Source organism: Bacillus cereus group sp. MYBK220-1 (assembly GCF_051916445.1).
Classification (GTDB): domain Bacteria; phylum Bacillota; class Bacilli; order Bacillales; family Bacillaceae_G; genus Bacillus_A; species Bacillus_A cereus.
In genome coordinates, this window is sequence record NZ_JBQAGQ010000004.1 from 519,041 (window position 1) to 618,964 (window position 99,924).

A 99,924-nucleotide genomic window follows, 5' to 3' on the forward strand; every position below is an offset into this window, starting at 1 on the left:
ATTCTAAGGTTTTTTAGTGCATATGATTTGAAAAGAGCGGTAGGCTTTTTCTCATTACATGATATTATTTTGCAGGTTTGAAAAATGTGTATATGGCTACGGAAAGGCAAACGAAAATAAATGCAATAGGATCTTGATATGGATTAGGCTCAGAGCCCTTCTGGATTTCTGTAAGGAAGTCATGTGTTTTCATGTTTATTGCTCCTTTAACTAATAAGTTTTATATGATGCGAGGGTTATAGTGGATAGGAAGTGTTTTTTGAAATTTCATATAATAATTATTGCATAGTAATTCTATTCCTAAAACTATAAAATATAAAGTTTTCATAATATGTAAAATTGCATATTATTCTTTTTGAAAAAATTGTTATATTATCTATATATTTGTATTAAAGGATTTTTGTTAAGGTAATGAAAACAAATGGAGGAATAGTATGAGAAAAACAGTATTAGACGCGTATAATGCAGAAAGAGAAGTAGATAACATAACATATAAAAATCTAGTTGTAACGATTGCAAGCATTCTAGGGTTCTCACTCTTAGGGGGATTATTCCTTGCTTTAGCCCTTGGAATTTTTGGAGAAGAGGTATTACGTGCTAATTTAGAGGGATATTATTTACTTCTATTTGATGCAGCTGTTGTTACTATTGTTTTATTTGCTTATAAACCAGTGCTTCATTTTATTAAGAACATATGGGATGTATCTGTTTTAAAAAATGGGAAAACCTACTTGTATTTATTAATAGGTTTTATCATCATTGCATTAACTCAGTATGTAATGTTAGAGTTGTTTAGCTTTGAAAGTGCAGGGCAGCAGCGAGATCAATTAGGGAGCTTAGGACTTCAAAATAGTCTACAAAGTATTATATATGTGTTAAGTGTTGCTATAATTACACCAATTAAAGAAGAAATTTTATATAGAGGTATTTTGTATCGATTTTTTGAAAAGAAATATAGTTTTCTAGTTGGTATCATTATTTCTTCCTTCATCTTTGGGATTCTTCATGGTGGTTTTCCGGTTACGGCAATGATTATGGGGATTGTATTTGCTATGTTATACAAAAAGACGCAATCTATTATACCTAGTATTATTTTACACATTATATGGAACTTACTTGTGAGTATAAGTATGATTGTATCTCTATAAAAATAAATACATAACCAGTATAAAAGATGAATGGCTTAGCTATTCATCTTTTATTTTTTTTATATGTGGGAAAAGTTGATGAATACAATCCAAAAAGAACCAAATACTAATGATGAATGAACAAAGAAAGGCGGGTATGTTATATGCAAAACTTAACAGAGCTTGAAGTAGAAAACTTACGTCATTTAATTGGTGGACACGCAACAATTATTAACAAGTTGGAGCAGTATGCACAGACGTGTACAGATCCACAACTGAAACAAATGCTACAAAAAGATGCGCAAGATGCACGAAATACGAAACAGCAATTAATGACTTTCCTAGGATAGGAGGAAGCGGAAAATGAATGAAAAAGATATGGTAAATGATTATTTAGCAGGATTAAATGCAAGTTTAACAAGCTATGCAAATTATATTGCTCAGTCTGATAATGAACAGTTACATCAAACGTTAATTCAAATTCGTAATCAAGACGAGGCGCGCCAACGTAATATGTATGAGTACGCAAAGCAAAAGAGTTATTACAAACCGGCAGCACCTGCTAATCCAATGATTGTACAGCAATTAAAAAGTCAATTAAGTGCGGAATAACAGGAAAAAGAAAACGAGCGAATTTATTCGCTCGTTTTCTTTTTGTATATGTCAATAAATACATAATAAATATTTTTCCAGTTGTAACAAATATGACGAAAATGGAATATGACAATTCACAAAAAGGACAAAAACTTTGTTCAACATTTCACAAAGTATCCATGGTTTCTATCGTGGGAACCTCTATAATTAAGAATGTAAAGAACAAAAGAAATAGATTATATGATCACTTAGGAGAGATTGCTATGAAAAGACATACAAGAAAAATTGCAATTATCGGTACTGGATTAGTTGGATCAAGTTGTGCGTATTCCATTGTAAATCAAGGGATTTGCGAAGAGCTATTATTAATTGATATAAATCATGAACGTGCAGTTGGGGAAGCAATGGATTTATCACATTGCATTAACTTTACAAATACAAGAACAAAAGTATATGCAGGAAGCTATGAAGACTGCAAAGATATGGACATTGTCATTATTACAGCAGGACCAGCACCAAAACCAGGGCAAAGTCGCTTAGATACTTTAGGAGCGAGTGCGAAGATTATGGAAAGTGTTGTTGGTGGCGTAATGGAAAGTGGATTTGATGGTATTTTCTTACTTGCATCGAACCCAGTTGATATTATTACATATCAAGTTTGGAAATTATCTGGATTACCTAGAAATCGCGTAATCGGTACAGGAACATCATTAGATTCTTCTCGCCTAAGAACAATTTTATCTGAAATGCTACATGTAGATCCTCGTAGTATTCATGGGTATTCATTAGGAGAACATGGTGATTCTCAAATGGTTGCTTGGTCTCATGTAACTGTTGGTGGAAAGCCAATTCTGCAAATTTTAGAAGAACAAAAAGAACGATTTGGTGAAATAGATTTAGATGAAATTGTTGAGAAAACTGCAAAAGCTGGCTGGGAAATTTATAAACGTAAAGGAACTACTTATTACGGAATCGGAAACTCTCTAGCGTATATTGCGAGTTCAATCTTTAACGATGATCACCGTGTCATTGCTGTATCAGCCATTTTAGATGGTGAGTACGGTGAATACGATATTTGTACAGGAGTACCAGCTATTATTACTAGAGACGGTATAAGAGAAGTTGTAGAACTCAATTTAACAGAGGATGAAGAATCTCGATTCGCAAAATCAAACGATATTTTACGTGATTATATGAAAACAATTGGTTACTAACTTATAGGAGAAGGTGAAACAAATGAAGGAATATATAATGTCTCGTGTATTTAAAGCATCTGCTGGAATCGCACAAGGTATTTTCGTATCCCTCGGAATTGGTTTACTGATCGAAAATATAGGAAGAATTGTTGATATACCATTACTTATTACAATCGGAGTTGTTGCAAAATCACTAATGGCACCGGCAATTGGTGCTGGAATTGCTTTTATGCTCGGTGCAAACGGTCTTGTAATCTTCTCGGCGATGGTAGCCGGAGCGATTGGTGCCGGATCCATTTCGATTACTGAAGCTGGTCTAATTATTAAAACAGGTGAGCCAATCGGTGCATTATTAACAGCAACTTTAGCTGTATATATTGGTAAACGTTTAAGTGGAAAAACTGCGTTAGATATGATGCTCGTTCCATTTGCGGCCATATTAGGTTCTGGTTTAGTAGGCATTTGGTTATCTCATAATATTACTCCTGTTTTAAATGCAGTTGGAGCGTTTATTAAAGATAGCTCAGCTGGTAGCCCATTCATCGCTTCTATCGTCATTGCAGTAGTTTGGGGACTATTACTTATCTCTCCAGCTTCATCAGCTGCGTTAGCAATTGCACTTAGCTTAGACGGTGTTGCAGGTGGTGCTGCTCTTGCTGGATGCGTTGCTCAGTTTATCGGATTCTCTGTCATCTCAGCAAAAGAAAACAATTTAGGTGGCATATTAGCTCAAGCACTTTGTACTCCGAAAGTACAGTTACCAAATATCACTAAAAATCCAATGATTCTCGTCCCAACTGTCGTCGCCAGTGCTATAGTCGGTCCAGTATCAGCATTAATTTTCCAACTGGAAGCAGGAAAGGAAATTGCAGGTCTTGGATTAAGTTCTCTTATCGCACCAATTAATTTAATTTCCAGCCAAGGATGGGAAGTTCTCCCGGCGATGGTAATTACTTATATCGTCATTCCAGTAGCTGTTTCTTATATACTTTACATTGCTCTTAAAAAAGCAGGTTGTATTCATTCTGGTGATATGACTGTACCGCAATCTTAAATTGAAAATCTTCTTAATAATAGATAAAAGCAGACTGAAGCCACAGTCTGCTTTTTTGTCATGCTACATTCTATGATTTTGTTTTACTGGAACTCTTATTGGTTCTTTGGCCAATAAGAGCTGAACGCCGAAGTAAAGTATGCTTGCAAGCGTCATTCCAGAAACGGCATCTACAAAGGCATGCTGCTTCGTAAATAGCGTTGATAAAATAATAAGTGTACCGAAGAAAGTAAGGATGTAATATTCAAAAACATGCTGTTCTCTACGCTTAAAGGCAGCTAACATAATTACAAATGTAGTAAGAACGTGAATGCTAGGGAAACAGTTTACTGGCTGGTCGATACTATAAATATAGCGAACTAGTTCAGAAAATACATCTGTTCCAACGACAGTCGGACGTGGTACAGTTGTTTGCCAAAAATAATAAATAGAAAAACAAGCAAGCTTTCCAAAAATAACACTACTTAAAGTAACATAATATTGCTTTCGGTCAGCAAAACAGTAATAAATAAGTGCGCCGTATAAGTATGGAAACCAAAGTAAATAAGGAATAATAAATGCTTTTACAAATGGAATCCAATCATCTACTACAGTTGTAACGTCTACTGCGTGAACAGTCGATTTATTTAATACGTCGTAAAGGGGACTTACGAGCACGAGTAGAAGTATATAACTTAACGGAAGAAAAGATGAAAGTTTAAATTTCTTCATGTTGATCTCCTATGTTTAGTAATGTAAGTAAATTCAATTGATTATAATATAGAAACGTGAATTGGGCTATCGATTTTACTTACATTTTCTTGAATTAACCTTACGTTTTTGTCACTTGACTAAAAAGAAGGGGAGGGTGCTAAATGAAGCGTTTATCGTATTTCTTATTTTTTATATTGATATGCCTAGTCGGTGCTGGGTGTGCAAAGGATAAAGAAGGAGAGAAATTAGAATATAACGGAAGAGCACTCGTAATTGGAGTTGTTGGAGAAAAACCGAAAGATACGTTTAGGAATATAAAGTTTGAGGAAATGAAGTTAGAGGAACTGGAAAAGAAATCTAAGGAAGTAGATGGTTTTCTAATAATGAAAGATCACTTTCAAGAAGCCTCAACAGAGCAATATAAAAATGTATTTTCATCACTAAAGAAACCAGTGTTTTTTATCGGTTTACAAGATAAATCATATTCGATTTTTATTACAAAAGGGATAGAGTATAACAGTGCCCGAAAAGATGTAAATGCTATGTATACGCAAGGGTTTGCGAATATCGGAAGTGGTGAAGGACAACAATGGGCAGTTGGTTTATCGAATGGTGGAAATACAGAAGAAAGTATTCATAATATGTATATCGTCGTATTTCAAACAATTGCAGATTATTTAAATAGATAATGAAGGAGCCTACAAAAGAGGCTTCTTATTTTTTTAATCAAACGTTTGTTTAAGCTGTATGTTCGGTAGGAAGAAACCGATGTAACTCAAGGGTTAACAAAGAAAAATAGAGAATTAATCAAACGTTTGTTTAAGCTGTATGTTCGGTAGAAAGAAACTCCTGTAGTTCAAAGGTTAAGAAAGAAAATGGAGAATTAATCAAACGCTTGTTTAAGATATATGTTTGGTGCAGAATCTCAAAAATTTATATATTTATTTTTTTCTTAACAAATGGCGGAAAAATAAGAAAAATTCGCAGGATTATTAAAAATTATCACGAAATAAGTAAAAGTTTAGCGAATAATGGTTTGAAATAATAAAACGTTTTCTATATGATAAAGGTAAAGGTTAGTAAAAAAGTAGGTGAATTTATGACAGTAACATTTTATTCATATCCAAAGTGTGGCACATGTCAAAAGGCAAAGAAATGGTTTGAGGCAAACGATGTAGCATATGAGATGATTCATATTGTTGAAAATCCACCATCAAAAGAAGATTTACGTAATTTACATGAAAAAAGTGAATTACCATTAAAAAAATTCTTTAATACAAGTGGAATGCGTTACCGTGAACTTGGTCTAAAAGATAAGTTGAAAGATGCAAGCGAAGACGAAATGTATGAGCTTTTAGCATCTGATGGCATGTTGATTAAACGTCCAATTGTAACAGATGGAACGAATGTAACACTTGGTTTTAACGAAGAGCAGTTTGAAAGTGTGTGGAAAAAGTACCAATAAGGTATTTTTACATAATTAATACATTCACTGGAGGTACAGTCATGAGCATTCCAAATAATTTACGTTACTCTGAAGAACACGAATGGGTAAAAACTGAAGGTAATGAAGTTGTTATCGGTATCACTCACTTTGCACAAGGTGAGCTAGGCGATATCGTATTCGTTGAACTTCCTGAAGTAGGTGCAACAATCGAAGCTAACGAGCCATTCGGAAGCGTAGAATCTGTTAAAACAGTTTCTGAGTTATACGCACCTGTAAGCGGTAAAGTTGTAGCAGTAAACGAAGAATTAAGTGACCAACCAGAACTTGTTAACGAATCTCCATACGAGGGTGCATGGATGGTTAAAGTTGAACTTTCTGATGCAAGCCAAGTTGAGAAGTTATTAACTGCAGAAAAATATGCAGAAATGACAAACCAAGACTAATTATAGTCGACTAAAGGACAGCCTTTGTGCTGTCCTTTTTTATTTTTTGTGAAATAATGAAATTCAAGTTATATGTAAATAAATAAGCTATTATGAGAAAAACTGTTTTGTGGTAAGGTTTCATAAGTCTTCACAATCTGAATGAGCCGCTTGCGCTTTTCATTGTCTAGCTCCAGCGGCTAGATTGTTCGGTGGCTTCGCTTCTTCCTGCAAGGCCAAAAGCGCCTTTACGTCAGAAGCTCCATCCCCCTCACAATCTGAATGAGCCGCTTGCGCTTTTCTTTTGCAAAAATAAACAGGAAACAACATGAAAATAACGAATATACTATATACTAAGTTCAAGGTTATATAGTATATGGTGATCGGGTGATGACATATGATTTATGTAGAAAAAGTCATTATTGTAGAAGGTACATCAGATAGAAGAAAGATTGAATCTATTATTCGTGAACCGGTGGAAATTGTTTGTACAAATGGTACAATTGGTTTGTCGAAAATGGATGAGCTCGTTGATCAGTTTTTTGATAAGGAAGTGTATGTGCTAGTGGATGCTGATGATGCTGGAGAAAAGTTAAGGAAACAATTTCGAAAAGAATTCCCGCAAGCCGAGCATATCTATATTGATCGCTCGTACCGAGAAGTGGCAACTGCGCCATCTACACACTTAGCAAATGTATTATGGGGAGCCGACATTGACGTTTATACAGAATATTTACGGTAAGGAATGATAGAAGTGATTGATTGGACAGGAGCCGAAGCTACAGCCCTAATAGAGAACGAAGAAAAAACAGTATTATATGTATATACTCCAATGTGTGGAACATGCCAATTAGCAAAAAAGATGTTAACAGTCGTTGAGATGACAATTGAAGGCCTCAAAATTGGGATGTTAGATTTAAATTATGCTCCGCATTTAGCGAAAGAGTATGGGATTGAAAGTGTACCTTGTTTACTTGTTTTTGAAAATGGGACACTGATGAAGAAGATATACGCATTTCATTCGGTTGAATATTTATATACGGAATTAAAGTAGGCGGCAAAATTTTTGCCGCCTCGACATATTTCTTGGGAAATATGTCGAGATGCAGGGTGGATACAGTATTTGTCGAGCGAAAATAACAGGATTGCTCTTTAGTGAGAGGGAATGGTATGTAATAGAAAGTGATATGAAGGATGTGATTTAGGGTGAGATTATATTCTTTGCTTCAATCATTTGTAAATTACGCTAATGCTCAATATCATTTAGAACCGCTTTTAAGACGAGAGGAGAAAACTGTTAATTTCCGCTTTAGAGATGAAAGTTGTTCGTTACAAATTTCAAGAGATTATATAGAGCTGCTACAAGAGGAAAGAGGAACGGAACAAATCATTTGCTTAGATGAAAAAGATATAGAGCAATTGGTGAATGGAAATGTACGATTGCAAATGTTAATGAACGATGGGCGTGTACAATATTCGGGAACGTACCAAACGATGTTATTAGTGGAATCGATGTTTCATATATGTAAACCGATGTCAGTAGGTGCTTAAAATTCTGAAGTTTCATTTTTTGCGAAAATTTCTGTTGACATGGTAAGTGTATATTGATACAATTCAAGTCATAAAATATAGACAATTTCATAAATTTCAAATCAGACGAAAATTGAATCTGATTTCTCTTATCAAGAGAGGTGGAGGGACTGTGCCCTGTGAAGCCCGGCAACCGTCAACTTATGTTGAAATGGTGCCAATTCCTGCAAAGCGAATGCTTTGAGAGATGAGAGAGAGGGATAATGTTGTTATATACGCATATAAACCTTTCTGCTTCTCTAAAGCAGAAAGGTTTTTTTATTGTTTGAATGTGGAGGACATTCAAATAATAAAAGTAATGATAACAGTGGACTACACGCATTAAAAATAAAAAATTGCGGAGTCGACCTAAACAAAAAAGGGGTGAACATCATGATTCTATTAGAGAACGTAAAGAAAATATATAAGGCGAAAAGCGGTGATGTCACTGCTGTAGATAATGCCAATTTAAAAATAGATAAAGGTGAAATATTTGGTGTTATCGGATATAGTGGCGCTGGAAAAAGTTCTTTAATTAGATTGTTCAATCAGTTGGAGAAACCAACTTCTGGCCAAATTACAATTGCAAATCGTGTTATATCAGCAATTACAGGAAGTGAACTTCGTAAGGCAAGGCAAGAAATCGGAATGATTTTTCAGCACTTCAACTTACTTTGGTCACGAACTGTACGTGAAAATATAGAGTTTCCACTTGAAATTGCAGGTGTTGATAAAGCGAAGAGAAGAAAACGTGTTGATGAATTAATTCATCTTGTTGGATTAGAAGGAAGAGGAGACGCGTACCCATCTCAGCTGAGCGGGGGACAAAAGCAACGCGTCGGGATTGCAAGAGCATTAGCTAACAATCCACAAGTGCTTTTATGTGACGAAGCAACGTCAGCTCTTGATCCGGAAACGACAGATCAAATTTTGGATTTACTATTAGACATTAATAAGCGCCTTGGTTTAACAATTGTACTCATTACACATGAGATGCACGTAATTCGAAAGATTTGTAATCGTGTTGCGGTAATGGAGAAAGGAAAGATTGTAGAAACAGGTCCAGTACTTGATGTATTCCGTAATCCGAAGCAAGATATTACGAAACGATTTGTACAGCAGTTAACAGATTCTGAAGATACAAATGAAACGATTGAAAATTTAATTGAAAAATATCCAGATGGAAAAGTAATTCGTTTGCAGTTTATCGGTGAGGCTGTAGAAAGACCAGTGCTTCAACGATTGATGCAACGCAGTGACATAGAAGTTAGCATTTTGCAAGGAAATATCGCACAAACGAATAACGGTTCTTACGGTAGTTTAGTTGTTCATTTAAATGGTGAGGAAACAGCAATCCAGCAAGCAATAGAAGGAATTCATCAAGATCAAGTAGAGCTGGAGGTGATTGCACATGGATAAGTTACTCACAAATGTTGATTGGAATCAAATGTTAGAAGCAACTGGTGAAACGTTATATATGACGGCAATCGCAGCTCTTGCGACATTTGTTTTAGGACTCATTTTAGGATTGTTACTCTTCATGACAGCAAAAGATAATTTATGGGAAAACAAATCAATTAATACGGTGATTGGAGCATTCGTAAATATATTCCGTTCTATACCATTCATCATTTTAATTATTTTATTAATCCCATTCACAAAGATTCTTCTTGGAACAATTCTTGGAGCAAGTGCAGCTTTGCCGGCTTTAATTATTGGAGCGGCACCATTCTACGCGAGAATGGTTGAAATCGCACTTCGCGAAATTGATAAAGGTGTAATTGAAGCTTCAAAAGCAATGGGAGCAAAAACAAGCACAATTATTTTGAAAGTGTTAATTCCAGAATCGTTACCAGCATTAGTATCTGGTATTACGGTTACGACAATTGCTTTAGTAGGCTATACAGCAATGGCAGGAGTTGTTGGTGCTGGTGGCCTTGGAACACTTGCTTACTTAGAAGGATTCCAAAGAGGGAATAACGATGTAACAATCGTTGCGACAATTTGTGTATTACTAGTTGTATTTTTCATTCAGTGGATTGGTGATAGTTTAACGACTCGAATAGATAAACGATAATGAAAAACGGGAGGATGTTTCAAATGAAAAAATTATTACTTACGGCACTTATTTCAACTTCAATTTTTGGATTAGCTGCTTGTGGCGGGAAAGATAAAGATGAAAAGAAACTTGTTGTTGGTGCTTCTAACGTACCGCACGCTGTTATTTTAGAAAAGGCAAAACCGTTACTTGAGAAAAAAGGAATTGAATTAGAAATTAAAAAATTCCAAGACTACGTATTACCAAATAAATCGTTAGCGGATAAGGAATTAGATGCAAACTACTTCCAGCATATTCCGTATTTAGAAAAAGAAATTAAAGATAAAAAGTATGACTTTGAAGTAGCAGGAAAGATTCATTTAGAACCAATTGGTGTGTACTCTCAAAAGTATAAGAGTTTAAAAGAGCTTCCAGATGGTGCGACAATTATTATGAGTAATTCAGTTGCTGACCACGGACGTGGTTTAGCAATTTTACAAAAAGAAGGTATTTTAAAAATTAAAGACGGAATAGATCCAGTTAAAGCAACTACAAAAGATATTGCAGATAATCCGAAAAATCTAAAATTCAAAACGGATATCGAGCCTGGTTTATTGCCACAAGTGTATAACAATAAAGAAGGCGACGCTGTTTTAATTAACTCTAACTATGCAATTGATGCAAAGTTAAATCCGGAAAAAGATGCAATTGCAATTGAAGGAAATGATTCACCATACGCAAACATAGTAGCTGTTCGTAAAGGCGATAAAGATAAGAAAGAGATTAAAGCTCTTGTAGAAGTATTGCATTCTAAAGAAATTGAAGACTTCATTAATAAAGAATATAAAGGGGCAGTTGTTCCTGTAAAAGAATAATTGCTGAAAAGGGCTGGTGTATGCCGGCTCTTTTTATAACTACATAACCATTGGGGAGAAGGGGAAATCATATGAAAAAGGTTCTACTGTCAGTTGTTACAGCGTTGTCTGTATTTACATTAGCTGCTTGCGGAGGAAAAGAGGAGAATAAGCTTGTTGTGGGAGCTTCTAACGTGCCACACGCTGTTATTTTAGAGAAGGCACAGCCGATATTAGAGAAAAAAGGCATTAAGTTAGAGATTAAAAAGTTCCAGGATTATGTACTGCCAAATAAAGCGTTAGCGGATAAAGAAATTGATGCGAACTACTTCCAGCATATTCCTTACTTAGATAAAGAAATTCAAGAAAAGGGATATAAAATTGTAAACGCAGGAAAAATCCATTTAGAGCCAATGGGTATTTATTCTAAGAAATATAAAAGCTTAAAAGACTTACCAGATGGCGGGACAGTGATTATGAGTAATAACGTAGCGGAGCGTGGCCGCATGCTAGCGCTGTTACAAAAAGGCGGCGTTATTAAATTAAAAGACGGAGTAGATGTTGTTAAAGCAACAGTAAAAGATGTTGTAGAAAACCCGAAAAACTTAAAATTTAAAACAGATGTTGAACCTGGACTTTCACCGAAATTGTATGAAAATAATGAGGGAGATGCTTTATTTATTAATTCAAACTATGCAATTGATGCAAAATTAAATCCAACAAAGGATGCAATTGCGATTGAAGGATCAGACTCTCCGTATGCAAACATCATTGCAGTTCGTAAAGGTGATGAGAATAAAAAAGAAATTAAAGAGCTAGTAAAAGTGCTACATTCAAAAGAAATTCAAGATTTTATTAATAAAGAATATAAAGGTGCTGTACTTCCGGTAAGTGAATAAATATAAGGAAAGGGCTGGAAAATTACCAGTCCTTTTTCTTTATATAAATAAGAAGAAAGGTGTATCATAGAAAGATGTGAAGGAAATACTTATATACATTTGTGAAAAAACGGTTACTTTTTTTCGTCGTTTGCGATATCATTTTATTTGATATAAAATTAGAATGAGAATAAAATGAGAATATGAACGTTTTAGGAATTTTTAAAATGTATATATAGGATTAATGGAGGTATTGAGATGGCTGGTTCTACATTAACGGTTAAAGACTTACACGTATCAATTGATGGCAAAGAAATTTTAAAGGGTGTAAACCTTGAAGTAAAAGGTGGAGAAATCCACGCAATTATGGGACCTAACGGAACAGGTAAATCAACTTTATCTTCTGCAATTATGGGTCACCCAAAGTATGAAGTAACAGAAGGTAGCATCATCATCGACGGTGAAGATGTATTAGAAATGGAAGTAGACGAGCGCGCACAAGCGGGTCTATTCCTAGCAATGCAATATCCAAGTGAAATTAGCGGAGTAACAAACGCTGACTTCTTACGTTCTGCAATTAATGCACGTCGTGAAGAAGGCGATGAAATTTCTCTTATGAAATTTATCCGTACATTAGATAAAAACATGGAATTCCTAGAAATGGATCCAGAAATGGCACAACGTTACTTAAACGAAGGTTTCTCTGGTGGAGAGAAAAAACGTAACGAAATTCTTCAATTAATGATGATTGAGCCAAAAATCGCAATCTTAGATGAAATTGACTCAGGTCTTGATATCGATGCATTAAAAGTTGTATCTAAAGGTATTAACGAAATGCGCGGCGAAGAGTTCGGTTGCCTAATGATTACGCATTACCAACGTTTATTAAACTACATCACTCCAGACTTCGTTCACGTTATGATGAACGGTCGTATCGTTAAATCTGGTGGCCCTGAGCTTGCACAACGTCTAGAAGCTGAAGGTTACGACTGGATTAAAAAAGAATTAGGTATTGAAGACGAAACAACAGAGCAAGAAGCGTAAGAGAGGAGCATAAACATGACAATCGGTACATTACCTTTCGATCAAGAAACAATCCGTCAACGCGCAAGCGAAGTAAACGAAGCAGCTTGGTTGACTGAGTTCCGCTTACAAGCTCTTGCACAAGCAACTGAACTTCCAATGCCAACGCCTGATAAAACGAAAATTGACAAATGGGACTTTATCGGAAAAGGCGACGCTGCTAAGCAAGAGCCTGTAAGTTCTTTAACTGAACTTCCAGAAGCAGTGAAAAACTTAATCGATGAAAATAACAGCGTATTAGTGCAACGTACTGGTACAACTGCGTTCGTTTCTTTAGCAGACGAAGCAAAAGAAAAAGGTGTTATTTTCACAGACATCGTAACAGCTGCAACTGAGCATGCTGAACTAGTACAAAAGTACTTAATGAAAGACGGCGTGAAAGTAGACGAGCATCGTCTAACTGCACTTCATGCTGCATTAATCAACGGCGGTGCATTCGTATATGTTCCGAAAAACGTTGTTCTTGAAACTCCACTTCAAGCTGTATTCTTAGTAGATGGCGAAGAAGCTAATGTATATAATCACGTGCTATTCGTAGCAGATGCGAACAGTACTGCAACTTATGTAGAAAACTATGTTGCAAATGAAAATGCTAAAGGTATTGCAAATATCGTGGCAGAAGTAATCGTGGAACAAGGCGCACAAGTGAAATTCGGTGCGGTTGATCTATTAGCAAAAGACGTAACAACTTACGTTAACCGCCGCGGCGTTGTAGGACGCGACGGCCGTATTGATTGGGCTCTAGGCCTTATGAATGACGGAAACACAATTTCAGAGAACGTTACGAACTTAATGGGCGACGGTTCATATGCTGATACGAAAACAGTAACAATTGGCCGTGGTAACCAAACACAAAACTTTACAACTAAAGTTGTTCACTTCGGTAAACACTCTGAAGGTTGGATTTTAAAACACGGTGTACAAAAAGATAGTGCAACATCTATCTTTAACGGAATTGGTAAGATTGAACACGGTGCATCTAAATCAAATGCACAACAATCTTCTCGCGTTCTTATGTTAGATGAAAAAGCACGCGGTGATGCAAACCCAATTCTTTTAATCGACGAAGATGATGTAATGGCAGGTCACGCAGCTTCAGTAGGTCGCGTAGATCCAGTCCAACTATACTACTTGATGAGCCGTGGTATTCCAAAACGCGAAGCAGAACGTTTAGTCATCCATGGATTCTTAGCACCTGTAGTTAATGAGCTTCCAATTGAAGGAGTAAAGGCACAGCTTGTTGAGGTAATTGAAAGGAAAGTTCGCTAATGAATATTCATGAAATACGCAAACAGTTTCCAATTCTTGATCAAAAAGTGAACGGCAAACAACTTGTTTATTTCGATAGTGCAGCAACTTCTCAAAAACCAATTCAAGTCATTGAAACGTTAGAACGTTACTATAAAGAATATAATTCTAACGTGCATCGCGGTGTTCATACGCTCGGTACGAAAGCTACCGACGCGTATGAAGGTGCACGTGAGAAAGTTCGCAAGTTTATTAACGCGAAATCAATGGAAGAGATTATTTTCACGCGCGGAACGACAACTGCATTAAATACAGTAGCAGCTAGCTATGGTCTTGAAAATGTAAAAGAGGGCGATGAAATCGTTATTTCTTACATGGAGCACCATAGTAATATCATTCCGTGGCAACAAGTTGCGAAGAAAACTGGTGCAACTTTAAAATACCTTCCGCTTCAACCAGACGGTACAATTTCTTTAGAAGATGTTCGTCAAACAGTTACACCGAATACAAAAATCGTTTCTATTATGCAAGTATCAAACGTACTTGGAACGATTAACCCTATAAAAGAAATCGGAGCAATCGCACACGAAAATGGCGCAATTATGGTCGTTGATGGTGCACAAAGTACACCTCACATGAAAGTGGATGTACAAGATTTAAACTGTGATTTCTACGCATTATCTGCTCATAAGATGTGCGGACCTACAGGTATCGGCGTATTATATGGTAAAAAAGAATTGCTGAACAATATGGAGCCAATTGAATTTGGCGGTGAAATGATTGATTTCGTAGATTTACAAGAATCTACGTGGAAAGAGCTTCCGTGGAAGTTTGAAGCAGGTACACCGATTATCGGTAATGCAATCGGACTTGGTGCGGCAATTGATTTCCTAGAAGAAATCGGTCTTGATAATATTGAAAAGCATGAGCATGAATTAGCGCAATACGCTTTAGAAAGACTATCAGAAGTAGATGGCGTTACAATTTATGGTCCAAAGCATCGCGCTGGTCTTGTTACATTTAATATTGAAGACGTACATCCTCACGATGTAGCGACTGTATTAGATGTAGAAGGCATTGCAGTTCGCGCAGGACATCACTGTGCACAACCGCTTATGAAGTGGCTAAAAGCTTCTTCAACAGCACGTGCGAGCTTCTATTTATATAATACAAAAGAAGAAATTGATACATTTGTTGAATCGCTAATCAAGACAAAGGAGTATTTCACAAATGTCATTTAATAATTTAGATACGTTATATCGTCAAGTTATTATGGATCATTACAAAAATCCTCGTAACCATGGCGTGTTAGAAGATAGTGTTACCGTTAACTTGAACAATCCAACTTGCGGCGATCGTATTCAACTTACGATGAAAGTAGAAGAAGGTATTGTGCAAGAGGCGAAGTTTGAAGGTGAAGGATGTTCAATCTCAATGTCTTCAGCTTCAATGATGACACAAGCAGTAAAAGGTAAGAAAATTGAAGAAGCACTTCAGCTTTCGAAAATTTTCTCTGACATGATGCTAGGAAAAGAGTACGATGACAGCATCGATTTAGGAGATATTGAAGCATTACAAGGCGTATGCAAGTTCCCTGCACGTATTAAATGTGCAACATTAGCGTGGAAAGCGTTAGAAAAGGGCTTAAACGAAGATAAGTAATGTTAAAGGTTCCTAAAAACGAGGTTATCTAAGGAGGGACACACCAACATGGCGAAGCAACTGCCAGATATCGGCGATTATAAATATGGTTTCAAAGACAAAGACGTTTCGATTTTCCGTGCTGGACGCGGTTTAACAAAAGAGATCGTTGAAGAAATTTCACGTATGAAAGAAGAACCACAGTGGATGTTAGACTTCCGTTTAAAATCACTGGATAAGTTCTACGAAATGCCAATGCCACAATGGGGCGGCGACTTAAACGACTTAGATTTCGATGAAATTACGTACTACGTAAAACCATCTGAGAAATCTGAGAAGTCTTGGGATGAAGTACCTGATGAAATTAAAGCAACATTTGATAAATTAGGTATTCCAGAAGCTGAGCAAAAATATTTAGCTGGTGTATCTGCACAGTACGAATCTGAAGTTGTATACCACAACATGAAAGAAGACCTAGAAGCTCTAGGAATCGTCTTCAAAGATACAGATAGCGCATTAAAAGAGAACGAAGATATTTTCCGTGAGCATTTCGGAAAAGTAATCCCACCAACAGACAACAAATTCTCTGCATTAAACTCTGCAGTTTGGTCTGGTGGATCATTCATCTACGTTCCAAAAGGTGTTAAAGTTGATACACCACTTCAAGCGTATTTCCGTATTAACTCTGAAAATATGGGACAATTCGAGCGTACGCTTATCATCGTAGACGAAGGCGCACACGTACACTACGTAGAAGGTTGTACAGCACCTGTTTACACGACTAACTCACTTCACAGTGCGGTAGTAGAAATCATCATTAAGAAAGATGCATATTGCCGTTATACAACAATCCAAAACTGGGCGAACAACGTATACAACCTAGTTACAAAACGTGCGGTTTGTGAAGAAAACGCAACGATGGAATGGATTGACGGTAACATCGGATCTAAATTAACGATGAAATACCCAGCAGTTATCTTAAAAGGCGAAGGCGCTCGTGGTTTAACATTATCTATCGCGATTGCTGGTAAAGGCCAACACCAAGATGCTGGTGCGAAAATGATTCACTTAGCACCAAACACGTCTTCAACAATCGTTTCTAAATCGATTGCGAAGCATGGTGGTAAAGTAACTTACCGTGGTATCGTACACTTCGGACCAAAAGCGAAAAACTCTCGCTCTAACATCGAGTGTGACACGTTAATCATGGATAACCAATCTACATCTGATACAATTCCTTACAACGAAATCAAAAACGATTACGTTTCACTTGAGCACGAAGCGAAAGTATCGAAAGTATCAGAAGAACAATTATTCTACCTAATGAGCCGCGGTATTTCTGAGCAAGAAGCTACAGAAATGATCGTAATGGGCTTCATCGAGCCATTCACTCGCGAACTTCCAATGGAATACGCAGTTGAAATGAACCGCCTAATCAAGTTTGAGATGGAAGGTTCTATTGGTTAAATAGAAATGCGGAGCCGATTGTTCAGACCCGTTGGCTAAGGTTCTTTCGCACAGAAGATGCTTTTTATCTTCTCGTGCGGAAGGTTCTTAGACATGAAGGTCTAGGAGGCGAAGCTGGACAATATTTAAAAGTGGCAGCGGCTTATTCTAGCCGCTGGAACTGGATAATATATGTATGAAGAAAGCGTCCTGCTGTGCAGGGCGCTTTTTTGTTTTGCGGATTTGGCTCGGGAGAGGATACCCGGGTGGGTGTTCAGCTAAATATATCAACGATTTTTCAAATATATCGATCATAAACGGGAATATATCAACGATTATTTCAATATATCAACGTTTCGACAAGGAATATCGATTTGTCGACAAGATAAGACAAAAGAAAATCCTCACATACCCCCAAATATTTTATAAGAACAGAGAACGACTAGCTTTAAGACAAAGATACTGACAAATCCACTTGAACAACCAACCACTGAATTCTCTATTAAACTTTTTGACAAATCCACCCCTCCCTCCACTATCTGGAATTATTTCCTGCATTAGCAAAAGTTTCTCATATAAAAAGGACAATCTTTTGCTTTTTCTCACAATGCGAGTACAATGTAAAATAGCAAGAAAAGACGAAAAGTATTTACAGGATTATTGTGTGCGCATAGCGTAAATGGCAGTAAGGAACTGAGAGGAGGTTTTTTCTCTGAATACAAATAAAGAAACAATCATCCACCTTTATCATACAAACGATATACATAGTCATTTTGAAAATTGGCCGCAAATTTCTCGGTTTGTTCTAGGGGAGAAAAAGCGAAGACAGGAAGCGGGAGAGACTGTTTTGACGATTGATATCGGCGATCATGTGGATCGTTTTCATAGTATTTCGGAAGCGACAAATGGGCTTGGGAATACGAAGCTTTTAAATGAGGCGTTATATGATTATGTAACGATCGGAAATAATGAAGGCATTACGTTAGCGAAAGAGCATTTAAATCGGCTCTATGATGATGCTGGATTTGAAGTACTTGTCGCAAATTTATTTGAAAAAGAAGGTGTACGTCCATCATGGGCAAAGCCCTATAAATTACATACAACGACAGATGGGATTACGATTGCTTTTATCGGGTTAACTGTTGCGTATCCAGAGTTTTATCAAATGCTCGATTGGCATATTGAAGATCCGCTTATCCATTTAGAGTCTATTTTAGAAGAAGTGAGAGATGAGGCTCATATAACAGTTGTCCTTTCTCACCTTGGAAAAAGTATGGATGAGTATATGGCAGAGCATTATGATATAGATGTTATTTTAGGGGCACATACGCATCATTTATTTGAGCGTGGTGTTCTAATGAATAATACTTTACTTTGTTGCTGTGAAAAGTGGGGACGTTACGTTGGGCACGTGCAGCTTACTGTGGATAAAGAGACGAAGAAGCTGTTGAAAAAGGACGGTAGAGCGATTAAGACGGAACGGTTAGGTGCTTATAGCGAGCCGTTATCCACAATTGAAATACTGCAGGAAGAAAGTAAGCATATAATGGCAGAGCCTGTCGTTCATTTAAAAGAGTCATTACAGGTTGATTGGTTTCATGAGACGCCGTTTTCTCATATGTTAGCAAGTGCGCTGAAAACATGGTGCGGTGCAGAAGTTGGCATGGTGAATGTTGGTGTACTTCTTGAAGGGTTAGAAGAGGGTGTCGTAACGCGCGGAGATATTCACAGAATTTGTCCACATCCAATTAATCCGTGTGCTTTGAAAGTTCCAGGAAAGATATTAAGAGAAGTTATTTTGAAAGCACGTAAGCCGAATATGGAGAATCTTGAGGTGAAAGGATTCGGATTTCGTGGGAAAGTGATGGGGAAAATGATTTACGCGGGTGTAGAAGTAATTCCAGATACGATTCCTGGGAATAAAATTTTACTCGAAGATGTATTAATTAACGGGGAATCGCTGGAATTAGATCGTATATATACAGTAGGAACAATTGATATGTTTACATTTGGCTACTTATACCCAGAGCTATCCACACTTTCTGACAAACAATATTATATGCCAGAACTACTTAGAGATGTGTTAACAGATATGTTAATAACTTATACATCTTCCGTTAAACTATAGGCTAGTTAACTTGTAACACTCATTTTTCTCTTGTCATACAGATAAGAAAGAGAGGAGTGTGAACTATGGTTAATGTGGAGCCAATTATAATTGATAATTATACGTTTATTGCGGTTAGCGTGAAACTTCCAAAGACAAATTTGCTAGCTGTAATGAGCGATAAAGGATATATTATGTGTGGTGCATTAGATGTAGGTCTTTTAAATGAGAAGTTAGGTGATCGAGGAATTATTGCTGGCCGTGCGGTTGGTGTAAGAACGATTGAACAACTTCTTGAAGCGCCGCTAGAATCGGTAACGACTGGAGCTGAAGCATTAGGCATTCCAGCAGGAACGATTGGAAAAGAAGCATTATTAAAAATGAGATAAGCATATATCGTCCCTCCTTCTTGCATAGAAATGATATAAGAAGGAGGTTTTTTTATGAGTATATTTCGCTCGAAAAACTCGCGGTTTCGAAGGGGACCTATTGCCTTTCGGTATATACTGCTTATGTCGTTTATTCTTTTTATTATATTACTTACGCAAGGGTTGTGGATTGTGAATAATAATATTCAGCCGACCTTAATTAAATATGGGGAAGTAGAGACGCATAAAATGGCGACGGCAATTATGACGAAGGCAGTAAAGGATCGAATTAATGAAGGATTCGATGTAGATTCATTAATGAAAGTACAGAATGATAAAAACGGAAAAGTATCTACAATTAATTTAAATACAAAGCAAGTAAATGAAATCGTAACGTCAACGACCACGTACATAGAAAAATATTTGCAGCAAGTAGAACAAGGGAAGTTGAAGGAGCTAGGTATTTCTGAAAAAAACGGGGCGACTATGGCAGTTCCTTTTGGGCGTGTAACTGATAATGCACTTCTTGGTAATATAGGACCGGATATTCCGATTCATTTCACGCCAATTGGGCATGTGAATACAGATATTAAACAAAAAATTGAGCCGCATGGGATTAATACTACAGCAATTCAAATTGTTATGGAAATGGAAGTAACATTGCAAGTAATTATTCCATTTCATACGAAAGAGATAACGGTGAAACAAAATGTTCCGATTGCGACGCGTATCGTTCAAGGGGAAGTGCCTACGTATTATGGAAGTGGAAGTGTTGCTGTACCTGATAAAAAGAAAACAGATAGTTAGTTGTAAATAAAGTGAAACCCGGCTCAGCCAGGCTTTTAATGGATAAAAAATAACCGTAGCAATGCAGCTACGGTTATCGTTTTGTATTTGCTCGTTCTTTGCGTTCCCAAAGGCTTAAATGCATGTATGGATCGAAGGCCCATTCTGTATAGCCATTGTCTTTATATATGCCAAAATGTAAGTGGGGCGGAAATTTTCCGGCTGTACCAGGAGGTCCATAACCAGTGCTACCAACAAATCCGATTACTTTCCCTGGCTCAACAATTTGTCCAAGCTGTATTTCTTTTGAGAACCCGCCTAAATGAGCGTAATAATGGTAATTGTTATGAAGGTCGCGAATACCAATGCGCCATCCACCAAGGCGGTTCCAACCTTTCGTTTCAATAATGCCATAGCAAGTCGATCTTACTGGCACGCCATATCCGGCGAAAATATCTGTTCCTTCATGAATCCTTCTGCCGCCAAAACTTCTTCCAGCGCCGAAAGTACTACGGTAGCTATGGTCACTACGGATCGGAAGAGGAAAAGCATTTCCCTCTAAATTAATACGTCCATAATGTTTATAAATTTGGGCATATTCGCTAATTAAATCAACTGTTTTTGCACGTCTATAATATTCCCAGAGCATAATTTTAATACGGTCTTCTGACGTTCCTTGTTTCCTTAAAATAGTCGCTGCGGTATGCAGAAGATCACGGTCGCTATTTGCATTTGCAAATCCATCTTTGTCACCATCTAAACCTATTCCGCCAAATAGAGAAATTGTATGGGGGAGAGTATCGTTACTATTAATAGGTCCAGCCCATATTTCTGGTTTGAAATAAAGGGAAATGATGGCATCTGGTTTTTTCGGAATATCTTTTCTTACGCTCCGTATATTTCTTTCATATTGATCCATTGCAGCTAAGTAATACCATGGAATGCCTGAAGACTGCTCGGTTTCTTTATATAGTGCCATGCGCTTTTCGTATATGCTTTGCTGATTATCTTCACCGTAAGCGATGTTTTGGTGAAGAAGAAAACAAATAGAAAGCAAAAGAGAAATTTTTCGAAGCATGAAATAGACTCCTTTCACAACATCACTCTTTTTAGTGTGGGATATACGGAGTATTTCATTATAGGGAACGATTGGAAAAAATCTTAGAATCTTCATTTGAGCAAATCGCTTTCATACGTTAGAATAGATATGTTACATTGAAAGAAGCGAACACGGTAAACTATTTCATATTGTGCGGAGTTGATAACCATGACAAAACAAACAGAATATAAGCGCAAGCCCGAATGGTTGAAAATTAAGTTAAACACGAATGAAAACTATACAGGCTTAAAGAAAATGATGCGTTCTAAGAATCTTCATACCGTTTGTGAAGAGGCAAAATGTCCGAATATTCATGAATGCTGGGCTGTAAGAAAAACAGCAACATTTATGATTTTAGGTGCGGTTTGTACACGTGCTTGTCGTTTTTGTGCGGTTAAAACAGGCTTACCAACTGAGCTTGATTTACAAGAACCAGAACGCGTAGCAGATTCAGTAGTACAAATGGGCTTAAAGCACGTTGTTATAACAGCGGTTGCACGTGATGATTTAAAGGACGGGGGAGCAGCTGTTTTTGCTGAAACAGTACGCGCAGTACGTCGTAAAAACCCATTCACGTCTATCGAAGTATTACCATCTGATATGGGTGGAGTAGAAGAAAACTTAAAAATGTTAATGGATGCAAAACCAGATATTTTAAACCATAACATTGAAACAGTACGTCGATTATCTGACCGAGTTCGCGCTAGAGCAAAATATGAACGTTCATTAGAGTTTTTACGTCGAGCGAAAGAAATGCAGCCTGATATTCCAACTAAATCGAGCATTATGGTGGGCTTAGGTGAAACGAGAGAAGATTTAATTGAAGCAATGGATGACTTACGTGCAAACAATGTGGATATTTTAACTCTTGGGCAATACCTACAACCATCTAAGAAGCATTTACCAGTTCTTAAATATTACCCACCAGCAGAATTTGCAGAGCTTAAAGAAATTGCACTTAGCAAAGGATTTAGCCACTGTGAAGCTGGCCCACTTGTGCGTTCTTCTTACCATGCGGACGAGCAAGTACGTTCTGCAAAAGAAAAAACAGCAGAAGCTAAATAATGAAAAAAAGAGAGCTAATGATTAGCTCTCTTTTTGTTTGTACTCTAAAACGGTATTTGGACATGTTAATAAAATCTTTTTTAATTCTTCTGTGGATAATTCAATTGTAAATTCAGGAACACCAGGTGTAATTAAAATTTTATCGTACGTATAAATAGCGTTATCCACAATAATTGTTACATCGTGTGAATATCCGAAAGGAGCCACACATCCCGGCGTACAACCAGTTTTGTCTCGCAGTTCATCAGGAGAACAGAGAGATAAGCGTTCTCCTGATAGTTCTTTCATCTCTCCCCGGTTGAGCCTTGTGCCCTCTAACGTAAAAAATACGTAATAATCTCCAGACTTTGATTTTAAAAATAAGCTTTTACTTGGGGTGCCTTGTAAGCCAAGTCTCTCGCGTACGATCCGATCGGTCTCATAATCGAGTACTGGTTCGTGTTCGAATTTTTCATAAGAAACATTTGTTTTATGTAGTAAAGCAAGTACGTCTTCGTACATATGAAATGATACCCCTTTCTATTGTTAGAACAGTCTCTTCTCGTGGCGTCAACTGAATGTTTTGGAAAGGGATATTACTTGGACGATGCTTCCCATAAGCGTTTTATGATACATTGTTCGTCGATTGTAATTTCGTAAATATCAGGATTCGTTAAAGTTCTCCATTCATTAAAGCCAATCGTATGATCAAAATGCTTTAAAATGAGTGTAAGTAAATTGCCATGTGTAACAAGTAGTGTTGTCGTATGGTTTAATTGTAAAACGTCTTGAATAAGCGATAGGGCCCGGTCTGTTGCTTGTTTTGTTGACTCTCCGCCTGAAAAGGCAATATCTATATTTGTAAAAGTAGATTCTAGTTTTTGCATCCAATCATCCATTGGAATGTTGCTCAATATGCGTTCAGTTAATCGTTCATCTTCTTGGATAGATAAGTTAGCTTGGAGCGCATAGGGCCGAATGGAATCGATAGCTCGGACAAATGGGCTTGAAATAATATGATCGATTTGTAGATGATTTTCTAAGAGGAATGTAGCAAGGGTGTTTGCTTGGTCTTTTCCATCGGTCGTTAATTCATCATCACGTTTTTGCCCAATTGCTGAACAATGTCGTATTATAATAATTTTCTTCATAATTCATCCCCATCTTTCAAGTTGACGCTATATACTTCGACAAATGTAGAAATAATTCCTTTTTATTGGAAACAGTATATTGATTTAAATATGTGGAAAAGTAATGTGGATAATGAACATTTGAGGTGCAATGATGAAAAAAATGATATGTATCGTATTCATTATTTGTTTTCTTGCGCAATTGTCCACAACATATGCAGAATCCAACCGAAAACTAAATTATCCAAGCAATCAAAATAAGTCATTTGTGAGTGAGGATGTTTTTTATAAACAGTTAGATAAGAAAATCTATAAAGAGTACAAAAATGCAGCATATAGTGTTCGTAAAAAAATTTCATTTAAAGAAGTGGCTGATGAGGAATTTTCTTTCCTGCAAAAAACAGCTGTCGGTTGTCGAAGTAGAGTGGTGCTTCAAGATTTTTTTGTTCACCCTGATCGCCAAGTTTATTTTTTCGCTTCTTTTACTCAAAATGAAGTAGAAGAGTTCCATAAGTACATCGTTATAGATGCAGAAACAAAGAGGGAGCTGCAAGAAGGAAAAAGCTATCACCATTGCGACAATCCATAAAAAATAACCCACCAATCGGTGGGTTATTTTTTACTCCGGCACACTCATTAATTTCGCTTTCATCTTGCGAATAAGAACGACAGCCCCAATTGTGAAGAGAAGGGTAATTCCTTCGGCAACAAAGATATTGATTGTTTTTGTTTGGTAAAGTGCCGCGAAAAAGTCTACAAATGCGTGGAATAGTATAGCGTATACTAGGAAGATATATTTCTTCTGTTTGACTGCGTATAAAACAAGCATTGTAAAGGCGATTTGAAGCACGAGTGCCATAATTCTTTCTAAGCTACCAAGGAAGTATAAGTAGGCAGGTTGCTGAATTAACATGTCCTGTAAAATGCTAAGCTCGGGTTTTTGTTCAATCAGTCGAGCGAAGCTACCATCGTTAATAGAATTAGCAAAGATTAATGCTTGTAATGCAGAAAAACCGCCAATTAAAATAGATTCAATTCCGCCGTGACCAATTCCATAAGCGAAGCCATCTTTATATTCTAGATATTTTTTTAGTAAGAAGAAGAAGGCAACGAAGCGTCCTAATTCTTCAAAAATACCAGCAGTCAATCCGCCATAAATTGCGAAGACAAACGGATTTTCTAAAAATGGAGCGATTGTTGGATTACCGCGCATAAATAGGTGGAATGGTGTTTCAAGAATTTGGGTGAATCCGATAAAGATAAGAACACCAACGCCGACCACTTTCCAATTCATATTATATTTTTTACGGAAATAAACGAGTACGATAATTGGGACCAGAATCGAGACAATAAGTTGAAAAATGATGCTGGCAATTACAGTATTTGAAACCATACTTTCACCGCTTTCTAATATATGTACATATCTATTATGCATGAAATAGGGGAGAGATGAAACTTTTAGAAAGAAAATGAATTTACTTATTGACTCTAACGTTGCGTCATACTTTATCGTATGTACTAAGGGGGAGATACAAATGACAATGAGAGTAAAAGAAGTAGCTGATTTAGTTGGAATTAGTGTGCGCACACTGCATCATTACGATGAAATTGGGTTGTTAACCCCAGACGAGACGACAGAGTCTGGATATCGTCTGTATTCCAATGAAAATTTAGAGACATTGCAGCAAATTTTGTTTTTTAAAGAGCTTGGCTTCCCTTTGAAGAAAATTAAAGAGATTATCATGAGTCCATCATTTGATCGCGAAGAGGCACTACAGCTTCATAAGAAGATGCTTCTTGAAAAGCGTGCCAGATTAGATAAGGTGATTGCGACGATTGATAAAACAATTCAGCATACAAAAGGAGAGATTGAAATGACGAATAAAGAGAAATTTGAAGGATTCGATTTCAGCCATAACCCATATGAAGAAGAAGCACGTGAAAAATGGGGAGACGCAGCTGTAGATAAAGCGAACGAATATGCAAAAGGTATGTCAAAAGAGAACCAAGAGGAGTTTAATGCTATTTATAGAAATTTAGCAACGCTTAGACACGATGCACCAGATTCTAAAGAGGCGCAGGCAGCTATTAAAGTATGGTACGATTACTTGCAAAACTTCGGTGAATATTCGTTAGATGCTTTTAAAGGACTCGGTCAAATGTACGTCGCTGATGAGCGTTTTACGAAAAATATTGATAAGTTTGGTGAGGGATTAGCGCAGTTTATGTGTGATGCGATGGAGGTTTATGCGGATCGTAATAAAAAATAAAAAGTAAAACAGGTGGAGATTTTCTCCACCTGTTTTACTTTTTAATCATATCATTCAAAGTCTGATCTCCCGTATTGTTCAAATGAGGATTTTTACTCATTTCTCGTTTTAACATATCGAGGCTTTGTGTATATTCTGTATCATTTAATGCGCCAGATTGAAGCCCTTGAATTTGAGAAATCAACTTTTGGTCTGTTGATACATATGCTTTATAATAGCGAGGAACGATGGACAAAGCAGCTCTATATACTTGATCCGCTACGAGTTTTGGATCCGTTGTGTTTGCACGGTATACAACGAACACTTCATCATCAGTAACGAGTGTAGCAGCGTTTGTAACGTCAGGAAGTTTGACTGTCATGCTTGTAATCATTTCAGCGACCTTCTCGCGATTAATGGCCCCTACTTGTTTGTTAGATACTTCATGCTTTTGTTTAGAAGAATAACCGACTCTTGTGAGTCTTGTATTTGTATTTTCCGTATGATACATGTCGTTTTTATTGGAAACAAGAACACGGCTTCCTTCTTCACGTTCCATTTCAGCTTTGTTCGCTGATTGGCAGCCTGCAAATAAGGAAAGAGTGAGAAGGGAAAGTAAAATTTGTTTTTTCACGATGTATCACCTCCTTCTCCATAGCATGTACTAATTTGCAATTTTTTGTATTTGAAATTGTTGGTTGTTATGCTTTGTGATACGATAAAAAGAAGAATGCTTAGAGAGGAAGTTAATGATGGAGCAAAAGCAAGAGATTCATGCTACGGTGAGCATTAATAATGTTCAGTACGAAGTAATTAAAAACTTTCGTGACGGTTTTAGTGAAGAAGCATTTAAAGAGCGCTATGCAGAAATTTTAAATAAATATGATTACATCGTTGGGGACTGGGGATATGAGCAACTTAGATTGCGAGGATTCTTTGATGATAGTAACCAACGTGCGACATATGATACGAAAATTAGTACGTTAACGGAGTATTTATACGAGTACTGTAACTTCGGTTGCGCACATTTTGTATTACGAAAAGTGAAGAAATAAAAAAATCCTCTTACAATTGTAAGAGGATTTTTTCATAGCAGTTATACCAATTGTGAGGAGGCTGTTTACTTGAAAAGTAAACAGCACCTCGGCAAATATAATGATTCTTTTCATACAAACGTAATGAGACAGGATTGCCAGTGAAAGCATCTAATCGTATGCCGGTATAGTTTTTTCGTTTCGCTTCACTTTCCCAAAAGGATAAAAGTACTTTGCTATATCCTTTTCCTTGGGCGAAAGGATGGATGACGAAAGAGTGGACGATAAGAAAACATCCATCTGTTTCTGACCAATCAATAAGCGCGTATTCGGGAGATTGCCATTCGTTCAATACAACAGCACCAACAAGCGAATCATGCTCAAATAGGCAATAGAGTTCACCTTGTTCTAAGTGATAGGAAATATGTTCTCGAGTCGGATATGAATCATCCCATTGATAAATTTTCTTTTGTAAGAGTGCTTTTTTACATTCTGTATACATTGCATCTAATTCGTCTAATAAATTCATCGTACCTTTTCTCACATTTAGCATGAAACTCCCCCTTATAAACAAATTGAAATAGAATCGCCTTCAGAAAGTATTGTATTTGGCTTCATTTGTTGTCCGTTTAATTGAATATCCCCATTTTTAATTTTATCCACAATGCGTGTACGGCTCCAGTCGGAAATATATGTGGATAAGGCTTTATCGATGCGGTGGGAACCGAAAACGATATCTAATACGATCGTGATTTCGGTTATGCCGCTTTCTTGATGTTGCGTAATGGAAATGGTAGTAGTTGTTTCCGTTTGATCTTGCTGAGTCATATCGATCGTTTCAACGTGATCAGTAAATGCTTTATAAATACGAAGTTTTTGATTCCACGTATGGTCTTTCGGACATTTATAAATGGCAAAGCGGTATATGTTTTTTCCGTTGGCGTTATGCCTACGAATATTTGTATCGGTAAATAGGGTAGTACGTCTGCAATTTTTACAATATTTTTCGATTGTGTTTTGCTCGTTTTCATATAAACTCCAAGAAAGTTGTACTTTCTGCATTTTCCTTCACCTCTTATAGTAGTGGCAAAGAAACGTAATACAGCTATTTGGATGTCTTGTAGTATGAAGACATGAGAAAAAGACAAAAATAAAAGGAGGTCCCCAAAGAGGAACCTCCGTAAACATCATACTACAGATGCAATACGTTCCTTTGTAATGGGAATGGGCAGACTACTCCCTTGAAAAAGCACGGTGCTTTTTTGAGAGTAATGCTATCCAATTGCTGGTCCATTACAAAGTAGTTGTTGGCATACGTAGATAACGTCCTTTCTATCCAAATAGATTTATTCTTCATTATAACACAAAAGATTGAAAATTCAAAACTCTATTAATGAAAAAACACCAGCTAAAATAGCTGGTGCATACGATAAATTATATAAGTTCAAATAAAAATGAGCGTAATTCTTCTGCAATTTCTTCAGTCATAGAAAATGCATGCTCTAAGTAGCCTGGTTCGTTTAAATCGTCAGCACCGATGATTGCAAATTTATTGCGTTGCATATCAAGGACAATTGTTTTACCGTAATGACGATCGGAGTATAAAAGCGCTAAATCGTGACGCTCATTTTCTCCCATAAAGCTAACGAAACGAGTTTTTGTAGCGACAGTATCGTCGTACAGAAAGAAACGTTCTTCCATACACATGGCTCCTTTATTAAATATCTAAGTTTAAGTGTGGTTTATGATCTAAATGGTGATGCGTTTTAATGAATCGTACTGTTCTTGTTTTGTAACGCATTACGATAGAGTATGTTTCAGCTAAATCTCCGCCAAGGAATTTAACACCGTCTAATAACTCACCAGCAGATACACCAGTTGCTGAGAAGATTGCATCATCCCCAGATACTAAGTCATCTAACATAAGAAGTTGACGAGGGTCTTCTAATCCCATTTCACGACAACGAGCTTCTTCTTCTTCGTTCATTGGAACTAAGCGAGCTTGCATTTCACCTTCAAGGCATTTTAATGCTGCTGCAGAAATAACACCTTCTGGAGCTCCGCCAATACCTACGAATAAGTCGATACCCGTTCCAGGTAGTGCTGTTGCGATTGACGCACCAACATCACCGTCACCAAATAATTTTACGCGTGCACCTTTTGCACGAACACGGTCAATAATATCTTGATGACGTTCACGTTCTTGAACGATAACTGTTAGATCGCGAATCTTTTTATTGTTAGCTTCTGCTACAATTTCAATTGTTTTTTCAATTGGATCATCTAAGCTAATTTTACCAGCTGCTTTTGGACCAACCGCGATTTTTTCCATGTACATATCAGGAGCATGAAGAAGGTTCCCTTTGTCTGCGATTGCAATAACTGCCATTGCATTTGCAAGACCTTTTGCAACGATGTTTGTACCTTCTAATGGATCAACGGCGATATCTACTTCTGGACCGTTACCTGTTCCTAGTTCTTCACCAATATACAACATCGGTGCTTCATCAAGTTCTCCTTCACCAATTACAACTGTACCTGCCATGTTTACTGAATCGAACATATCACGCATTGCTGTAGTTGCTGCATCATCTGCTTCATTTTTCTTTCCGCGGCCCATCCACTGTGCGGATGCTAAGGCTGCTGCTTCTGTTACACGGACAATTTCTAGTGCGAGTTCACGTTCCAAGATTCCATTCCTCCAATTTCAAAAATCATACAAATATAACTATAACAAATAACGGAGAAAAGGTGAATTCGAAAAATTGTCGATTTTTTCAGAAGAAAGCGTTACAATTAAAATGTAAATGCTTTAATTTCCAGGTAGGTGACATTCATGTATTTTGTAGACAGAAAGAAAATAGAACAAATGCTAGTATGTTTAGAACGAGCAACAAGTACATTTCAAGAGAAAAAGATATATGAAACCGAGTTTGAATTTTACGCATTAGAGCGCATAGCCCATCTTATTATTGATTGTGTATTAGATGTAGGAAATGCGATGATTGATGGATTTATTATGCGCGATCCAGGAAGCTATGAAGATATTATTGATATTTTAATGGACGAGCGAGTGATAAGTGAAGAAGATGGACAAGGGATGAAAGAAATTATCCTTCTTCGAAAAATGCTTACGCAAGATTATATTCAAATGAATCATGATGAATTATATAAGATGATTCAAAAACATATTGCAGTGGTAGAGAAATACCCAGCAAATATTCGCAGTTATTTAGAAAAGGAATTAGGACCTGTATCTGCATTTGTACCAGAATAATTATGCTTATAAGATCCCCAGAGAATGCCTTTTGGGGATCTTATATTGTATGTGAGAAAGAAAAGGGAGAAGGGTGAAGTATGGGGGAAGCACGTACTACGAAAGACGAGATTGTACAATTGTTGAAAGTAAAGGGAGAGCACACGGTAGCGGAACTAGCTGACGTTTTAGAGATTACAGAAATGGCGATTCGAAGACATTTAAGTAATCTTGAGAAAGATGGACTCATTTATTCTAAGATGGTAAGGCAACATGTCGGAAGACCAACTTATTTGTATGGATTAAGCGAAAAGGGAGAAGATACATTCCCGAAAGAGTATAAGCAATTTGCGATTGATATGCTAGAAGATTTAGCTCGAATGGGCGATGAAAAAATACTTCGTTACGTTTTAAAAGAGAGAACGAAGCGAATGGAAGAACAGTTACAAAAGAGAGTGAATAATCAAAAGAATTTAGCATATAAAGTGCAAGAGATAGCAGCTATGCAAGAGAAAAATGGTTATATGGTTCAAATAAAGAGAGATGGAGAGAAATCTTTCGTAATTGAAAAACAAAACTGTCCGTTAAAGGAAATTGCCGAGAGATTCCCGCAAGTGTGTGAAGATGAAAAAGAAATGTATAAGCGTTTATTTACGAACGCAGAAGTGAAAACGCTAGCAAATATGTGCGAGGGCGATTGTAGTTGTTCTTATCAAATAAAAGAGAAAAAATGAACGTTATGGGGCGCTTTAAGGTAAAGCGTTTTTTTCTTTTGGAAAAGCGGGTAATATAAGAGTGGTATGATAAGGTGAGAACGTTAGCATAGAAGGAGAGACATAATCGATGTATAAAGGTTACTTAATTGACTTAGACGGTACGATGTATCGTGGAGAAGAACAAATTGAAGAAGCAAGCGACTTCGTAAAAGCATTAGGAGAGCGCGACATTCCATATTTATTCGTTACGAATAACTCAACTCGCAAACCAGAACAAGTGGCAGAAAAGCTTGTTCGTTTCGATATTCCGGCGAAAGCGGAGCAAGTATTCACAACGAGTATGGCGACTGCGAACTTCATTTATGAACGTAAACAAGACGCAACTGTATATATGATTGGTGAAGAAGGCTTACACGATGCACTTGTGGAAAAAGGATTTGAACTTGTGGATGAAAATCCTGATTTCGTTGTTGTTGGTTTAGATCGTGACATCACATATGAAAAATTAGCAAAAGCGTGTCTTGCTGTGCGTAATGGCGCGACGTTTATTTCTACAAATGGGGATATTGCCATCCCAACTGAGCGAGGGTTATTACCAGGTAATGGTTCATTAACATCAGTTGTAGCAGTATCAACAGGTGTGGATCCAATCTTTATCGGAAAACCAGAATCAATCATTATGGAACAAGCTTTGAAAGTGCTTGGCATAGAAAAGAATGAAGCATTAATGGTTGGGGATAACTACGATACAGACATTTTAGCAGGAATAAATGCTGGTATGCATACCCTTCTTGTCCACACTGGAGTCACAACTGTGGAGAAGTTAACAGAATACGAAGTACAACCAACGCAAGTTGTGCATAACTTGACGGAGTGGATTGAGAAGATGTAATGAAGAAAGCTGTTCCAAACTTTGGAACAGCTTTTTTTTATTTCGTTGTGACTAGTGTCGATTTTTGTCGGTAAGTCGATATATTTGAAAAATCGCCGATATAATCTGAGTTGCGCTGATATATTTAGAAAATCGCTGATATAACTTTATTTAAAACGCACGATTCACAACGTCTTTAACCTCTTCAAGATATTGCTTACGCACACTGTCATCCACAGAAGGGACACTTGTATAGAATGTATGCTCAATTGTTTCAATACCTGTGAATTCAAAAATACCAACATCCGCTGTTTTCTTCATTGCATCAAACATGCCACCTGCTGTGTATGCCTCTTTCGTATTGCCCATTGTAGATAATAACAATCCTTTTTTACCGCTTAATAACTTTTCAATGCCGTTTTCACCGTAAGCATAAGCAAATCCATGGCTAAATACACGGTCAACGTATCCTTTTAAAATAGCAGGAAGTCCCGCCCACCACACTGGATAAATGAATGTAATGCTGTCAGCCCAAGAGATATGTTCTTGTTCTTCTTTAATATCTTCTGGTGTATTTCCTTGAGAAAATGAGATGAAATCGGAAGCGCTTAATACTGGATTAAAGTTTAATTCGTATAGATCGCGAACGCGTACTTCGTGACCTTTTCCTTCTAATTCACTTTTTACCGTTTCTAAAATCGCATGGTTGAAGCTTTCTGTATTCGGGTGTGCATAAACGATTACATGTTTCATTTTTCTTCCTCCTATTTGTGGATATGTGAATAGCTATTTGTATTTCTGTAACTATTATGGTTACTACTTTTATAGAAGTCAAGTAATACATATGTATGTATAAAAAGACGCTCGAAAATCGCCTTTTTATACCCCGCTCATACAAAGTACAAAGAAGACGAATAAAATGATAACAATACCAATGCCAAAGTTAAATACGAGAGTACTATCCATATATGTAGCCTCCTTGTTTGAAAGTAAAAAGCACTCTAGTTAAGAGTGCTTTTTTATTTTGAATCTACTTTATAACTTTTAGAAAGTGATTCATGCGTGTCATGATTTACATTATTTTATGTATTTATGCTTTGAAATGAGTAAGTCCTTGTGAGATATAGAAAAAAAGACACTCGTTGGAGTGTCTTTTAAGATGACAAAATGTGCCAATTGCTTGAGGTTGATAAGACGCTAATTTCCGTGTTAACGCCTTTTCTCTAATCAAGAAGTGTAGCAACAGCGATTCAAATAAATTGTACCATCTGTTTAACCGCGGTGCGTATGCAATTGTGCATATGATGATCATGAGGTAGGTAATGAACTGTGAATAATTTGAAGTGATTTATTTACGATTTCTTCTGCGGCATATATGCCGATTGCGTCTGTTTTTAAAATATGGGGTTGTAAGCTATCATGCATTGCCCCTAACTCACCATGAAGTGGTGCGAAGGCATGGTTCGCCTTTTCAAGCATGCATAAATCAAGTAAAGAATCCCCAGCTGTAATAATCGTATCTATTTGCAAAATTTCTTTTATATATTGCACGGCGTCCCATTTATTAATTGGTTTTGGTACAAAGTATAGCTTTCTACCTTGAAGTGAATGATTCCAGCCTTGTTTGTCTAACCAGGAAGTGAAGGATGATAATTCATCATAAGGAATGTTCTCCCGTTTAATAATGCAATAATGGAATAGATCATCAGCTGTTTTTTGCGATATAACCCAATCTTTATGAGCTATTTGTCCAAATTCCTTTAGTATGTCGTTTCTCTCTATACATTCAACCGATAGTCTTTCTTTTACTGTCCTGTTCCAAGTACCATCTTGTTTCCCATTATGAAGGATATTGCCGCCGTTACTTGTAATGGCGTATTCGGGAATGATTTCGTTTTGGAATAAAGCAATACGCTGAAACTGCTTAATAGTTCTTGTTGTAACTGGGATGAAATGTGAGTGCAGTTGTAATTTTTTTAGTAGTGAAATGGTTTTATGTGATATGAAAGAAATTTCTTTCCCATCTAAAGTTTCAATGAGTTGAATTGATTCATCTTCTATAGGGGCACGAAACGATTTCCGGGAATAAATAAGCGTCTGATCAAGATCACTGGCGAAAATCATATTGTTTCCTTCCTAAGAGGCTTAATGAGCCCGCAACATGAATAAGCCATATTCTCATAGATTTCAATTGGGACATTCTTTTCTTTAGCGAGAAGTAAAATATGCTTTAAATCGGGATTGTTTTGCTTACGTATTAAAATTTTCCACGGTATTCTCCGGAGTAATACACGAGTTGTTTCACCGACTCCTGGTTTAATTAAGTTAATATCGTCAATTTCAAAGTGATTTTGGATAGACTGTATATCTTTTAATCCTTGCCAAGAGGGATCAGTGTAAGTTGAAGTAATATAACGTAATTGATTATCTATATGAGAATGAACAGAAGGGAATAACTCTGTTACCTCATCAACGAAGAAATTTGATAAGTCTTCTTGTTCTAGCTCTTTATAATATTTAACACCATGAAAATCATTTGGACCGATATAGGTGTCATTTAGTACAGTGCGGCTAATTAGTCCAGAGACTGTTGCATTTAAGCAAGCGCTAGGAATAAGAAAATCTTCACGTGTACCGTAAATTGAAGTACAGTAACCGGGATCAGCAAGCACAGCCATACAATGAGAAATGTGTGTATTATTTCGTTCGTTAAATGTGTGTACTGCATATTCTAATTCTTTTTTTATTGCACCTTTTCCAGTCCACCCATCAATGAATTGAATTGTTTCTTTAGGGTGATGTTCCAAAATATAATGGAGTGCATTTTCATCAATACCGCGTCCGCGAACAATAGAAATACAATAGTGAGGTACATCAAGGTTGTATTGATAGCGTATGTAGCGTTTGATAAGAATGCCAATAGGTGTACCAGCACGAGCTAATGAAACGAAGACAAGGTTAGTTCCTTTAGTTTGTATAATCTGTTCGGCGACAACTCCAACAGCGATGGCTAGTTTGTGTTTATATTGTTGCAGGGAAGAAAAGAATAAATCCATATACGCTTTAGATGGTTTATATTCCATTGGTAACATTTCGGAATAATGTGTGCCAGCTTGAATTGATTGTTCTCTAGTTTCCGTGGAACTTTCTTTCATTAAATCACTAATATCTTTTAATAGAAAAATAGCATCATTTGGATTGTAACTACTAATATGAGAATTTAATTTTACCATAATTATCAACCTTCCTTTTCTATGCTATTTGAAAATGAGACGATATGAATAAAAGGAATAACTGTTTGTAACTGCTGTAGAAGAGGAGATAGGGCTTCTTCCCCTAAATCACGCTCAATGAAAACAAATACTTCATCGTAATCATGAGGTGAAATATTATAAAAGTAATTTGTAATAGTAGAATCTTCAGGACTTGGATATGAGAAATGATTATGAATGGCGTAGTTCACATCATTTGAAACAGAATGGATAGGGCTTCTTGTTGTAGATTGATATAAAATATTTTCACCCATTTCATCAGCAATTTTCATTGGGATATACATAAATTCACCCGTTCCGAGACAGAGTGTTCGTTTTCCCATTCTTTCTCTTTTTAAAGTTTTTCCTGCTTCTTGGGCGAAAGAATGAATGTGCTTTTGTTCATATGCTGAAATGCCAAATCGCCCAGTATATTTTATATAATTTGATGTATAGGGTGATTTTAGGCAGGTAAGGGTATGTTTTTTGAAATCAGGTTTTGTTTCTTCAATTTGAATCTCTTTTTTTGCAATATTTAATGGTTGGCCAGTTGTATGAATACTGCCTTCTAATAAAGAAATAACATGAACCTTAATTTGAAGTTCTTCTTCTAATTGTTTAAATTGTTTTCTATTAGTATGAGAACGCCAGTCTAATAAAGAAGCAATTATATATTCTTCTCGTGGGAATTTATTTTGAATAGATCTAATAATATTTAATGCTGTTTTTCCTGTTGTCATCTCATCATCTACGAGAACAATCGGGTTGTTGTTTTGAAAAAAGCTTTCATCTACATAACAACGGTGCGATGTTGCATGAGAATGTTCTTCCTCAAATGTAATGACAGATTCTAGGTGGGGTATCGATTCCCTAGTTGTATGCACATACTTTGCATTTTGAAAGCATTGAAACATAGAATGACCAAGTGCTGTCGCTGTTTCAGCGAATCCGATGAACAAAACTTCTTCTTGCAGAGGATATTGATAACGAAATACTTCCTCTGGGATTTCATCAATTTCTAATGAAATGAGATTTAAAATTTCTTTTCGAAATGGATGAGAAATATTATGTAGTATTTCCATATATCTTGCAGCGAGAGCAACTCCACTTGATAGAGAGACTGCAGGTTTAATAGGAAGATGCTTTCCAAGGATTGTACTCACAAATAAAAAACTACGTTTCTTATTTATTCTCGCAGCCATTTGAAAAAGATTGTCTAGCGCTAAATTATATGGATTATCACGTACTTCTACATGGACTTGTATATTATTTAAAACGTTATACGTGTTGCTTTGCGTTTGTAATAAGGAGATCGGTGAATTGTTTGTTTTCATGTAGCACCCCGTAAATATTAGATTTTAAAATGGTTTTGCGAGCCCAGCTATAATGAGGTTTTACTTCATTCATTTTGTTAGAAAAACTGCTTTTTAGCACTCCATTATACGTATCTGCATTTTGTAAAATTGATCTCGCATCTAAATAATCTTCCATTGTGACAATGTGCATTGCCTGTACAACTTTAATATGAGATGGGTGAATAACTGTCTTTCCGATTAAGCCATTTGCATGGTCAAGTGATACCTCTTGAATAAGCCCTTCTTCATGATCATTAGAAAAATATTCCCATACACATCCTGAAATAATATATTCATTTGTTGCCCTTGAGAAAACGTTAATAATGTCTGAAATACAATCACGGACAACAGTAATATGATAGATAGGTGTGTATTTATTGCGCCGAATACTAAATATACTTGAAAAATCAGTAGCACCAATACGTACATTTAAGATGTAATCGTGATAAGAATCTAGTAAATTTTTTATTTGTAATAATGATTCTGCCCGTGTTTCCTTATACATAATTTCGGGTGATTCTAAAATCGGCATGCCATATAGCGATAATGAGTATAACTCGTTTATATATGCAAGCTGATCGATATAAGTCTTTCCGTTAATCGGTGTGAATTTTGGAAAGACAAAACCACATAAACAATGAACAGCACTACCTAATTCAGTAACAATTGTCTTCATTTGACTTGGCTGTCGAACTCTAATAAAAAGAAGTGGGATGTCTGCTTGGTTTAGTATGTTGGCACTGACTAAGTTAGCGATTTGCTGTATTTGAACGACGAGGTTTTGCTCTGCAAGTTTTACTTCCTCATCGCTGATAGCGTCCTCTAGACAAAGAATAATTGAGGTAGCATCCACATGTTTCTTTCTAATTATATCTTCCGCAATCGTTTCTTTCGTGCCGGGAGTATATAGTGTGGCACCTAGTGCGTAAGCTAGTTGTTCTTTCCCTATATTTTTTGAAAAACTAAGGGGTTCTTTATAGAAAAAATTTTGCCGTTCTTCCGAGGAGAGATAAGAAAAGTAATTCAAATTGTCACCACCTTATTTGTAATGATTCTGTTTAATCGTAACATAATAAGAAAAATCTTCCATAAAAATAAAGCGAGAAATTAAAAAATATATTGAGAAAGATGAATTATAAGATGAATATCGAATATTGTTAATAGAAATATAATAGGGGGAAAGAGAAAGTGGATATACATAAGTTAACAGAGGAAGAAGCAAATGAGATAAATACTTGGACGTACGAGGAACCTTATAGTTTATATAGTTTTTCAGGCGAGAAAGAAGTAATAGAAGAGCTATTAGATGGAACGTATTATGGCTGTTGTGACGATCAAGGAGACCTCATCGGTTATTTTTGTTTTGGAGCAAATGCACAAGTGCCAGGTGGAAGAGATGCTAATTTATATGGTGGAGAAGATGTGATTGATATCGGACTTGGCATGAAGCCGGCGTTAACTGGGAAGGGAATAGGGAAAGAATTCTTCCAAGCTGGAATAGCGTTTGCCACGAAAGAGTTTAATGCAAAAATGTTTCGATTAAGCGTAGCAACATTTAATACAAGAGCGATTACGGTATATAAAAATATCGGATTTAAACAAGGGACTATTTTTTTGAGTCGCGGAAGAGAATTTATGCTTATGGAATACGAAAGGCCGTCAGCATGAAACTGACGGCCTAGAAAACATTATTATTCTGAGTGCTCAGCTCGGTGCGCTAAACGGCTTGAAGCTGCGGCAGCAATTCCGCCAACGATATCGTCAAGGAATGTGTGCACTTTTCCAGTTGATTTATCATTTAAGTATTCTAAAATACCAGGTTTTAATTTATCAATATATCCAAAGTTCGTGAAACCGATAGAGCCGTACACGTTTACGATAGAAAGTGCGATAACTTCATCAATTCCGTATAAGCCTTCATCACGTTTTACAATATCTTGTAACGGTTCACTTAGCATTCCCTTTTCAGCAAGGACATCAAGTTCGATACCAGTAATCAGTGCGTTTTGTACTTCACGTTTTGATAGTACACGTTCTACATTGTAACGGCATTCTGACATCTCTAAATTTGGATGATATTTTTTTTGAAGAAAATGAACAAGTTCAGCAATATCGTCAATTGTTACACCACGTTCTTGTAATAGTTGTAATGCTCTTTCTTGTAGTTGATTTGATTCTTTCATGTTTATCACCTTTTTTTCTTTTTAGTATTTGTATACGTTTCGTTGCTTTATCCTGTGCATAGGAATGAAAGGCGAGCACAAGCTCATATATATAAAGAAAAACCATAGGTGGCGACTGCGATGATTCAGCATATTTATGAGCATTATCACATGCATGTTAAAGAATTAATCCCCCTTGGCCCCTATAAAAGCTTTTGGATTCGCAACAAAATTTATGTACTTGTTCCAATTGGAGAAATGGAGGAAGAAGTACTTGTAGAGATGAAAAAGCTCAGTGACTATATGAACCAGCAAGGGGATATAACTGTAGCGACTTTCGTTCCAACTATACACGGCTACTATGTAAGTGAGATAGAAGAACAAAATTACTGCTTATTAAAAGGTATGCGAGCGTTAGAACGACATGCTACGTCATTAGGAAGTGAACTTTCTATATTCCATAAACGAGGTGCATTCTTTCCAGAAGAAATCGAGCAATTAAGCCGCATTGGTGAATGGAAAGCGTTATGGGAAAAGAGACTCGATCAGTTAGAAAAGTTTTGGCAATCACAAGTGATGAACCACCCTACAGACGTATTCGATCAATTGTTTATTGAATCCTTCCCGTATTACTTAGGAGTTGCAGAAAATGCCATTCAATATGTTGTTGATACAGAAATGGATGATACGCCGCAACTAACGGATGCAGCGACAATTTGCCAAGAACGATTCACACCTTTATTATGGCATCAAACGAAGCGTCTCAAACTTCCTTTTGATTGGGTGTATGATCACCCAACTCGAGATATAGCAGAATGGATTCGCTATATGATGATTGAAAAAAAGAAAGACTGGGATCAAACAATTGTTCAATTTGTTACAGATTATGAACGAAATTACTCGCTGTCCTCATTTGGTTGGCGCTTATTATTTGCAAGGCTCCTGTTCCCGCTTCACTATTTTGAAACGGTCGAACGATATTACCAAACTGGAAACGAAGAACAAAAAAGCATATATAGAGATCGCTTAGAAGCCATTTTACACGATGTGAACCGCTCAGAGCAATTTATGAAGCATTTTTATGGCTCACTTCGTTTACCGGTAGATAAGCTCGGGATTAGAAAATTAGATTGGTTATCTTAAAAATATAAAAAAGAGACCGAGTGAGGTCTCTTTTTTATATACCACAATTTTATGTAATACATTATGCCCCTACCTGTTGATCTGTACATATATTTAAAACGAATTTATGCCTTTCGAGCTTTTCATTTACTTTACCCAATAATTCTTGCTGGATTTCTTTAAATAAAAATTGATAGCTTGTATTCCATGTTGGTATAACGGATGAAAGGCCTAATAAATACTCTTTTTTCTTTTCTAGTTCTTGAATTGTTACAAAAGTGTTCCCCATTTTTGGCATCTGTCGTCCCCCTATGTTTTTTTACTGTATATGTGTGAACGATTCACTATATAGTATTAATTATCGCATTTTTTGAGAAGGATTTCCAATTTTGTTTTATGATGTTAACGGATAAATGTGATTTGAATAAAAAAAGGAGACCAAATTTGGTCTCCTTTTAGCAAGTGACTTTGAACGAGCCGCTTCCGCTTTTAGATTAAAATACTTGTTCTACTTCGATAACGCCTGGTACTTCTTCAAGTAACGCGCGCTCGATACCAGCTTTTAGTGTGATTGTAGAACTTGGGCAGCTTCCGCATGCACCCATAAGGCGTAGTTTTACGATACCTTCTTCAATGTCTACTAATTCAACGTCTCCGCCATCGCGAAGTAAGAATGGACGTAATTTATCTAATACTTCTAATACTTGTTCTTGCATATGTGGGTTTTCCATTTTTATCGACTCCTTTCATCAGTTTTATTATAATCAAGATAGAGGGGAAAATCTATTTTTTCTCTTCTTGTTTTATTGTCGAAATATTGTATCGTGTTTTTTCAGTATAGGGGTATGGAATAAGTTTGTAAAATGATGTGCTTATGTAATAAGACATCTGAATATACTGTTGGGACAAGAAGTGGGGGAGAAGAAATGGTTAATGTTCAAGTGTATGGGACGAAAGTAATTTGTGCGAGCTGCGTCGGAATGCCATCTTCAACAGAAACGTTTGAATGGTTACAAGCGGCAATTGGTCGTAAATATGAAGGACAAGAAAATAAATTTAATTTCGAGTATATTGATTTCCAAGAAGAACAAGAAGATGCAGATAAAAAAGCATTCGCTGAGCGCGTAGTGGAAGAAGATTTATTTTATCCGGTCGTTCTTGTAAATGGAGAAATTGTTGGAGAAGGAAATCCTCGTTTGAAGGATGTTTATGAAGAAATCGAGAAATATTTATAAAACAAGAAGTCTTTGCGAATTTGCAAAGGCTTTTTTATTGGAGGGATAGATATGAAAAATGGAGTGAAGCATGCGTTACCAACGGAAGTACAACAGTTAATGGAGCGGTACACAGTAGAATTAAAAGAAATTTTTTTGGATGAAAAAATAGTCGGGGTATATATTTACGGATCCATCGCACTAGGTGCATTTCATAAGGAAACGAGCGATGTTGATTTTGTTACAGTGATAAATGATTCCGTGAATGAAGCTGAAAAACAGCAGCTTGTGGAACTACATAAGAAACTTAGTGACAATACGCTAGGTAAAAGAATGGACGGTATGTATATTCCGCTTGCTGACTTAGGGAAATACAATGATGAAATGAACGAGTACGTGTATTGTGCAGATGGTAAAGCTAATGTTGGTCATTGGGACATTAATGCGGTCACATGGTGGACGTTGAAAAATCAAGGCATTACAGTTACAGGAAAAGAAGCAGAAGATCTTCCGCTGCAAATACAATGGAATGATGTAGTAAATACGATGAAATACAACGTAGAACAGTACTGGAGTGAAAAGGCGAAGAAGCCATATTTATTTTTTATAGAAGAGTGGGTAGAATCAGCTGTCGTTACGATGGGACGTATTTTATATACACTAGATCATAAAACAATCGTTTCAAAAGATAGAGGATTGCAATACTTGTCAGAACGTTCAGCGGAAGAATGGGCGCTTTTATTAAAAGAAGTAGCGAGAATACGGCACAATCCAAAAGAAAAGAGAATGCTCTCAAGGTGGAGAAGAGCAGATATGACGAAGAGGTATTTACTGCATTTAATTGAGACGTGTAGAGAGAAATGGTAGGGAAGAAAATGGACAATACAGTGGGGTGTATTGTCTTTTTTATTTTGTAGTAGATAGAAAAGTATTTACAAGTATTGTGTAGAGGAAAGATAATAGAAAAAAATATGCGCATGGGGGAAGATGATGAGTAAATATAAATTACATATAGATAGAGAACAATTATGGAAAGGATGCGTTTTAAATTCGATTGCCCATGCAATTAATGTAGCGCATTGTCCAGATTTCTCACATGAAAGTTCATGGGATGGATTTAACTATAGTATGCAAGATAGCCAAGGGGGACAAGGGACAATTACGTTTCATCCGAATTACACGATTGTATGTCTTCAAGATGTGAATAGCGAGAGAATTGATGAGTGGATTGATGCGAAAAAATTTTTTGAAGGGGCACCTTCGGAAGTAATAGATATTGCGAAAGAAGAAGCACTTCAATACGTATTAGAAGAAGTAGAAGGCGAAACAGTTCCTTTGATTACAACTGCATTTTGGATTGAGGATAGCGGTGCGTATTCAATTGATTCATTTGAAGAGATGGAAGAGCACGGCGGATTCTTATTAGAAATTCCATTACTTGATACAGAATCAGCAATGGAAAGACTAGAAGAAGAGTATGAACTGACAGAGGAACAAATAGAGCTTTTACAACTCGTGTATGAGAAAAAAATCCAAAGGCCAAATGAGGAAATTAAGTTGTCTAAAGAAGAAGTAGCAATGATTGGAACGGAAGATAGCGAAGGATTGGAAGTTAGTAAGGACTCATTTGAAGAAATGAATATTACTTGGGAGTTGTAGGGGGGATAACATGTTTCCGATTGGTGATCAGCCGAAGATTATGAAAGACTTAGCAAGTATAGCTGGTGATTTAGAAGAAGTAGCGATTGAGGGGAAAACAAAAAATATAGAACGACTAGCATCTTTGAAAGTTAAAAAATTATGGGTGTTCACAGTAAATCAAAAGCAGTTTGATCATATTCTTACGTATGTTTGTCCCGATATATTATACGTTTACAAAATGAGGGTCGAGGATTTAAGTAGCCTTCAGAAATTGTCCAATTTACAACAGTTGTATATGTGCTGGAATACAAAAGCGAAGACGTTATGGGATATTGATTATAATAAAAAACTCAAATCCTTACTAATTGATGATTTTTCTAAGTTAGAAGATTTAAGTGCTTTAAGTAAGTGCACACAACTCAATACCTTCTATATGGGTGGTGGAATAAATACAGCGATGAAAGTACAAACTTTAAAACCACTCGCTGAATTACAGCAGTTGCAAAAGCTTACTTTGATGAATTTAAAGGTTAAAGATGATTCATTAGAACCGTTAATGCAATTGAAAAATTTAAAGGAGTTAAGCTTATCTAATCAATTTAAAGTGGAAGAGTATGCAAAACTCTCTGTAGCATTGCCATATACGGTATGCGAGTCTTTTAAACCTTACGTATATATGAACGATGCAATAGATGGGAAAAATATAATGGTGACTGGGAGAAGAAGGCCAGTCCTTAATTCAAAAACGGATATTGTGAAGATGCAAAAGTATGAAGAACGATTTAAAAAGTTACAAGAGGAATATAAAGCACTAGTAGAAAGTACAATGTGAAATTACATTGTACTTTCTACTAGTTTTTTCATATACATATCAACTTCGTGAAAGAATATGGGCTCTTTTTCCTCGGTATTCAGATGCACGGTGCAATGTAAATATTGCTGTAAGTAGCGATTAGCTTGTTCGTACTGTTTTAATTTGTAGAAAGAAAAACAGGTAAGAAGTAGAAACGCTTTTTCTTCTAATATTGGAACGACAGCTAGTACCGGAGTAATGGAATGTATATTTATTTCCACTGAATTTTCATAAGATGCCCACGTTTGAAACCAGTCGAAAATAGTAGAAAGGTAATTCGGAATGTTGATAGTTTCATGTGAAACATTGTGCAATAGCTGGTTCTGTTTGATATGTATAGGCTCTATTCTTGTTTGTAGAATGCAAGCGAATATTGAAATGTTTTCTTTTATTTGTAATTGGTTCGTAATAAGCTGCGGGAGACCGATAGGGTGAACTCCTATATTTATATAAAAATCATCTCCAAACTGGCTTTTTTGTATGTTAATGAGCTTATAAAATCCGTTTTCAGCTTTGAAAAATGTATGTCTTTTTTTCTTAAAGCCGAGTGGTTTTAAAGTGGCGTGTAAATTTGTAATAAAATCTTGCTCCTTTTTAGAGCCAGGCTTATTCTTCGTCATATTCATAAGAGCGGTCAAAAGTTATATGAAGTAAATATGTCTTTTGAAATTGAATTGCCTCCATTTCTTATCGGAGAGATGATGGTATTGTCCTTAGGAGAAGGCAGAATTTGTGGTATTAATATTCAAACAGGTAAAGTGCTTTGGAACAATACTACTCTACATGATATTACAGAGGTTCTGTTATATAAAGATGGAGAAATTTACATTGCAACTTCAAATTTAGAATTGATAATACTTGATGCTGAATGTAGTGAAGTAAAAGATATAATTAAACTCCCTAAAAATGTTGTTGTAATAGATTTTATTGTATCAATTGAGGAAGGTAATAATGGACTATTCATTAGTTGTGTAAGTGGAAATATGTTTGAAATAGTAGAAGGCTAATTTGTGAGCGCTCTTAAGTCGAGATGTTTGTTTTAAAATAGTAGTATATATTCACTAAAAAGGATGTATAAAAATGATTTTGATGCATCCTTTTTAGTGAATATATAAAATAATTAACTTAGTGTATTAAAGGTATGATACACGATTATTTTAATATATTTAAAAGTAAAATGAAATAAGAAACGGATAATTGTCGGAATATATTCGATTTCCGTTCACTTTTATGAAATATGTGTACTTTTTGTTAGATTCCTTCATTTTGTCCATATACAATAAATGTATATAGAAATAAGAAAAGGATGATGTACGTGAAGGACACGGTTTTACAAGAAACGATTTCTCCACAAGAATTACATAAAGTTGTTCAAAAGAATACAGCTTATTATGACTTTAAGTGGGGTAAAGTAGAAAATCCAGCGCAAGGGAATACATGGAATTGGGTAGCCTTTTTCTTCCCAACTTTTTGGTTAGCTTATCGTAAAATGTATAAGTTATTTATTATATTTGCGTTATTGGCTATACCTAGTATAGTTATACCCCCTTTTATAGATATTCCAGATGGGATTTATGTAACATTTAGTTTAGCTCTTCAATTAGGAATGATGATATTTACTGGATGGCAAGGAAACCGTTTATATTATAAGCAGGCTGTTCGTGTTTTTCGTAAGGGAGAAGATGCGTCTGATCATGAGAAGGCGTATTTCTTACAATCAAAGGGCGGCGTGAGTATTGCTGGTATGATTGGTTTACAGATTATAGTCGGGATTGTGTATGGATTAGCTGCGTTCGGGCTGTCCTTTTTACCAACTGAGCCGAATATTAAAAACGTTGTTCGTTCAAGTGGAGAAGGGGTTACTTTAGAGATTATGACTAATAATCCAACTTGGAAGTTTGTGAAGAAAGAAAAAGATTATGACGTAGTAGAGTTTACTGGTTATGATTATACAGAGAAGAAAAACGTGAAAATTAAATTTGCTGTTTATTTCGATGAAGATGATTTCGAGTGGCAAGAGGTATATGAAAATAATAAGAAGTTAAGTGAAGAAGAAGTGGAAGAATATCAAATTTACATTGAAGAAAATAATTTGGGTTTCTAGAGGGAACTCGTTCATTTTGAAAAGAAGAATCTTGTGAAGGTTCTTCTTTTGTTTATTAGGGGGGAGAGAAATAATTTCAGCATTAATAGAAGCTCTAATAGGATCGATTAGTTTAAGTACGGGTTTACACATGAAAAAGATTGATGCTAACATACGTTACTTGCAGCAGTATGAATGGTTTCGAATGATATATGAAGACGAGAAGTATCGAAAGTTATTTATTACGAACTACAAAGTTCGCTCATATTTACAAAGTAAGCTAAGAGTTCGATTGCTCGTAAAAAATAAAAATGCACAACGAAGATTTTTAAAATTAGTAGAAGAGCAAATAGAAAAACGGCATACAAATTGAAATTTTGTAAAATACAATAAAAAATGAGAATTTGAGGTAGGGTTGTCAATAACGTGAGACTATGGCACTATAAAGAAATGCTATACAAATTTTATTTATCGAGATGTAAACATCAATTTTGATTTTTACGTATAAATAATGAACGGAGGAAATGAATTTATGGCTACTTTACCAAATTGTCCAAAATGTAATTCAGAATATACGTATGAGGATGGCGTTCTTTTCGTATGTCCAGAATGTGCTCATGAGTGGGGCCAAGAAGCAGAAGCTGAAAATAATGATGGTGCGAAAGTTGTAAAAGATGCGAACGGAAACGTTCTTCAAGACGGCGATGCAGTTACTGTTATTAAAGATTTAAAAGTAAAAGGAACTTCTTCAGTTGTGAAGATCGGTACGAAAGTAAAGAGTATCCGTCTAGTTGATGGCGATCACGATATCGATTGCAAAATCGACGGCTTCGGAGCTATGAAGTTAAAATCACAGTTCGTTAAGAAGGCGTAAGTAAATAGAAGAGGAGGCGAATAGCCTCCTCTTTTTATTATGTCACTTTTTGTCGGTAAATCGATATTTCGTACAAAATCGTTGATATATTCTGAGTTATGATAGATATATTTGAAAAATCGTTGATATATTGCAAGTTATGATAGATATATTGAAAAAATCGTTAATATAATTTCATTCATCGTGAACTACGCACGATTCACCGTGCACCATAGTCAATTTCTTTCAATTGACATCGCTTATTAAAGAACGTTTTATATCCAAGCTGTAAAAAGATAATGACAGCAAAGGCAGTACTTCCAGAAATACCGAGTATGATGGCGATTTGATATTGAATGGCTGTGAATGGTGATACACCGGATAATATTTGACCAGTCATCATGCCTGGTAAGCTTATAATCCCCATTCCGACCATAGAATTGATTGTCGGTAAAATAGCAGAGTCAAAAGCGTCTCGAATGAGCGGAGCAGCTGCTTCTTTCGGTGTTGCGCCGAGCATAAGTGCACCTTCAATTTGACCTCTTTGCGATTTCATATTGTTTAAGAACGTATTTGCGCCGAGAGAAACGCCAGTCATGGCATTCCCAACTAACATTCCTGTAATAGGGACGATATATTGCGGAGCATACCACGGATCATGTCCGATAATAACAAAGATAAATAGTAGAAGTGGCCCAATTGATCCGGCGACCATGGAAAGGGCGGCTACTCGTTTTAATTCTTTAGACATTGGGATGTTAACTCGTTTATAAATATTAAAAATTGCAAAGGTAGTAATAGAAGTAATGAGAGCAATTGTATAAAATGGATTACTGTTTTCAAATACGTATGTAAGGACATATGCAACAAGTACGAGCTGAATCGTCATACGGAATGTTGCGAGCGCGATTTGTTTTTCGCGAGGTATTCCTTTTAATTTTACAAGTCCAATTAAAATAAGAATGAAAATATAGGCAGCTGCAAGTTGCCAAATTTGGAGTTCAATAACGCCCTTCAACAGAGAGCACTTCCTTTCTAGTTGCACCGTTTGCTTTACTAATCTCAATAATGTCGTCTGCAATTTCTTCTGGAAGTTGTTGTGAGTGTGTGATGAAGATAATTGTTTTTTTCTTTTTTCGTGCTAGTTCAGTAAATTGTTTCATAACGCGGCGTTCTGTATCACTGTCTAATGCTGAAGTAGGTTCATCTAATAAATAGACAGGCGGATCCATAAGTACGATACGTGCAAAGGCAAGTCTTTGTTTTTCACCGCCAGATAGTGAGGAGGCGCTATTTTCTAATTGCTTGTCTAAGCTAACGGTTTGTAATGCACTCCGCAGGGCATCATCATTTGGAAATGGTTTTTCAGAAAGACGAAGTCCCATTAATAGGTTGTCTTTAACGGTTCCATCAAAAATAGGTGGAGTTTGCCCAAGCATAACTACGTCACGACGTAATTGAATAGGGTGATAATCAGAAATTAATTTTCCGTTATATTCAATTGTGCCGGATGTTGGAGATTGTAAATCGTTTAACATGCGAAGCAACGTGCTTTTTCCGCTTCCGCTTTCACCGATAATGCAAGTAATCTTTTCTTTTTGAATCTGTAAATAAGGAATGTATAGTATATCTTTATATATAACGTTTTTTAATATAAACATAAATCGCTCCTTTCTGATTCTAGTTATATCGTATCAAAAAAGAGAAGATAACGGTTATAAAGAGCAACGTTTTTTCTTCGTCTTGAGTTTTATTAATAAGTTAAGTAAACGATCTAATTCTTGGCTGAAAGAAATCACTTTATCATGAGTCAATCCGTATCGTTCAACGAGATAGATTAACTCTTTCTTTTTCGCTTCTATTCGATTGTTTAGTTTCGATAAGTTCATAAGTGGAATGTAATGCCTCCTACAAAAGTATTTATCACATAAAAAATAAGACCGAATGAATTCGGTCTTCAAGGAAATAATAAAACAACTTACAAATAGCATACAATGTTTATCAATATTTTTTAATATAAAAATGAAAAATAAATCATTATAAATATTGAGAAAGATGTGTCTGATAATTTTTAAAAACTGATGCAAAGAGGCTGCCTACATAGTAGACAGCTTGTAAAGTATTAACCTTTATGATATTTGTACATCCAAAGAAGACCAGATTTTAATAATCTCGGTACACGTCCCATTAATGGTTGGTTTGCGAGTAAACCGAATCCATGCTTCTTACCAAGAGATCCTAGAACACCTTTTAATTTAATAACAGGTAGTTCATCCGGGAGTGGTTCATTATTCCAACGTTTTAATAATATTTGGACAATTTGTTCTCCTTGACCTTCAGCAAGTTGGGCAGATGGTGCATGTGGAAGTGCTGCGCAATCTCCTACAACATACACGTGCTCATTGTTTGGAATATTGTGATATTTCGTTAAGACAACCCGTCCGCTACCATCTTGTTCAACTGGAAGGTTTCGAACAACTTCATTTGCTTGAATACCAGCTGTCCAGACGATTGCATCACATTCAAGTGGTTCATCGTGGTTGTACACAATATTTGGTTCTACTTTTGTAATGTTAGAGTTTCGTATAATGTTAACTTTATGCTTTACAAACCATTCTTCTACATATCTACTTAATTTCTCTGGATATGGGAATAAAATTCTATCTTTTCGATCAAATAAATAGATTTTTAAATCAGAACGGCTTTCACGAAGTTCACTTGCTACTTCAACGCCACTTAAGCCAGCACCAACAACAGCTACTGTTGCATTTGGTTCTAGACTATTTAATTGTTCATATGTTTTACGTGTTTGTTCAATTGATTGTAGACTATGTGTATATTCCCTAGCCCCAGGAACGTTATGATATTTATCTTCACAGCCAAGTCCGATAATTAAGTCATCATATTGGATTGCTTCGCCGCCATCGAGATGAACAGCTTTTTCTTCGAGGTCAATATTTGTTACTGTGCCGTATTGAATATTGAGGCGTGGGTGTTCAGGAAACGGTATACGAATATGCGTTTCTGAAATAGTACCCGCAACTAATGCATAATATTCAGTTTTGAAGCAATGATATGGTACTTTGTCGATTAATGTCACTTGTACATCATCTGGAAGTTGGTTGCTTGGAAGTAGCCTTTGCAGAATTCTCATTCCACCGTAGCCGCCACCTAGTATTACGAGGTGTTTCATGATGGATTACCCCTTTTCTGTTGAAATATCCCCTAATCATAAAATTTTATATTAATAAAATATTTTGACTTTACTCAATCAAATTATATCGAATTTGTGAACAAATAACAATGCATGAATGAATACTCTGTTGTACAATAAGAAGAAAAGTAAAATAAACTGTTTTTTCTTTGTAGTTACTATTTCATTGGAAGTAGCATGTTATATAGAAGAAATCATCTACTTTGAAGTGAAGTAATGAAGTAACTAAATAGTTTAGACTGTGTAACGAAAACAACAAGAAACAGCTTAGTTTTCTTCTTATAGATAAAGTGAAAAGGTAATTTGTTTTGTAGTACAGGGGGGAGAATTTTGATTAAACCATTAATTGAATTTTGTGTAGGTAACCTTGCAAGTGGTTCACAAGCAGCTCTAGAAAAATTAGAAAAAGATCCGAATTTAGATGTAATGGAGTATGGTTGTCTAGGATATTGTGGTATTTGTTTTGAAGGACCGTTTGCACTTGTAAATGGTGAAGTTGTACAAGGTGCAACAGTAGAAGAGCTTGTTAATAATGTATATGAGTATTTGGATGAAAATCCAATGTTTTAAGGTGTTGCGAATTAGCAGCACCTTTTTCATTAGATAAAACTTTATTTCGTGGGGAAGACTAATACTCAGTATTAGTCTTCCCCAATCGAAAATAGTAGGATAAATAAAAAAAGGCCCTTTTTAGAAGGGCTTTTTTCTTACACAAATTGTGTAAGAGTGGCTCATCGCCAAACGTTGTCAAATATGAGAAACGGGGGACATTCATATTGTGTTCTAAAAGCATGCATTTTATACTTAACATAACAAATTATTTTTGGAGTGAATATAAATGAGCCAATTTTCTTTTACAAAAATGCATGGTCTTGGCAATAGTTATATATATGTAAATATGTTTGAAGAGCAAATTCCTGAAGAAGATTTAGCCCTTGTGGCGGAAAAGGTTTCAAATATTAATACTGGTATTGGAGCAGACGGGATGATTTTAATTTGCCCTTCAGACGTAGCTCCGGTGAAAATGCGCATGTTTAATAATGATGGTTCTGAAGGAAAGAGCTGTGGTAACGGTTTACGCTGCGTAGCGAAATATGCGTATGAGCATAAACTAGTAGAAGAAACAGTTTTTACAATTGAAACGTTGGCTGGTATTGTAACGGCTGAAGTAACAGTAGAAGATGGTGTCGTGACATTAGCGAAAATCGATATGGGAGCACCGCGTCTAACACGTGCAGAAATACCGATGCTTGGTGAAGGTGAAACACCATTTATTCGTGAAAACTTCTTATACAATAATCATCGTTATGCATTTACAGCTGTTTCAATGGGAAATCCACATGCGGTTATTTTTGTTGATGATGTAGAAAAAGCACCTCTTACAACACTTGGACCAGTTCTCGAGACACATGAAATGTTTCCAGAGCGAGTAAATGTTGAGTTTATCGAAATTTTGAATGATGACGAGATGAACTTCCGCGTTTGGGAACGTGGGTCTGGTGTAACGCAAGCTTGCGGAACAGGGGCGTGCGCTGCAGTTGTAGCTGCTATTTTAAATGGAAAGATGGAACGTGGTAAGGAAATTACAGTCCATTTAGCTGGTGGCGATTTAATGATTGCGTGGACTGAAGAAGGAAACGTGTTGATGAAAGGACCTGCGGAAGTAATTTGCCGCGGAGTGTATGAGTACAAGATAGAAGCGTAAAGATGTATAATGGACTAAGAACAGAAAGGAAGGTGTATTTCATGATTGAAGTAACAGAACAAGCAGCTTTTCAAATTAAAGATATGTTAAAAGATGCTGAAGATGGAGAGAAGTATGTGCGCCTTGCTGTACACGGCGGCGGATGTAGCGGTCTTTCTTACGGCTTAGGGTTTGAAGTAGAACCAAAAGAAGACGACACAGTTCTTGAGTTTTTCGGTGTTGAATTTGTTATCGATACAGAAAGTGCTCCAATTGTTAAAGGAGTAAAAATTGACTATAAACAATCTATGCTTGGCGGCGGATTCACAATCGACAATCCAAACGCAATCGCATCATGCGGATGTGGATCATCTTTCCGTACAGCATCGAATGCTGGTAAGCCAGAAGAGTGCTAAGTTTTTAGCAGAAATAGAGAAAGACCTTTTCAGCGATAGAATAAAATCGTTAGAAAGGTCTTTTCTTTTGCCGTAAAAGCCCGATTACCAAGGCTAATCAATATTTCACTTTATTTTTGCATAGATGCAAGTATCAGTTAGTTGTTTGCCGTCAGCTGAAAAATCTTCATTACGTAATATCCCTTCAAGTTCAAAGCCTAGTTTTTCAGGGAGTGCACGACTTTTCGTGTTATTACATTCACATCGTATTTCAATCCTTCTAAATTTGAATAACTGAAATCCAAGGTTTGTTAACGCACTTACTGTTTCTGTCATATATCCACTGCCACTAAATTGCGTGTTAATCCAGTATCCAATTTCACATTTAGAAACCTTCCAATCAATTCGATGAAGGCTAGCTGTTCCAACAAAATCATTCGTCTCTTTATGATAGATAAGATAGCGAAAGCTTTCTCTTTTCAAAAAATCTATATGTGCATTTCTCAGAAGAATCTCCGTTTCTTCAACAGTAGGAATGGACTGAAATAAAGACAACCATTGCTTTAATTCATTAATGGAATCTTTAATAGCTTGTTGTACTATATCCCCTTCACCAGCTTGAAGTGGTGCTCGAAGAATGAGTCTGTCTGTTTCTATTTGTAACGGAACATCTAATAAAATAGAGTTCATATCATTTCTCCTCTCGAAAACTTTAAATTAGGACAGAATGAAACATATGTAAAAAACTTTCGTTCAAAAGTTAGAGAACAATAAATATATATTCAATTCATCATTTAGAAATCCTTTTTCATCTATTGACTTCTAATTTCTTTATCATTTATTTGAGCTTTAAGTTCTCTTTTTCTAGTTATAATGGAAGGATAGAAAGAGGGGGATATATGCTGGAAGATGTTTTTGAATTTGTATTGAGGTATGTTATAGGTTCTATTTTTAGATGTATAAGATACCTTGTGATAAATATTATAATGGAATGCATAATAGAAGGCGTAATAAACGGTATAAGGAAATTACGTGATAAGTGGGAAAATTGGCGTGAAAGACGTTATTGGCGGTAGTGTAGCTGATAAGCGTGCGAAACAAAAACGTTATACAGAAGTTTAATGAAATGATAGAAATCGACCCGCATTTACAATCTGTACTCGTTCCAATTGATGATGGAATGACAATTTCTAAAGTGAAGAAATAATTATTATCTTACAAAAGTGTAATGTTCATGTCATGTTTTTGAATTTCTTCTTTAAGCTCCGGGCTTTAAGATAAGAATATAAGAAAAAACATATGAGGTGAAGGAAATGAAAAGATACATTGCACTATTTAGTATTTTAGTTGTATTCGCAAGCTTGTTAGTTGGTTGTGATTTAAACCGTATGGGTAAAGATGAGTACTACGTTCAAATTACAGTAGATGGAAAAGAAGTTCATAGTAAAGCTGATAATGGTCAAAAATTTAAAGATTATGAATATAAGTTGACTGGCTTTGATAAAGACGGTAAAGAGAAAGAATTAGAATTTACAGCTCAAAAAAATCTTCGTAAAGAAGCATTCCTACGCGTATATCACTCAGATAAAAAAGGTGTATCAGCTTGGGAAGAAGTAAAGAAAGACGAGCTTCCAGCGAAAGTGAAAGAAAAATTAGGCGTGAAATAAGACAGATAGAAAAGGAATTGACGAACAGGGTCAATTCCTTTTTTTGCTTTCAAATTCTTCTTCTGAAATGACTTTAAATCCGTGTCTTTTAAATAAAGCAGTTGTCACTCCGAAACCAGTTTGCTTATTGCCGTTAAATTCTCCAGTGTAAATCGTAGAACTACCACAAGATGGGCTGCGTTCCTTTAAAATAATATATTCTGGGTGTAAATTTTTAATTTGCTCTAATGCTTTATAAGCGCCATTTACGAAAGCTTCTGTAACATCTTCACCATCTTTTGTCATCACTTTCGCTTTTCCGTCTAAAACGTCGTCGCCATTCCCGCCAATAATTTCAGCTGAGGGGCGAGGTGTTGGTAATCCCCCTAATATTTCAGGACAAATGAGGACTGTATCTTCTTTTTGCAAAAGCTCCTCTATTTTTGAAACGAGATTGTCATTTCCATCATACCGACAAGCGATACCACCTAAACAAGCACTAATTACGATCATATTTTCATCTCCAATAAAAAAATATTAACTATCACGCCAATTTTTCTTCCTGCCTCTTATTTATAAGTGAGGTGATAAAAATGGGAAGCTTATATAATTTAATGAAACCATATAGTGAATTTCAAAGTAAAGAAGAGTTTAATACATATCAAAAACAAGTTTTGAAACATTATCGATTTCAATTAAATAAAACGGATGCTACCATTATTCATTTTTTAGGAAAGTATGCAGTGAATGAGAAACAGAAAACAGTGGGGGTTGCTTGTCCATTAATGGAGACGATTGCTACAAATGTTGGAAAGAGTATTCGTACAGTACGCCGCTCTATTGCAAAGTTAGAGGAACTAGGAATTATAAAGCGTGTTGCGACAAAAGAAAGACATAGGCGCGGCGGATATAGTGCGAACTTATATGTATTTCTTACATCTGCAATTGACCGCATGGATGACCGTATGAAAATGTCCGCATGTGAAAGTGAGGATCGTGCATCTGGCTGTAGTAAAAATGTGCAAAAAAATGAGGGTGAAACAATTCTTTCTAAAAACATTCCACAAATAAAAGAGAATAGAAAAGAAACGTACGAGCTTGATGAGACGTATTGCCGTCACGATATACCAAAGCCTTTTATATACGCACTGGTGCCGATGACGAGTAATCCGAAGAAAATTAATATATTTTGGAGTAAGGTCGAGCTTGCATATAAAAAGAGCGGGTTACTAGAACAAGGTGTTTTACTAGAGCAAATATTAGCTGACGAAGAAGTGTATGGAAATTTAATTTGGCGTGTGAAAAGTGTTGTAAGAGCATATAAATATGGGGAAATTCGTAAAGACATTGGGGCACTTTTATACAGTACAGTGCGAGATTTATTTTTAGAGATTGGATTAGAATGGGGAGCAGCTGTGAGAAGAAGTAAGGGGATAGCGTTATTTGATCCATTTAAAAAAGAGCCATGCGTATAATACATGACTCCAAGTAGCTAGTCGAACTTTCTTACAACTGGAACACGAATCGCTACAAATAGTACGAAGACGATAACAGCTATTGCACCACTTTTCATAACGGTTACGATTGGAATTCCTATTGCAAGTGCAATGGATGTGAATGCATAAGAGAGCGGGATAAAGCCCATTGATGATAGCATAAGTAAGCTCATTACGCGTCCCATCATTTCCTCTTTTACTGTCGATTGAATCATCGCCATAAGCGGAACGATAGCCATTGCGATTGTAATACCATAAAACATGCCGGCTAATAATGCTTGCCAAAGTACGGTGCTAAAGTTGATGGATAAGAAGAATACACCAGACAGTAGCATCATGATAATACAAAATAGACCGCGTCTACGATTAATATTTTTTAAACCGACAATGACAGCACCGATTGCCATTCCGCCGCCTACAGATGCTTCTAAGTAACTAAACTGGAGCGAATCACCATGCAGCACGTTTTTAACAAAAAGCGGGAAACCAACTTGCATCGGACCGATTAAAAATAAGTTTAAAAAAGCGCTACAAATAAGGAAAGTTGAAAGGAATGGCGATTCCTTTACATATAAGATTCCTTCTTTAATGGAAGTGAACATACCTTTATCTGTATCTTTTTGTTCTGGCATCGTAAATTGTATTTTTTGAACGAGTATGGCAGCGACAATCAGTAATAAAATCGTAATGGAAAATATTGTCTCGTAGTTCGTAAATTTAATGAGAATTCCGCCAAGTACAGGGCCTAAGATGACCGATGCTTGGTTCGTCATTTGTGTAAGTGAATTCGCTTGTGTTAACCGGCTTTTTTCTACCAATTCCGGTAAGATAGATCCATCTGCTGACCAGAAGAAAGCATCAGCAAGTCCAAAGAATAAAGCGAATAAAGCAAATGTATATAGCGTTACATCACCAACGATAAACCATGTGAGAATGGTTGCGACAAGAATCGCTCGAATGATATTGGAGTAAAACATAATATTTTTTTTCGGGAATTTATCAGCTACAGCGCCGCCGACAATCATAAAAATAAGCCTTGGAACACTAAGGGCTACGAAAACAACACCGAGTGAAGCTTCAAGGTTTAATGTTTTTGCTATGTACCACGTTTGTGAAAAAGTAAAAAAGGCTAAAGCAAAGCTTGAAAAAAGAGTAGCTGCCCAAAGAAAAAGGAAATTCGTATTTTTTAATAACGGTTTTCCGCTTCCTTCTAAAGCAGTTTTATTTTGTTGTAGTTCCTCCATATTGCTTCCTTTCTATGTGACAAATTTAAACTAAAAAACCAGTAAACGCCCGATTGGTGAGGGCTAATACTTAATGGGAGATGCCCCCACTGATTATAGTTTCACTTTATACAGTTTCTAATATTTCTATACTGCACTTTCTCATTGTAGACAATAATAATGAATTTGCCCAGTAGCTATTTAACGACAAAAAAAGATGCCGAATGGGCATCTTTTTTTAGGCTAACGCAATATAAATATCCAATTGTGCATGATTTGGGTCTAATGCTCTTTCATCGTAAAGCTCAAAGTCTGTTGTGAAGGCACGTTTATTTTCTTTCGACCATTGCCAAATGTATTCCCAAGCTTCGCAAACGACTTCAGCAACTGGTCCCTTTCTCGTTGTAAATACCGCATATGTAGCAGCAGGTATTGTTAAAGTTGTCATATTTTCAGGAACGTCTTCTAATGAAGAAACGGGCGTACCGATTGTGAATGTATATGTACCAGTTTCATCTGATTCGTAGTTTGAGTAGAAAGCAAATGTTGCTTTCGTTTTTTGGTTTGGGATGTGATGCATCATTTGTTCTTGGAAGTAGCGGTTCCAAAGCTCGGGGATTTTTCCTTTAGTAGATGCCTCTCTTTCGTTAGTCGTCGTAACTGAAACGCCGATTGCTTGGAAAGCTTCTTTTTTCATTATAATGGGCTCGTTAATCATGAAAATTCCTCCTTTAAAATAAGAACATACGTTCCTTGATAATATAACATATTTTTACATGTAACGGTTATTGTTTTTTGAAAATTTTAATCATAAATAACAAACTGAAATGACTAAAAATGGTAAAATTTCTATTGTATGTATGAATAGATTAAGAGATATGTTAAGCTTTTTATGTATCCTTAAACTGTTATATAAACCTATACAATAGGGCATTTTTTACTATGTTAAAAAATGGTGAAGGTTTGTATAAGTGTCCGATATATATATGCTATTTTTGATAAATTAAAATAGTAATATTCTATGAGATTTATATTGTTGACATTGGGATTTCAACGATACATTTTCGTAGGTCGGATTGTTGCGAGTGGATATATATTGCTATGTATACGGCTACGAAATTAAGTAGACGGATAGCAAGTATATAGAAAGGAGAAAGGTAGAAAATATGAAGCAAGTATTGAAGTGTTTTAATGTCGTAACGATGATCACACTTCTCCTATCCATCATATTGCCTTCACCCAGTGCTTTTGCTACAGAGATAAATAAAAAAAGCTGGGATGAGCTACAAGGAAATGATGTGAAAATTAAGGCAGAGCAAGTAAATGCTGAAATATATAAGGGAGAAGTAGCAGAGAGGGAGCACGTATTTCAATATACGATTGAAAATACGGGAGCTACACCAATTCAAGAATTGGTGCTTAAACAAAATAATGAAAATGAAATTACGTTCCCTTCGCAATCTGTGAAAGTAAACGGAGAGAAGTTACCTGAAAATAAGGTAGCGGATTTCTATGTAGAGGAAAAAGATAAGGGAGGAAAGGTTCTTTCTTCTAATCTTAAAATTAAAGATTTAAAATCACATGAAAAAATGACTGTGTTAATAAAAGCTCGTCGTGCACAACATTTTAATAATGAGTATAAGCAAAAAATTAGTGTGCAAAAGGATCAACTACAAATAGGGAACATGTCTGTAGATGTTGAGGGAATCCCTTCTGAAGAAAAGGTAGCAGCTAATGCCGATGAGGAGGCTGACAGTAGTAAGAAAGAAGTTGGCCCATCAGCTAATAATACAATTAAAAAAGTTGATGAAAAGCTAAAAGTATCTGTAGAAGATAAAAATAACCCTACATCAAAAACAGAACCACCAAAACAACCAGTAACCGAAGCTGAGAAACTAGAAAAAGAAGCGGAAAATCAGAGCGATGCAAAAGTACAAGCTGCATCAGAGAATGCTTCGAAGGTTCAAATGCAAACAGGGGATAAGCAAGGATTTGGAGATCCACTGTATTCTACAATTACTGCTGGTAATTTAGTACAGACTGGTAATGTAACACTTGGTTTGACGACCGATCATTATGGCAGACAAAGTCTGGGGTATAAGACGAATAAAATGACTGTGGACGTTGATAACGATGATAGTACTTTTAATTCGTCAACAGGAGCTTTTCCTAACATTCCTGCTGGAAGTAAAGTGAAAAAGGCGTATTTATTTTGGACAGCAGCTATGGGAACGCCAACTTATCCATCTAAAGAGTATAGAGTTAGCGATGCAGAGGTAAGAGAGCCCGTTAAAATGAAAATGGGGAATAAAGGATACGCTGAAGTAAGTGCTGATAGTATACGAAAAGCGGATTATTTACCGTATATTTCAAATTACTCGGGTGCTGGTGCCGGTTATGTTGCATATGCTGACGTAACAAATGTAATTGCAAAGCAAGGTATTTCTCAAACGGTGACAGTTGCGAATGTGCCACAAATTAAATTTGAAAAAGGCAGTGGTTACTACTGGGGCAACTGGAATCTTATATTAGTGTATGAAAACCATAAAGAAACCGTAAAAGATATGAAGATTTGGGAAGGGTTAGTTGCTCAAAAAAGTGCAGCCTGGACAACTATTGGTATTAATAAAATAAACACGCCAAAAGAAGGGGCTTTTAAGGCGAAATTTAGTTATTTCTCGTCACAAGGAGATCCTGCTGAAAATGATATATATGCCTATGATTTTGGGCAGTATGATTTTGGATTCGGTTATAAAGATTTAGAAAACATTAACGGTAAAAAAAATGATGTTAATGATTCATCTATGACAGAAGTGCAAGTGGATGGTACTAACGAGTTTGTTACGAAAAAATATCCAGGATATAATCCGGATTGGACAAATTCATTTAGTACTGATATTCATACGTATCATCTTGAAGGACCTGCTAAAGTAAAAAATGATTTAAAAGAAGGTAAAATGCAATTTAAAGCAAATGGTGCTACTGGTGATATTTACGTATTAAATAACGCTACATTTGTTACAGAACATAATGCGCCAAACTTACAAGTTGATAAAAAGGCGTTAGATAGTGCTGGGAAAGAAATTAAGGACGTTAAAGCTGGTGAAGAGTTTACGTATCAAATTGAAGTGAAAAATGATACGAAAAATAACCAAGCCCCTGTATCTAATGTAAAAGGTTTTGATAAATTAGATGATCGTTTAGAGTATGTTCCGGGATCTATTCAATATGTGTCTGGAAGTAATAAAGGAAATAAAACAGATAATGCAAGCGATGATGAAGCAGAGTTTGTAAATAATCAAATTGATTTCCGTATTGGTGAAGGTGCAAATGCTAAAGACGGCGGTGTTTTAAAGCCTGGTGAAAGTGCTGTTATTACATTCAAAGTAAAAGTGAAAGCTTCTGTACAATCAGATACAACAGTAAAAAATATCGTTGTTGTAAAGGGACAAGATAGTAGCGAGGTAAATTATGAAACTGCAGATGATGCAGATATTACGGTTACGACTCCAAAAGAAATCCCTGGAGAAATAGAAGCTAAAAAAATAGCATCTAATAAAACACCGAAGCTAGGTGACGAGGTAGAGTATCGTATTACATTTAAAAATAAGACAAAAGATGGACGTCTAGATGTATTGACCATTGAAGATGAATTACCAAGCAATCTTGAATACGTGAAAGATAGTTTGAAAGCAGAAGGTGCAAAACCAGAGCCAGTAGAGCTGAAGTTTGAAAATGGAAAAGTAATTGCAAAGTATCCAGAAATTATGGATATGGAAGAAAGAAGTATCGTCTTTAAAACAAAAGTAAAAGAAACTGCAAAAATTGGTGAAGAAATTGTTAATAAAGCAACCGTTAGTGATAAAACAAATCCACCAAAGAATCTAGAAGAGAAGATTACACCACAGCATAAGGCCGGTAAAATTGCTGCAAAGAAAAAAGCAACAAATAAGAAGCCAAAGCTAGGAGAAGAATTTGAATATCAAATTAGCTTCCAAAATACGGTGGAAAACGGAAAACTAGATGCAGTTACAATAGAAGATGAAATTCCAGCTAACTTAGAATTTGTTCAAGGCAGTGAGAGAGCTGAAGGTGCTGAACCAAATCCAGTAGAGTTAAAAGTAGAAAATGGTAAGGTAATCGCAAAATATCCAGAGATTACGGATACAAAAGAGCGAAGCATTGCCTTTAAAGTGAAAGTAAAAGAAGAGGCAAAAGCCGGAGAAACGATTGTTAATAAAGCGGTTGTGAGTGAGCCGAATGGACAAACTGAGCATCCAGAAGAAAAGATTACGCCGGATTATAAATACGGTAAAGTGGATGTTGAAAAAAGCGTAACGAATCAAACACCAAAACTAGGAGAAGAAGTGGAATACCGAATTACATTTTATAATACGGTAGAAAACGGAAAACTAGAAAAGGTGCTAGTAGAAGATACACTACCTAAAGGTGTTGAATACGTGAAAGATAGTTTGAAAGCTGAAGGTATAAAACCAGAGCCAGTAGAACTAAAAGTGGAAGACGGCAAAGTAATGGCAAAGTATCCAGAAATTACGGATACAGAAAAAAGAAGTATTGTTTTTAAAGTGAAAGTAAAAGATTCGGCAAAAGTAGGGGAGGCAATCGTAAATAAAGCAATTGCAAAAGATCCGAAAAATGAGCCTGTTGAATCAAAGGTTGTTATTACACCGCAAAGTAAAAAAGGTGAAATTGCTGCTACAAAGGTAGTTAATAATAAGAAGCCAAAGTTAGGCGAAGAAATCGAGTACCGTATTAGTTTTCATAATACGGTTGAGAACGGAAAACTTGAAGAGGTGCGAGTGGAAGATACAATTCCAAAAGGTCTTGAATATGTAGAAAATAGCATCAAGGCCGAAGGAGAAGCACCTGGACCAGTAGAATTAGCTGTTGAAAATGGGATAGTCAAAGCTAAGTATATCGATATTATGGATATGAAAGAAAGAAGTATCGTCTTTAAAGTAAAGGTGAAGGAAGAAGCAAAAGTAGATAAAGAGATTGTCAATAAAGCAATTGTTGATGATACGAAAAATCCACCGATTGAGCCGGAGGAAAGAATTACTCCGCAACATAAGGATGGAATAATTGATTCGAAGAAGACAGTAGATAATCCATCACCAAAACTAGGAGAAGAAGTAGAATACCGAATTAGCTTTAAGAACACGGTAGAAAACGGAAAACTAGAAAAGGTAATAATAGAGGATACAATTCCTAACGGTTTAGAGTATGTAAAAGGCAGTGAAAAGGCTGAAGGTGATAAACCAGCTCCATTAAAGTTAAGTGTGAAAGATGGAAAAGTCATTGCTGAATACGAAAATATTACGGATATGAAAGAAAGAAGTATTGTCTTTAAGGTAAAGGTGAAGGAAGAAGCGGAAGTAGGTAAGGAAATCATCAATAAGGCAATTGTGGATGATATGAAACATCCGAAAGAACCAGAAGCAAAAATCACACCATTACACAAAGATGGAAAAATTAAAGCGAAGAAAAGCGTAAATAATGAAACACCGAAGTTAGGAGAAGAAGTAGAATACCGAATTAGTATGAAAAACACGGTTAAGTACGGAAAGCTAACAGACGTGATAATAGAGGATACTTTACCAGAAGGTTTAGAGTATGTAGAAAATAGTTTGAAAGCAGAAGGTGTCGGAACAGATTCAGTAGAGCTGAAATTTGAAAACGGTAAGGTAATGGCAAAATATCCAGAAATTATGGATACAGAAGAAAGAAGTATCGTTTTTAAAGTGAAAGTAAAAGAAGGAGTAACAGTCGGTAAAAAAATCATTAATAAAGCAACTATTGATGATTCGCAAAATAAGCCAGTTAATCCGACTGCGGAAATTATTCCTCAGTATAAAGATGGAAAACTTGAAGCGAAAAAGATGGTAAATAATGAAACGCCGAAGTTAGGAGAAGAAGTGGAATACCGAATCAGCTTTAAAAATACGGTAGAACATGGAAAGCTAACAGAGGTAAAGATAGAAGATGATTTACCAAATGGATTAGAGTATGTGAAAGATAGTGTAAAAGTAGAAGGTTCTAAGCCAGATCCAGTGGAATTGAAATTTGAAAACGGTAAGGTAATGGCAAAGTATCCTGAGATTACAGATACAAAAGAGAGAAGTATTACCTTTAAAGTGAAAGTAAAAGGTAAAGTGAGCGATTCAATTGTTAATGAAGCGATTGTGAGCGATACGAAACATCCGCCAGAAACACCGACAGCAGAAATTATTCCGCAACATAAAGACGGAAAAGTGAAAGCGAAGAAGACGGTAAATAATGAAACGCCGAAGTTAGGAGAAGAAGTAGAATACCGAATTAGTTTTAAAAACACGGTAGAAGACGGAAAACTAGCAGAGGTGAAAATAGAAGATACTTTACCCGAAGGTTTAGAGTACGTAGAAAACAGTGTGAAAGCAGAAGGTTCTAAGCCGGATCCAGTAGAATTGAAATTTGAAAATGGTAAGGTAATGGCGAAGTATCCAGAGATTACGGATACAGAAGAAAGAAGTATCACTTTTAAAGTGAAAGTAAAAGATGAAGTGAAAGTCGGTAAAAAAATCGTCAATAAAGCAATTATTGATGATACGAAAAATGAGCCAGAAACACCGACGGCAGAAATTACTCCACAGCATAAAGACGGAAAAGTGGAAGCGAAGAAAACGGTAAATAATGAAACACCGAAGTTAGGAGAAGAAGTGGAATACCGAATTAGCTTTAAAAATACGGTAGAAAACGGAAAGCTAGCAGAGGTAACAATAAAAGATGATTTACCAAATGGATTAGAGTATGTGAAAGATAGTTTACGAGCAGAAGGTTCTAAGCCAGATCCGGTAGAACTGAAAGTGAAAGATGGAAAAGTAATCGCAAAATATCCAGAAATTATGGATACAGAAGAAAGAAGTATCGTCTTTAAAGCGAAAGTAAAAGAAGAATTTAAGGTTGGTGAAGGCATTGTCAATAAAGTAGTTGTTAATGATACAAAAGATCCAACAACTTCAGAAGTAACAATTACGCCAGAATATAAAGACGGTAAGCTTAAAGCAGAGAAATTTGTAAACAATAAAAAACCGAAATTAGGAGAAGAAGTAGAATACCGAATTAGTTTTAAAAACACGGTAGAAAACGGAAAACTAGTAGAGGTTACAGTAGAAGATGAAATTCCAGCTGGATTAGAGTACGTGGAGAACAGTTTACAAGCAGAAGGTTCTAAACCAAGTCCGGTAGAATTGAAATTTGAAAACGGCAAGGTAATGGCAAAGTATCGAGAAATTGCGGATACAAAAGAAAGAAGTATTATTTTTAAAGTGAAAGTAAAAGAAGAGGCAGAAATAGGCAAGGAGATTGTTAATAAAGCAATCGTAGTAGATACAAAAAATGAGCCAGAAGAGCCTCGTGTGGAAATTACTCCGCAATATAAAGATGGTAAAATTGCTGCGCAGAAAGTAGCAAATAATCATAAACCGAAACTAGGAGAAGAAGTAGAATACCGAATTAGTTTTAAAAACACGGTAGAAAACGGAAAACTAGTAGAGGTAAATATAAAGGATACATTACCAAATGGTTTAGAGTATGTAGAAGGCAGCATCACAGCAGAAGGTTCTAAACCGAAACCAGTAGAGCTACAGGTGAAAAATAATAAGGTAATGGCAAAGTATCCAGAAATTACAGATACAGAGGAAAGAAGTATTGTCTTTAAAGCGAAGGTAAAAGAAAGCGTAAAAGTGGGAGAAGAAATCGTAAATGAGGCAATTATAGATGATACAAAGAATCTGCCAGAAGAGCCTTATGTACCGATTACACCACAATATAAAGATGGGAAAATTGAGGCAAGAAAAGAAGTAAGTAATCATGAACCGAAGTTAGGTGAGGAAATCGAATATCGAATTATTTTTAATAATACGGTGAAAGATGGAAAACTAGCAGAGGTAAAAATAGAAGATGAAATTCCAGCTGGATTAGAGTTTGTAGAAGGAAGCGAAAAGGCTGAAGGTGAAGAGCCAAAACCAGTGGAGTTGAAAGTAGAAAATGGTAAGGTAATGGCAAAGTATTCAGAGATTATGGATACGAAAGAAAGAAGTATCGTCTTTAAAGTGAAGGTGAAAGATTCAGTTGCAATAGGTAAAGACATCACAAATAAAGCGATTATCCATGTTGATGATCCGAACCATCCAGTAATTGATCCGACAGCAAAAATTACACCGCAATATAAAGACGGTAAAATTGCTGCGCAGAAAGTAGCAAATAATCATAAACCGAAGCTAGGGGAAGAAATCGAATACCGAATTTCATTTAATAATACGGTGAAAGATGGAAAACTGGCAGAGGTGAAAATTGAGGATGAAATTCCGTCTGGTTTAGAGTATGTGAAAGATAGTCTAAAAGCAGAAGGTGATAAGCCAGCACCAGTAGAGTTGAAAGAAGAAGCTGGTAAGGTTAGTGCGAAGTATGAAAATATCACTGACATGAAAGAAAGAAGCATTATCTTTAAAGTGAAGGTGAAAGATTCTGTTGAAGTGGACAAAGCAATTGTAAATAAAGCAATTGTTGATGATACAAAAAATCCACCAGAGCGACCAGAAGTAGAAATTACCCCGCAGCATAAAGACGGTAAAGTTAAAGCTGATAAAAAGGTAAATAAAAAAGATCCAAAGCTAGGAGAAGAAGTAGAGTACCGAATTAGTTTTAAAAATACGGTAGAAAACGGAAAACTAGCAGAAGTGAAAATTGAGGATCAATTACCAACTGGTTTAGAGTATGTGAAGGATAGTTTAAAATCAGAAGGTAATGAGCCAGCGCCAGTAGAGTTAAAAGAAGAAGCTGGGAAAATTACAGCGAAGTATGAAAATATTACTGATACAGCTGAGCGTAGTATTATCTTTAAAGTGAAAGTAACGGAAGTAGCAAAAGTCGGTAAGAAAATCGTGAATACGGCAATTGTGGATGATGACAATCCTTATACTCCGCCGCAAAAACCAGAAGCGATTATTACGCCGGAGTATAAGGACGGAAAACTAAAAGCTGAGAAAACAGTAAATAATCCAGCTCCAAAATTAGGAGAAGAAGTAGAGTATCGAATTACTTTCCGTAACGTAGTAGAGCATGGAAAAGTAGCGAAGGTGAAGATTAAGGATGAATTACCAACTGGCTTAGAGTTTGTAGAAGGTAGTGAAAGAGCCGAGGGAGAGAATCCGAAACCGTTGTATGTGAAAGTGAAAAACGGAATCGTCCTTGCGGAATATCCAGAAATTACGGATATGAAAGAAAGAAGTATCGTCTTTAAAGTGAAAGTGAAAGAAAAAGTTAAAGTAGGCGAAGAGATTGTGAACAAGGCGATTGTGGAAGATACAATAAATCCACCAGAGCAACCGAATATCTCTATTCAGCCTCAATATAAAGATGGTGCATTACAAGCAGAAAAAACAGTAAGTAATCATGAACCAAAGTTAGGAGAAGAAGTAGAATATCGAATTAGCTTTGAAAATACGGTAGAGAACGGAAAACTAACTGAGGTAAAGGTAGAAGATGAAATTCCAGCCGGTTTAGAATATGTACAAGATAGTATAAAGTCTGATGGGCCCGAACCACATCCGGTGGAACTGAAAGTAGAGAATGGAAAAGTAACAGCAAAGTATCCAGAAATTACGGATACGAAAAAAAGAAGTATCATCTTTAAAGTGAGAGTACAAGAGACGGTACAAGTAGGAAAAGAGATTGTAAACAAGGCGATTGTTGATGATAATAATCCGACGACGCCGCCAGTTGAGTCACTTATACCAATCACACCGCAATATAAAGATGGGAAACTAGAGGCAAGGAAAGAAGTAAGTAATCATGAACCAAAGCTAGGGGAAGAAATTGAATATCGAATTACTTTTAACGGCACAGTAGATGGCGGGAAGTTAGTTGATGTAAAGATTGAAGATGAAATTCCGTCTGGTTTAGAGTATGTGAAAGATAGTCTGGAGGCCGTAGGTGATAAGCCTGTGCCTACAGAACTTAAAGTAGAGAATGGAAAAGTAACAGTGAAGTATCCAGAAATTACGGATACGAAAGAAAGAAGTGTCATCTTTAAAGTAAAGGTAAAAGAAACAGCAAAAGTTGGAGGAGAAATAACAAATAAAGCGATTATTGAAGTGGATGATCCGAAACATCCAGTTATAGAACCGACAGCGAAAATAAAGCCAGAATATAAAGATGGTAAGTTAACAGCAGCGAAGACAGTAAGTAATAAAGAGCCAAAGCTAGGAGAAGAAGTAGAATACCGAATTAGCTTCAAAAATACGGTGGAAAACGGAAAACTAGATGTAGTTACAATAGAAGATGAAATTCCAGCCGGTTTAGAATACGTGCAAGATAGTCTTAGATTTGAAGGTGCTGAGCCAAATCCAGTAGAGTTAAAAATGGAGTTTGGAAAAGTAATCGCGAAATATCTAGACATTGCGGATATGAAAGAACGTAGTATTATTTTTAAAGCGAAGGTAAAAGAAGCACCAAGTAAAGGGATAACAAATAGAGCGGTAGTGGATGATGGAATAAATCCGCCACTTGAGCCTACAGTTACAATTTTACCGAAAACAAAAGAAGATTTTAAGATACCGGAAGAACCAGAAGTGAAACCGGAAGATCCGAAAGAACCAGAAGTGAAACCGGAGGATCCGAAAGAACCAGAAGTGAAACCGGAAGATCCGAAAGAACCAGAAGTGAAACCGGAAGATCCGAAAGAACCAGAAGTGAAACCGGAAGATCCGAAAGAACCAGAAGTGAAACCGGAGGATCCGAAAGAGCCGAAGGAGCCAGAAGTGAAACCGGAAGATCCGAAAGAGCCGAAGGAGCCAGAAGTGAAACCAGAAGAACCGAAAGAACCGAAAGATCCGAAAGAACCAGAAGTGAAACCGGAAGATCCGAAAGAACCAGAAGTGAAACCGGAGGATCCGAAAGAGCCGAAGGAGCCAGAAGTGAAACCAGAAGTAAGATTGGAAAAATTAATTAAAGAGCCGCAAGTAAAAACAGAAAGAGAATTACCGAAAACAGGGGCAGCGTCTCCATGGATGATGTCAGTTGGTGCTGGAATTTCATTCTTAGTTGGCGGAGTATTATTCGTATTAGGTAGAAGAAGAAAACAATAATTTTTTTAGACGAAAAGCACACTGAGTTCGATAGTTTATCGAATTCAGTGTGCTTTCGTGGTATATAAAATAAAAGCTCCTTCCACGTATGGAAGGAGCTTTTATTTTTACATATTAAAACATGCTTGAGCTATGCATTGGTTGAAGTTTTGCATTTGGATCGAAGTAAGCTTTTGCATTGTTTACTGCTGTTGGTGCTTCACCGAAGCCGCAAGCAATGAGTTTTACTTTTCCTTCATATGTACAAATGTCACCAGCAGCGTAAATGCCAGGAATATTTGTTTCCATTTTTGAATTTACAAGGATGCTGTTTTTTTGTATATCTAAGCCCCAGTTTTTAATTGGGCCAAGAGAAGAAACGAAGCCATAGTTTACAATTACGTCATCAACATCGATGATAACTTTTTCTTCAGTTTTTACGTGCTGAAGAACGACTTGTTCAATTTTGTCATCACCAATGAGTTCAACTGGAACATACGGTGTACTTACTTCTGCACGAGAATTCATTAAGTTTTCGACGCTATGTTCATGCGCACGGAATTTATCGCGGCGATGAACGATTGTAACTTTTTCAGCGATCGGTTCTAACATCATTGTCCAATCAACAGCTGAATCGCCGCCACCAAATACTACGACGCGCTTACCGGCAAATTTATTCATATCATCAACGAAATAATGTAAGTTTTTCTTTTCATACTTTGCTGTACCTTCTAATTCTAAGCGGCGTGGTTGGAAAGCACCATTGCCAGCAGTAATAATAACTGATTTAGAATAGTGAGTTTGCTTATTCGTAACAAGTTTAAATATACCGTCAGCTTGTTTCTCAAGCGTATCGACAGATTCTTCTAAACAAACGGTTGGGTCAAATTTCTTCATTTGCTCTTTTAAGTTATCAACTAATTCTTGTGCGCGCACTTTTGGGAATCCAGCTACATCATAAATGTATTTTTCAGGGTAGAGTGCGGATAATTGTCCTCCAAGTTGAGGTAAGCTTTCAATGATTTTTACACTTGCTTGTCTCATACCGCCATAAAATGCTGTGAACAGTCCCGTTGGACCACCACCAATAATTGTTATGTCGTAAACTTTTTGATTTTCTGCCACTTTCATTCCCCCTATAGATGGAATTTTGATATTGATTTCATATATTGTTCATATGTACACGAAAATCCTGCAAATGATGATACTTTCAAATAAATGATAGCATATTTGAGTTCATAATACTTCTGAAAACGACTGAATTGTGTGTAAGTTTTCGCATAGGTTCTTTTTTATTGTATAAAATATACAGAAAGGAAAATACATGAAAAAAAGGATAAAAAACCCTTGAAAACGCTATGTTATTTTAAAATATTGATAATTCTCCAGACGCTTGAATTCTGGAATAAAACCGACTAATATAGGGAAGTATTATGTTAAATTTCTATGACAAAATTCGTACGATTTTTTGACTGCGTTTTGTTATGATATAGAATGTGATAAATTCCACATTCTTGACAAATAGAGTTTTTAGTACTTGGTATTATTTTTCATTACTATTATATAAAGAAAAGGGTTGTGATTTGGTGAAGACTCCAAAAATCGTAGTTTTAGGTGCAGGTTATGGCGGGATGATTACGACTGTTCGTCTGCAAAAAGCATTATCTGTAAATGAAGCTGAAATTACGCTAGTAAACAACAACAGCTATCACTACCAAGCGACTTGGTTACACGAGAGCGCAGCTGGTACATTACAAGATGAAAAAATCTGTCTAGATATTCAAGACGTTATTGATACAAATAAAGTGAACTTTGTACAAGACACAGTAGTAGAAATTAAAGCTGCTGAAAAACGCATTATCTTAAAAGACGGCGAGTTAGAGTATGACTACTTAGTAATTGGTCTTGGTTTCGAATCAGAAACATTCGGAATTACAGGATTAAAAGAGCATGCATTCTCAATCGCTAACATTAATGCAACTCGTGAAATTCGTGAGCATATGGAAGCTAGTTTCTCTAAATATGCAACTGAACAACGCGATGAGTTAGTAACAATCGTTGTTGGTGGTGCTGGATTTACTGGTATCGAGTACGTAGGTGAGCTTGCAAACCGTGTTCCTGAACTTTGCAAAGAGTACAATGTACCACGTGAAAAAGCACGTATCATCTGTGTAGAAGCTGCTCCAACAGCACTTCCAGGTTTCGATCCAGCGTTAGTAGAATACGCTGTAAAACAACTTGAGAAAAAAGGTGTAGAATTCCGCATCGGTACAGCAATTAAAGAAGCAACTGAAGAAGGTATTATCGTTGCGAATGGCGATGACACTGAATTAATTAAGTCTGAAACAGTAGTTTGGGCTGCAGGTGTTCGTGGTAATGGTATTGTGGAAGAGTCTGGATTTGAAGCAATGCGCGGACGTGTAAAAGTTGATGAGTACATGCATGCTCCAGGATACGAAGATGTATTCATGGTTGGTGACGCAGCGTTAATCATTAATGAAGAAATTAACCGTCCATACCCACCAACAGCACAAATCGCAATTCAACAAGGTTACAATATTGCACACAACTTAACTGTATTAGTTCGTGGTAAAGGCGAAATGAAGAAATTCGCATTTGATAATAAAGGATCTGTATGTTCTTTAGGTCATGACGATGCAATGGGCGTTGTTATGGGTAAAAAGTTAACAGGTTGGAAAGCTTCCTTCATGAAGAAAGTAATCGATAACCGTTACCTATTCTTATTAGGTGGACCTTTATTAGTTCTTAAAAAAGGTAAATTAAAGTTCTTTTAATATATATTAGAAAAAGCAGAAACGGCTAAGAGCTGTTTCTGCTTTTTTCATATTAAAAATATAGTATAATATAAAAAGAAAGAATATTCTGTCCGTTCTGAAAGAGGAGGTTATTACATCATGGAGAAACGAGGGAAGGTATGGCTGGCTGTTAGTGGTTTAGTAGCTACAAAAGATGGTAGGTGGCTATTTGTTAAGAAGAAATACAGTGGATTAAAAGGGAAATGGTCTTTACCGGCTGGTTTTGTAAATGAAGGTGAGACGGTTGATGAAGCTGTGAAACGCGAAGTGTTAGAAGAGACAGGCATTGTCGCTCATGTGAAGGGGATCATTGGTGTTCGATCGGGTGTTATTCGTAATGAGATTAGTGATAATATGATTATTTTTCTTTTGGAGCCTGAAGGAGAAAATATTATTATACAGGAGAAAGAATTGTCTGAAGTGGCGTTCTTACATCCGGATAAGATTGTAGACGATCCGAATACGTCTGTGCTTATTAAATATTTGTTAGAAGGAAGATCAGAACTACATCTTGAAGTGGACAAAACATTAAATCCAGGCGAACCATTTGGTTATACAGCTTATCACGTATTTACGGCACGTGCGAAGGAGAGGGGAAAAGAGTGAGTATACCGGTACTACTTATTTCAATGATGTTATTCTTTATTTTGTTCTTTGGAATTGGATTTTTACTCAACATGATTTTGCGAGCTACTTGGGTAATGGTTATTGTGTATCCGATTGTTTGTATGCTTATTATTAATAAAGCGAGTATGTGGGATTATTTTTCAAAACCGAAAGAAACATTTTCTTCATTTGGGACAAGTGTATCGCACTTAGGACAAGCAGACGTATTTATTCTATCTACTGGATTAGTAGGGGCTGCTTTAGCAGGAGTCGTAATCAAGAAACTTCGGAAAAGCGGATATCAAATGTTTTAATCTCCAATTAAGTTGGAGATTATTTTTTTGCATATTCCTTCATGGTATAGGGAATGATTAACGATGAAGGAGTGTGGAATATAAAAATGTTAAAACGATATTGTATTCGCATTATGATGACTTGTTTACTTGCAATTGCATTATGCGTAACATGGAATGCTTTCACAGGAGTTTCTTTATTAGAGATTGTAAAGAAGTATGAGGGAACGAGTGCAAAAGAAGTACATGCAGCAGAAGTTAAGAGAAATGTTGCTCCGAGTAAAGAAGTGATAAATGCTTTAGAGCAGGCAAACGACTGGTCTAAATATCGTTCAATTGAAATGACTGCAACAGGTTATACGTCGGGAATTGAGTCAACTGGTAAGAGGCCGGGACATCCGGAGTATGGTATTACATATTCAGGTGTTAAGGCGAAAAGGGATTTATATTCCACAATCGCAGCGGACTTACGCGTATTCCCAATTGGAACAATTTTATTCGTACCAGGTTATGGGTATGGTGTAGTAGCTGATAAGGGCGGTGCAATAAAAGGAAACCGTCTTGATCTATATTATGATACGGTGAAAGATGTTTATAGCCAATGGGGTAAGAAAAAAGTAAATGTGTACGTAGTAAAAGTAGGAAATGGTAAGTTTACAGAAGAAGAGTTAACGATGTTAAATCAAGACGAAACGATGCAAGTGTTTCGTGGTCAATATTTAAAACAAAGATAGTCTAGTCGTAATTACGCTAGACTTTTTTTCTTGGCTTATTTCATAATGGAGGGGATTTTACACGACATATAACTGTAGTTAGAATTGTCGCATTTTATCGAAAATAAAGTTATAATGGTGTTAGAGAAATTTAGGGGGTCTGAACATGTTTCAAGTACAAAAAGAATTAGCAGGTCACGAAGCAGTAATTGTCGCTTTATTTGAAGAAGAGAAAATGAGTAGTTTTGTACAAGAACTGGACAAAGCGTTTGAAGGACAATTACAAGTTTTACTAGAAGAGAAAGAATTATCTACGAAGAAAAAGGCCATTTCGAAAGTACATAGCTTAGGAAAAACAAATGTGAAACGTTATTACTTTGTTGGTTTAGGCAAGAAAGAGTCTTACACGACAGAAACGTTACGTGCGGCTCTTGGTAAGGCATTTAAAACACTGCAAGTAGCAAAAGTACAAGATGCAGCAATCTTACTTGATTCTTTCGTAACAGAGAAATTAGAGGCGATTGATGTCGCTCATATTGCAGCAGAGGTACAAGGCCTTGGTACATATGAATTACAAACGTATAAATCAGATAAAAAGGATCGTGTAGAGTTAGAGAAGTTCACGGCTATTACAGCGGAAGATGCACAAGAAATTGAAGCCGCATTAACAGTTGGCTACGTACATGGACGTGCAACAAATTCAGCTCGTACACTTGTAAATATGCCGCCAAACGTATTAACAGCGACAAAGCTTGCTGAGTATGCTGTTGAATTAGCGGAGAAGTATGATATGGACTATAAAGTTCTTGAGAAAGAAGAGATGGAAGATCTTGGTATGGGTGCGTTGCTTGCAGTAAACCAAGGTAGTGTAGAGCCACCAAAAATGATTGCTCTTATTTATAAAGGAAAAGAAGAGTGGACAGATGTCATTGGATTCGTTGGAAAAGGTATTACATACGATACAGGTGGTTATTCTTTAAAACCACGTGAAGGCATGGTCGGTATGAAAGGTGATATGGGTGGTGCAGCTGCTGTATTAGGTGCGATGGAAATTATCGGTGAACTTCGCCCAGAACAAAATGTGATCGCTGTTATTCCTTCAACTGATAACGTTGTAAGTGGTACGGCATTTAAGCCAGACGATGTAATTACATCTATGAGCGGAAAAACAATTGAAGTATTAAATACGGATGCAGAAGGTCGTCTAGCTTTAGCTGACGGTATTACGTATGCGAAAAAACTTGGTGCAAACTACCTTGTTGATGTTGCAACATTAACAGGCGGTGTAATTGTTGCACTTGGAAACTATACGACAGGCGCAATGACAAATAATGAAGAGTTATTTGAGCAAGTGCTAGAGGCTTCTATGGAAACAGATGAGCCAATTTGGCAACTACCGATTTTTGATCGTGATAAAGAACGCGTTCGAAACAGTAAGTTTGCTGATTTAAATAACTCACCAGGCCGTGAAGGACATGCGGTTATGGCAGGTACATTCTTAGGCGAATTCGCTGAAGATACACCGTGGGTACACTTAGATATCGCTGGAACATCAGAAACAAAAGGCGCGCACGACTTAGGTCCAGCTGGAGCAACTGGTGCAATGGTACGTACACTTGCAACACTTGTGGAGCGCTTTGGAGAAGAATAATTTTTTGAAGAAAAGGCTGTCTCAAATTTTTGAGGCAGTCTTTTTTATTGGTATTTAATAGTTGATTTTCAATGTTATACTTATGTGATATAATTTTCCCTGTATTAGAAGTAAATAACAATTGAATAGGGAGGGAAAGAAGAGAGTGACAAAAATAGAAGCACTCTTATTATTATGAGGGAAGGGACTTTATCTCAACAAAATATAGTTGTATTGTTTTTTAAACAGTTACGCCCGAAACAGTGGACTAAAAACTTGCTTGTATTTGCAGCGTTAGTCTTTTCAATAAAACAAGTATCTTTAACTATGGTGGCACAAGCTGCAATTTGTTTTGCGCTATTTTGTGCAATATCTGGCTGTGTCTATATTTTAAATGATTTTATGGATATTGAGGCAGATCGACAACACCCTGTTAAGCGATATCGACCGATGGCATCGGGGGCATTAAATCCGTACTTTGCTATTACAGCAGGTTGTGTTATTTTAGTAGCGTCTTTAGTAGTTTCATATATATTAAATCCGTTATTGTGCTTAGTATTAGCAGCCTATTTTATTTTAAATGTAGCGTATTCAATTCGTTTAAAGCACGTTGTAATCATTGATATTTTAATTATTGCAGCTGGATTTGTTTTACGAGCATTGGCCGGTGGATTAGTTATTCAAGTGCCATTTACACCGTGGTTTTTATTATGTACATTATTACTGTCACTATTCTTGGCTATTAATAAAAGAAGACATGAATTAGTATTGTTACAGAATAATAAAGGTTCTCATAGAAAAGTATTAGAAAGTTATTCTCCTGCTTTGTTAGACCAATTAAGTACAATTGTTACATCGGCAACTATTGTAACTTATGCTATCTTTACTTTTAATGCAGGGAAAAGTATCTATTTAATGTGGACAATCCCATTTGTAATTTACGGGATTTTTCGTTATTTATATTTAGTTCACATGGAAGATAAAGGTGGAGAACCAGATAAAGTTTTATTAGAGGATCAGCATATTTTAATAACAGTGTTGTTATATGCGATAACAGTTATTATTATACTATTGAACTTTTAATTACTCTATTCGGGTTTGTTAAAACGTTTAAGAGGAGTGTCTTAAACGTTTTTTATTTGGAATAAAACATTTTTTGAATATAAACGGTTAAGGAGTATAGAGATGCAACAATTTTTAATGATTATTTTATCAGTTGGTATGGGAGTTGTAGGGCAAATTTTATTAAAGTTTGGCGCAATGAAATCACAAAGTTCAGCGGCTGTAGGTATTATGAATTTCATTAACGTACCGAACTTTTTCGGACTAGCTTTTTACGGTTTAAGTGCATTATTATGGATGATTGTGCTGAGAAAGGTGGATTTAAGTTATGCATACCCAATGGTGAGTTTCGGATATGTATTTGTTATTATTGCGTCAGCATTATTATTTGGTGAAACAATCAATTTCATGAAAATTGCTGGAATGGTATGTATAGTAGCTGGCATTTTATTTATTGCAAAATCATAGGAGGTAAAGCAATGGGAACATATTTATATTGTATACTTCCATTTATAGCTTGGGTAGCTTCGGGAGTATTGAAATTTTTAGTGAATTATCTTCGTTCTGGAAAAGATGCTTTTCGTTTAGTTGGAAATGGTGGATTTCCTAGTACGCATACAACGATTTTATCAAGTATGGTCATGACAATAGGGTTTCATGAAGGGTTTAATACACCGATGTTTGGAATCGGGATAGCAATTTTAACAATTGTTATCATTGATGCCACAGGACTTCGCCGTACAGTTGGTAAACATGCAAGAATGTTGAATAAACATATAAGTTCGGAAGAAGAAAAATTAAGAGAGCGTCAAGGACATCATTGGCATGAGATTTTTGGTGGGCTTGTGTTAGGAACAGTTATTGGGTACGTGGCACATCTAATTATGTTATTTCTACCGTAGAGAGGAGAAGAAGTATTGAATATTTGGAATGATTATAAAGGAAAGGGGATATTAGCCCTTGTCCTTTTCATTTTTTATTGGTCATTTTATTTTTTTATCGGTTGGAAAATGGATACTCACTCTAAGCTTTTTATTGAAGCTTGGGTGGTTGATACCTATTTTTCTTTTGATCAAGGATATTATATCATCTCCTTTTTCCTTGAAAAAGTAGATGTAGCAGCGGCGACCTGGTTCCGACATCCATTCCTTTATTATTTTATTCAACAATTCATGTGGATGCTGGAGACAGTAAAAGTAGGGAATATTGTACATGGTATTATATTCATTCAAACGTTTTTAAGCGCGCTCAGTGTAGTGATGATTTATACATTATGCTGTAAAATTTGTAAGAATACGATTGTTTCTTTTTTACTAGCGGTCATGTATGGATTTTCAGCTACAATGTTAGTTATTACGTGGACACCAGAATCTTTTAGCTATGCAAATTTCACATTGGTACTTATGTGCTTTGTATGCTATCCATTTATTACAGGGGAAAAAGAAGCGAAAATAGGATTTAGTATTGCGAATGTATTGTTGGCAATAGTAATAACAGGGGTTACATTAACCAATTCGTTTATGTGGTTTTTAGGTAGTCTGATGAGTTATAAGAAACTACGGAAAAAAATTATTTGGACTGGTATTTCGATTGTTATTGTCGTGGTCCTGTTTGTATTAGCAATGAACGCAAATAATGTCGTTCTTATCGAAGGATTAAAGGGTAGTATGGACTTTGCTGCGCAAGGACAGAGTTTTTCACCAGAATACGTTAAGCCATCAGGTATATTAGTATTTCATCTATTATTAGGATCTTCATTCATCTTTGGACCATTCTCGGAAGTTACTTTAAGACAAGGTGAGCAATTCGCACAATTAAATATACTTCCATCGCATACTATGATCGGGTGGATTGTGATTGTATCTGTGTATGCTTTTATAATAGTAGCTGTATGGAAAAACTTTAGAAAAGAGCCTTTCGTAAGGTTTTTAAGTTTCTGTTTACTATTTAATATTGTTTTACATGGAATTATTGGTTTTGGGGCATCTGAAGCATTTATTTATGGCGCACATATGCTGTTTACAATACCGTTATTATTGGCATATGGTTTTAAAGTGATGAGACGTGTAAAAGTAGTTGCTTTATGTTTAATATTAATATTAATAATTATAAATAATTTTGAAAGTATGCTATATTTTTATCATTTTGCAGTCTCCAATTATTCTTTATAATAAAATAGATTTTTAATAAAAGGGTACTTTAGATAGGATTTCTAAAGTACCCTTTTTTACTATTTCTTAAAAATAGATAAAAAATAATAGCTAGAAGTGAAGCATTTTAGAAAACATATAGTTGTTATGAAAGAGGTCTAAACATGTTTTGAGTACAAAAAGAGTAGCAAGTGTACTTAGACATCCCTGTGAGCAAATAATTTATGGTCAGCTCGAGCAATGGTGTAGGTAATTCGTATACTTTTCGAGCATTTTGTAGAAGAATAATTTTTTTGAAGAAAAAGCTGTCTCAAATTTTGGAGACAGCCTTTTTTATTGATATAGTAGGTATATTTGTTGGTAATTCGATATAACTTCATTTACTACTGCGCTGTTCAAAAAAGTGTTTATAAAGAAATCGTATACAAAATCCCGTTTAAAGCAAAAGAAGTACGGCCCGTTTCTTCAGAGACAACTAATATAAGTGCATCACTCTTTTCTGATAAGCCAATTGCAGCTCTGTGACGTGTTCCTAGCTCAGGATCAACTTCTGTACTTTTCGTTAAAGGAAGAATATTAGCAGCTGAGACAATATGATTATTTTTTACGAGAACAGCACCGTCATGAAGAGGGTTACCTGGATAAAATATTGATTCGAGTAATGGTGCAGTTAAATGAGCGTTTAATGTCGTTCCAGTTTGAATGAGAGCTTCAAGCGTCTCGTTTCGTTCCACAACGATAAGAGCACCATGTTTTCTGGCGCTTAAATGTTGGATAGCTGTCGTAATAAAAGATGAACTTTCCGTATAAGGTGATAAATATGCCTGAATGTAGTATGTAGCTGCCAATGTTTGTACATTTGCTAACATATGATGAATATCTTCCATTTTGCATAAAATACATTCGTCTTCTTTATCGATTGCGTTCCTCATAATCGATAGTTCTTTTTCAGCAATTTCAATCATTTGCTTTGTTTGTATTTTGAGCTCTTCTGACAAGCCCCATTCGTGCATAATCCTCATTCCCTTTAGTGGAGTATTTAACAATAGTGTATACAAATATTCCTAGTAAAATCCTACTAGATTTTATAAAATATTGAGATACAGCATGTTTTTTTCATATAATAAAGGTATGACGAGCGAGAGGAGAGAGAAGAATGAATTGGAAACAAGAATTTAGTCGCTGGCTTTCTTACGCACAATTAGATGCAGAATTAAAAGAACAGCTAGAAAATATGAAGCAAGATGAGAAGAAAATCGAGGATAGCTTTTATAAAAATCTAGAGTTTGGTACAGGTGGTATGCGTGGTGAACTTGGTGCTGGTACGAACCGTTTAAACGTATATACAGTTCGTAAAGCAACAAAAGGATTAGCAAGCTTTATTGAAAAATTAGGTGAGGAAGCGAAAAAACGCGGTGTTGTTGTAGCCTATGATTCTCGACATAAATCACCTGAGTTCGCAATGGAAGTTGCTGCTACACTTGGGGCACGCGGTATCACAACATATGTGTTTGAAAGCTTACGTCCAACGCCAGTACTTTCTTTCGCAGTTCGTCATTTACATACAGTAAGTGGAATCGTTCTTACGGCAAGCCATAATCCACCTGAATATAACGGATACAAAGTATACGGTGAAGATGGTGGACAGTTACCTCCAAAAGAAGCAGATGAGTTAATTAGCTACGTAAATGCAGTAGAAGATGAATTAACAGTTGAAGTCGCTAATGTAGAGCAATTAAAAGCTGACGGTTTATTACATATTATTGGACAAGAAGTAGATGATGCATATGCTGCAGAATTGAACAATGTCATCATTAATAAAGAAATGGTGCAAAAGGTTGGTAAAGACTTAAAAATCGTCTTTACACCATTACACGGAACATCAAATATTTCTGTACGCCGTGGTTTAAAAGAAGTTGGATTTACAGATGTAACAGTTGTAAAAGAGCAAGAGTTACCAGATCCAAACTTCTCTACAGTAAAATCACCGAACCCAGAAGAGCACGCAGCGTTTGAGTATGCCATTCGTGACGGTGAAAAGGTAGGCGCAGATGTATTAATCGCAACTGATCCTGACGCAGATCGTCTAGGTGTAGCGGTGCGCAATCATAATGGTGAGTTCCAAGTATTAACAGGAAACCAAACAGGTGCATTAATGCTTGATTACTTACTATCTCAAAAGAAAGAAAACGGAACGCTTCCGGAGAACGGTGTCGTATTAAAAACAATCGTAACGTCTGAGATTGGTCGTACAATTGCGAAAGCATACGGTTTAGATACAGTTGATACGTTAACTGGATTTAAATTTATCGGTGAGAAAATTAGGCAGTATGAAGAAAGCGGACAATATGAATTCCAATTCGGTTATGAGGAAAGCTATGGTTATTTAATCCGCCCATTCTGCCGTGATAAAGATGCAGTACAATCTGTCCTATTTGCATGTGAAGTAGCTGCATACTACAAATCACAAGGGAAAACGTTATATGACGGTCTATTAGAAGTATTTGAGAAATACGGCTTCTTCCGTGAAGACCTTGTATCGTTAACGTTAAAAGGAAAAGATGGAGCGGAAAAAATCCAAGAGATGATGGCAACGTTCCGTGAGAATCCTCCGAAAGAAGTAGCGGGCTTAACAGTCGTAGCAGTGGAAGACTATAAAGCAAGCATCGTTACATCTTTACAAGATGGACATAAAGAAGAGATTCACTTACCGAAATCAAATGTGTTAAAATATCAATTAGAGGATGGTTCATGGTTCTGCCTACGTCCATCTGGAACTGAGCCGAAGATTAAGTTTTACTTTGGTGTAAAAGATAGTTCTTTACAAAATAGTGAACAAAAGTTACTTACTATTAAAGAAGACATTATGAATCGTTTATAATACAAAGTAATTTTAAGTAGTAAGGAACAAAAGGGAGCGAAATCTCCCTTTTGTTTTATGTAGGAAATAATTGCTATTGATTCCGACAGGAGAGAGGGTATTTTGTGATGAAAAAAGTAAGAAAAGCGATAATCCCAGCAGCTGGATTAGGAACACGTTTTTTACCAGCAACGAAAGCAATGCCGAAAGAAATGTTACCGATAGTAGATAAACCAACGATTCAATACATTGTAGAAGAAGCAGTGAAATCGGGAATCGAAGATATTATTATTGTTACTGGTAAAACAAAGCGCTCTATCGAAGATCATTTTGATAACGCATTTGAACTAGAACAAAACCTATTAGAGAAGAAAAAATATGAGTTGCTTGAAAAAGTACAAGCTTCTTCAAAAATGGTAGATATTCATTACATCCGTCAAAAAGAGCCGAAGGGACTAGGACATGCTGTTTGGTGTGCACGTAAATTCATTGGTGATGAGCCATTTGCAGTGTTACTAGGTGATGATATTGTCCAAGCTGAGAAACCGTGTTTACGTCAATTAATGGATGAGTATGAAAAAACACTTTCTTCTGTTATTGGTGTACAAACTGTTCCGGAGTCGGAAACACATCGCTATGGAATTATCGATCCATTAGAACAAGAAGGTCGTCGTTACCAAGTTCGCAATTTCGTTGAAAAACCAGCACAAGGTACAGCTCCTTCAAACTTAGCGATTATGGGGCGCTACATTTTAACGCCTGAAATCTTTATGTTCTTAGAACAGCAACATGTCGGTGCTGGTGGTGAAATTCAGTTAACAGATGCAATCCAAAGCTTAAATGAAATCCAACGTGTATTTGCCTACGATTTCGAAGGAAAGCGCTACGACGTAGGTGAAAAGCTAGGATTCGTTCAAACGACAATTGAAATGGCCCTGCAACACCCAGAATTACGTGATGACATGGTTGCAATGATGAAGAAAATTTTAGAAGAACAAGCGAATCAAGAGTCATAATAAAAAATGAGTTATTTCAGTATACTGAAATAACTCATTTTTTTATTATGAAATCGTCGAATGAGAATGCTGATAAGCAGAACGACGCACAGCATAATATATGCGAGGTGCGATAATAGCACCGATAATTGTAAATGCAATATCTTTTACTGCAAACCACATCATAATCATCCAAGCAGCTTTATAGCTCATATTACCGCCCATAAAGAGATTGACTGCCCCGTACATGTAAGTAGTACCGATTATATAAGTTAAAATAATTCCTGTGAAAGAGGCAATTGCAAATGTAATGAATGTTGGTCTTTCTTTTTGTTCTACTAGTTTTCCGGATACGTAAGCAACGATAATAAATGCGATAATAAAACCACCAGTAGGATCTAAAAGTGCTCCAAATCCAGCTTTGAAGTTAGCGAAGATTGGTGCGCCGGCTACGCCAACGAGCATATATACAGTCATGGATAAGGCACCAAGTCTACTTCCAAGAAGAAGACCTGCTAAAATTGCGAAAAATGGTTGCATAGATAATGGGATGCCTGCTACTTGAAGGAATGGTGCCCAAGATACAATATTTGCACCGATTGCCATAAGAGCAACGAACATGGCAGCTAATGCTAAATCTAAAACATGAAATCTTCTCATAATGTTAACCTCCTGTTGTTTTTAGGTTAACATTATCGTAGCGAAAATATTTACTTGTTGTCAATCAAAATATTTTGATAAGAAGGCTTTAAATAGTCTCTTAGCAACGTATATGGAATACGAAATTGCGGAATTCCACTTGAATAGGGAGCAATCTCATATAAAGGGAAATAAATGACGAGATTGTCTGGCTCTAAAAAGAAGTGGAATTTTTTCATACTCATTACTTTTTCAGTTGCATCAGGAAAATAAATGCTTTCATTTTGTTTAATTTGTCGTACAATCTCCGCACGGATTACATCTTTATATTTATCCTTTTGTTCAAATAAATCGTCTAAGTGCAGTACCTTTTTTTCGTTTAAATCGAATGTATTTGCCTTCCACGTATAAAGACCGTGTGCTCCGCCAGTATATTGATAGTAATTCACATATAGGCTAAGAAAAGGTGGTTTGTTTAAAGAGACTTTATAATCAACATTTGCTACGTACGGATGAAATGGTGTACTAGATCCTTCTGTCTCTTTATAATATTTTTTTGCTTCTTTTTCTAATTTGGTTTTAAATTTGTCAGTGGATTTTTTGTAGTATAAATTGAGTTTATTTTGAAATTTAGAGTCAGAAAATTTGTGAAAAGAAGGCCTGTTTATTTGATATTCTATATAAGGTTTCTTACCTTTTTGCGTTACAGTCTTAACATCGATTGTCAGGTTAGATGCTTTGGCTGTTATTGCACAATTTGGTACAATAGTCAGCAAGGAGAACATAAGCAGTAATATACAAAATTTCTGTTTCATTTAGGTGAAGCCTCCTTATATAAGTGTTATAAGTAGTTTGAAAATAAATAGGTAAAATTATACATTTAATTAAAGTAAGAGAAGGGAGAAGCGATATGGCAAAAACTTTAATGGATTCACTTGGAATTGAGTTGTTAGAGATGACAGAAGATAAGGTGGTTGCTACGATGCCTGTTGATGAGCGTACGCATCAGCCATTTGGATTTTTACATGGTGGTGCATCGGTTGCATTAGCAGAAACAGTGGCAAGTGTTGGTTCATATAATTTAATTGATCAAGAAAAATGTATTTGTTTCGGATTAGAAATTAATGCGAACCACATTCGCTCAAAGAAAGATGGAATTGTAACAGCGATTGGAACACCAATACATAGAGGACAATCGACAATGGTTTGGGATGTTCGCATTATTGATGAAAATGATGATTTACTATGTATATCAAGATGTACAGTAGCAATTAAAGAAAAACGTGAAAAGTAAAAAAGAGGCGCTCTTATGAGCAGCCTCTTTTTCTTATAATTAGAACTGGATTTTCTTCTCTAAGAAACCTTTTAGTTCGCTAATTGGCATACGAACTTGTTCCATTGTGTCACGGTCACGTACTGTAACAGCTTTGTCTTCAACTGAGTCGAAGTCGTATGTGATACAGAATGGTGTACCGATTTCGTCTTGACGACGGTAACGTTTACCGATAGAACCAGTTTCATCAAAGTCTACCATGAAGTCTTTAGCTAATTCTGCGAATACTTCAGTAGCACCTTCAGATAGCTTCTTAGATAATGGTAAGATAGCTGCTTTGTATGGTGCTAAAGCAGGGTGGAAACGAAGAACTGTACGAGAATCGTTTTCTAATTGCTCTTCTTCATATGCATCACATAAGAATGCTAATGTTACGCGGTCTGCGCCTAAAGATGGCTCGATGCAGTATGGCACGTAACGCTCATTCGTTTGTGGATCAATATAGTTAAAGTCTTCGTTTGAATGTTCCATGTGACGTTTTAAGTCGAAGTCTGTACGAGATGCAACGCCCCAAAGTTCGCCCCAACCGAATGGGAATTTGAATTCAATGTCAGTTGTTGCATTACTGTAGTGAGATAACTCTTCTTCACCGTGGTCACGAAGACGCATGCTCTCTTCAGACATACCAAGTGAAAGTAACCAGTTTTTACAAGTTTCACGCCAGAATGCAAACCACTCTAAATCTTCACCAGGCTTACAGAAGAATTCAAGTTCCATTTGTTCGAATTCACGTGTACGGAATGTGAAGTTACCAGGCGTGATTTCGTTACGGAAACTCTTACCGATTTGGCCGATACCAAATGGAAGCTTTTTACGCATAGAGCGTTGAACGTTTTTGAAGTTTACGAAAATACCTTGTGCTGTTTCAGGACGAAGGAAGATTTCGTTTGTGCTAGACTCTGTAACACCTTGGAATGTTTTGAACATTAAGTTGAACTGACGGATTTCAGTGAATTCTTCACTACCGCAATCAGGACATTTTACTTCATGTTCTTTCATTAAGTCAGCCATTTGGTCGAAAGTAAGACCGTCAACAACCATTTCGATGCCTTTTGCATCTAAAGCATCCTCAATTAATTTGTCAGCACGGTGACGAGCTTTACATTTTTTACAGTCAATCATTGGATCGTTGAAGTTACCAACGTGACCAGAAGCGATCCAAGTTTTAGGGTTCATTAAAATAGCTGCGTCTAAACCAACGTTGTGTGGAGATTCTTGAATGAATTTTTTCCACCAAGCTTTTTTAACGTTATTTTTTAATTCGATTCCAAGTGGACCGTAATCCCAAGTGTTTGCAAGACCACCGTAAATTTCAGAACCAGGGAAAACAAAACCGCGATGTTTCGCTAAGTTTACAACTTGTTCCATTGAATACATAAGAAAATCCTCCTTTTGAAAGTTAACGTATTGGCGATGACATACTCTGATACTTTGGAAACGAGCAGTATATGCTAAAAAGAACATAAAAAAACGCTCATCCCAAGGCTTATTTGCCTAGGGACGAGCGTTTGCCCGCGGTTCCACCCTAGTTGATACACAAAAGGTGCATCCACTTTATCATGTATTGCTCGGGACTGCCGTTTCCTTGCGGCTTCAGGCTTTCACTATCCCTGAATCGCTTTTTATGCAAGTACTTATAAGTCCGTCATCGCTACTTATATTAATAATAATGAACATATTCTAACACGTTCTTTTTTAAATCTCAATAGAGGAACGCGTCTATCTATGATAGAGTCTCGCCTATTTTTTCATTATTTATTCCGTAATTTTCTTTAATATGCTTAATTGCTTCACGCTTACTTAATGGAGCGAGCTCATTGTTTTGAACGTATTCCCAAACTACATCCGGATTTGTTTTTGCATATTCACGAAGGACCCAGCCAATCGCTTTTTGAATGAAAAATTCTTTTGAAGAGTGTAGTTGTCCAATAATCCAGAAAAGAAGTTCTTCATCCATCTTTTGTTTATATTTTAGTTGGAATAAAATAGCGGCACGTTGTAACCATATGTTATCTGATGCAATCCATTTTGGAATATAGGCAGAAATTAATTCTGGATGTTTTAAAAAGATATCGCCTAAAAATGTAGGGACGATGCTATCGACAGAGTCCCACCAAGATTTTGTGACAATCAGTTCTTCTAAGAAGGGGATATGAGTTTCGTTTATATGCTTTTTATATTTTTGCATAATATCAAGTGCGGCCGCTTGGAATTCACGTTCTGGCAAGTCCCAAAGCTCACGTACGATAATTTGGAAGTCTTTTTGATCTGGGAGAGTATGTATTTGAATGATGTCTTTTAATAATTGGCGTCTTTCCGGTGTTTGAATACCTAGAAATGGGAAGTGATTTTTCATATAACGAGCCATAGGTTCTGCTTTTTCAGGATTTTGATGAGCTGTGAAATGCTCTTGTAATGCTTTTACAAATGGATGCATAAGTGTTGCTCCTCTCTTATTCTCTTTCTTCTCTTATTATACAAAGAGTTTGGATAAATTTTAAAACATAACTTGCAATGTAATGAAATATGTTGAAAGTAGAGAGGAGAGGATAAGATGGAGGATCAAGGCGTATTAGCAGGTTTCTTTGCTCTTAGTTTTGCGTTTATTCTTGTTATATTGATTTGGGCAATTATTTCATATTTGTTAACGGCTTTTGCACTTTATTCGATGGCGAAAAATGATGGTGCAACGGACGGGGTGCTTGCGTTTATTCCGTTTTTGAATAGTAAGACATGGGGTGACTTAGCGAAAGATAAATTACCAGATTTTTTGAAAGAAGAGGCAGGGTGGAAAGTATTCGGCATATATGTTGCATGTTTTATTTTTAATTTCGTACCAATTATAAGTTTACTAGCAACAGCTGTATCGATTGTATTGTCCATTTATCTTATCTACGCTATTTTAGACAGATACGGAACGAACTCTATATTATTTACGATTATTCATGTAATCACATTTTCGGTGTTCTTACCGATTCATTTATTTATTATTCGGAATGAACCGGTGAGATATAAAGAGTAGATTTTTCGTTTTGTTGATAAGTCGATATATTTTAGATATAAGTAAAAAAGCGCCCTGATTATCAGAGCGCTTTTTTTACTACATAAGGTAGCGTAAATAAATATAAATGTGAGAAATGATTAATGAAACGATCATAATTGGGAAACCGACTTTTAGGAAGTCCATGTAACTAAATTTATGTCCTTCGCGGCTCGCTATACCTGCAACGATTACGTTAGCAGAAGCTCCGATTAATGTTCCGTTTCCGCCCAGACAAGCACCTAGTGCTAATGCCCACCATAATACATCGATTTGTGCGTCAGATGGTGATAAGCCTAGCCCAACTGCCATATCGTTAATAAGTGGAATCATTGTTGCAACGAATGGGATGTTATCAATTGTTGCAGAGGCGATACCAGATACCCATAAAATAAGGATGGATGCGTAAGAAATATCTCCGCCTGTTATACCAATTACTTTTTGAGCTAACATTTTGATAAGACCGATATCGATAAGTCCTCCAACAAGTACGAATAGCCCTGCGAAGAAGAAGATTGTTACCCATTCTACGCTTGCAAATACTTCTTCAATTTCATGCTCTTTCACACCAATTAACATAAGTACAGTAGCACCAGTTAAGGCGATAATAGCGGCATCGATATGGAAAATAGAATGAGTCATGAAACCTACAATTGTAAGTCCAAGTACCGTTAAAGATTTTTTCATTAATACTGGATCTTTAATGTATTGTTTTTCATCTAAGCTCATTAATTTTTTAACTTGTACAGGATCGGCAATTAATTGTTTGCGATACATGAAGTAAAGTATTATCGCTGTAACTGCAATAATAATAATTACGATTGGTGCTAGATTCAATAGGAAAGCATTGAAGTCTAAATGCTTATTTGCAGAACCAATCATAATATTAGGTGGATCACCAATTAATGTTGCTGTTCCTCCTATATTTGAAAAAATAATTTCAGAAAGTAAATAAGGAACAGGATTTACTTGCAGTATGCGCGTAATAGATAAAGTAACTGGAACAACAAGAAGTACAGTTGTAACGTTATCTAAAAATGCGGAGCCAAGCGCGGTAAGTAGGGAAAGGGAAATTAAAATTTTAATTGGATTTCCTTGTGCCCCTTTTGCTGCTTTAATGGCAACGTATTGGAAAACACCTGATTTACTCGTAATGTTCACCAAAATCATCATACCGATGAGTAGCGTAATCGTTCCCCATTCAATATGTTTCGTAAAGGCGTTATGTAAATCGACGACCCCCACAATTACCATGAATGCTGCACCGAGAAGTGCGATGACAGCGCGATTAATTTTTTCAGAAATAATAATGGCATATGTAATTAAAAAGACTGCGATAGCAAAATAATACTGCCAGTTAGCGAGTTCTTGCGTTGTTTCGTGCAAAGATCTCATCTCCTTTCATTCATTTTTCTTAGTGTGTCAAATATTAACTAGATGAAACACACATAACGTCATTATAAAGTAGAAAAACTGCGGATGTAAATGAAAGGAGAGATTTTGTCATATTTTCTGCATAGGTCATTTTTTCTTATTTTTTAAAATATTTGTGGGCATTTGACATATATATAAGATACATCCAATCTGAATATTTAAAATGGAATTAGCATTCGAGCTTGTTCGTGTAGGAGTGTCAAATAGAAAGGAATGACAAAAATGATAAGGAAGGGATCGTATGGATGAACAACGATTTTTATTTTTAGACTTTGAGTTTACGATGCCCCAGCATAGAAAGAAACCGAAAGGATTTTTTCCAGAGATTATTGAGGTAGGACTCGTTTCAGTTGCTGGCTGTAAGGTAGAAGATACGTATTCATCACATGTCAGGCCGAAAACATTTCCCTCTTTAACGGATCGATGTAAGAAGTTTTTGGGAATAAAACAAGAAGTCGTAGATAAAGGGATTTCATTTCCTGAACTCGTTAAGAAGCTTGCAGAATACGAAACGAAATGTAAACCGACAATTGTAACGTGGGGAAATATGGATATGAAAGTGCTGAAGCATAATTGTGAGATGGCAGGGATAGCTTTTCCATTCTTCGGACAGTGTCGTGATTTATCGCTTGAGTATAAGAAGTTTTTTGGAGAAAGAAATCAAACAGGATTATGGAAAGCAATTGAGGCGTATGGAAAAGTAGGGACAGGGAAGCATCATTGTGCGCTTGATGATGCGATGACGACGTACAATATTTTTAAACTAGTAGAAAAAGATAAAGAGTATTTAGTAAAGCCAGCACCTCCAACATTAGGAGAACTCGTTGATTTTTCAAAAGTGTTAAAGAAAGTGAGCACACAGTAACGACCAAATTGCACATTATGTAATTTGGTCGTTTTGTTTTTTAGAGTTTGTAGTCTTTCTTTAACTGTTGTAATGTTTCTAGACTACGCTCTGCAAAAGGTGAATCATCTTCAAAAAATGAATTCATTTGAGTTTCTAATGCTAATTTTAGTGACTCGGTATAATCCGGAATTTCTCCTTCATATTTTTTCACCATTTGCTCTGGAATGTTCGTCTGTTCACGGAAAGCTAAAGCGCGTCTTTCATGGAAAAATGGTACGTCAGCCTGTTTTACGTTATGTAAGTCACCTTGCACCGGATGTTTTAAAACAGCTAATACTTTTACGACGTAACTGCCAGGGCGGCTATTTGTAACTTCGCCAATGTATTTTCCTGTTTTATAAATACCAGTAACGATTTCGCCAATTTCAAATGTTTCTCTCATATTTTTCACCTCAAGTTTATAGTAAGGAAAGTAGGAGAAGGAGTCAAAGAAATCATTTGCTTTCAGAACGCCCCTTGAGAATATGGATAGGTTCCACTATAATTTAAAATGATATAACAGAAAATTCTGATGTTTTATAAATCCTATAATAAGGAGTGTTCTATATGATGCCTTTATATTTTCCGGAAGATAAAACAGAATATATTATTCCAGGGATTGTTTGCGTTCTATTTATTATCGGTGCTATTGCCACGTGGCGCATGTTTATTCGTGTATCAAAAAGAGAAGCAGAGCGATTGCAGAAAGTTGAAGAAAAACTATTAGCTGAAAAGAAACAGTAATGCATTTTTGTATGTTTCCCTCTATGCTCGGACAATCTAAGGGCAGAATATATTTTGGAGGGAATAGAATGAAGAAACGGCTTTTTTTCAGTTGTTGTTTATTATTTCTGATGGCAGGTTGTGACCAAGGAAAGCCGAAAGAAATTGAAGTGAAATTACATAATGCTTCAGGTGATGAAGTAGGGACTGCGAAAGTAGTTCAGCAAACAAGTGGAGTGAAAATTACGATTAAAGGGGAAGGTTTCACGCCAGGCCCGCACGGACTACATGTACACGAAATTGGAGAGTGTAAAGCACCTCGTTTTGAATCAGCTGGAAATCATTTTAATCCAGATGATAAAAAACATGGTCTTCTTAATCCGAAGGGTGCAGAAAACGGTGATTTACCGAACGTAGTTGCAGATGGTTCTGGAAAGATTAAGGCGGAAATTAATGCCCCACACATCACACTTGAAGAAGGAAAAACGACGATTCATAGAAAAGATGGAGCGTCTATTATTATTACAGAAAACCCTGATGATGGTATGACTCAACCGACAGGTAAATCAGGGGATCGAATTGCTTGTGGCGTAATTGTAAAAAAAGCATCGGATATGAAGAAAAAGTAAAAGCTACCGTGAATGGTAGCTTTCTTTGTGAAATGTAATTGAAAATATATTAGCGATTATTGGAATATATCGACCGTAACTTGAAATATATCGACTTACTGACAAAATATGACAAAGGAGTCTGTCCAAGAATGATTAGGGGGACAGACTCCTTTCTTATTATGAAACCGTATGACGCAGTCTGTTTAAAATTTCTTCTAAAACAGATCGTGGACAGCCGATATTAATTCGAATATGTTCTTCGCCACCTAACCCGTATTTCTCACCAGGTTCAACAATGATTTTTCCTTTTTCCTCAAGTAATGCAGTACGCTCGTTTTGAGAAAGCTTTAGACGAGAACAATCAATCCATAATAAAAAGCTACCTTCTGGCTTCGTTACGGAAAGAGCAGGTATGTGAGTTTTAATATATTCACAAGCAAATTGAGCATTATCTTCTATATATAATCGAATTTCGTTTAGCCAATCATTACATTCTGTATAGGCACTTTGCATCGCTGTATAAGCGAAGATATTTAATCCGTGGAAGCCTTGTCTATATTGGATAGATGTAAAGGCTTGACGGAGTTTTTCATTTGGAATGATAATAATCGATGCTTGTAATCCAGCGATATTAAATGTTTTACTTGGAGCCATACAAGTGATAGTGCGCTCTGCTAATTCTTCAGATAAGGAAGCGAACGGTGTATGTGTATGATCTGCATAAATAATATCGGAATGAATTTCATCCGCCACAACGATTACGTTATATTTAGTACATAACGATCCGAGCTGCAAAAGTTCCTCTTTCGTCCAAACGCGCCCGATTGGGTTATGAGGGCTACAAAGAAGCATGAGTTTGATGCCTTGCTGAAACTGCTTTTCTAAATGCTTGAAGTCTATCACATATGTATCATTTTGTTTCTGTAATGGACTCACGTATAACTGTCTGTTGTTTGTTGTGACCATTTCGAAAAATGGAGGATAAATAGGTGGTTGTACGAGAACGGATTCGTTTTCTTTTGTGAAAGCTTGTATGCTCGTACTAAGAGCTGGAACGATTCCGGCGCTAAAGACAATCCATTCTTTTTGAATATCCCAGTCGTATTGTTGTTTTGTCCAGTTACAAATAATATTCCCAATATTTTCGGGAGGAAGTGTATAGCCAAAAATCGGATGTTCGATTCGTTGTTTTAAGGCAGCTTGGATTGGTTTTGGTACTTCAAAATCCATATCAGCAATCCAAGCATGGATAAGTTCTTCGTTTTTATATGTATCCCATTTTATACTATGCGTTCCACGTCGATTGATTGCTTTATGAAATAGTTGCATAAGTTTGCTCCCTTCTTCTGTAAAACCAATAAGTTATGAAAGTTCTCTCTCTTCTTATAGAATAGCTGATGTGATAGGATAAAGAAAACTATTAAAAAGTGAAAAGGCGGGAAGCGAATGGGTACATATGAAAAGATGATAGAGGTTGTGAAGAATTGGGATCCGTTTCAAATGGGACCGGAGTTTTATGAAACAGAAGCGAGCGATGTTGTGAACGTCATAAGTGTGTTTGACGATCCAAAATACATCGCAAAGAAGATTCAACATATATACTTTATGTCTTTTGAGGAAGTACCTGCGCTTGAAAAATGTGAGAAATTAGCTATGGAATTACTTATAATAAAAGAAGGTGGAAGCTGTTCATTATAGGCTGTCAGAATTTCCGACAGCCTTTTTTATATTATCCCGCTATTTGCTGGGTAGTAAGACCCTCACCTCAAAATTCAGCGGAAGCAAAGAAGTTAGGTGGGGGCTGATTAAAGTTTCATTTTATTGCGCGGAAAAAGCGATAATTTCTTCATAAACATGTTCAGGCTTTTCTTCAGGTAGTAAATGTCCTGTATTTTCATAAGAAATAAATTTTGAATTCGGTAAATCTTTGTGTAGACGATGACCTACATGTACAGGGACGACGCGGTCTTTTTCACCCCAAATGAGTAGGATAGGTGTTTCGATTTTTTGTAATTCAGTTGAAGATAAGTCACCTTCACGGTCTCGTATCATGCGAGTTAAAGCGGGAAATATACGGTCGTCATAAAAAGGAGCGGAGTAACCTTTTTTCATTTCATCGTCAATTAATGAGTGATCATGAACGACATTCATTAAGTTATGAACAATGCCGCGCCTTATAATCCAGTTCTTTACGTATAAATGAAAGAACGGTAAATAAGAAGAGTATAGTAAAGGTAAGGTTGCGCGCGCTAAATAGCTCGAGCTACATAGTAAAATCGTCTTTGAAATGAGTTCAGGACGTATACGGTTTACATAGAGAGAAATTTGCCCACCCATAGAATGCCCAACTAATACAATGTTTGAGAGAGATAAATGTTCAATTAAATCAATAATAATCGTTGCTAAATTGTGATAAGAATACTTAAACAGATGAGACTTATCACTTTTTCCGAACGGTGGTAAATCAAGAGCAATGACTGTTCCTTCCTTCGCTAGTAAAGGAATGAGACGGCGGTAACTGAATGAGGAAGATAAAAAGCCGTGAACGAGTACGAAAGTAGGGCGTTCTGTTTTATTATCATGTTCATACAATTCGTAATGAACAGTAGTGCCGCGAGTGGAAAAAGTGAAATAAGGACAAGTATATTTATGATTCATTTTTTGTCACTCCATTGATTTTTGTTCATATCATCTCCAAGGAAGAAGAAAATATGTTAACAAAAAAAGGCAAGATGACGATGTCATCTTGCCTTTCGTTTATTCAGTATTACCCGCGCACAATATTAGGCGGTGTTTTTCCTTGTAACCCTGCAACTAAATTTTCAGCGGCGGTCATGGCCATTTGCTGACGAGTTTTTAATGTTGCAGATCCGATGTGCGGTAAAGTCACAACATTTTGTAATGATAAGAGTGGATTATCTTTTTGAATTGGCTCTTGTGTAAAAGTATCGATGCCTGCTGCAAAGATTTTCTTTTCTGTTAAAGCATGGATTAACGCTTCTTCATCTACTGTTTTCCCCCGAGAAGCATTAATGAAGATTGCTGTTTCTTTCATTAATGAAAATTCCTTTTCTCCGATAAGGTGATATGTTTCATCTGTTAATGGAGTAAGAAGAACAATAAAGTCAGACTGCTTCAGTAGCGTCTGTAAATCACAATATGTAGCATCGAATTTTTGTTCAGCTTCTTCTTTACGACGGCGGTTATAGTAAAGAACATTCATATCAAATCCAAATTTTGCTCGTTTTGCAACGGCTTCTCCAATTCGGCCCATACCGATAATACCAATTGTGCTATGGTGTACATCTAGTCCGAAGTGTTCTTTTCCGATTTCAGCGTTCCATTCACCATTTTTTACGTAAGAATCGAGTTCGCAAACGCGGCGCCCAGCTGATAGCATAAGGGCGAAAACGAGATCAGCTACTGTATCATCTAATACGTATGGTGTATTCGTTCCGATAACATTTCGGTTTTTCATCGCTTGTAAATCAAAATTATCGTAACCAACAGAAATATTGCTCACTACTTTTAAGTTAGAAGCCACTGTCAGTAATTCTTCATTAATAGCAGATCCGAAATTTAATAACCCATCTTTATCTTGTATTTTCTCTAATAGAACATCACGAGGCACTTTCTCATTTTGATCCCATTTTTCGTAATCACAGTGTTCTGATAAATAGTTTTCTACAAATGTCGGAACTGGTTCAGCAATATAAATTTTTGGTTTCACGGTTCCATCCCCTTTCGCTTTATCACGCATTTTTCCGCTGATTAAAGTTTCACTTTATTTTGACATAATTCAATAGAAAAATCTTCTTTTCAAACTGGAAAGGGTATTTGTATAATTTAGACACAAACGAAAAGGAAGGATGATTTATATGGTGACAGAAAAAGAATTAGAATTATTAGCTTGTCTTGAAAAGAGTAGTCGATTATCTGTAGATACATTAGCGAAGCTGTTAAATATAGAAGTAGAAGAAGTAAAGAAGATGGTTGCGAGATTAGAAAATGAAAAGATTATTGTGGATTATGTAACACATATCGATTGGACGAAAGTGAAAGAACATACAGGTTTAACGGCAATGATCGATGTGAAAGTTACGCCAAAGCACGGCGTTGGGTTTGATGCGGTTGCTGAGCAAATTTATCGTTATTCAGAAGTGAAATCCGTTTATTTAATGTCAGGGACATATGATCTTTCTATTACATTAGAAGGGAAAACGATGGGGGAAGTAGCGATGTTTGTTTCTGAGAAATTAGCAACAATTGAATCTGTCGTTTCTACAACTACTCATTTCATTTTGAAGAAGTATAAACATGAGGGCGTTATTTATGAAAAAGACGATGATGATAAGCGAATTGTGGTGACACCATGAAGCAATTTGAACTATCTAGATCAGCAGAATCTTTAAAACCATCTGGTATTCGAAAATTTTTTGATTTAGCAGCAAATATGAAAGGTGTTATTTCCCTCGGGGTAGGAGAGCCGGATTTTGTTACCCCTTGGAATGTAAGGCAAGCATGTATTCGTTCTTTGGAACAAGGGTATACGTCATATACAGCAAATGCAGGATTATTGGAGCTCCGTCAAGAAATAGCAAAGTATCTAAAAAAACAATTTGCAGTATCTTATGATCCAAGTGATGAAATCATTGTTACAGTTGGAGCGAGCCAGGCGTTAGATGTAGCGATGCGTGCCATTATAAATCCTGATGATGAAGTGCTCATTGTTGAACCAAGCTTCGTTTCTTATGCACCACTTGTGACATTAGCTGGAGGAGTTCCGGTTCCTGTGGCGACTAAGCTAGAAAACGAGTTTAAAGTACAACCAGAACAAATTGAAGCAGCTATTACAGCGAAAACAAAGGCGATTTTACTTTGTTCACCAAATAACCCGACAGGTGCAATGCTAAATAAATTCGAGCTTGAAGAAATAGCAGTGATTGTTGAGAAGTACAATCTAATTGTATTATCTGATGAAATTTATGCAGAGCTTGTATACGACGAAGCATATACAAGTTTCGCGAGTATTAAAAATATGCGCGAGCATACGATTTTAATTTCAGGATTTTCAAAAGGATTTGCGATGACAGGATGGCGTCTCGGTATGATTGCAGCTCCTGTTCAGTTTTCAGAATTGATGCTCAAAATTCACCAATATTCCATGATGTGTGCACCGACGATGTCTCAGTTCGCAGCACTTGAAGCGTTACGTGCGGGGAATGATGAAGTAATTCGGATGAGAGATAGTTATAAGAAGCGTCGTAATTTTATGACGACATCTTTCAATGAAATGGGCTTAACGTGTCATGTGCCGGGCGGAGCATTTTATGTTTTCCCTTCTATATCTTCAACAGGATTATCTTCAGCGGAATTTGCAGAACAGTTATTGCTGGAAGAAAAAGTAGCTGTTGTCCCTGGTAGCGTATTTGGCGAAAGTGGTGAAGGGTTTATTCGTTGTTCTTATGCGACGTCGCTTGAACAACTTATGGAAGCAATGAAGAGAATGGAACGGTTTGTTGAAAATAAAAAAAGGACAAAACGTAATACGTTTTGTCCATAAAAGGGGGGGAATACTAGAAAGCCATGTGTTAGTAGTCTATCCCAATATTGGAGAATTATACTTCTTTAAGGGAAATTTTTCATGAATTTTGAATGAGTTCTGTCATAGTGGTATAATTTACTAATATAAGGTATGCGCATTCTAGATATTGTTATCTAGAATGCGTACTAACCAATCGGATATTTAAAATAAATATATCTGCTTTGCTCTCTATAATTGTAGAGAGAATGGTAAACGTATGGGAGTGTTTCATATGTCAGAACAATATACAACAGGAGTGGTTGTAACAGGGAAAGTGACTGGAATTCAAGATTACGGTGCGTTTGTAGCGTTAGATGCAGAAACACAAGGACTTGTGCATATATCTGAAATTACAAATGGATATGTAAAGGATATTCATGACTTTTTAAAGGTCGGCGATACAGTAGAAGTAAAGGTACTTTCAATTGATGAAGAGCACAGAAAAATGAGTTTATCGTTAAAAGCGGCGAAAAGAAAACAAGGAAGGATTCTTATACCGAACCCATCTGAAAACGGATTTAATACGCTGCGAGAAAAGTTGGCAGAATGGATTGAAGAGTCCGAGTTAACAAAGTAAAAGAGGAACGCATATGAGCGTTCCTCTTTTACTTTATCTTATGATATATATTTGCAAATATGATTGCATGCAATCATATTCGTATGTCGGAGGTGAAAGGACATACTGATTATCGAATTTCGTTTGTTTCTGGGTGCGTACCAAGATTTTCAGATGGTTTAAACAGTAAACCAAGGTTGATAAGCCCAGATATACCAACGATGCCGTAAATAATACGTGCAAGAGCTGAATTTTGTCCACCGAAAATGGCTGCTACTAAGTCAAACTGGAAAAAACCGATTAGTCCCCAGTTCACAGCGCCAATTACAGTAAAGACTAATGCGATACGTTGTAAAGTACTCATGAAAAAGCCCCCCTTAATTGTGAAGCATGAGCAAGCGATGAGTTAATTAACTCTTTTATAGAATGGGGTAGTTATGTTGTTTTTATACATAAAAAATGTTTGAAAGAAGATGTATATACATCTATACCGAAAAATGCGAATTTTTATGCAAAAAATGAACTTTTTCTAAAAAATATATATTGGTTACGTTTACAATGTTTGAATCGCTTGATTTACAACTTCAGTTTCGCTAAAGTGAATACAGAAATACATATCCATAATTGGAGGGAAAAAGATGAGTACACATGTAACGTTCGACTATTCTAAAGCGTTATCCTTCATCGGTGAACATGAAATCACTTATTTACGTGATGCAGTGAAAGTAACACATCACGCAATCCACGAAAAAACTGGAGCTGGGAACGATTTCCTTGGGTGGGTAGACCTTCCGCTTCAATATGACAAAGAAGAATTCGCTCGCATTCAAAAATGCGCAGAAAAAATTAAAAATGACTCTGACATTTTACTTGTTGTAGGTATTGGTGGTTCTTACCTAGGAGCACGCGCAGCAATCGAAATGTTAAACCATTCTTTCTACAATACGCTTTCTAAAGAACAACGTAAAACTCCACAAGTGCTATTTGTTGGACAAAACATTAGCTCCACTTACATGAAAGATTTAATGGACGTATTAGAAGGTAAAGACTTCTCTATTAACGTTATTTCCAAATCAGGTACAACAACAGAGCCAGCACTAGCATTCCGTATCTTCCGTAAGTTATTAGAAGAAAAGTATGGAAAAGAAGAAGCTCGCAAACGTATTTATGCAACTACAGATAAAGCGCGTGGTGCATTAAAAACATTAGCTGATAACGAAGGTTACGAAACATTTGTTATTCCAGATGATGTTGGAGGTCGTTTCTCTGTATTAACGCCAGTTGGTTTATTACCAATCGCAGTAAGTGGCTTAAATATTGAAGAGATGATGAAAGGTGCAGCTGCTGGTCATGATGACTTCGGAACATCAGAACTAGAAGAAAATCCAGCTTACCAATACGCAGTAGTTCGTAACGCTTTATACAATAAAGGAAAAACAATTGAAATGCTTGTTAACTATGAGCCAGCACTTCAATACTTCGCTGAGTGGTGGAAACAGTTATTTGGTGAAAGTGAAGGAAAAGATCAAAAAGGTATTTTCCCATCTTCAGCAAACTTCTCAACTGATTTACACTCATTAGGTCAATACGTTCAAGAAGGGCGTCGTGACTTATTTGAAACAGTTCTTAAAGTAGGTAAATCTACACATGAACTAACAATCGAATCAGAAGAAAACGATTTAGACGGATTAAACTACCTTGCTGGTGAAACTGTAGACTTCGTAAACACAAAAGCATACGAAGGTACATTACTTGCACATAGCGACGGGGGAGTACCAAACTTAATCGTAAATATTCCTGAATTAAATGAGTACACATTCGGTTACCTTGTATACTTCTTCGAAAAAGCATGTGCGATGAGCGGCTACTTATTAGGCGTGAATCCATTTGACCAACCTGGAGTAGAAGCATACAAGAAAAACATGTTTGCTTTACTTGGTAAACCAGGATTTGAAGAATTAAAAGCAGAATTAGAAGAGCGTTTAAAATAATAAAAAGCGACCGGAATCCGGTCGCTTTTTATTATTTTATCGAAAAGTTCATCAGTATATTCAAACTAAAGTGGGTATGCTAAAGGAAAAGTCTAGGAGGGATGGGCTTGATTCCGATTCAATCAAATTTAGAAGGACGTACATATGCGTTATATAAGTTAGAAGAGATTATGAAACCACTTGGATATAGCATTGGTGGTAATTGGGATTATGATAAAGGATGCTTCGATTACAAAATTGATGAAGAAGATGGGTATCAATTTTTACGAGTTCCATTTACAGCCATTGATGGAGAACTAGATGTACCAGGCGTAATAGTTCGTCTTGGAACGCCGTATATTCTTTCGCACGTATATCAAGACGAACTAGATGATAATGTGAATACTTTAACAGCTGGAACAAGTGGAATGGATCAATTTGCTGAGCCGAAAGATCCAGATGGAGATGTGAAAAGAAAATATATCAATATTGGGAAAGTGCTCATGCAAGAATTAGAGCGTCATTTTACTAATGGTGAATAACAATGAGTATGTCGCTTTCAATGAGAACAAAGGAATGAACTGGATTAATCATATATTGTTCGTCGCGCTTTATACCTAGTAAGAGAATGTTTTGCTTTAAAAGAGTATAGCTACAATTGGCAAAAGTTTGTCCGGTGCAGGACGATGGAAGCTCCATCAGTTGTAATTTATTATCAGAGATTTCGTCGTAAAGTGAAAATAGTACACCTGAAATGGAAGGGAATAAAAGAGAAGCGGTAAATACATAGCTCGTTAATTTATTTCCTTCTATAATTTCTGACACGCCAGCTCTCGTTGCATTTTGTATTTGTTCAGAAGTAAGAAGTTCAGCGATGCAGTGAATGTTTGGGTTGAGCCCTTTTGCAGTTAAAATATTTAAAATGGACTGTGTATCCGCTAAGCTTTCGTTTTTTTCTTTATCAGCTGTTATTAATATGGTGTGTGCCGTTGCAATATTGGCCTTTAATAAAGTTTGATCGTGATGCGGACAACCTTTTATAAATTCTAAATGATGAAATGGTTTTGGGAGTAAAGAAAGTGTTTCATCAATTAAAACGATATCAAGGTTTGGTTGTAATACGTGCATTTGCTTTACAACATGTTTTGCGCGCTCATTCCAGCCAACGATAATCATATGACCGTTAGAAGTAGCGGCTTCTTCACCTTTAATTTTCATATATTGTTTATTAATCATTTCAGTAGCAAACAGCACCATATAATAAGAACAAAAGCCAGTTCCTAATAAAATAATACTTATACCTATTAGTTTTCCTATCGTTGTATGGGGAGCAAAGTCGCCATATCCAACTGTAAAAATGGTAACGATTGACCACCAAATTCCGTCAAACCATGTAGTGAAATGAAAAGGTTCTAATCTATGTATAAGAAAACCGGAAAAAGCAGTCAGTACAATAATAAAACAAATTAAACGAAAAATAATGGAATCACGAAATGTATCTACTAAATTCGGACGGGATTTCAATTGCCTATTCCTCCTTACTTTGTAGGACTACATTCATTGTTGCCATTATAGAAAAAAGAAAAACTCTCTAATTAAAGAGAGGTTGTTTTACGTTACATACTTTCCACTTCAGTTTGTTGGACACTTTCAAGATGCTGGAGAGCATAGTAAACATCAGCAGTATGTCTTTTTTGATCAATGGACAGTTTAAGATGTAAATAGTGAGAACCGTTTTCTAATGTTTTAAGCTTCATATTCTTAACTTTTATATCCATTTCTTTTATTTCTTCAATTACGATTGGGATATTGTCCATATTTCGTACAACAAGTTTCACAGCGATATCACGTTGACGAAATGATCTAGGGCCTACATATTTCATCGCGAGTGGTATAAGTTCGACACTAATCATAAGGAAACACATTCCGAATATCGCTTCAATATAGAATCCGGCCCCAACAGCAATACCAATACCAGAAGCACCCCAGATCATAGCGGCAGTCGTGAGCCCTGCAATGCTATCGTTGCCTCTTCTTAAAATTACGCCAGCACCTAAAAAACCAATTCCTGATACAATTTGAGCGGCAAGTCGAAGTGGATCCATATTCATATGATCGGTATGTGGTAAGTTATAAGCTGCTTTAATAGAAACAATCGTTAGGAGGCAACTAATAATAGAAATAACTAAACACGTTTTTAAACCAAGTGGTTTCCGTTTTAATTCACGTTCTAAACCAATGGCAAATCCTAAAATAGCCGAGAGACCTAGTTTGATTAATAAATCGGTATAGTCCATATATATTCCTCCCTGTATGATATGCTATATGAATAAAACGCTTATTATAGAAAGAAACGTCTTTTGATAGAGTAACTTTATATAAAATATATGTAGGAATTGCTCATACATGAAAGAGATATTTCGTTTAAGTATATGATATAAAAAAAGAAATGTGGGCAGTTTTAAAAAAAGTTTATAAAAGGTGTTGCATTTCATTTTTCACCATGATATATTAATAACCGTCGCTGATGCGGAAACGCAGAAAACGACAAAAAAGAAATTAAAAAACTTAGTTGACATCGAAAAACGAAGATGTTAACATAAGGAAGTCGCAAATGAGCGACCAAGTAGTTCTTTGAAAACTGAACGAAACAAACAACGTGAAACGTCAATTTTTATTTTAGATGCTAGACAAACTAACTTTATTGGAGAGTTTGATCCTGGCTCAGGATGAACGCTGGCGGCGTGCCTAATAC

The 99,924-nt window shown here is 36.2% G+C and carries 109 protein-coding genes, 2 pseudogenes and 1 riboswitch; of the genes and pseudogenes, 69 read left to right on the forward strand and 42 right to left on the reverse strand.

From position 1 onward, the window contains the following. Positions 1-64 precede the first annotated feature (64 nt). On the reverse strand, positions 65-193 hold the full coding sequence (locus ACTFRU_RS20030; RefSeq protein ID WP_000848029.1) for a hypothetical protein: 129 nt from the start codon (positions 191-193) through the stop codon (positions 65-67). 241 nt (positions 194-434) lie between these two features. Between ACTFRU_RS20030 and ACTFRU_RS20035 the strand changes: the two genes are divergently transcribed. From ACTFRU_RS20035 to ACTFRU_RS20055, 5 genes are all read left to right on the forward strand, one after another. Beyond that, on the forward strand, positions 435-1,148 hold the full coding sequence (locus ACTFRU_RS20035; RefSeq protein WP_001232992.1) for a CPBP family intramembrane glutamic endopeptidase: 714 nt from the start codon (positions 435-437) through the stop codon (positions 1,146-1,148). A 143-nt stretch (positions 1,149-1,291) separates the two neighbouring features. Then, complete coding sequence (locus ACTFRU_RS20040) at positions 1,292-1,477, forward strand: hypothetical protein (RefSeq protein ID WP_001180555.1); 186 nt, start codon at positions 1,292-1,294, stop codon at positions 1,475-1,477. A 13-nt stretch (positions 1,478-1,490) separates the two neighbouring features. Continuing rightward, positions 1,491-1,739, forward strand: a complete 249-nt coding sequence (locus tag ACTFRU_RS20045) for a spore coat protein (protein WP_001002981.1) — start codon at positions 1,491-1,493, stop codon at positions 1,737-1,739. A gap of 245 nt (positions 1,740-1,984) precedes the next feature. Beyond that, complete coding sequence (locus ACTFRU_RS20050) at positions 1,985-2,935, forward strand: L-lactate dehydrogenase (RefSeq protein WP_000820660.1); 951 nt, start codon at positions 1,985-1,987, stop codon at positions 2,933-2,935. Between the two features lie 22 nt (positions 2,936-2,957). Then, positions 2,958-3,971, forward strand: coding sequence for a PTS transporter subunit IIC (locus ACTFRU_RS20055; protein ID WP_166694936.1), 1,014 nt, complete (start codon positions 2,958-2,960; stop codon positions 3,969-3,971). Positions 3,972-4,034: 63 nt separating this feature from the next. On the opposite strand, the gene ACTFRU_RS20060 is transcribed toward ACTFRU_RS20055, so the two are convergent. After that, positions 4,035-4,682 carry a phosphatase PAP2 family protein gene (locus ACTFRU_RS20060; protein WP_000713775.1) on the reverse strand — a complete coding sequence of 216 codons (648 nt, stop codon included), beginning with the start codon at positions 4,680-4,682 and terminating at the stop codon, positions 4,035-4,037. Between the two features lie 143 nt (positions 4,683-4,825). On the opposite strand from ACTFRU_RS20060, the gene ACTFRU_RS20065 reads away from it, so the two are divergent. From ACTFRU_RS20065 to yunB, 18 genes are all read left to right on the forward strand, one after another. Continuing rightward, positions 4,826-5,353, forward strand: a complete 528-nt coding sequence (locus ACTFRU_RS20065; protein WP_000826874.1) for a hypothetical protein — start codon at positions 4,826-4,828, stop codon at positions 5,351-5,353. 410 nt (positions 5,354-5,763) lie between these two features. After that, positions 5,764-6,129, forward strand: coding sequence for an arsenate reductase family protein (locus tag ACTFRU_RS20070; protein ID WP_000218968.1), 366 nt, complete (start codon positions 5,764-5,766; stop codon positions 6,127-6,129). A gap of 41 nt (positions 6,130-6,170) precedes the next feature. Next, positions 6,171-6,554: a glycine cleavage system protein GcvH gene (gcvH, locus tag ACTFRU_RS20075; protein WP_000026897.1), complete on the forward strand. Its 384-nt coding sequence runs from the start codon at positions 6,171-6,173 to the stop codon at positions 6,552-6,554. Positions 6,555-6,930: 376 nt separating this feature from the next. Then, complete coding sequence (locus ACTFRU_RS20080; RefSeq protein ID WP_000640870.1) at positions 6,931-7,275, forward strand: toprim domain-containing protein; 345 nt, start codon at positions 6,931-6,933, stop codon at positions 7,273-7,275. A 3-nt stretch (positions 7,276-7,278) separates the two neighbouring features. Continuing rightward, the gene (locus ACTFRU_RS20085; RefSeq protein WP_002025020.1) at positions 7,279-7,587 is read left to right on the forward strand and encodes a thioredoxin family protein; all 309 of its coding nucleotides are present in this window, start codon (positions 7,279-7,281) and stop codon (positions 7,585-7,587) included. 152 nt (positions 7,588-7,739) lie between these two features. After that, positions 7,740-8,084, forward strand: coding sequence for a hypothetical protein (locus ACTFRU_RS20090; protein ID WP_152122573.1), 345 nt, complete (start codon positions 7,740-7,742; stop codon positions 8,082-8,084). A 125-nt stretch (positions 8,085-8,209) separates the two neighbouring features. After that, positions 8,210-8,317, forward strand: a riboswitch (SAM riboswitch). 178 nt (positions 8,318-8,495) lie between these two features. Beyond that, the gene (locus ACTFRU_RS20095; protein ID WP_078386052.1) at positions 8,496-9,521 is read left to right on the forward strand and encodes a methionine ABC transporter ATP-binding protein; all 1,026 of its coding nucleotides are present in this window, start codon (positions 8,496-8,498) and stop codon (positions 9,519-9,521) included. Then, positions 9,514-10,179: a methionine ABC transporter permease gene (locus ACTFRU_RS20100; protein WP_076876010.1), complete on the forward strand. Its 666-nt coding sequence runs from the start codon at positions 9,514-9,516 to the stop codon at positions 10,177-10,179. Before ACTFRU_RS20095 ends, ACTFRU_RS20100 begins: the two co-directional genes overlap by 8 nt. A 23-nt stretch (positions 10,180-10,202) precedes the next feature. Next, positions 10,203-11,015 (forward strand): methionine ABC transporter substrate-binding lipoprotein MetQ, encoded by an 813-nt coding sequence (gene metQ, locus ACTFRU_RS20105; protein ID WP_000735102.1) that lies wholly within the window; start codon positions 10,203-10,205, stop codon positions 11,013-11,015. A 71-nt stretch (positions 11,016-11,086) separates the two neighbouring features. Continuing rightward, positions 11,087-11,893 (forward strand): methionine ABC transporter substrate-binding lipoprotein MetQ, encoded by an 807-nt coding sequence (gene metQ / locus ACTFRU_RS20110; RefSeq protein WP_440019425.1) that lies wholly within the window; start codon positions 11,087-11,089, stop codon positions 11,891-11,893. 237 nt (positions 11,894-12,130) lie between these two features. Then, positions 12,131-12,916, forward strand: a complete 786-nt coding sequence (gene sufC / locus ACTFRU_RS20115; protein ID WP_000929160.1) for a Fe-S cluster assembly ATPase SufC — start codon at positions 12,131-12,133, stop codon at positions 12,914-12,916. 15 nt (positions 12,917-12,931) lie between these two features. Beyond that, on the forward strand, positions 12,932-14,224 hold the full coding sequence (gene sufD, locus ACTFRU_RS20120) for a Fe-S cluster assembly protein SufD (protein ID WP_000152167.1): 1,293 nt from the start codon (positions 12,932-12,934) through the stop codon (positions 14,222-14,224). Then, positions 14,224-15,444: a cysteine desulfurase SufS gene (gene sufS / locus ACTFRU_RS20125; protein ID WP_322360256.1), complete on the forward strand. Its 1,221-nt coding sequence runs from the start codon at positions 14,224-14,226 to the stop codon at positions 15,442-15,444. The genes sufD and sufS overlap by 1 nt, the downstream gene beginning before the upstream one ends. Next, entirely contained in the window at positions 15,434-15,865 is a 432-nt protein-coding gene (gene sufU, locus ACTFRU_RS20130) for a Fe-S cluster assembly sulfur transfer protein SufU (protein ID WP_000009523.1), read from the forward strand. Before sufS ends, sufU begins: the two co-directional genes overlap by 11 nt. Before the next feature lie 48 nt (positions 15,866-15,913). Then, entirely contained in the window at positions 15,914-17,311 is a 1,398-nt protein-coding gene (sufB, locus tag ACTFRU_RS20135; RefSeq protein ID WP_001118827.1) for a Fe-S cluster assembly protein SufB, read from the forward strand. 715 nt (positions 17,312-18,026) lie between these two features. Further along, complete coding sequence (locus ACTFRU_RS20140; RefSeq protein WP_071732342.1) at positions 18,027-19,418, forward strand: bifunctional metallophosphatase/5'-nucleotidase; 1,392 nt, start codon at positions 18,027-18,029, stop codon at positions 19,416-19,418. Between the two features lie 65 nt (positions 19,419-19,483). Continuing rightward, positions 19,484-19,786 (forward strand): YunC family protein, encoded by a 303-nt coding sequence (locus tag ACTFRU_RS20145; protein WP_000248466.1) that lies wholly within the window; start codon positions 19,484-19,486, stop codon positions 19,784-19,786. A 54-nt stretch (positions 19,787-19,840) separates the two neighbouring features. Continuing rightward, positions 19,841-20,572 carry a sporulation protein YunB gene (yunB, locus tag ACTFRU_RS20150; protein WP_000021800.1) on the forward strand — a complete coding sequence of 244 codons (732 nt, stop codon included), beginning with the start codon at positions 19,841-19,843 and terminating at the stop codon, positions 20,570-20,572. A 73-nt stretch (positions 20,573-20,645) separates the two neighbouring features. Here the strand turns inward: yunB and ACTFRU_RS20155 are convergent, their stop codons facing one another. Continuing rightward, positions 20,646-21,629, reverse strand: coding sequence for a M23 family metallopeptidase (locus tag ACTFRU_RS20155; protein ID WP_000944663.1), 984 nt, complete (start codon positions 21,627-21,629; stop codon positions 20,646-20,648). Between the two features lie 189 nt (positions 21,630-21,818). Here ACTFRU_RS20155 and lipA point away from each other — a divergent pair, with 189 nt between their 5' ends. Beyond that, positions 21,819-22,715, forward strand: coding sequence for a lipoyl synthase (lipA, locus tag ACTFRU_RS20160; RefSeq protein ID WP_000166372.1), 897 nt, complete (start codon positions 21,819-21,821; stop codon positions 22,713-22,715). A gap of 21 nt (positions 22,716-22,736) precedes the next feature. Here lipA and ACTFRU_RS20165 read toward each other — a convergent pair whose 3' ends face one another. Together ACTFRU_RS20165 and ACTFRU_RS20170 are read right to left on the reverse strand one after the other, a co-directional pair. Beyond that, positions 22,737-23,216 carry a YbaK/EbsC family protein gene (locus ACTFRU_RS20165; RefSeq protein WP_000272746.1) on the reverse strand — a complete coding sequence of 160 codons (480 nt, stop codon included), beginning with the start codon at positions 23,214-23,216 and terminating at the stop codon, positions 22,737-22,739. A gap of 74 nt (positions 23,217-23,290) precedes the next feature. After that, positions 23,291-23,845 (reverse strand): histidine phosphatase family protein, encoded by a 555-nt coding sequence (locus ACTFRU_RS20170; RefSeq protein ID WP_000720176.1) that lies wholly within the window; start codon positions 23,843-23,845, stop codon positions 23,291-23,293. 133 nt (positions 23,846-23,978) lie between these two features. Here ACTFRU_RS20170 and ACTFRU_RS20175 point away from each other — a divergent pair, with 133 nt between their 5' ends. Continuing rightward, positions 23,979-24,413, forward strand: coding sequence for a hypothetical protein (locus tag ACTFRU_RS20175; protein ID WP_000738181.1), 435 nt, complete (start codon positions 23,979-23,981; stop codon positions 24,411-24,413). A 30-nt stretch (positions 24,414-24,443) separates the two neighbouring features. On the opposite strand, the gene ACTFRU_RS20180 is transcribed toward ACTFRU_RS20175, so the two are convergent. Further along, the gene (locus tag ACTFRU_RS20180; protein ID WP_002164635.1) at positions 24,444-25,259 is read right to left on the reverse strand and encodes a YhfC family intramembrane metalloprotease; all 816 of its coding nucleotides are present in this window, start codon (positions 25,257-25,259) and stop codon (positions 24,444-24,446) included. A gap of 100 nt (positions 25,260-25,359) precedes the next feature. On the opposite strand from ACTFRU_RS20180, the gene ACTFRU_RS20185 reads away from it, so the two are divergent. Continuing rightward, positions 25,360-26,094, forward strand: a complete 735-nt coding sequence (locus ACTFRU_RS20185) for a MerR family transcriptional regulator (protein ID WP_000178775.1) — start codon at positions 25,360-25,362, stop codon at positions 26,092-26,094. A gap of 34 nt (positions 26,095-26,128) precedes the next feature. Here ACTFRU_RS20185 and ACTFRU_RS20190 read toward each other — a convergent pair whose 3' ends face one another. Further along, positions 26,129-26,707 carry a YhcN/YlaJ family sporulation lipoprotein gene (locus ACTFRU_RS20190; RefSeq protein WP_000744132.1) on the reverse strand — a complete coding sequence of 193 codons (579 nt, stop codon included), beginning with the start codon at positions 26,705-26,707 and terminating at the stop codon, positions 26,129-26,131. 118 nt (positions 26,708-26,825) lie between these two features. On the opposite strand from ACTFRU_RS20190, the gene ACTFRU_RS20195 reads away from it, so the two are divergent. Further along, the gene (locus ACTFRU_RS20195; RefSeq protein WP_000435943.1) at positions 26,826-27,128 is read left to right on the forward strand and encodes a YutD family protein; all 303 of its coding nucleotides are present in this window, start codon (positions 26,826-26,828) and stop codon (positions 27,126-27,128) included. 10 nt (positions 27,129-27,138) lie between these two features. Here the strand turns inward: ACTFRU_RS20195 and ACTFRU_RS20200 are convergent, their stop codons facing one another. From ACTFRU_RS20200 to glpX, 4 genes are all read right to left on the reverse strand, one after another. Then, entirely contained in the window at positions 27,139-27,660 is a 522-nt protein-coding gene (locus ACTFRU_RS20200) for a GNAT family N-acetyltransferase (protein ID WP_006918856.1), read from the reverse strand. Positions 27,661-27,671: 11 nt separating this feature from the next. Further along, the gene (locus tag ACTFRU_RS20205) at positions 27,672-28,169 is read right to left on the reverse strand and encodes a cytoplasmic protein (RefSeq protein WP_047792133.1); all 498 of its coding nucleotides are present in this window, start codon (positions 28,167-28,169) and stop codon (positions 27,672-27,674) included. A gap of 372 nt (positions 28,170-28,541) precedes the next feature. Beyond that, the gene (locus tag ACTFRU_RS20210) at positions 28,542-28,808 is read right to left on the reverse strand and encodes a DUF3055 domain-containing protein (RefSeq protein WP_000392606.1); all 267 of its coding nucleotides are present in this window, start codon (positions 28,806-28,808) and stop codon (positions 28,542-28,544) included. A gap of 16 nt (positions 28,809-28,824) precedes the next feature. Continuing rightward, positions 28,825-29,796 (reverse strand): class II fructose-bisphosphatase, encoded by a 972-nt coding sequence (glpX, locus tag ACTFRU_RS20215; protein ID WP_000439090.1) that lies wholly within the window; start codon positions 29,794-29,796, stop codon positions 28,825-28,827. A 147-nt stretch (positions 29,797-29,943) separates the two neighbouring features. On the opposite strand from glpX, the gene ACTFRU_RS20220 reads away from it, so the two are divergent. The 3 genes from ACTFRU_RS20220 to ACTFRU_RS20230 all read left to right on the forward strand — a co-directional run bounded on the left by ACTFRU_RS20220 (position 29,944) and on the right by ACTFRU_RS20230 (position 31,971). Further along, positions 29,944-30,384, forward strand: coding sequence for a DUF86 domain-containing protein (locus tag ACTFRU_RS20220; RefSeq protein ID WP_163093232.1), 441 nt, complete (start codon positions 29,944-29,946; stop codon positions 30,382-30,384). An 80-nt stretch (positions 30,385-30,464) separates the two neighbouring features. Further along, positions 30,465-31,097, forward strand: coding sequence for a helix-turn-helix transcriptional regulator (locus ACTFRU_RS20225; protein WP_440019423.1), 633 nt, complete (start codon positions 30,465-30,467; stop codon positions 31,095-31,097). Between the two features lie 109 nt (positions 31,098-31,206). After that, entirely contained in the window at positions 31,207-31,971 is a 765-nt protein-coding gene (locus ACTFRU_RS20230; RefSeq protein WP_006918861.1) for a TIGR01457 family HAD-type hydrolase, read from the forward strand. A gap of 150 nt (positions 31,972-32,121) precedes the next feature. Here ACTFRU_RS20230 and ACTFRU_RS20235 read toward each other — a convergent pair whose 3' ends face one another. The 5 genes from ACTFRU_RS20235 to ACTFRU_RS20255 all read right to left on the reverse strand — a co-directional run bounded on the left by ACTFRU_RS20235 (position 32,122) and on the right by ACTFRU_RS20255 (position 37,583). Beyond that, a complete protein-coding gene (locus ACTFRU_RS20235; protein WP_000683448.1) occupies positions 32,122-32,703 on the reverse strand; it encodes an NAD(P)H-dependent oxidoreductase in 582 nt (193 codons plus the stop codon). A gap of 555 nt (positions 32,704-33,258) precedes the next feature. Then, a complete protein-coding gene (locus ACTFRU_RS20240; RefSeq protein ID WP_049107544.1) occupies positions 33,259-34,074 on the reverse strand; it encodes an HAD family hydrolase in 816 nt (271 codons plus the stop codon). Next, positions 34,071-35,183, reverse strand: coding sequence for a cysteine protease StiP family protein (locus ACTFRU_RS20245; protein ID WP_088361686.1), 1,113 nt, complete (start codon positions 35,181-35,183; stop codon positions 34,071-34,073). The genes ACTFRU_RS20240 and ACTFRU_RS20245 overlap by 4 nt, the downstream gene beginning before the upstream one ends. 5 nt (positions 35,184-35,188) lie before the next feature. Further along, entirely contained in the window at positions 35,189-36,535 is a 1,347-nt protein-coding gene (locus tag ACTFRU_RS20250; RefSeq protein WP_033692011.1) for a phosphoribosyltransferase family protein, read from the reverse strand. Beyond that, entirely contained in the window at positions 36,480-37,583 is a 1,104-nt protein-coding gene (locus tag ACTFRU_RS20255) for an HpcH/HpaI aldolase/citrate lyase family protein (RefSeq protein ID WP_088361685.1), read from the reverse strand. The genes ACTFRU_RS20250 and ACTFRU_RS20255 overlap by 56 nt, the downstream gene beginning before the upstream one ends. Before the next feature lie 161 nt (positions 37,584-37,744). Here ACTFRU_RS20255 and ACTFRU_RS20260 point away from each other — a divergent pair, with 161 nt between their 5' ends. Then, a complete protein-coding gene (locus ACTFRU_RS20260) occupies positions 37,745-38,224 on the forward strand; it encodes a GNAT family N-acetyltransferase (protein ID WP_006918864.1) in 480 nt (159 codons plus the stop codon). 23 nt (positions 38,225-38,247) lie between these two features. Here ACTFRU_RS20260 and ACTFRU_RS20265 read toward each other — a convergent pair whose 3' ends face one another. Then, positions 38,248-38,739, reverse strand: coding sequence for a phosphatidylglycerophosphatase A family protein (locus ACTFRU_RS20265; protein WP_000665103.1), 492 nt, complete (start codon positions 38,737-38,739; stop codon positions 38,248-38,250). Positions 38,740-38,859: 120 nt separating this feature from the next. On the opposite strand from ACTFRU_RS20265, the gene yutH reads away from it, so the two are divergent. Then, entirely contained in the window at positions 38,860-39,861 is a 1,002-nt protein-coding gene (gene yutH / locus ACTFRU_RS20270; RefSeq protein WP_000614215.1) for a spore coat putative kinase YutH, read from the forward strand. 61 nt (positions 39,862-39,922) lie between these two features. On the opposite strand, the gene ACTFRU_RS20275 is transcribed toward yutH, so the two are convergent. Beyond that, complete coding sequence (locus tag ACTFRU_RS20275; RefSeq protein WP_440037785.1) at positions 39,923-40,138, reverse strand: carbonic anhydrase; 216 nt, start codon at positions 40,136-40,138, stop codon at positions 39,923-39,925. 196 nt (positions 40,139-40,334) lie between these two features. After that, on the reverse strand, positions 40,335-40,571 hold the full coding sequence (locus ACTFRU_RS20280) for a NifU family protein (RefSeq protein WP_000431159.1): 237 nt from the start codon (positions 40,569-40,571) through the stop codon (positions 40,335-40,337). Positions 40,572-40,766: 195 nt separating this feature from the next. Here ACTFRU_RS20280 and ACTFRU_RS20285 point away from each other — a divergent pair, with 195 nt between their 5' ends. The 4 genes from ACTFRU_RS20285 (at position 40,767) to ACTFRU_RS20300 (ending at position 43,527) form a co-directional block, all read left to right on the forward strand. Further along, complete coding sequence (locus tag ACTFRU_RS20285) at positions 40,767-41,075, forward strand: YuzD family protein (RefSeq protein ID WP_000248588.1); 309 nt, start codon at positions 40,767-40,769, stop codon at positions 41,073-41,075. 51 nt (positions 41,076-41,126) lie between these two features. Beyond that, positions 41,127-41,921 (forward strand): nucleotidyltransferase domain-containing protein, encoded by a 795-nt coding sequence (locus tag ACTFRU_RS20290; RefSeq protein WP_139019767.1) that lies wholly within the window; start codon positions 41,127-41,129, stop codon positions 41,919-41,921. A 123-nt stretch (positions 41,922-42,044) separates the two neighbouring features. Beyond that, positions 42,045-42,713, forward strand: a complete 669-nt coding sequence (locus tag ACTFRU_RS20295) for a hypothetical protein (RefSeq protein WP_076876496.1) — start codon at positions 42,045-42,047, stop codon at positions 42,711-42,713. A 10-nt stretch (positions 42,714-42,723) separates the two neighbouring features. Beyond that, complete coding sequence (locus ACTFRU_RS20300; RefSeq protein WP_139019765.1) at positions 42,724-43,527, forward strand: leucine-rich repeat domain-containing protein; 804 nt, start codon at positions 42,724-42,726, stop codon at positions 43,525-43,527. A gap of 2 nt (positions 43,528-43,529) precedes the next feature. Here the strand turns inward: ACTFRU_RS20300 and ACTFRU_RS20305 are convergent, their stop codons facing one another. Continuing rightward, positions 43,530-44,168, reverse strand: a complete 639-nt coding sequence (locus ACTFRU_RS20305) for a DUF4304 domain-containing protein (protein WP_069604585.1) — start codon at positions 44,166-44,168, stop codon at positions 43,530-43,532. 3 nt (positions 44,169-44,171) lie between these two features. On the opposite strand from ACTFRU_RS20305, the pseudogene ACTFRU_RS20310 reads away from it, so the two are divergent. The 4 genes and pseudogenes from ACTFRU_RS20310 to phnA form a co-directional block, all read left to right on the forward strand. Beyond that, positions 44,172-44,555, forward strand: a pseudogene (locus ACTFRU_RS20310) (PQQ-binding-like beta-propeller repeat protein); the annotation flags it as partial. Between the two features lie 299 nt (positions 44,556-44,854). Next, on the forward strand, positions 44,855-45,652 hold the full coding sequence (locus ACTFRU_RS20315; protein WP_440037786.1) for a DUF2628 domain-containing protein: 798 nt from the start codon (positions 44,855-44,857) through the stop codon (positions 45,650-45,652). A gap of 70 nt (positions 45,653-45,722) precedes the next feature. Further along, positions 45,723-46,004, forward strand: a complete 282-nt coding sequence (locus tag ACTFRU_RS20320) for a hypothetical protein (RefSeq protein WP_139019761.1) — start codon at positions 45,723-45,725, stop codon at positions 46,002-46,004. Positions 46,005-46,163: 159 nt separating this feature from the next. Beyond that, entirely contained in the window at positions 46,164-46,505 is a 342-nt protein-coding gene (gene phnA, locus ACTFRU_RS20325) for an alkylphosphonate utilization operon protein PhnA (RefSeq protein WP_000212737.1), read from the forward strand. A 199-nt stretch (positions 46,506-46,704) separates the two neighbouring features. Here the strand turns inward: phnA and ACTFRU_RS20330 are convergent, their stop codons facing one another. From ACTFRU_RS20330 to ACTFRU_RS20345, 4 genes are all read right to left on the reverse strand, one after another. Then, positions 46,705-47,502, reverse strand: a complete 798-nt coding sequence (locus tag ACTFRU_RS20330; RefSeq protein ID WP_000679254.1) for an ABC transporter permease — start codon at positions 47,500-47,502, stop codon at positions 46,705-46,707. Next, positions 47,486-48,145: an ABC transporter ATP-binding protein gene (locus tag ACTFRU_RS20335; RefSeq protein ID WP_000470316.1), complete on the reverse strand. Its 660-nt coding sequence runs from the start codon at positions 48,143-48,145 to the stop codon at positions 47,486-47,488. Before ACTFRU_RS20335 ends, ACTFRU_RS20330 begins: the two co-directional genes overlap by 17 nt. 54 nt (positions 48,146-48,199) lie before the next feature. Next, positions 48,200-48,373, reverse strand: coding sequence for an aspartyl-phosphate phosphatase Spo0E family protein (locus ACTFRU_RS20340; protein ID WP_001054091.1), 174 nt, complete (start codon positions 48,371-48,373; stop codon positions 48,200-48,202). A 233-nt stretch (positions 48,374-48,606) separates the two neighbouring features. Next, positions 48,607-49,677: an NAD(P)/FAD-dependent oxidoreductase gene (locus ACTFRU_RS20345; protein ID WP_000682079.1), complete on the reverse strand. Its 1,071-nt coding sequence runs from the start codon at positions 49,675-49,677 to the stop codon at positions 48,607-48,609. Positions 49,678-50,028: 351 nt separating this feature from the next. On the opposite strand from ACTFRU_RS20345, the gene ACTFRU_RS20350 reads away from it, so the two are divergent. The 3 genes from ACTFRU_RS20350 to ACTFRU_RS20360 all read left to right on the forward strand — a co-directional run bounded on the left by ACTFRU_RS20350 (position 50,029) and on the right by ACTFRU_RS20360 (position 51,798). Continuing rightward, the gene (locus ACTFRU_RS20350) at positions 50,029-50,268 is read left to right on the forward strand and encodes a YuzB family protein (RefSeq protein ID WP_000595026.1); all 240 of its coding nucleotides are present in this window, start codon (positions 50,029-50,031) and stop codon (positions 50,266-50,268) included. A 268-nt stretch (positions 50,269-50,536) separates the two neighbouring features. Then, positions 50,537-51,403 (forward strand): diaminopimelate epimerase, encoded by an 867-nt coding sequence (dapF, locus tag ACTFRU_RS20355; protein ID WP_000077396.1) that lies wholly within the window; start codon positions 50,537-50,539, stop codon positions 51,401-51,403. A gap of 41 nt (positions 51,404-51,444) precedes the next feature. Next, positions 51,445-51,798 (forward strand): HesB/IscA family protein, encoded by a 354-nt coding sequence (locus ACTFRU_RS20360; RefSeq protein WP_000573825.1) that lies wholly within the window; start codon positions 51,445-51,447, stop codon positions 51,796-51,798. Between the two features lie 105 nt (positions 51,799-51,903). Here ACTFRU_RS20360 and ACTFRU_RS20365 read toward each other — a convergent pair whose 3' ends face one another. After that, a complete protein-coding gene (locus ACTFRU_RS20365; RefSeq protein WP_001084691.1) occupies positions 51,904-52,467 on the reverse strand; it encodes a GNAT family N-acetyltransferase in 564 nt (187 codons plus the stop codon). A gap of 342 nt (positions 52,468-52,809) precedes the next feature. Between ACTFRU_RS20365 and ACTFRU_RS20370 the strand changes: the two are divergent. Together ACTFRU_RS20370 and ACTFRU_RS20375 are read left to right on the forward strand one after the other, a co-directional pair. After that, positions 52,810-52,984 (forward strand): annotated as a pseudogene (locus tag ACTFRU_RS20370) (methyltransferase). Between the two features lie 106 nt (positions 52,985-53,090). Then, positions 53,091-53,444 carry a YxeA family protein gene (locus ACTFRU_RS20375; protein WP_000833148.1) on the forward strand — a complete coding sequence of 118 codons (354 nt, stop codon included), beginning with the start codon at positions 53,091-53,093 and terminating at the stop codon, positions 53,442-53,444. Positions 53,445-53,474: 30 nt separating this feature from the next. On the opposite strand, the gene ACTFRU_RS20380 is transcribed toward ACTFRU_RS20375, so the two are convergent. Next, positions 53,475-53,936, reverse strand: coding sequence for a DUF523 domain-containing protein (locus ACTFRU_RS20380; protein WP_000635481.1), 462 nt, complete (start codon positions 53,934-53,936; stop codon positions 53,475-53,477). 80 nt (positions 53,937-54,016) lie between these two features. On the opposite strand from ACTFRU_RS20380, the gene ACTFRU_RS20385 reads away from it, so the two are divergent. Further along, positions 54,017-54,898, forward strand: a complete 882-nt coding sequence (locus ACTFRU_RS20385; RefSeq protein WP_088361681.1) for a helix-turn-helix domain-containing protein — start codon at positions 54,017-54,019, stop codon at positions 54,896-54,898. Positions 54,899-54,915: 17 nt separating this feature from the next. On the opposite strand, the gene ACTFRU_RS20390 is transcribed toward ACTFRU_RS20385, so the two are convergent. Both ACTFRU_RS20390 and ACTFRU_RS20395 read right to left on the reverse strand, forming a co-directional pair. Beyond that, positions 54,916-56,163, reverse strand: coding sequence for an MFS transporter (locus ACTFRU_RS20390; protein ID WP_048656031.1), 1,248 nt, complete (start codon positions 56,161-56,163; stop codon positions 54,916-54,918). 217 nt (positions 56,164-56,380) lie between these two features. Continuing rightward, positions 56,381-56,860 carry a GyrI-like domain-containing protein gene (locus ACTFRU_RS20395; RefSeq protein WP_000606648.1) on the reverse strand — a complete coding sequence of 160 codons (480 nt, stop codon included), beginning with the start codon at positions 56,858-56,860 and terminating at the stop codon, positions 56,381-56,383. A 448-nt stretch (positions 56,861-57,308) separates the two neighbouring features. On the opposite strand from ACTFRU_RS20395, the gene ACTFRU_RS20400 reads away from it, so the two are divergent. Further along, a complete protein-coding gene (locus tag ACTFRU_RS20400) occupies positions 57,309-67,289 on the forward strand; it encodes an isopeptide-forming domain-containing fimbrial protein (protein WP_440037787.1) in 9,981 nt (3,326 codons plus the stop codon). A gap of 114 nt (positions 67,290-67,403) precedes the next feature. Here ACTFRU_RS20400 and ACTFRU_RS20405 read toward each other — a convergent pair whose 3' ends face one another. Further along, positions 67,404-68,393, reverse strand: a complete 990-nt coding sequence (locus ACTFRU_RS20405; RefSeq protein WP_142374164.1) for an NAD(P)/FAD-dependent oxidoreductase — start codon at positions 68,391-68,393, stop codon at positions 67,404-67,406. A 461-nt stretch (positions 68,394-68,854) separates the two neighbouring features. Between ACTFRU_RS20405 and ACTFRU_RS20410 the strand changes: the two genes are divergently transcribed. The 9 genes from ACTFRU_RS20410 (at position 68,855) to ACTFRU_RS20450 (ending at position 76,559) form a co-directional block, all read left to right on the forward strand. Then, positions 68,855-70,063: an NAD(P)/FAD-dependent oxidoreductase gene (locus ACTFRU_RS20410; protein ID WP_000856612.1), complete on the forward strand. Its 1,209-nt coding sequence runs from the start codon at positions 68,855-68,857 to the stop codon at positions 70,061-70,063. A 120-nt stretch (positions 70,064-70,183) separates the two neighbouring features. Next, positions 70,184-70,690, forward strand: a complete 507-nt coding sequence (locus ACTFRU_RS20415; protein ID WP_000415315.1) for an NUDIX hydrolase — start codon at positions 70,184-70,186, stop codon at positions 70,688-70,690. Next, the gene (locus ACTFRU_RS20420; RefSeq protein WP_000027016.1) at positions 70,687-71,004 is read left to right on the forward strand and encodes a YuiB family protein; all 318 of its coding nucleotides are present in this window, start codon (positions 70,687-70,689) and stop codon (positions 71,002-71,004) included. Before ACTFRU_RS20415 ends, ACTFRU_RS20420 begins: the two co-directional genes overlap by 4 nt. 86 nt (positions 71,005-71,090) lie before the next feature. Beyond that, positions 71,091-71,717, forward strand: coding sequence for a 3D domain-containing protein (locus tag ACTFRU_RS20425; RefSeq protein WP_006922360.1), 627 nt, complete (start codon positions 71,091-71,093; stop codon positions 71,715-71,717). Between the two features lie 145 nt (positions 71,718-71,862). Next, positions 71,863-73,347: a cytosol aminopeptidase gene (gene pepA, locus ACTFRU_RS20430; RefSeq protein ID WP_000487952.1), complete on the forward strand. Its 1,485-nt coding sequence runs from the start codon at positions 71,863-71,865 to the stop codon at positions 73,345-73,347. Between the two features lie 174 nt (positions 73,348-73,521). Then, complete coding sequence (locus tag ACTFRU_RS20435) at positions 73,522-74,409, forward strand: decaprenyl-phosphate phosphoribosyltransferase (RefSeq protein ID WP_016123674.1); 888 nt, start codon at positions 73,522-73,524, stop codon at positions 74,407-74,409. Positions 74,410-74,511: 102 nt separating this feature from the next. Continuing rightward, complete coding sequence (locus ACTFRU_RS20440; protein ID WP_001183889.1) at positions 74,512-74,856, forward strand: EamA family transporter; 345 nt, start codon at positions 74,512-74,514, stop codon at positions 74,854-74,856. A gap of 11 nt (positions 74,857-74,867) precedes the next feature. Next, complete coding sequence (locus ACTFRU_RS20445; RefSeq protein WP_016123673.1) at positions 74,868-75,290, forward strand: divergent PAP2 family protein; 423 nt, start codon at positions 74,868-74,870, stop codon at positions 75,288-75,290. 15 nt (positions 75,291-75,305) lie between these two features. After that, positions 75,306-76,559, forward strand: coding sequence for a DUF6080 domain-containing protein (locus ACTFRU_RS20450; RefSeq protein ID WP_025710385.1), 1,254 nt, complete (start codon positions 75,306-75,308; stop codon positions 76,557-76,559). Between the two features lie 386 nt (positions 76,560-76,945). Here the strand turns inward: ACTFRU_RS20450 and cdaS are convergent, their stop codons facing one another. Continuing rightward, on the reverse strand, positions 76,946-77,551 hold the full coding sequence (gene cdaS / locus ACTFRU_RS20455; protein ID WP_000545252.1) for a sporulation-specific diadenylate cyclase CdaS: 606 nt from the start codon (positions 77,549-77,551) through the stop codon (positions 76,946-76,948). A 143-nt stretch (positions 77,552-77,694) separates the two neighbouring features. On the opposite strand from cdaS, the gene ACTFRU_RS20460 reads away from it, so the two are divergent. Together ACTFRU_RS20460 and galU are read left to right on the forward strand one after the other, a co-directional pair. Next, positions 77,695-79,419, forward strand: a complete 1,725-nt coding sequence (locus tag ACTFRU_RS20460; RefSeq protein WP_001104227.1) for a phospho-sugar mutase — start codon at positions 77,695-77,697, stop codon at positions 79,417-79,419. Positions 79,420-79,526: 107 nt separating this feature from the next. Next, positions 79,527-80,414, forward strand: coding sequence for a UTP--glucose-1-phosphate uridylyltransferase GalU (gene galU / locus ACTFRU_RS20465; protein ID WP_002097988.1), 888 nt, complete (start codon positions 79,527-79,529; stop codon positions 80,412-80,414). Between the two features lie 45 nt (positions 80,415-80,459). Here galU and ACTFRU_RS20470 read toward each other — a convergent pair whose 3' ends face one another. Next, on the reverse strand, positions 80,460-81,053 hold the full coding sequence (locus ACTFRU_RS20470) for a biotin transporter BioY (protein WP_001252163.1): 594 nt from the start codon (positions 81,051-81,053) through the stop codon (positions 80,460-80,462). A gap of 50 nt (positions 81,054-81,103) precedes the next feature. Continuing rightward, a complete protein-coding gene (locus tag ACTFRU_RS20475; protein WP_000810322.1) occupies positions 81,104-81,847 on the reverse strand; it encodes a DUF3298 and DUF4163 domain-containing protein in 744 nt (247 codons plus the stop codon). Positions 81,848-81,942: 95 nt separating this feature from the next. Here ACTFRU_RS20475 and ACTFRU_RS20480 point away from each other — a divergent pair, with 95 nt between their 5' ends. Next, positions 81,943-82,326: a hotdog fold thioesterase gene (locus ACTFRU_RS20480; protein ID WP_001140612.1), complete on the forward strand. Its 384-nt coding sequence runs from the start codon at positions 81,943-81,945 to the stop codon at positions 82,324-82,326. 39 nt (positions 82,327-82,365) lie between these two features. On the opposite strand, the gene ACTFRU_RS20485 is transcribed toward ACTFRU_RS20480, so the two are convergent. Next, complete coding sequence (locus tag ACTFRU_RS20485; RefSeq protein WP_000287147.1) at positions 82,366-83,742, reverse strand: glycine--tRNA ligase; 1,377 nt, start codon at positions 83,740-83,742, stop codon at positions 82,366-82,368. Between the two features lie 346 nt (positions 83,743-84,088). Further along, positions 84,089-84,802 (reverse strand): DNA alkylation repair protein, encoded by a 714-nt coding sequence (locus ACTFRU_RS20490; RefSeq protein ID WP_025710386.1) that lies wholly within the window; start codon positions 84,800-84,802, stop codon positions 84,089-84,091. Positions 84,803-84,919: 117 nt separating this feature from the next. Between ACTFRU_RS20490 and ACTFRU_RS20495 the strand changes: the two genes are divergently transcribed. Continuing rightward, positions 84,920-85,387: a hypothetical protein gene (locus ACTFRU_RS20495; protein ID WP_000390061.1), complete on the forward strand. Its 468-nt coding sequence runs from the start codon at positions 84,920-84,922 to the stop codon at positions 85,385-85,387. 78 nt (positions 85,388-85,465) lie between these two features. Here ACTFRU_RS20495 and ACTFRU_RS20500 read toward each other — a convergent pair whose 3' ends face one another. Next, positions 85,466-86,791, reverse strand: a complete 1,326-nt coding sequence (locus tag ACTFRU_RS20500) for an ArsB/NhaD family transporter (RefSeq protein ID WP_000545207.1) — start codon at positions 86,789-86,791, stop codon at positions 85,466-85,468. A gap of 289 nt (positions 86,792-87,080) precedes the next feature. Between ACTFRU_RS20500 and kapD the strand changes: the two genes are divergently transcribed. Then, positions 87,081-87,704, forward strand: a complete 624-nt coding sequence (gene kapD / locus ACTFRU_RS20505) for a 3'-5' exonuclease KapD (RefSeq protein ID WP_000344356.1) — start codon at positions 87,081-87,083, stop codon at positions 87,702-87,704. A gap of 40 nt (positions 87,705-87,744) precedes the next feature. Here the strand turns inward: kapD and ACTFRU_RS20510 are convergent, their stop codons facing one another. After that, positions 87,745-88,128, reverse strand: a complete 384-nt coding sequence (locus tag ACTFRU_RS20510; protein WP_001209342.1) for a kinase-associated lipoprotein B — start codon at positions 88,126-88,128, stop codon at positions 87,745-87,747. A gap of 164 nt (positions 88,129-88,292) precedes the next feature. Between ACTFRU_RS20510 and ACTFRU_RS20515 the strand changes: the two genes are divergently transcribed. Both ACTFRU_RS20515 and sodC read left to right on the forward strand, forming a co-directional pair. Further along, positions 88,293-88,469, forward strand: a complete 177-nt coding sequence (locus ACTFRU_RS20515) for a hypothetical protein (protein ID WP_000982757.1) — start codon at positions 88,293-88,295, stop codon at positions 88,467-88,469. A 68-nt stretch (positions 88,470-88,537) separates the two neighbouring features. Further along, the gene (gene sodC / locus ACTFRU_RS20520) at positions 88,538-89,077 is read left to right on the forward strand and encodes a superoxide dismutase [Cu-Zn] (RefSeq protein ID WP_006922350.1); all 540 of its coding nucleotides are present in this window, start codon (positions 88,538-88,540) and stop codon (positions 89,075-89,077) included. A 159-nt stretch (positions 89,078-89,236) separates the two neighbouring features. Here the strand turns inward: sodC and ACTFRU_RS20525 are convergent, their stop codons facing one another. After that, positions 89,237-90,388: a MalY/PatB family protein gene (locus ACTFRU_RS20525; protein WP_016123670.1), complete on the reverse strand. Its 1,152-nt coding sequence runs from the start codon at positions 90,386-90,388 to the stop codon at positions 89,237-89,239. Positions 90,389-90,505: 117 nt separating this feature from the next. On the opposite strand from ACTFRU_RS20525, the gene ACTFRU_RS20530 reads away from it, so the two are divergent. Beyond that, on the forward strand, positions 90,506-90,757 hold the full coding sequence (locus ACTFRU_RS20530; protein WP_000537637.1) for a YugE family protein: 252 nt from the start codon (positions 90,506-90,508) through the stop codon (positions 90,755-90,757). Positions 90,758-90,877: 120 nt separating this feature from the next. Here the strand turns inward: ACTFRU_RS20530 and ACTFRU_RS20535 are convergent, their stop codons facing one another. Beyond that, positions 90,878-91,717, reverse strand: coding sequence for an alpha/beta fold hydrolase (locus tag ACTFRU_RS20535; RefSeq protein ID WP_044307365.1), 840 nt, complete (start codon positions 91,715-91,717; stop codon positions 90,878-90,880). A 109-nt stretch (positions 91,718-91,826) separates the two neighbouring features. Next, a complete protein-coding gene (locus ACTFRU_RS20540) occupies positions 91,827-92,819 on the reverse strand; it encodes a 2-hydroxyacid dehydrogenase (RefSeq protein WP_440037788.1) in 993 nt (330 codons plus the stop codon). 118 nt (positions 92,820-92,937) lie between these two features. On the opposite strand from ACTFRU_RS20540, the gene ACTFRU_RS20545 reads away from it, so the two are divergent. The 3 genes from ACTFRU_RS20545 (at position 92,938) to yugI (ending at position 95,220) form a co-directional block, all read left to right on the forward strand. After that, positions 92,938-93,435, forward strand: a complete 498-nt coding sequence (locus tag ACTFRU_RS20545) for an Lrp/AsnC family transcriptional regulator (RefSeq protein WP_000255696.1) — start codon at positions 92,938-92,940, stop codon at positions 93,433-93,435. Next, complete coding sequence (locus ACTFRU_RS20550) at positions 93,432-94,622, forward strand: aminotransferase (RefSeq protein ID WP_000808534.1); 1,191 nt, start codon at positions 93,432-93,434, stop codon at positions 94,620-94,622. The genes ACTFRU_RS20545 and ACTFRU_RS20550 overlap by 4 nt, the downstream gene beginning before the upstream one ends. Before the next feature lie 253 nt (positions 94,623-94,875). Then, on the forward strand, positions 94,876-95,220 hold the full coding sequence (gene yugI / locus ACTFRU_RS20555) for a S1 domain-containing post-transcriptional regulator GSP13 (protein WP_000003764.1): 345 nt from the start codon (positions 94,876-94,878) through the stop codon (positions 95,218-95,220). 109 nt (positions 95,221-95,329) lie between these two features. Here yugI and ACTFRU_RS20560 read toward each other — a convergent pair whose 3' ends face one another. Beyond that, a complete protein-coding gene (locus ACTFRU_RS20560) occupies positions 95,330-95,563 on the reverse strand; it encodes a DUF378 domain-containing protein (protein ID WP_000105788.1) in 234 nt (77 codons plus the stop codon). Between the two features lie 274 nt (positions 95,564-95,837). Here ACTFRU_RS20560 and ACTFRU_RS20565 point away from each other — a divergent pair, with 274 nt between their 5' ends. Then, positions 95,838-97,190: a glucose-6-phosphate isomerase gene (locus tag ACTFRU_RS20565; RefSeq protein ID WP_000103654.1), complete on the forward strand. Its 1,353-nt coding sequence runs from the start codon at positions 95,838-95,840 to the stop codon at positions 97,188-97,190. Between the two features lie 107 nt (positions 97,191-97,297). Next, entirely contained in the window at positions 97,298-97,711 is a 414-nt protein-coding gene (locus ACTFRU_RS20570; RefSeq protein WP_000612334.1) for a YugN-like family protein, read from the forward strand. Here the strand turns inward: ACTFRU_RS20570 and ACTFRU_RS20575 are convergent. Together ACTFRU_RS20575 and ACTFRU_RS20580 are read right to left on the reverse strand one after the other, a co-directional pair. Further along, entirely contained in the window at positions 97,698-98,693 is a 996-nt protein-coding gene (locus tag ACTFRU_RS20575) for a potassium channel family protein (RefSeq protein WP_000842320.1), read from the reverse strand. The genes ACTFRU_RS20570 and ACTFRU_RS20575 overlap by 14 nt on opposite strands. Before the next feature lie 92 nt (positions 98,694-98,785). After that, the gene (locus ACTFRU_RS20580; RefSeq protein ID WP_000386676.1) at positions 98,786-99,466 is read right to left on the reverse strand and encodes an MgtC/SapB family protein; all 681 of its coding nucleotides are present in this window, start codon (positions 99,464-99,466) and stop codon (positions 98,786-98,788) included. Between the last annotated feature and the right edge of the window lie 458 nt (positions 99,467-99,924).

Bases quoted from the DNA above. Each gene is read 5' to 3' on its own strand.
- ACTFRU_RS20560 (WP_000105788.1), bottom strand. From the start codon at position 95,563: ATGAGTACTTTACAACGTATCGCATTAGTCTTTACTGTAATTGGCGCT.
- ACTFRU_RS20295 (WP_076876496.1), top strand. From the start codon at position 42,045: ATGAGTAAATATAAATTACATATAGATAGAGAACAATTATGGAAAGGA.
- ACTFRU_RS20225 (WP_440019423.1), top strand. From the start codon at position 30,465: ATGGGGGAAGCACGTACTACGAAAGACGAGATTGTACAATTGTTGAAA.
- ACTFRU_RS20440 (WP_001183889.1), top strand. From the start codon at position 74,512: ATGCAACAATTTTTAATGATTATTTTATCAGTTGGTATGGGAGTTGTA.
- ACTFRU_RS20305 (WP_069604585.1), bottom strand. From the start codon at position 44,168: ATGACGAAGAATAAGCCTGGCTCTAAAAAGGAGCAAGATTTTATTACA.
- ACTFRU_RS20395 (WP_000606648.1), bottom strand. From the start codon at position 56,860: ATGATTAACGAGCCCATTATAATGAAAAAAGAAGCTTTCCAAGCAATC.
- ACTFRU_RS20220 (WP_163093232.1), top strand. From the start codon at position 29,944: ATGTATTTTGTAGACAGAAAGAAAATAGAACAAATGCTAGTATGTTTA.
- ACTFRU_RS20360 (WP_000573825.1), top strand. From the start codon at position 51,445: ATGATTGAAGTAACAGAACAAGCAGCTTTTCAAATTAAAGATATGTTA.
- ACTFRU_RS20425 (WP_006922360.1), top strand. From the start codon at position 71,091: ATGTTAAAACGATATTGTATTCGCATTATGATGACTTGTTTACTTGCA.
- ACTFRU_RS20245 (WP_088361686.1), bottom strand. From the start codon at position 35,183: ATGGTAAAATTAAATTCTCATATTAGTAGTTACAATCCAAATGATGCT.
- ACTFRU_RS20275 (WP_440037785.1), bottom strand. From the start codon at position 40,138: ATGCCAAAAATGGGGAACACTTTTGTAACAATTCAAGAACTAGAAAAG.
- yugI (WP_000003764.1), top strand. From the start codon at position 94,876: ATGTCAGAACAATATACAACAGGAGTGGTTGTAACAGGGAAAGTGACT.
- ACTFRU_RS20050 (WP_000820660.1), top strand. From the start codon at position 1,985: ATGAAAAGACATACAAGAAAAATTGCAATTATCGGTACTGGATTAGTT.
- ACTFRU_RS20100 (WP_076876010.1), top strand. From the start codon at position 9,514: ATGGATAAGTTACTCACAAATGTTGATTGGAATCAAATGTTAGAAGCA.
- ACTFRU_RS20080 (WP_000640870.1), top strand. From the start codon at position 6,931: ATGATTTATGTAGAAAAAGTCATTATTGTAGAAGGTACATCAGATAGA.
- ACTFRU_RS20055 (WP_166694936.1), top strand. From the start codon at position 2,958: ATGAAGGAATATATAATGTCTCGTGTATTTAAAGCATCTGCTGGAATC.
- cdaS (WP_000545252.1), bottom strand. From the start codon at position 77,551: ATGCACGAATGGGGCTTGTCAGAAGAGCTCAAAATACAAACAAAGCAA.
- ACTFRU_RS20315 (WP_440037786.1), top strand. From the start codon at position 44,855: ATGATGTACGTGAAGGACACGGTTTTACAAGAAACGATTTCTCCACAA.
- ACTFRU_RS20530 (WP_000537637.1), top strand. From the start codon at position 90,506: ATGGGTACATATGAAAAGATGATAGAGGTTGTGAAGAATTGGGATCCG.
- ACTFRU_RS20200 (WP_006918856.1), bottom strand. From the start codon at position 27,660: ATGCTAAATGTGAGAAAAGGTACGATGAATTTATTAGACGAATTAGAT.
- sufD (WP_000152167.1), top strand. From the start codon at position 12,932: ATGACAATCGGTACATTACCTTTCGATCAAGAAACAATCCGTCAACGC.
- ACTFRU_RS20415 (WP_000415315.1), top strand. From the start codon at position 70,184: ATGGAGAAACGAGGGAAGGTATGGCTGGCTGTTAGTGGTTTAGTAGCT.
- ACTFRU_RS20375 (WP_000833148.1), top strand. From the start codon at position 53,091: ATGAAAAGATACATTGCACTATTTAGTATTTTAGTTGTATTCGCAAGC.
- dapF (WP_000077396.1), top strand. From the start codon at position 50,537: ATGAGCCAATTTTCTTTTACAAAAATGCATGGTCTTGGCAATAGTTAT.
- ACTFRU_RS20145 (WP_000248466.1), top strand. From the start codon at position 19,484: ATGGTTAATGTGGAGCCAATTATAATTGATAATTATACGTTTATTGCG.
- ACTFRU_RS20085 (WP_002025020.1), top strand. From the start codon at position 7,279: ATGATAGAAGTGATTGATTGGACAGGAGCCGAAGCTACAGCCCTAATA.
- ACTFRU_RS20390 (WP_048656031.1), bottom strand. From the start codon at position 56,163: ATGGAGGAACTACAACAAAATAAAACTGCTTTAGAAGGAAGCGGAAAA.
- ACTFRU_RS20240 (WP_049107544.1), bottom strand. From the start codon at position 34,074: ATGATTTTCGCCAGTGATCTTGATCAGACGCTTATTTATTCCCGGAAA.
- yutH (WP_000614215.1), top strand. From the start codon at position 38,860: ATGATTCAGCATATTTATGAGCATTATCACATGCATGTTAAAGAATTA.
- ACTFRU_RS20165 (WP_000272746.1), bottom strand. From the start codon at position 23,216: ATGTACGAAGACGTACTTGCTTTACTACATAAAACAAATGTTTCTTAT.
- ACTFRU_RS20040 (WP_001180555.1), top strand. From the start codon at position 1,292: ATGCAAAACTTAACAGAGCTTGAAGTAGAAAACTTACGTCATTTAATT.
- lipA (WP_000166372.1), top strand. From the start codon at position 21,819: ATGACAAAACAAACAGAATATAAGCGCAAGCCCGAATGGTTGAAAATT.
- ACTFRU_RS20170 (WP_000720176.1), bottom strand. From the start codon at position 23,845: ATGAAGAAAATTATTATAATACGACATTGTTCAGCAATTGGGCAAAAA.
- ACTFRU_RS20205 (WP_047792133.1), bottom strand. From the start codon at position 28,169: ATGCAGAAAGTACAACTTTCTTGGAGTTTATATGAAAACGAGCAAAAC.
- ACTFRU_RS20230 (WP_006918861.1), top strand. From the start codon at position 31,207: ATGTATAAAGGTTACTTAATTGACTTAGACGGTACGATGTATCGTGGA.
- galU (WP_002097988.1), top strand. From the start codon at position 79,527: ATGAAAAAAGTAAGAAAAGCGATAATCCCAGCAGCTGGATTAGGAACA.
- ACTFRU_RS20155 (WP_000944663.1), bottom strand. From the start codon at position 21,629: ATGCTTCGAAAAATTTCTCTTTTGCTTTCTATTTGTTTTCTTCTTCAC.
- ACTFRU_RS20400 (WP_440037787.1), top strand. From the start codon at position 57,309: ATGAAGCAAGTATTGAAGTGTTTTAATGTCGTAACGATGATCACACTT.
- metQ (WP_440019425.1), top strand. From the start codon at position 11,087: ATGAAAAAGGTTCTACTGTCAGTTGTTACAGCGTTGTCTGTATTTACA.
- ACTFRU_RS20550 (WP_000808534.1), top strand. From the start codon at position 93,432: ATGAAGCAATTTGAACTATCTAGATCAGCAGAATCTTTAAAACCATCT.
- ACTFRU_RS20510 (WP_001209342.1), bottom strand. From the start codon at position 88,128: ATGAGAGAAACATTTGAAATTGGCGAAATCGTTACTGGTATTTATAAA.
- ACTFRU_RS20565 (WP_000103654.1), top strand. From the start codon at position 95,838: ATGAGTACACATGTAACGTTCGACTATTCTAAAGCGTTATCCTTCATC.
- ACTFRU_RS20065 (WP_000826874.1), top strand. From the start codon at position 4,826: ATGAAGCGTTTATCGTATTTCTTATTTTTTATATTGATATGCCTAGTC.
- ACTFRU_RS20345 (WP_000682079.1), bottom strand. From the start codon at position 49,677: ATGAAACACCTCGTAATACTAGGTGGCGGCTACGGTGGAATGAGAATT.
- ACTFRU_RS20515 (WP_000982757.1), top strand. From the start codon at position 88,293: ATGATGCCTTTATATTTTCCGGAAGATAAAACAGAATATATTATTCCA.
- ACTFRU_RS20235 (WP_000683448.1), bottom strand. From the start codon at position 32,703: ATGAAACATGTAATCGTTTATGCACACCCGAATACAGAAAGCTTCAAC.
- ACTFRU_RS20030 (WP_000848029.1), bottom strand. From the start codon at position 193: ATGAAAACACATGACTTCCTTACAGAAATCCAGAAGGGCTCTGAGCCT.
- sufS (WP_322360256.1), top strand. From the start codon at position 14,224: ATGAATATTCATGAAATACGCAAACAGTTTCCAATTCTTGATCAAAAA.
- ACTFRU_RS20095 (WP_078386052.1), top strand. From the start codon at position 8,496: ATGATTCTATTAGAGAACGTAAAGAAAATATATAAGGCGAAAAGCGGT.
- ACTFRU_RS20540 (WP_440037788.1), bottom strand. From the start codon at position 92,819: ATGCGTGATAAAGCGAAAGGGGATGGAACCGTGAAACCAAAAATTTAT.
- ACTFRU_RS20545 (WP_000255696.1), top strand. From the start codon at position 92,938: ATGGTGACAGAAAAAGAATTAGAATTATTAGCTTGTCTTGAAAAGAGT.
- ACTFRU_RS20250 (WP_033692011.1), bottom strand. From the start codon at position 36,535: ATGAAAACAAACAATTCACCGATCTCCTTATTACAAACGCAAAGCAAC.
- ACTFRU_RS20490 (WP_025710386.1), bottom strand. From the start codon at position 84,802: ATGCATCCATTTGTAAAAGCATTACAAGAGCATTTCACAGCTCATCAA.
- ACTFRU_RS20070 (WP_000218968.1), top strand. From the start codon at position 5,764: ATGACAGTAACATTTTATTCATATCCAAAGTGTGGCACATGTCAAAAG.
- phnA (WP_000212737.1), top strand. From the start codon at position 46,164: ATGGCTACTTTACCAAATTGTCCAAAATGTAATTCAGAATATACGTAT.
- ACTFRU_RS20265 (WP_000665103.1), bottom strand. From the start codon at position 38,739: ATGAAAGAATCAAATCAACTACAAGAAAGAGCATTACAACTATTACAA.
- ACTFRU_RS20285 (WP_000248588.1), top strand. From the start codon at position 40,767: ATGGTTAATGTTCAAGTGTATGGGACGAAAGTAATTTGTGCGAGCTGC.
- sufU (WP_000009523.1), top strand. From the start codon at position 15,434: ATGTCATTTAATAATTTAGATACGTTATATCGTCAAGTTATTATGGAT.
- ACTFRU_RS20480 (WP_001140612.1), top strand. From the start codon at position 81,943: ATGGCAAAAACTTTAATGGATTCACTTGGAATTGAGTTGTTAGAGATG.
- ACTFRU_RS20475 (WP_000810322.1), bottom strand. From the start codon at position 81,847: ATGAAACAGAAATTTTGTATATTACTGCTTATGTTCTCCTTGCTGACT.
- ACTFRU_RS20365 (WP_001084691.1), bottom strand. From the start codon at position 52,467: ATGAACTCTATTTTATTAGATGTTCCGTTACAAATAGAAACAGACAGA.
- ACTFRU_RS20380 (WP_000635481.1), bottom strand. From the start codon at position 53,936: ATGATCGTAATTAGTGCTTGTTTAGGTGGTATCGCTTGTCGGTATGAT.
- ACTFRU_RS20185 (WP_000178775.1), top strand. From the start codon at position 25,360: ATGACAATGAGAGTAAAAGAAGTAGCTGATTTAGTTGGAATTAGTGTG.
- ACTFRU_RS20035 (WP_001232992.1), top strand. From the start codon at position 435: ATGAGAAAAACAGTATTAGACGCGTATAATGCAGAAAGAGAAGTAGAT.
- ACTFRU_RS20460 (WP_001104227.1), top strand. From the start codon at position 77,695: ATGAATTGGAAACAAGAATTTAGTCGCTGGCTTTCTTACGCACAATTA.
- sodC (WP_006922350.1), top strand. From the start codon at position 88,538: ATGAAGAAACGGCTTTTTTTCAGTTGTTGTTTATTATTTCTGATGGCA.
- yunB (WP_000021800.1), top strand. From the start codon at position 19,841: ATGAGTATATTTCGCTCGAAAAACTCGCGGTTTCGAAGGGGACCTATT.
- metQ (WP_000735102.1), top strand. From the start codon at position 10,203: ATGAAAAAATTATTACTTACGGCACTTATTTCAACTTCAATTTTTGGA.
- ACTFRU_RS20280 (WP_000431159.1), bottom strand. From the start codon at position 40,571: ATGGAAAACCCACATATGCAAGAACAAGTATTAGAAGTATTAGATAAA.
- ACTFRU_RS20210 (WP_000392606.1), bottom strand. From the start codon at position 28,808: ATGGAAGAACGTTTCTTTCTGTACGACGATACTGTCGCTACAAAAACT.
- ACTFRU_RS20340 (WP_001054091.1), bottom strand. From the start codon at position 48,373: ATGAACTTATCGAAACTAAACAATCGAATAGAAGCGAAAAAGAAAGAG.
- ACTFRU_RS20580 (WP_000386676.1), bottom strand. From the start codon at position 99,466: ATGGACTATACCGATTTATTAATCAAACTAGGTCTCTCGGCTATTTTA.
- sufB (WP_001118827.1), top strand. From the start codon at position 15,914: ATGGCGAAGCAACTGCCAGATATCGGCGATTATAAATATGGTTTCAAA.
- ACTFRU_RS20485 (WP_000287147.1), bottom strand. From the start codon at position 83,742: ATGTATTCAATGGAACAAGTTGTAAACTTAGCGAAACATCGCGGTTTT.
- ACTFRU_RS20385 (WP_088361681.1), top strand. From the start codon at position 54,017: ATGGGAAGCTTATATAATTTAATGAAACCATATAGTGAATTTCAAAGT.
- sufC (WP_000929160.1), top strand. From the start codon at position 12,131: ATGGCTGGTTCTACATTAACGGTTAAAGACTTACACGTATCAATTGAT.
- ACTFRU_RS20335 (WP_000470316.1), bottom strand. From the start codon at position 48,145: ATGTTTATATTAAAAAACGTTATATATAAAGATATACTATACATTCCT.
- ACTFRU_RS20290 (WP_139019767.1), top strand. From the start codon at position 41,127: ATGAAAAATGGAGTGAAGCATGCGTTACCAACGGAAGTACAACAGTTA.
- ACTFRU_RS20300 (WP_139019765.1), top strand. From the start codon at position 42,724: ATGTTTCCGATTGGTGATCAGCCGAAGATTATGAAAGACTTAGCAAGT.
- ACTFRU_RS20470 (WP_001252163.1), bottom strand. From the start codon at position 81,053: ATGAGAAGATTTCATGTTTTAGATTTAGCATTAGCTGCCATGTTCGTT.
- ACTFRU_RS20495 (WP_000390061.1), top strand. From the start codon at position 84,920: ATGGAGGATCAAGGCGTATTAGCAGGTTTCTTTGCTCTTAGTTTTGCG.
- pepA (WP_000487952.1), top strand. From the start codon at position 71,863: ATGTTTCAAGTACAAAAAGAATTAGCAGGTCACGAAGCAGTAATTGTC.
- ACTFRU_RS20525 (WP_016123670.1), bottom strand. From the start codon at position 90,388: ATGCAACTATTTCATAAAGCAATCAATCGACGTGGAACGCATAGTATA.
- ACTFRU_RS20175 (WP_000738181.1), top strand. From the start codon at position 23,979: ATGAAAAAAATGATATGTATCGTATTCATTATTTGTTTTCTTGCGCAA.
- ACTFRU_RS20535 (WP_044307365.1), bottom strand. From the start codon at position 91,717: ATGAATCATAAATATACTTGTCCTTATTTCACTTTTTCCACTCGCGGC.
- ACTFRU_RS20060 (WP_000713775.1), bottom strand. From the start codon at position 4,682: ATGAAGAAATTTAAACTTTCATCTTTTCTTCCGTTAAGTTATATACTT.
- ACTFRU_RS20180 (WP_002164635.1), bottom strand. From the start codon at position 25,259: ATGCATAATAGATATGTACATATATTAGAAAGCGGTGAAAGTATGGTT.
- ACTFRU_RS20195 (WP_000435943.1), top strand. From the start codon at position 26,826: ATGGAGCAAAAGCAAGAGATTCATGCTACGGTGAGCATTAATAATGTT.
- ACTFRU_RS20435 (WP_016123674.1), top strand. From the start codon at position 73,522: ATGAGGGAAGGGACTTTATCTCAACAAAATATAGTTGTATTGTTTTTT.
- ACTFRU_RS20045 (WP_001002981.1), top strand. From the start codon at position 1,491: ATGAATGAAAAAGATATGGTAAATGATTATTTAGCAGGATTAAATGCA.
- gcvH (WP_000026897.1), top strand. From the start codon at position 6,171: ATGAGCATTCCAAATAATTTACGTTACTCTGAAGAACACGAATGGGTA.
- ACTFRU_RS20445 (WP_016123673.1), top strand. From the start codon at position 74,868: ATGGGAACATATTTATATTGTATACTTCCATTTATAGCTTGGGTAGCT.
- kapD (WP_000344356.1), top strand. From the start codon at position 87,081: ATGGATGAACAACGATTTTTATTTTTAGACTTTGAGTTTACGATGCCC.